The sequence below is a fragment of the Streptomyces sp. S186 genome (assembly GCF_051603415.1).
GTDB lineage: Bacteria > Actinomycetota > Actinomycetes > Streptomycetales > Streptomycetaceae > Streptomyces.
Genome location: NZ_CP193932.1, coordinates 1,075,505 through 1,190,847, shown reverse-complemented (window position 1 = coordinate 1,190,847; position 115,343 = coordinate 1,075,505). Strand labels below are relative to the sequence as shown.

Below are 115,343 nucleotides of genomic sequence, written 5' to 3'. Positions count from 1 at the left end.
GACATGCCCGGCACCCATCCCGCCGTACGCGCGGTCCACCGTCGCGCCGATCCAGCCCTGACGGGCGATCAGCCGGGAGAGGTCCGGGCAGACGGCGCGGCTCGCCTCCATCTCGGCGATCCGGGGCCGGACCTCGCGCTCGGCGAAATCCCGTACCCGGCGCCGGAGTGCCTCATGGCGCCGGTGGGTGAAGTAGCGATGCAAGACGAGACCCTCCTCCGCGGACGTCCGCGTGCCGGCCGCTCGCCGCCTCGGGGCGGCAATGGGCGGTGCCCGTGATCGTACCGGAAAGTGATCCCCCGCTCACCGCGTGCAATATTCGTCGCAACTCCCGCTACGGATCGCGTAAAACCTCAACCCGGCGCATTCCTACGGACACTTGGGCGCGCGGAGGGCTCGGCCCCCCCCCGGCCGCGGGCGCGCGGGGGGCGCGGTTCCGGAAGTCCAGGAACCGCGCCACCCCACACCACCCCGGCCGTCAGTGCCCGACGTCGCAGCAGGACTCCCGGCGCTGCTGCCGGCCCACCGCCAGCCAGTCGGTGCCCCGCGCCGCGCGCAGCGCCGGCCCACCGGGCGCCGGGAACGACTCCACCAGCGCCCGCTGCTCGTACAGCCGGCCGCCCTTGATTACCGCCGAGGTCCGCACCAGCGCGGCGATGTCGCGGAACGGATCGCCGTCCACCAGCGTCATGTCGGCGAGCTTGCCGACCTCCAGCGTCCCCAGATCGCGCTCCGCGCCGAACACCCGGGCCGGCAGCACGGTCGCCGTCCGCAGTGCCCGGGTGACGCTCAACCCGCCCCGGTGCAGCGCCCGCAGCGCCAGATGGAGCGACAGCCCCACCGGCACCAGCGGCTGGTCCGTGCCCAGCGCCACCAGCCCGCCGCCGTCCAGGACCCGGCGGTAGACCGCCACCTCGGTTGCGATGTCGGCCAGCTGCTCCGGCGTCGGCCGGTGTGCGGCGTTCTCCCGGACCGCCGCGCTGTCCCACGGCGGCATCAGCCGGGTCACCCGCTCGTCCTCGGCCAGCGCCGGATCCGCGCCGATCAGCGGCGACGCCGAGAACGGTGTGGCCAGCATGTGCATCCCGCCGGCCGTGTAGACGTCCGTCACGTCCTCGTACGCGTGGCCGGTGGCGGACACCGCGTGCCCGAACTCCAGCCGCTGGGTGGCCTGGAGATGGGTCGTCAGGTCCTGGCCCAGCTGTATGCCGGGGGTGAGCAGATGGCTGCCCGAGCGGACGCCGAGCCGCTCGTGCGCGAAGCGGGCAGCCTCGGCCATCACCCAACCCGGCGCCCGGACATAGGTCTTGACGAAGTCCCAGTCCAGCGCCGCGCCCCGGTCCAGCGACCGCCGCAGCCCCGCCTCGGTGCGGTGCGCCCGGCCCATGCTGTAGGCCACCCGCCCGCCGTCCAGCAGCTCACCGCAGGTCATCAGCCGCGGCCCGGCCAGCGCCCCGGCGGCCAGCGCCTCCCGCAGCCGCGCCTGCTCGTAGGAGAAGCCGCCGCAGGAGACGGTGGTGGTGATGCCGTACGCGAGCTGCAGCGCGGTCTGCCGGCCGCCGTACGTCGTCTGCCAGGGGTGCGTGTGCGCGTCCCACAGCCCCGGCAGCACCGTCCGGTCCGCGGCGTCCACCCGCCGGGCGGTGCCCGCCCGGGACGCCCGGTGCGGCTCCACCGCCGTGATCCGGCCGTTCCGCACCACCACGTCGACGTCCTCGCGGACCGTGTCGCCGGTGCCGTCCCAGAACCGGCCCGCGTGCACCACGGTGTCCCGGGCCCGGGCCGGCCGCCGCTCCAGCGCGACCGGAACGGTCCGCGCCGCCCCGCCGGACACCGCGACCAGCCGCAGCCGCCCCGCCGAGAGGTACAGCAGCGTCGTCGAGTCCCCGGACCACGACGGATGGTCCGCGGCCTCCTCGGTCAGCTGCCGCGGTGCACCGTCCGGCGTCCCGTCCGGCCGCACCGGCAGCACCCACAGCGCCGACTCGGCGATCACCGCCAGCCACTTCCCGTCCGGCGACCACACCGGCCCGGAGTCGTAGCGGTCGGCGATCGAGACATGCTCGGCGACCTGGTACAGCCGGTCCTTGCCGGTCTCCGCGTCGACGATCCGGATGACGTTGTAGCCCTCGCGGAACCGGTGGTTGAGCCGGTTGCGGTCGCACAGCGCCAGATGGCGGCCGTCCGGCGACCAACTGGGCCGGCCCGGCAGCCCGCCCGCGCCCATCGGCGCCGCCAGCGACCGCTCCGAGCCGTCCGCCAGGGTCCGTACGACGAGATTGCCGAACATGTCCAGCGTCGCCAGCCGCCCGCCGTCCGGCGACAGCGCCGGCTGTACCCGCCCGCCGGACGCCAGCACCGTCTCCGCACCGGAGCCGAGCTCCCGGCGGCGCACCGCGAACAGCCCGTCCCGGTCGTCCGCGTACACCAGCGCCCGGCCGTCCCGGGACCAGCTCGGCGCGGACACATAGCGGGTGGCCGCCGCCCCGGTGATCCGGCGCGGCGCGCCGCCGCCCGAAGTGGGCGCCACCCACAGGGAGTTCAGGGCGGCGAACGCCACCTTGCGACCGTCCGGGGAGAGCGCCGGCAGGTGGATCCCGCGGACCGGGCCGGCCGCCGTGGACTCGAAGCCGTAGTCCTTGACGCGGTACCGCGGCCGGTCCACCGGCAGTCGCGCGGTGAACGGGATGGTCTCGGCCCGCTCCGGCGCGTCGGGCCGGACGATCCGGAACTGCCCGCCGACCGTCACCAGCAGCGCGTCCCGCGACACCCAGCGCGGCGGCACCGGCTCCACATCGCCGTCAACCGCCACCGCCGCGCCGTCCACCACCAGCGTGCAGGTCGGCCCCGGGCGGTCGGTGGTCCGCAGATACGCCAGCCGCCCGGCGGGGGACAGTGCGGGCACCATCACCTGCGCCGCGGCCGACTCGGTGTGCTCGGTGCGCACCGCGCCCCGCCCGTCCGCGGGCACCGACGCCACCGTCCGGGAGACCAGCGCCGGGCCGTCCAGCCGGCCCCGGACGAAGACGATCCGCGTGCCGTCCGGCGACCAGCACGGGTCGAAGTCCTCCCAGGCGCCGTCCTGATGGGGGCCTTCCTGGCCGGGCAGCCCGGTCACCCGGGTCAGCCGGCCGGACGCCACCTCCAGTACCCATAACCGGTACGGGCTCCCGTTCACCGCGTCGCCGCCGCGCTCGGAGGCGAACGCGATCCGGGTGCCGTCGGGCGACCAGGACGGGCCGCGGTCGTCCCACGGGCCGTCGGTCAGCTGCGTCAGCCCCGAACCGTCCGGGGCCAGCGCCCACAGGTGGAAGTTCCCGCCGCGGTAGGCGCAGACCGCGAGGCGGCGGCCGTCGGGGGAGAACACCGGGCGGGTGGGCTCCAGATCGGGCGGGGTCAGCGCCCGCGCCCGGCCGCCGGCGCGGGGCAGCGACCACAGGACGTTCTGCACCTCGGCGACCAGGCGGTCACCGGAGGGCGCGAGGGTGGCGGCGCCGTTGGTGGCGGCCGCGAAGGACAGGCCCGTGGCCGCGCCCGCGCCCGGGGCGCCGGCCGGTGCGGCGGGCAGGGCCTCGGCGGCGGGCACCGCGAGGCCCACCAGCCCGGCCGCGGTGGCGGCCGAGGCGGTGCCCTGGAGGAACCTGCGGCGGGAGAGCGGCGCATGCGGTATCGGAGCGTGCTCGGGACGGTCTGCGGTGTCCAACGATCCTCCTGTGAAAGGGGGTTGCGGCACAGTGCCGGCACGGAACCGCCTGATCGTTTCACGCCGGGCGGGCCGCGGGCCATGTCCTTACGCGTGCCCCGTGGCGAACCGCTGCCCCGCGGGCCAGAGTGGGCCCGACCGACGACACCCGCCCGCCCCAGGAGAGCACCATGCAGCAGGACGTCCACGAGGCCCACGACGGCGCCCGCATCGCCGTCTACACCTGGCTCCCGGAAACCGGCACCCCGCGCGCCCTGGTCCAGATCGCCCACGGCGCCGCCGAACACGCCCGCCGCTACGACCGCTTCGCCCGCTTCCTGACCGGCCACGGCTACGCCGTCGTCGCCTCCGACCACCGCGGCCACGGCGCCACCGCCGCCTCCACCGGCGGCCGCGGGGTGACCGGCGAGGACGCCTGGCGGGCCGTCGTCGGCGACCTCAAGGCTCTCGGCGACCGCGCGGCCGCCGCCCACCCGGGCCTGCCCCTCGTCCTCCTCGGCCACAGCATGGGCGCGATGCTGGCCCGTGACTACGCCCAGGAGTACGGCGCCGACCTCGCCGGCCTGATCCTCACCGGCACCTTCCGCACCCTGCCGGGCCTCGACATCGACGCCGCCACGGCCGAACTGGAGACGGAGATCGCCGCGCACGGCCGGGCCCACCCCTCCCCGTTCCTCCCGCGCACCTTCGGCTCCTTCAACGACGCCTTCGCGCACCGCACCGGCTACGAGTGGCTCTCCCGGGACACCTCCGAGGTCGACCGCTACGCCGCCGACGAGGACTGCGGCTTCCCGTTCTGCGCCGGCCTCGTCCTCGACTGGGTACGCGCCATCCGCAAGATCAACGACCCCGCCCACCTCGCCCGCGTCCCGCGCGGCCTGCCGATCCATGTCGCGGTCGGCGACCAGGACCCCTGCCACCAGCGGATGACCCTGGTCCACGAACTCCTGGAGGACTTCCGCTACCTCGGCATCCGCGACCTGACCTGGCGCGCCTACCCGGACGCCCGCCACGAGATCCTCAACGAGACCAACCGCGACGAGGTCCAGCACGACCTGCTGACCTGGCTCGACAAGCACATCTGATCCCCCGTCACCGCCCGGCGCCTCCGGCCGCCGGGGCGGCCTGCGCGCCCAGGAACCCGGCGATGCGCTCCCGCAGGCGGCCGGCGGCAGCCCGTGCGGTGGCCGCGCCCGCCCGCCGGCTGCCCCGTTGCCGGCGTCGGCCGGGAAATGGCAGCACGCACCCTCTGACATGGGGTATTGTTCTCGTGCACGACCGCCCGGGGGGTTCCCCGGGGAGTCGGGCACCGGGACGTGGCGCAGCTTGGTAGCGCACTTGACTGGGGGTCAAGGGGTCGCAGGTTCAAATCCTGTCGTCCCGACTTACGGAAACGTGAGTCAGAGGCCGTGTCGGAAAATTCCGACACGGCCTCTTCGCGTTGCCCGCCGATGCCGGGGGCCGCGGAAGATGGCCGGAAGCCGGCGTCGTGACGCGCTGGAGCGGAATCGCGCTCCCCGGTGGCCCCGCCCTCGCCCCTGAAGCCGCAGGGCAATTGGTCGTCCGGAGTGCCCGCGGCGACCCTGCTGTCCCAGCTCAGCCCGCTTGAGGGCCTCGTCGAGCGGCGTGCCGTTGTTGCCTCCTCACTCAACTCGCGGTTAAGTTCGGTGCTCCTCACTGTCCGTATGTGGACTGGTGCGGGGTGTTCGTGCCGTGACAGGATGGGGGTGTGGTCGCGATGGCCTTAACTGCTCGTTGGGGCAACTCGGGGAACGGGGGATGACAGTGGGGGGCGAAAGCCGCGCCAAGGGGGAGGGCAGCGTGCTCGCGGAACGGCTCAACCACCTCTTCGCGCACATGCACCCGCCGGGCGCGCCGTACACCAACGCCCATGTGGCCGAGGAGATCAGCCATGGGACGGCGGAGTACGGCGGGGTCAAGGTGACCGAGCAGTACCTGTCGATGCTGCGCAACGGACGGCGGACGAACCCCAGCCCCGAGCTCCTGCGCGCGCTGGCGAAGTTCTTCGCGGTCCCCGTCGGGTATCTGCTGGGGGACCTCTCGCAGCCGCAGGCCGCGCGGGTGGAGGAGGAGGTCAAGTTCCTCGCCGCCATGCGGGACCAGCGGGTGCGCGCCATCGCACTGCGCTCGGTCGGGCTGCCCCCGGAGGTCCAGGACAGCCTGACGACGATCATCTCCCAGTTCCGCCGGCAGATGAACCTGCCGGACGGCCCGCCGGAGCAGGGTGGTGATCGGCGTGGCGCACGGCCCGACACGGACCGCTGAGCGCGACCGGATCTTCACTACCTGGCGGCGGGCCGGACACGAGGACGGGACGAGCATGCGAGTGGGGCAGATGCGCAGGCGGTGCAAGCAGCTCATCAAGGAGCTGCGGCTGCCCGCCTCGACCGATCTGCGGGGGATCTGCGACATCGTCGCGGCCCGGGTGGAGCGGCCCGTCCACCTGGTGCCGATGAGCCTGGGCGGCGTGGTCTCCGGCATGACCGCCACCACCGAGGACGGCTACTGGGTCTTCTACGAACTCAAGACCTCCCCCTGGCACCAGGCCCACATCGTGCTGCACGAACTCAGCCACCTCCTCCTCGGCCACGACCAGGACCCCGCCGTCACCGAGGACGCGCTGCGGATGTGGACCCCGTCCGTCGACGTCGCCACCGCCATGCGGCGGATGGGTCTGACGATGGGCTTCGCCCGGCACCACGGCTATGACAACCTCGCCGAGCGGGAGACCGAGGTGCTCGGCACGCTCCTGATGGAGCACGTGGTGCCCTCCGCGGTGGAGCGGGAACTCCCGCTGGAGGGACCGGCCGCCGAGGTCGCGGCGGCCCTGGGCCCCGCCCTCCAGCACATCCGGCGCCAGCAGGAGGCCGGCGCACCGAAGGGGGAAGCCGGTGTTTGACGTCGTCTACCTCTGCTTCGGGGCCGCCGCCTGGGCACTCGTCGCCTACAAGGCCGTCGCCTGGTTCCGGGACCGCTCCAACACCGACCTGGGCCTGGCCTGCGTGATGACCGGCGGCGTGGCCACCGTCTTCCTCTTCTCCGCGCCCAGCCTCTACCGCGGATTCGACCGGCTGGTCGGCGTGGCCAACCTCGCCATGGTCTTCCTCTACTCCTCCGTCGTGGTGTTCGCCGCCGGGGCGCTGGTGCTGCTGCTCCGCTGGACGGCCGGCGAGGGCGACGCGGCCCGGACGCGGGCCCGCGCCAGGGCCCGCGCGGCGGTCGGTGCGGTGGCGCTCCTCTGGGCGGTGGCCGTCACCGGCTTCGCCGTCGGCCGCCCGGACGCCGTGGAACACCCCCGCGACTTCTCCACCGCCTACACCGACGCCCCCGGCGTGATGGTCTTCCTGGTGCTGTATCTGGCCATCTTCGGGGCGAGCCTGGCGGGCCTGGGCACGCTCTGCCCGCGCTACGCCGCCCGGCTCGGCGGCTCCTGGCTGGCCCGCGGACTGCGGGTGCTGGCCGCCGGCTGCTGGCTCGGCCTGCTCTACTGCGCCTGCAAGGTCGTCGGATTCGCCCTGTCGTGGGCCGGGCACCCGGCGCTCTGGCTCTCCAACGGCGTTGCCCCGCTCAGCGCCTCGGTCGCCGCGATCCTCGTCCTCACCGGCTTCAGCCTGCCCGCGGCCGGCCCCCGCGTCGCCGCCTGGCGCCGGCTGCGCCGCCTGACGCCACTGTGGCGGACCGTCACCGCGCAGACCCCCGAGGTCACCATGGACGGCTCCCGGTGGTCCGGTCACTGGCCCTTCGCCGACCTGGAATGGCGCGCCAACCGCCAGATGGCCGAGATCCGCGACGTCCAGCGCGGCATCCGCCGGCACGTCGAGTCCGACGCCATCGACATCGTCCTGGAGCGCGCCCGCGCGGTCTCCCTGGACGACCGGCAACTGGCCGCGGTCGCCGAGGCGGCCGCCCTCCGGCGCGGCCTGGAGAACCGCGCGGTCGGCCATGTCCCGGCCCACGGCGCCGACAGCGTGGTGGTCGCCGACGGCCGGGAGGCCGCCGAACTCTCCTCCGAATACGAGCACTTGGCCCTGGTCGCGGACGTCTACCGGTCGCCGCTGATCGAGACCGTGCTCATCGAGTTGCGGCAGCGCAGCGCCACCTTGCGCCGCTGACCGCGACCCCGAAGACGGGGTGGCCCGGTACGGGGGTCCGGGCCTCCCGCTCCGCGCACGGCGGCACCGGCCCACGTGGCCGGTGCCGCCCGGCGCCCCCACCCGTTGATCTACGCTCGGACGCCATGCAGAACACCGCCGAGACCGGCCCGACGCCCCCCCTCGACACCACCCCCCTCGACACCACCTCTCTCCTGGACGACCCGTACGCCGCCCTCGCCGCGCTCCGCGAAGCCGGCCCGGTGCACCGCATCACCGGCACCGACGGGCAGCCCGCCTGGCTGGTCACCCGCTACGACGACGTCCGCAGCGCGCTGGCCGACCCCCGGCTCTCGCTCGACAAACGCCATGCGACGCCCGGCAATTACCGCGGCTTCTCGCTGCCGCCCGCCCTCGACGCCAACCTGCTCAACATGGACCCCCCGGACCACACCCGGATCCGCCGCCTGGTCGTCAAGGCGTTCACCCCGGGCCGGGTCGAGGCGCTCCGCGGACCCGTACGGCGCATCGCCGACGGCCTGTTGGACGCCATGGCCGCGAAGGGCCGCGCGGAACTCGTCGCGGACTACGCCGGACCGCTGCCCATCACCGTCATCTGCGATCTGCTCGGCATCCCCGCCGAGTCCCGCCGCGACTTCCTGGCCTGGTCGGACGCGCTCATCACCCCCGACCCCGGCCGCCCGCAGGCGATGAAGGAGGCGATCGGCGCGATGCTGGAGTTCTACACCGCGCTGATCGCCGCCAAGCGCGCCGAACCCGGCGACGACCTGCTCTCGGACCTGATCGCGGTCCGCGACGACGCCGCGGACACCACCGGCGCCGCGGGCGCCGACCGGCTCAGCGAGGACGAACTGACCTCCCTGGCCTTCCTGATCCTCTTCGCCGGCTACGAGAACACCGTCCAGCTCATCGGCAACGCCGTCCTCGCCCTCCTCGACCACCCCGAACAACTCGCCGCGTTGCGCCGAAATCCAGCCGAAGTGACGCCTGCCGTCGAGGAGTTCCTCCGCTACGATGGGCCGGCCGCCCTCGCCATCCGCCGATTCCCCGTCGAGGACGTGGAGATCGGCGGCGTCCGCATCCCCGCCGGAGAGAGCGTGCTGCTCTCGATCGCGTCCGCGAACCGTGACCCGCACCGGTTCCCCGCCCCGGACCGGCTGGACCCGGCCCGCGACCTGTCCGGCCACCTCGCCCTGGGACACGGCATCCACTACTGCCTGGGCGCACCGCTGGCCCGGATGGAGGCGGAGATCGCCATCGGCGCCCTCATCAGCCGTTTCCCCGGGCTGCGCCTCGACGTGCCGCGGGACGACGTACGGCATCGCCGCACCATCCGGGCGCGTGGCCTGATTTCGCTGCCTGTGGCCTGGTCATCCGAGAACGCACAAGTTTTTGATGCGTAACCGTTCAGGCATGCGGTAGAAAAGTCCTGTGACCCGCCCGGTGTGCATCCCCCGTCGCACCGGGCGGGTCCCTCTTTGCGTCTGCGCAGACCCCTGCGACACGTAGGCCGGGCGACCGCCCCTTGGCCCGTCTGGCGCACCCGCGCTGCGCCGACCGCCGGCCCTTCTTAGCGTGATCTCATGGCAATTGACGCGCTTGTGTCCAAGAAGGCCGGTGCGCTGGTACTTATCGCCGCCGCCGGTATGTCCCTGACCCCTATACCTGCCGCCGCCCGCGCCACCGCGTCGACGGCACGTCAGCCCGCCGGCCACTCCCGTCACCTGCGCCGCGACCTCACCGCCCTGGCCTGGCTGGTCGCCGACGTCAACTCCGGCAAGGTGCTGGCCTCCAAGAACCCGCACCGCAAACTCGCCCCGGCCAGCACCCTCAAGACCCTCTTCGCGGTCACCGTACTGCCCAAGTTCTCCGCCAAACGGGTGCGCCAGGTCACCGCCGCCGACCTCTCCGGACTCGGCTCCGGCAGCAGCGTCGTCGGCATCCGCCAGGGACGGAGCTACACCGTCGCCGACCTGTGGAACGGCGTCTTCCTGCGCTCCGGCAACGACGCGGTGCACGTCCTCGCCGCCATGAACGGCGGCTGGTCGGCCACCGCCCGGGAGATGCAGCAGACCGCCAACCGGCTCGGCGTACACGACACCACGGTCAAGTCCCCGGACGGCTACGACGCGCCCGGCCAGGTGTCCTCCGCCTACGACCTGACGGTCTTCGCCCGGGCCGGCCTAGCCAACGAGGACTTCGCCCGCTACTGCTCCACCGCCCGCGCCGCCTTCCCGGCCGCCGGCGGCGGCACCGCCCAACTGGAGAACACCAACCGGATACTGGTGGGCTCGCACGGAATGCCCCGCTACCCCGGCATCATCGGCGTCAAGAACGGCTACACCAGCAAGGCCGGCAACACCCTGATCGCCGCCGCCCGCCGCAACGGCCACACGCTGATCGCCACCGTGCTCAACCCCCAGTCGGGCGAGGCCAACGGCGTCTACAAGGAGGCCGGTGCGCTGCTGGACTGGGGCTTCGAGCACGTGGCGCACTCCGAACCGGTCGGCCGGAGCGGGCGCGATGACGAGGAGGAGGAAGAGGACTTCTAGGGCGTGTCCGATGGGTCAGGGTCGGATAGGCCGGGGCGTCTGGTGCGGTGCATCGCAAGGCGCCGGAGCGGCCTGATAGCGGAGCTATCGGGACGATTCGGCAACGCGGCGAGGTGCCGTGCCAGGCGTCGCGGCCCCGGCCCTGACCCATCGGACACGCCCTAGGGCTGCCGGCGCGGTGGTCCGTGGTCCTCAGGCGTGGCCCCGCAGTCGGGGAGCCGAACCGGCGGCCGGGACCGGACCGGCCGCCGCACCGTTCTCCGGGGCGTCCCCTGCCAGGCGCCCGGTCAGCTCACGCGCCCAGGCCGTCAGCCCGTCGATGTCGATGCCGTACGGCGCGGCGGCGGCATACCGGGCGAGGGCCGCGGCGCCCCGCTCCAGCAGCGCGGCGCCGCCCGTGGCATTGCCGCGCGCCGCATGGGTGAGCCCCACGGCGAGCTGGGCCAGCCCCCGCCAGAGCGCACGCTCGGCCTCGGGGGCGGCCTTCCAGGCGTCCTCCAGGACCTCATGGGCATGGAACGGTTTCCCGTCGTCCAGCAGCCGCTGCGCCTCCGCCAGCGTCTCGTCCGGTGTACGGGACACGCCCTCGGGCTGCCGGGCGACGCCCGGGGAACCGTAGGGCAGCGGGCGGCCCAGCCCGTCGCGGGGGCGGGCGTTGCGAGCCCGCCCCTGCTCGTCGCGGTCACGGGGGCGCGGCGCGGGGGCGCCGTCCTCCTCGTTCCGGGTGGGCTGTCGGGGGTCCTCCGGGGCATTCACCCTTCGATTGTGCGCCGTGGAACGGTGCCACCGTCGCGGACCTACGCCAACTGCACCTCGTAGAAGCAGAAATGATCCTTGATCTCCGCGACGCCGGCGTGCGGCTCGGGGTAGGCCCAGACCAGGTCCTCGGGGCCCTGTTCGAGCGACCAGTAGGAGGCGGTCCCCTTGAAGGGGCACACCGTATGGGTCGCGGAGGGGGTCAGCAGGTCCGTGCGGACATCCTCCGGGGGCAGGTAGTAGCGCACCGGACAACCGGTCTCGAAGAGCAGCAGCGGGCGCCGGCTCTCCGCGAGCACCTGCCCGTTCACCGCGACCCGGACGTGCTCGGTGCCTTGCTTGATCTCGATGTGATGGCCTTGCGTGGTCACAGCCCTGATCTCCGTTCGCGCGTCGGACGGTACGTCCTCAGGGTCGCATCCGGGACGGGTTCCGGGAGATCCCTGAGGCCGGCAGGCGTGCTCGGTGAGATGGTCGAGGCTGTGGTGGCAGCGGCTGGTGTCGGCTACACATGGCGAAATCGCTGGGAGAGAGGTGACAAATGGTGGACAAGCCGGGACGAGGTTGACTGTGGCACAGTGACGGCATGGCTGACCGGGGAGCGAAGCGGCCCACCGTGTCGGTGCCGGACGACTGGCCCGCCCACCCGGACCTGACCCTGGCCCTCAACGGCATGGGCGGCTTCGACTGGGACCTCGACAGCGGGCTGATGCATCTGGATCCGCCCGCGCTGGAGGTTTTCGACCTCCGGCCGTCCGAGTACGACGACCGTCCGGAGACCCTCCGCTGCCGGGTGCCGGGCCACGAGGCGACCCGGCTCGACGCCCTGGTGGTCCGCGCGCTCAAGGACGGCAGCCATTCCTACGGCGCCTACTTCCGGGTCCGGCTCCGGGACGGCGCGCTGCGCTGGACGCACGCCCAGGGCAGCATCCGCCGCGACCCCACCGGCCGGCCCCGCCGCGTCATCGGCGTGGTCCGGGACGCCACCGACGAGTACGCCCAGGCCGCCGAGCGGCTCGCGGTCACCGAGGAGCGCCGCCGGCACACCAGCATCGTCGAGCGCACCACCGCCGCCCTGGCGCACGCCCGCACGGTCGGCGAGGTGATCGGCGTCCTCGCCGACGAGGAGGGGCTGAGCCGGCTGGGTGCCGAGAACATCATCCTCGGCCTGGTCGAGGCCGGCCGGATCCGACTGGTCTCCGAGGGCAGGGCGGGCAGCTTCGTCCCGGACCTGGAGTACACCAGGGTCGGCGACGAGTTCCCGATGAGCGAGGTGGTGCGGACCCTCACCCCGCGGTTCGTGCGCAGCCGCGAGGAGTTCCGCACCGGCTATCCGCGGCTGTGGCCGGCCATCGAGCCGCTTAACGTCGGCTCCGGCGCGTATCTGCCGCTGATCGCCCAGGGCCGCCCGATCGGGGTGATCGGGCTGTTCTTCGCGCGCGAGAGCGACTTCCGGGACCAGGAGCGCAATGTGCTGGTCGCGCTGGGCAGCAGCATCGCGCAGAGCCTGGCCCGGGCGATGCTCTACGACCAGGAGCACGAGATCGCCGCCGGTCTGCAGCAGGCGATGCTGCCGCGCCGGATCCCCGGCTTTCCCGAGGCGCAGATCGCCGTCCGCTACCGCTCGGCCCGGATGGGCCGGCACATCGGCGGCGACTGGTACGACGTGATCCCGCTGCCGGACGGGCGGGTCGCCGCGGTCATCGGCGACGTCCAGGGCCACGACACCCAGGCCGCCGCCCTGATGGGGCAGCTGCGGATCGTGCTGCGGGCCTACGCCGCGGAGGGGCACGCGCCGGCCACCGTGATGGCCCGCGCCTCGGCGTTCCTCAACGAACTGGACACCGACCGCTTCGCCACCTGCACCTACGTCGACGCCGACCTGACCACCGGCGCCGCCCGTTTCGTCCGGGCCGGCCATCTCGATCCCATGGTGCGGCACGCCGAGGGCATCTGCCGCCGGCTCCCGGTGGCCGGCGGGCTGCCGCTCGGCCTCTCCTCCGAGTTCCGGCTGCTGGACTACCCCGTCACCACCGTCCACCTGGCGCCCGGCGACACCCTGGTGCTGTGCACGGACGGCCTGGTGGAGGAACCGGGGGCCGATCTGGACGCCGGACTGCGGCAACTGGCCCGGGAGGTCCGGGACGGCCCGCAGGACGTCCAGCAACTGGCCGACCGGCTCTGCGAGTCGGCGGACGACCGGCGGGGCGAGGACGACATGGCGCTGCTCCTGCTGCGCCGGCTCGGTCCGCCCGAGCACGACACGGTGGGCCGCTTCCGGCAGCACGTCGCGCCGGCCGACCCCGCGGGGCTCTCCGCCGCCCGGCACATGATCCGCGCCGCGGTCCGCGCCTGGGGCGCCGGCGAGCGCACCGAGGAGATCGAGCTGGTCGCCGATGAGTTGATCACCAATGCCCTGCTGCACACCGACAGCGAGGCGGTGGTCACCATCCGGATGCCGCACGGCGCCGAACGGCGGCTGCGGGTGGAGGTCGAGGACGGCGCCAGCAGCCTGCCGCGCCGCCGCGAACCGGGCGAGGCCGGCGTCTCCGGCCGGGGCCTGCTGCTCGTCGACCGGCTGGCGGATGTCTGGGGAGTGGAACCGCGCGGCGGCGGAAAGTGCGTATGGTGCGAGTTCAACTGCCCCTGACCGGGAAGGCCCTGGCCCGACCGGCACACAGCGGGTACGGGCGCCGAGGGATCGGCACGGCCAGGTGAGGATGCACTATGGGAGCGCGGGCGGAACAGCGTGAGAGCGCCGTCCAGTCGGCGGCGCGGCTCGACGCGGAGGGGGTCGGCAATGTCGCGCTGACCTGGGTGGACAACGCGGGCATCAGCCGCGTCAAGACCGTGCCGACGCGGCGGCTGGCGGACGCCGTGGCACGGGGCGTCGGCATGTCGCCGGTGTTCGACGTCTTCACCTCCGCCGACGGCATCACCGCCTCCGACCACCTCGGCGGGCCCGACGGCGATCTGCGGCTCTTCCCCGACCTGGACCGGCTCACCATCCTTGCCGCGCAGCCCGGTTGGGCCTGGGCGCCGGCCGACCGCTACGACCAGCTGGGCCGGCCGCACCCCGCCTGCCAGCGGCTGTTCGCCCGCCGGATGGCCGAGCGGGCGGCCGCCGCGGGGCTGGAGCTGCGGATGGGCTTCGAGACGGAGTGGGTGGTCGCCCGCGCCCCGCAGGGTCCCGCCGACGCCGGGGAGCTCGACTACCCCACCACGGCCCCCGCCTACGGCATGGCCCGGGTCGTGGCACTCTCCGACTACCTCCGCGACGTCACCGAGGCCCTCACCGTCCAGGGCGTCGAGGTCCTCCAGCTCCACCCCGAGTACGCGCCCGGCCAGTTCGAGGTCAGCACCGCGCCCGCCGACCCGGTGCGCGCCGCCGACGACGTCGTCCTGGTCCGCGAGACGATCCGCGCGGTCTCCGCCCGGCACGGGCTGCGCGCCTCCTTCGCCCCGTCCGTCGTCGCCGGCGAGGTCGGCAACGGCTGCCATCTGCACCTCGGCCTCTACCGCGACGGGACGAGCCTGCACCGGGCCGCCGACACCGACTGGTCCCTGGCGCCGGACGCGGTGGCGTTCCTCGCCGGCGTCCTGGACGCGCTGCCCGCCCTGCTCGCCATCGGCTGCCCCTCGCCCGCCAGTTACCTGCGGCTGCAGCCCTCCCACTGGGCCGGGATCTACCAGTGCTGGGGCGTGGAGAACCGCGAGGCCGCGCTCCGGCTGGTCATCGGCGCCCCCGACGACCCCGACGGCGGGCATGCCGAGGTCAAGCCCTTCGACGCCGCCGCCAACCCCTATCTCGCGGTCGGCGCGGTGATCGCCGCCGGCCTGCACGGCATCGACACCACGGCCCGCCTGCCCGCCCCGCAGACCGGCGACCCCGGTGTCCTCGGCGTCCGCGAGCGCGCCCGGCGCGGCATCGTCAGGCTGCCCGCCACCCTCACCGAAGCCGCCGACCGGTTGGAGAAGTCGGCGCCGCTGCGCGAGGCGCTCGGCGAGGTGCTGCACGGCGCGGTGCTCGCGGTCCGGCGGGCCGAGGAGGCCCACTACGCCGCGTACGAACCGGCGGAGATCGCCGCCGCCACCCGCTGGTGCTGGTGAGGACCGCGGCGGCGGGGCGGTCGGTAAGGGGCACTCGGGGCATGCGCCTATTCCATCGTGGCCGGGCGGCGTGGTTTACTGCCGCGTGCCCAGTACAACGACCTCCGACGCCCCGGCCGGCGACCAGGCCGGAACGGGCGAGAAGCCCCGAATACCGCTGCGCGGACGGATATTCGCCGACCTGACCCCGCTGCGCACCTCGCCCGACTACCGCCGCCTGTGGTGCGGCAACACCGTCTCCTGGATGGGCCAGCAGATGACCGCCCTCGCGGTCTCCCTCCAGGTCTACGCCCTCACCCGCTCCACCTTCGCCGTCGGCCTGGTGGGCCTGTGCTCCCTGGTCCCGCTGATCGTCTTCGGGCTCTACGGCGGCGCCGTCGCCGACACCGTCGACCGCCGCAAACTGGGCCTGGCCAGCGCCGCCGGCGCCACCGTGCTGTCCGTCGCGCTGGCCGCCGCGGCCCTGGCCGGCTACCACCACGTATGGCTGCTCTACAGCGTCGTCGCGCTGCAGGCCGTCTGCTTCGCGATGAACTCCCCGGCCCGCTCGTCGATGATCCCCCGGCTGCTGCCCACCGAGCAGCTGCCGGCCGCCAACGCCCTCCAGTCCCTCACCACCAACCTCGGCCTGATGGGCGGCCCGATGCTCGGCGGCGTGATCGTCGGCATGTGGGGCTACCAGGCGGCCTACCTCATCGACGTGGTCGCCTTCACCGCCTCGCTCTACGCCATGTGGCGGCTGCCCGCGATGCGGCCCGACCAGGGCGCGGGGCCGGCCCGCCGGGCCTCCGTCCTGGACGGCCTGCGCTTCCTCGCCACCCGCCCCAACCTGCGGATGACGTTCTTCTCCGACCTCGCGGCGATGGTGCTGGCCCAGCCCCGCGCGCTGTTCCCGGCGATCGCCGCGCTCTGGTTCGGCGGCGACGCCAGGACCGTCGGCCTGCTGGTCGCCGCTCCAGCGGTCGGCGCCGTGCTGGGCGGGCTGTTCTCCGGCTGGCTCGGCGGCATCCGCCGGCACGGCCTGGCCATCCTGCTGTCGGTGGCGTCCTGGGGCGCGGCCGTCGCCGCCTTCGGCCTCTCCCGGCACCTGTGGCTGGGCCTGTTCTTCCTCGCCGCCGCGGGCTGCGCGGACACCGTCTCGATGGTGTTCCGCAGCACCATGCTCCAGGCCGCCACCCCGGACGAGATGCGCGGCCGCCTCCAGGGCGTCTTCATCGTGGTGGTCGCCGGCGGCCCGCGGCTCGGCGACTTCCTCGCCGGTTCCGCGGCCGACCTGACCTCGCCCGCCGCCGCGGTGGTCGGCGGCGGCCTGGCCTGCGTCCTGGCCGTGACCGCGCTGGGGCTGGGCCGGCGCGCCTTCGCCCGCTACGACGCCCGGGACCCGCGGCCGTGAAGCCGGACCCGGAATCCGCCGTGCACACGGGCCATGAACGGGCCAGACTCGGGTACGGGGGCTGATAAGCCACCTGTCGACTCACACCGGAGGCCCGTCGTGCAGCGGCAAGAGCTCGTCCGCCGTGACCGCACACCCCACTGCGACCGGCAACCCCCGCCGGTCCCCCCGGACCCCGGAGGCCCACCCCCCGGGCCCGTCCCGGAGCCCCCGCCCGGCCCCGTCCCGGAGCCGCCACCGGGCCCCGCCCCGCCCGAACCGCTGCCCGGGCCGCCCGAACCGCCGGCGCCGCCCGAGCCGATCCCCCCGGAGCCCTCACCGGTGCCGCGCCCGCCCGGGCCCGATCCGGTCCCGGAGCCGTCCCCGGCCCCCCGCCCGCTCAGCCGGACGCCGGCGCCGTGCTCGTAGGACGCACCGCAGCGCCCCGACCACTTCGCCAAGGAGGTGCCGCACATGGCCATCGCCACGGTCAACCCGGCCACCGGCGAGACCCTCAAGACCTTCGACGCGTTCAACGCGGGCGAGATCGAGGACCGCCTGGTCCGCGCCGAACAGGCCTACCAGATCCACCGCACCACGTCCTTCGCCCGCCGCGCCGAACTCCTGTACCGCGCCGCCGACCTGCTGGAGGCCGACCAGGACGGCATCGCCCGCACCATCACCACCGAGATGGGCAAACCCCTCGCCCAGGCCCGCGCCGAGGCCGCCAAATGCGTCAAGGCGATGCGCTGGTACGCCGACCACGCCGAGGCGCAGCTCGCCGACGAACGGCCCGACCCCGCCGACGTTCACGACTCCGGCGCGGTCCGCGCGGTGGTGCGCTACCGCCCGATCGGCACCATCCTCGCGGTGATGCCGTGGAACTTCCCGCTCTGGCAGGTGGTGCGGTTCGCCGCCCCGGCCCTCATGGCCGGCAACACCGGGCTGCTCAAACACGCCTCCAACGTCCCGCAGACCGCGCTCTATCTGGAGGAGCTGTTCCGCCGCGCCGGCTACCCCGACGGCTGCTTCCTGACCCTGCTGATCGGCTCCGGCGCCGTCGAGGACGTCCTGCGCGACCCGCGGATCGCCGCCGCCACCCTCACCGGCAGCGAACCCGCGGGACGCTCGGTCGCCGCCATCGCCGGCGACGAGGTCAAGAAGACCGTCCTCGAACTCGGCGGCAGCGACCCCTATGTCGTCCTCCCCTCCGCCGACCTCGACAAGGCCGCCCGGGTCGCCGTCACCGCCCGCGTCCAGAACAACGGCCAGTCCTGCATCGCCGCCAAGCGGTTCATCGTCCACAACGACGTCTACGACGCCTTCGCCGAACGGTTCACCGAGGGCATGGCCGCACTGACCGTCGGCGACCCGATGGACGAGGCCACCGACGTCGGACCGCTCTCCAGCGAGCAGGGCCGCTCCGACCTGGAGGAACTGGTCGACGACGCGGTCCACCAGGGCGCCCGGGCGCGGTGCGGCGGCCGCCGCCCGCCCGACCGCCACGCCGGGTGGTACTACGAGCCGACCGTGCTCACCGGCGTCACCCCGAGCATGCGGATCCACCGCGAGGAGGCGTTCGGCCCGGTCGCCACGCTCTACCGCGTCGCCGACCTGGACGAGGCGGTCGCGCTCGCCAACGACACGCCGTTCGGCCTGAGTTCCAACGCCTGGACCCGGGACGCCGACGAACAGCGGCGCCTGGCCCGGGACCTCCAGGCCGGCGGGGTGTACTTCAACGGCATGACCGCCTCCCACCCCGGCCTGCCGTTCGGCGGCGCCAAGCGCTCCGGCTACGGCCGGGAGCTGTCCGGCCACGGCATGCGCGAGTTCTGCAACATGACGACGGTGTGGTACGGACCGGAGGAGGGGTGAGGGTCCGGGCGGGTTTCGACAGCCCATCTTCCTTGCCGGATGAGGGAGTTCAGGATCCGCCTCATCCGCCTCCGTTCGGCGCGTCCGGCAGGACGAACTCGCACCACAGTGCCTTGCCCGAGCCTCGCGGCTCCGCGCCCCACCGGTCCGCCAGCGCCGCCACCAGCAGCAGCCCCCGCCCGGAGGTCGCCGTCTCGCCGGGGCGGCGGAGCCGCGGCCACTGACTGGACCGGTCCTCGACCTCCAGCCGGATCCGGCGCGGGCTGCCGGGCAGCAGCTCCACCGAGACCAGGGCGCCGCTCTCGGTGTGGGTGAGGGCGTTGGCGATCAGCTCCGAGGCGGCCACCTCCACGTCGTGGGCGACCTCGCCCGCCCGCCACTGGTCCAGCGTGCGGCGCAGCGCCGAGCGGACCTCTGCGGTGCCCGCCGGGTCGGCCTGGTGGACGTGCAGCCGCATCCGCGGCGTCGCCGCCTCCCCGGGGATCGCGCTGCGGTGCAGCAGCAGGAGCGCCATGTCGTCGTCGGAGCCCGGCTCGGCCCACAGATGGTCGGAGAGCCGGTCGGCCAGCGCGTCCAGTGCCGCGGGACCGGCGCGGACCGCGGCCGAGAGCGCGTCGATGCCGGCGGTGATGTCCTGGCCGGGCTGCTCCACCAGCCCGTCGGTGCACAGCAGCAGCGTCGAACCGGGCTCCAGGAACAGCTGGGTCTCCGGGAAGTGGTCCTGCCCGAAGGCGGTGGCCAGGCCCAGTGGCAGCCCGCCGCTGATCTCCGGCCAGTCGATGTGCCGGGCGGCGTTGCAGATCAGCGGGCCCAGGTGCCCGGCCCGGGCCAGGTGCAGCGCCCCGGACTCCAGGTCGGCCTGGACGTAGGTGCAGGTCGCGAACCGCTCGGTCTCCAGCTCCGCCAGGAAGCGGGAGGCCCGCACCAGCACCGTCTCCGGGGTGTGGCCCTCGCTGGCGTAGGCGCGCAGCGCGATCCGCAGCTGGCCCATCACCGCCGCGGCATGCGTGTCGTGCCCCTGGACGTCGCCGACCACCAGCCCGGTGCGGCCCTGCGGCAGCGCGATCACGTCATACCAGTCGCCGCCGACGTCCCGGCCGACGCTGGCCGGGTGGTAGCGGACGGTGACCTCGCCGCCCGCGATGGGCGGCAGCCGGCGCGGCAGCATCGCCGCCTGCAACCCGGTCGCGAACTCCCGCTCCTGGTCGAAGAGGGTGGCCCGCTGCAGGGACTGCGCCACCACACCGGCCAGCGCCAGCGCCAGGTTCCGGGCCTCCGGCGACTGCACCGCCGGCTCGTGGTTGAACAGCCCCAGCGCCCCGAGGACGGTGTCCTGCGCGATCAGAGGCAGGAAGGCGGCGCTGCCGGTCGGCAGCACCTCGACGTACGGGCGCAGCCGCGGAAAGCGGGCGATCAGCTCGCCGCGGGTGCTCAGGAAGCTGGGCCGCCGGGAGCGCACCGCTTCGGACAGCGGGAGGGTGTCGTCCAGGCGCGAGTGTGTCATGTCGGCGGGCACCTCGCCGTCCAGCCCCGCGGCGGCGATCACCTCGAACCGGTCGTTCTCGACCAGGCCCAGCACCAGGGCGTCCGCGCCGAACCGCCGGGCGCCGCCGGCGCCGGTCAGCACCCGCGTCACGTCCTTCACCGACAGCGCGCGGGCCAGCGCCGCGGTGGTCTGCTGCACCATCACCGTCTGCCGCTGCCGCTCCTGCTGGAGGGAGCGCAGCAGCGCGGAGTCGGCCAGTTCGCTGGTGGCCTCCCGGACGATGCCGATGATCCGGTATGCCACGCCCTGCGCGTCGTGCAGGATCCGGCCCTGGGAGTGGGTCCAGCGCCGGGTCCCGTCGCGGCACTGGACCCGGAAGTACGCGCCGTAGGCGGAGTTGCCGTCCTGCAGGGCCTGGGAGAGCGCCGCGTCCAGCCGCAGGCCCTCCTCCGGCGGTACCCGGGAGATCAGCGACATCGGCGCGCCGTCGTACTCCCCGGGCCGCAGGTCGAAGACCTCCATGGCGCCGGGGTCGAGGTCCATGCGGCCGCTGTCCAGGTCCCAGTCGAAGGTGCCCATGCGGTTGAGCGACAGCCGTTGCCGCAGCCCGATCGGCTCGTGGTGGGACACCCCGGGTACCGCCTCCTCGACCCGGGGCGTGTCCCGGTCGGCACGGGGGTCGTAACCCTCCGCGGAGGGGTCGGGGGGCCGCTCGGCCATGCGAACACCTTAGGCGGGGCCCCGGTGACCCGCATTCCGTGCTGTGACGCCCCCCGGTGACGGCGTCACAGCACGTCACCGGGTGTCGTCGGCCGCCCCGTGCCGGCCGGCACCCGCCGCGAACCGTGCCGCGCCCGTCAGCGCCTCCGCCAACACCGCCTGTCCGTAGCGGAGTTCGTTGGTCAGGGCGGTCTCCTCGTCCCGGCCCTCCTGGTCCAGCAGGGCGGCCCGGTCGCTGCGCAGGCACGCCTGCGGGAGGCGGGCCAGCTCCGCGGCCAGCCGCTCCGCCGCGGCGCGGGCCGTGCCGGTGGGGACCACGCGGTTCACCAGCCCCATCTCCAGGGCCTCCGCGGCCGGCACCGGGCGCCCGGTCAGGACGAGGTCCATCGCCCGGCCCGTACCGATCAGCCGGGGCAGCCGCACCGTGCCGCCGTCGATCAACGGGACGCCCCACCGCCGGCAGAACACCCCGAGGACCGCGTCCTCCTCCGCCACCCGCAGATCGCACCAGAGCGCCAGCTCCAGGCCGCCGGCCACCGCGTGCCCGGCGACCGCCGCGATCACCGGTTTGCCGAGCCGCATCCGGGTCGGGCCCATCGGACCGTCGCCGTCCGGCGCGACGCGGTTGCCGCGGGCGGTGCCGACGGCCTTGAGATCGGCCCCGGCGCAGAACGTGCCGCCCGCGCCCCACAGCACCGCCACCCGCGCGTCGTCGTCGGCGTCGAACGCGCGGAAGGCGCCCGCCAGTTGACGGGCCGTCGGGCCGTCCACCGCGTTCCGGACGGCGGGCCGGGACAGCACCACCGTCGTCACCGGCCCGGCCCGCTCGACCCGCACGGCGGCGTCCGCCGCGCCCGTCATCAGGCGGTGTCCCCGCCGGTCCGGGCGCGCCCGAGGACCGCGGCGAGGTCGGCACCGGGCGGCAGGGTGCCGAAGGCGTGGCCCCACTCGCCGTCCAGCCGGGAGGCGCAGAACGCGTCGGCGACCGCCGGGGTGCTGTGCCGCACCAGCAGCGACCCCTGGAGCACCAGCGCCAGCCGCTCCGCCAGCGAACGGGCCATCAGCTGGGCCCGTTCGGGGTCGCCGAGCCCGCCGAGCAGCTTGCGCAGCCCGGCCACCGCCGCGTCCAGCCGCCGGTCGGCACCGGCCGCGGCCTCGACCTCGGCGAAGTACGCGTCCAGCGCCTCCGGCGCGCGGGACAGGGCACGCAGCACATCCAGCGCCGCGACATTGCCCGAGCCCTCCCAGATCGACAGCAGCGGCGCCTCGCGGTACAGCCGCGGCATCCCCGACTCCTCCACGTAGCCGTTGCCGCCCAGGCACTCCAGGGCCTCCGCCGCATGGGTGCTGCCCCGCTTGCACACCCAGTACTTCCCGGCCGCCAGCGCCAGCCGCCGCAGCGCCGCCTCCCCGGCGTCGCCGGCCTGCGAGCGGTCCACCGCGGCCGCCAGCCGCATCCCCAGCATGGTGGCCGCCTCCGACTCGACGGCCAGATCGGCCAGGACCGAGCGCATCAGCGGCTGCCGGTCCAGCTCCCGTCCGAACGCCCGCCGGTGGGCGGTGTGGTGCAGCGCCTGCCGCAGCCCCGCGCGCATCCCGGCCGCCGACCCCAGCACACAGTCCAGCCGGGTCATGTTCACCATCTCGACGATGGTCCGCACCCCGCGGCCCGGCTCACCGACCGGCCAGGCGACGGCGTCCTCGTACTCGATCTCGGACGAGGCGTTGGAGCGGTTGCCGAGCTTGTCCTTCAGCCGCATCAGCCGCATGCCGTTGCGGGTGCCGTCCGGCAGCACCCGCGGCACCAGGAAGCAGCTCAGCCCCTCGGCGGTCTGCGCCAGCGCGAGGAAGACATCGCTCATCGGGGCCGAGGTGAACCACTTGTGGCCGGTGAGACGGCAACTGCCGTCCCCGGCCGGCACGGCCCGGGTGGTGTTGGCCCGGACGTCGGAGCCGCCCTGCTTCTCCGTCATCGACATGCCCGCGATCAGGCCGCGCTTGGTGAGCGGGGCGCGCAGCCCGAAGTCGTAGCTGCGGGCGGCGAGCAACGGCTCGTACCGGGCGGCGAGTTCCGGGGCGGCGCGCAGCGCGGGCACCGCCGCGTAGGTCATCGAGATGGGGCAGCCGTGGCCGGGCTCGGCCTGCGACCAGACGTAGAACTTGGCGGCGCGCACCAGATGCGCCCCCGGGCGCCCGTCGGTCCACGGAGTGGCGTGCAGACCGTGTTCGACCGCGGTGGTCATCAGCTGGTGCCAGGCCGGATGGAACTCCACCTCGTCCACCCGGTGCCCGTAGCGGTCGTGGGTGTGCAGCCGGGGCGGCTGCTGCTCCGCCCAGCGCGCCTGGTCCTGCACCTCCGCCGAACCGGCCAGCGCGCCGAGCGCGAGCACCTCCGGCTCGCCCCACGCGCCGCCCTCCCGGCGCAGCGCCGCCAGCAGCGCGGGCTCGTCCGCGGCGCTGAAATCCGTCAGCGGCGGGGCCTGATTGGTTACCTCATGGGTGACGGTCATACCTCTCGACGTTACAGATTCTCAACGGGCGAAGGAAGAGCGTAAGGCCGTGCCGGGCCGTAGACTTTCCGCACCCATGAACGACGCCCCGCCCGCCCTCCGGCCGCTGACCGCCCGCTCCGTGGTGCTGAGCACCCTCCTCGGCCATCACCCGCCCCGGCTGCCGGTGCGCGTCCTGGTGCGGGTCGGCGAGCTCTTCGGCATCGCCGAGGGCACCGTCCGGGTCGCGCTCTCCCGGATGGTCGCGGCCGGCGACCTCCGGCAGAGCGCGGGCGGCTATGCGCTGACCGCCCGGCTGCTGGCCCGGCAGGCCCGGCAGGACGAGAGCCGCGCACCGCGGACCCGCCCGTGGCACGGCGCCTGGGAGATCGCCGTGGTCACCGCGGACGGCGGCCGGCCGCCCGCCGAACGCGCCGCGCTGCGCCAGGCGATGGCCGCGCTGCGGCTGGCCGAGCTGCGCGAGGGCAGCTGGCTGCGCCCCGCCAACCTCGACCGGCCCCGCCCGGCGGTGGCCACCGCGCAGTGCACATGGTTCACCGGCGCCCCCGACGGCGACCCGGTCGCGCTCGCCCGTGGCCTGTGGGACCTGGACGGCTGGGCGGCGCACGCCCGGGAACTGCTGGCCGCGCTGGACCGCGCCGCCACCCCCGCCGACCGCTTCACCGTCGCCGCGGCGGTCCTCCGCCACCTCCTGACCGACCCGCTGCTGCCCGAGCCGCTGCTGCCGGACGGCTGGCCGGGCGCCCTGCTCCGCTCCCGCTACGACGCCTTCGAGGCCGAATTCCGGGAGCTGCTCCGGCACTTCCTGGACCCTGCCGACGGCTAGGGCGCGTCTGCTCCTGGTCCGTCGGGCAGCCCCGGACCTTGATCCGCCGGGCGCCCGGCCGTCGCCAGTGCGCTTGCCCCGCGCACGTGCCACCCCGTTGGCGCGGTGCTTCCCGGGCCCCGCGGGCGGCGGGTCGGCGGGGTGGAGGGGCGCACGGGCGGCGCGGTGACGCGTGGGGACGCGGGGCATGCGGGCACGGACGGGGGCGTACGGAGCGGGTCGCCCGGGACGGGGCCGGTGCGCCGGGCCGGTTCGCGCCGCGCCGCGGGCCGGCGCCCCCGCCACGGCCTGCCAAGTTCAGGTAAAACCCCGGTGGTTGCACCGCCCCGACGGCCGTGCGCGGTGTGTGCGGCCCCCGCCGCGCGTATGCACCGAGGCGGGCGGATGCACAGGGCGTAACCCCCCGGAGTCGAACGTGCGAGCGGTTGCGGCTCGGTCCGGGGCCCCGGGCACGAGGGGTGCGCCCCTACCCGCCGGGTCCGTGCGCCATGCGGAGGATTTCGTCCGCCCGCCGACGGTGAGGGGGCAGACCGCCCGGCGGAGGCGCTACCGCGCGCTCTGCCGGTGTCGACGCGGCCCGTGGTTGTCTCTTCCTCGTCGAATTCGACGGCCCGGAGAAAAACACCCGACGAACCAATAACCCCAGAATCCCAGAACTCGCCGAAATCGCTGACATCTCTGCGCGCTCACCGAAATGCCGGTATCTCCGGTATTCGGCGCGAGCGACACCTCAGTACGCACAGCACAAGCGACGGGAGCACGCACATGAAAACTCAGCAGGTGCCGGAAACGCAGGAATCGCCGGAATCCCAGGTGTGCCGGGCGGCGGAAAACCGCGAACCGGCGGACCGGGCCGCACGCGGTGAGGCACTGCGCGGCCGGGGGGCCCGCGGCGTCACCGCGGCCGCCGTCCTGCTGGCCGCCGGCGCGCTGGGCGCGGTCTCCGAGGAGCCCGCCGAAGCCGTCAACAGCGGCACCTGGGACCGCCTGGCCCAGTGCGAAAGCGGCGGCAACTGGCGGATCGACACCGGCAACGGCTTCTCCGGAGGGCTGCAGTTCGGCCACTCGACCTGGCGTTCCTACGGCGGCGGGGCCTACGCGGGCCGCGCCTCCCGGGCCACGCGGGAGCAGCAGATCCGGGTCGCCGAACGGGTGCTGTCCCGCCAGGGCTGGGGCGCCTGGCCCGCCTGCTCGGCCTCGCTGGGGCTGCACGGCGCCTCGCACGGCGGCGGCGCACACATTCTCCCGGCCCGGCCGAAGGCCGTCCCCGAGCACACGCACGGCCGGCACCACCGGCCGCAGGTGCAGTCCCACCACCAGGCGCGGCCCTACAAGAAGGCACCGCTCAGGATTTCCGGCGGTGTGGTGGTGGTCAATGCGGGGGACACCCTGAGCGGAATCGCCGTCGTCCACGGAAAATCCTGGCGGGAAATCTACCGGCAGAACCGCCAGGTTATCGGCGAGGACCCGAACCTCATCTATCCGGGCACCCGACTGCATGTCGACGTCTCCGCGCAGAGGTGACGGCCGGCGGCTGACGCGCCGCCGTGTACAAGCCTCCGCCGACGATGTCGCCGGGCCTCTGGAAAGGGAACACCGAGGGGAATGCTGAGGGAAACTGCAGGATTACCACGGCATTCTCGGAGGGATTTCAGGAGGAATTGCCTGGGGATTTCGGAAGCCGAGGTGTGAGGGGGAGGGCCGGCCGTCCGTGGCGCCGCGGACGGCCGGCCCGAGAAAGGATCTACTTCCGCCGGACCCGCCGGCGGATTTCATAGGCGGCCAGCACGACACCGAGCGTGAGCAGACTCAGCCAGAACTGCGCCCGGCTGTCCGGCAGTACCGCCATCGCCCCGATCACCAGTGCCATCAGCGCCACGGTCAGCCGGCTGAGCCAGGGGAAGCCCCACATCCGCAGGGTGAGCCGCGCCGGTTCTTCGCGTTCCAGCCGGCGCCGCATCCGCAGTTGCGTCACCGCGATCGCCAGATAGACGAACAGGGCAATGGCGCCATAGGAGTTGATGAGGAAGGAGAAGACCACATCCGGCGAGAGCCAGGCCGCGAGCACCGACAGATAGCCGGCCGACGTCCCGGCCAGCAGCGCGCGGCGCGGCACCCCGCTCGCCCCGACCTTGGTGAGGCCGCGCGGTGCGTCCCCGTTGCGGGTGAGCGCGAAGAGCATCCGGGACGAGGTGTAGAGCGCGGAATTGAGGCAGGAGAGCACCGCGACCAACACGATCGCATTCATCACCGTGCCGGCCGCGGGAACCGCCAGCCGGTCCAGCACCGCCGCGTAAGGGCTCACCTCGATCGCCTTCGACGTCCACGGCACCACCGCGACCACCACGAGGACCGACAGCACATAGAACGCCACCACCCGCAGCACGATCGACCGGATGGCGCCGGCCACCGCCCGCTCCGGCTCGACCGATTCCGCCGCGGCGATGGTGACGATCTCGGTGCCGGTGAAGAAGCCGACACAGGGCACCACGGCGGCCAGCACGGCCCCGGCGCCGGCCGGCGCGAAACCGCCGTGCGCGGTCAGCCGGTCCAGCCCGCCGCTCGCCCCCGGCCACAGCCCGAGCACGAAGAGCGCGCCCAGGGAGAGGAACACCACGATCGCCACGACCTTGATCGACGAGAACCAGTACTCGAACTCGCCGTAGGAGCGGGCCGACACCAGGTTCGTCGCGGTCAGCAGCGTCATCAGCACCAGGCTGACCGCCCACAGCGGCACCCCGGGCAGCCACAGCCGGATGATCCGGCCGCCCGCCACCGCCTCGACCGCGACCACCACGACGAAGAAGTACCAGTACAGCCAGCCCACGGCGAACCCGGCCCGATGCCCGAGGGTCTCCCGGACGTGCGCGTAGAAGGAGCCCAGCGCCGGGCGCGCCACGGTCATCTCGGCGAGCATCCGCATGATCAGCACGGTCAGCGCGCCGGCCGCCAGGAACGACACCACCGCGGCCGGCCCGGCGGACCGGATCACCACCCCGCTGCCGACGAACAGCCCGGCCCCGATCACCCCGCCCAGCGCGATCAGCTGCATATGGCGGCGCTTGAGGCCCTGGCGCAGGCCGGTGCCGCCGGGGTCCGCCGCCGGGTCCGCCGGTCCGGGCGGCGGCGCCGCGGTGTCCGGCGTGGTACCGCCGGAAGGTGTGGTTCCCGTACTCATGGGGCGCGACGCTAACGCGCCAGTCCTGCGGGGCTGTTGCCGCAGTGTTTCAGCCCGCAGGGCCCACCGCCGGCCGCCGGCCGCCGGTCACAGCGGCAGTACGCAGACCGCCATCGGTGCCGCGAACGGCTCGCCGGCCCGCGTCAGCGCCCCGGTCCGGGCGTCCACCGCGAAGACCGTCACCGACCCCGACTTCTGGTTCGCGGCGAACAGCCACCGCCGGTCCGGCGAGAACGCGATCTGCCGTGGGAAGTCGCCGCCCACCGGCACCGTGTCCAGCAGCCGCAGCCGGGCCCCGCCCTCCTCCACGGCGTACCGGGTGAGGCTGTTGTCGCCGCGGTTGGCGAGGAAGGCGAACCGGCCGTCGCCGGTGACCAGGAGCTGGGCCGGGTAGCTGACGATCCCCGGCGCGGTCCCGGTGGACTGCGGTGCCCCCGGCGCAAGCCGCCCGTCGCGCGGATCGTAGGCGCAGACCACCACGGTGTTGTCGACCTCGTTCGCCAGATAGGCATGGCGGCCCGCGGGGTGGAAGGTCAGATGGCGGGGGCCGGCGCCCGGCCGCAGCGTGGCGTACGCCACCTGGGCCAGCGTCCCGGCCCGCGGGTCGAGCCGATAGGTGTAGACGGTGTCGTTGCCGAGGTCCACGGCCAGCACATGGCGGCCGTCCGGGGCGGTGACGATCTGGTGCGCGTGCGGCCCGGTCTGCCCGGGGCCGGGCGGCGGGCTGTCGTGGACGACCAGGTCGGTACGCGGTCCCAGCGCCCCGGTGCGGCGGTCGATCGGATGGACGGCCACGCTCCCGGAGAGGTAGTTGGCGCTCAGCAGCCACCGGCCGCCGGGGTGCACCGACACATGGCACGGCCCGGCGCCGCCGGTGGGCCGGCTGCCCAGCACCACCGGCCCGCCGCCGCGCCGCAGCGCGACCGCCGTCACCGCGCCGTCCTCCCGCTCGTCGACCGCGTAGAGCGTCCGGCCGTCCGGGGCCGGCGCCAGGTAGGAGGGGTCGGGGACGCCCGGGAGCACGCCGGTGGCGGTGAGGGCGCCGGTTCCGGGGTCGTAGCCGGCCAGGCCGATGCCGGTGCCGCCGCCCGGTTTCGAGGTGTACGTCCCCAGGAAGAGCGGCCGCGGCCGCCGCTGCCCGGCCCGCGCGGGACCGCCGCCCCCGGCCGCCACCGCGACCCCGGCCGCGCCCGCCCCGAGCGCCCCGACGAACCCCCGCCGCCCGATCCCGCCGCGCACCCGTGCCGCCTCACCCATGCCACACCTCCGGTCCGGTGCCCGCCCGGCAGTCAGGGTGGCCCGATCCTCAAAGCCCCGCAAGGGACGGGCACTTGAGCCCCATCAGCTACGGCCACCCCGAGTACCCCGTACATCCCGATGATGACCACCACCTGGCGCGTAGCACTCCAGTCGTACGCGACAACCCATACGTGGACTGATTCGCTGCCCCCTGCACCTTCCGTACGTTCGTGACCAAGGAAAACGCATGATCGAGAGGCCACGGATCGATGTACGGCAAGGCATTCGCCCCGGAGTACCAGGGCGAACTGGGCTCGGCGCTGAGCGTGAACTCCTCCTACGAGGAGGTACTGGCCACGGCGCACCGGACACTCGCCGCCGCGGACACCGCGCTGGAGCGGTCCCGGGCCCAGCTGGCCGTCGCCGAGGCCAACCGGCGGCTGGGCCGGGCGGACGCCGCCGGCGCCGCCTGGCGGGCCGCCTACCGCAGCGGCCGGACCGCCGGCGACTCGGCCGCCATGGCCTGGGCCCTGTGGAGCGGCGGCACCCTGGCCCGCCAGTGCGGCACCCTGCCGCTGGCCCGGCGGCTGCTCGCCCACGCGGTGGCGCTGGCCGAGACCGGCGGCGACCGCCTCGCGCACGGCTACTCCCTCGCCGGCCTCGCCGAGACCGGCCGCATACAGGGCGACTACGAAGCCGTCGCCGAACTGCACGAGCAGCTCCTGGCGCAGGCCCGGGCGCACGGCGAGGCCCGCCACATGGTCTGGGCGATGTCCGGCATCGCCCAGATGCACCGCAACACCGGCGAGCACGGCAGGGCCCTGGAGCTCTTCGAGGAGTCCGCCCGGATCGCCGCCGAGGCCGACGACTTCCGCGGCCGGGCCTGGTCGCTGCGCGGCGTCGCCGACGTGCTGTCCGTCCGCGGCGAGCCGGACCGGGCACTGGCCCTGCTCTCCGAGGCGGAGACGATCTGCCGCACCATGAACCTGGCCGGCGCGCTCGCCTACAACCACAAGATGCGCGGCAACGTCCTCTACCGCGCCGGCCGCTACGCCGAGGCCCGCGACACCTACACCCTGGCGCTGGGCGAGTTCCGCGCGATGGAGGAGCCGCGCGGCGCGGCGCTCTCCCGGCTCGGCCTGGCCAAGTCCCGCGCCCGCCTGGGCCGCGACCGCACCCGTACGCTGCACGAACTCGACGCCCTGGAACGGGACTTCGCCCGCATCGGGCTGCGGCACGCCCGTGAGATGGTCATCGCCTTCCGTACAGAGCTGACCGCGACACCGGCGGCAGGAACTCCCGCTCCGCGCTCCGGTGCCACCACTGTCCGGTCTCCCGCAGTTCCCGCCAGGTCGTGAAGCGGTAGCGGAAGACCCGGGCCCGCACCCGCGCGGGCGGCAGATCGGGGAACGGATTGCGGCGCAGCAGCCGCAGGGTGTCCCGGTCGTTCTCCAGCAGCCGCGCCACGAACGGCACGAACCACGACCGGGCATAGCCCGGCGAGAGCGCCGCGAACCACATCAGCCAGTCCAGCCGCAGATGGTAGGGCGCGAACTGCCGGGGCAGGTGCCCCGGGGCCCCCGGCTTGCCGTGGAACTCGTAGGCGTGCCAGGTCGTGCCGGGGCCGGAGACCGCGTCCTCGGTGCCCTCGACGACGATCTCCCGGCGGACCCGGGTGATGCTGCCGAACGCGCCGTAGGAGTTGACCAGGTGCAGCGGCTCGTAGGAGGTGTTCATCAGCTGGCCCCGGGACACCAGGTTGCGCGCCGGGCGGTAGCTGAGCGCGACGACGCCGGCCGCGGCGGCGCTCACCACCGCCTCGAACCACACCGGCGCGGCGCCGGGTGCCGGCGGCGGGCCGCCCCACAGCGGGGCGGCGGCCGACAGAGCCAGCGCGATGGTGATCCAGTTCAGCCAGGCGAAGTTGCCGGACAGCACCAGCCACAGCTGGGTGGCGGCCATCCCGAGAGCCGCCCACCCGGCGACCGGCTGCGGGGTGAACAGCAGCACTGGCAGCACGAGTTGGGCGACGTGGTTGGCGGCCGTCTCGACCCGGTGCAGCGGCTTGGGCAGGCGGTGGAAGAACCAGCTGAGCGGGCCCGGCATCGGCTGGGTCTCATGGTGGTAGTAGAGGCAGGTCAGATCGCGCCAGCAGCGGTCCCCGCGCATCTTGATCAGCCCGGCGCCGAACTCCACCCGGAAGAGCAGCCAGCGCAGCAGCCACATGATCAGCACCGGGGGAGCGGTGTCGGCGTTGCCGAGGAAGACCGCCAGCACCCCCGACTCCAGCAGCAGCGTCTCCCACCCGAAGCCGTACCAGGTCTGCCCGACGTTGACGATCGACAGGTACATCGCCCACAGCACGGCCCACATCGCCATCGCCGCCCCCAGCGGCACCGCGTCCGCCGCCCCGGCCGCCACCGCCGCCGCCAGCGCCGCCCCGCTCCAGGCCCAGCCCGCGAAGAAGCGGTCGGAGTAGTGCAGCTGGAAGACCGACGGGGACAGCCGGAACGGCACCCGCGCGGTGAAGTCCGGGATCGGCAGCATCCCCCGGGAGCCCAGCAGCGCCCGGAACTGACGGGCCGCGGCAACGAACGCGACCAGGTAGAGCACCGCGAGCAGCCGCTGGAAGACCAGGCGCCCGAGCCATGAACCGGGATCCGAGAACCATTCCACCCGCCCATGGGTAGCACCGGGGCCACCGGCCGGGGAGACGGCGCGCAGAGACGCCGCGCGGGAAACAGCCTCGCGCACCGGCCCCACCTGTCCACGTTAGGGAACGGGCGCGGGCCGGCAACCGGGGAGCCGCGCGGGCGGTGCAGTAGAGGGGCTGACGGCCGGTCGGGTGAATGACGCAGCGTGGCCGCGGGCCCGCGGCGGGCCGTGGCACCCGGGTGCTTTTTCCGCCTTCGCGCGCCGTGCCGTTGTCGCCGCAAAAAGGCGAGCGGTCCCCGGGCGGCGCCGATATCCTGGAAGGTGACGGACGACCCTCCTGGGAGACGCCAACACCATTGGCCCGTCGCGGGAACGCCACAAACCCTGGCCGACCTCCCGGTTTGTGAACAAGGCGCCACCGCGTCGGAACCAATACCCCGAAGAAGGAGTGCGTGGTGGCAGTGCACAAGGCTCAACACAAGCAGCCCCGTCTGAAGCAGGGCGAGCGCCCAGGGCGTATCAAGGAAGTCCGCAATCTCGAAGCCTGGGACCGCTGCGGCCCGGTCCGTCTGGCCGGCTGCGAGGAGGATCCCGTCGAACCGCACATCGTCCGCGGCATCGACTGACCGGGCCGCGGGCGCCCGCCGGCCCCGGCCCCTCCTCTTCTCCGGGGGCCGGGGCCGGCGGCTGCCACTGACGCGGTCAGGGCCGCCGGCCGAGCAGACACAGCAGCCGGGTCAGCTCGTCCGCGTCCTCGGGCGGCTCGACGGGCTCGGCGAACAGCCCGGTGGCCGCCAGCGCCTCGGCATACGGCTCCACCTCGCGCAGCGCCGCGTTCACCAGGCGGTCCGGCAGCCGCTCGTCGGCGCCGATGGCCCGGGAGAGGTCCCAGGTGTGCACCACGGCGTCGGCGGTCATCTGCGTGCAGTACGCGTCGGCTGGGGTGGTGCCGTAGGAGAGGTGGACCGAGCGGTGCAGTGCGCCCGGCTCGGCGAACGCCGCCCTCGCCGCCGCGGCGGCCCGGTCCCACGCCCCCACCGGGTCCTCCCCGAGCTGGTCGCCGTCGAAGTCCCCGTCCACCGCGGCGATGGTGGAACCGTCCCGCACCAGGCGGGGCACCCACATCTGCTCCGCGGTGAGGTGGTTGACCAGGTCGAACACCGACCACTGTGTGCACGGGGTGGGCGCCTCCCACTGGTCCTCCCGGACGGCGTGGACCCGCTCGCCGAAGAGCGTCAGCGCCTCGGCGTGGGTGCGCAGGATGTCGTTGTTGCCCATGGTCCCGAGGATAGGAGCGGCCACCGGCCACGGCGCCCGGTGCGGGGCGATCGGAGCACGGCGCGGGGATGGCGCGGTGCGCTCTGGTGGCCGCCCGGCGGTTGGCGCTTCAATGAGCCGGACCGGTGTGCGCCGGTCCTGGCCGCTCCCTCCTGGAGGCACCATGGAATCCGTCGCACCCCCCGCCATCCGCTGCGCGGGACACACCCGCGGCTACCCGGAGTTCCTCGACCGCGCCGCCCGGATCGCAACGGGCCTGGCAGCATGGGGAGTCGCCCCCGGCGACCGGGTCGCCGTGGTGCTCCGCAACGAGCCCGCACACCTGGAGATCACCACCGGCGCCGCCCTGCTCGGCGCCGCCGCCGTCCCCGTCAACTGGCACTTCCGCCGGGACGACCTGCGGCATGTGCTCACCGACAGCGGCAGCACGGTGGTCTTCGTCCACACCGACCTGCTGGCCGAGGTGACCGCCGTGCTCCCCGACGGCGTACGGGTCGTCGAGGTCGCGGTACCGCCCGGCGTGGCGGCGGCCTGCGGGATGACCGCCCCGCCCGTCACCGGCCGGTTCCCCGTCCTCGACGACTGGCTGGCAGGCCGGACGCCGCTGGAGCGGCCCGCCGGGGACCGCCCGCCCACCGTCATCTACAGCTCCGGAACGACCGGGCGGCCCAAGGGAGTTCTGCGCGAACCGGTCGGCCCCGAGCTCCTCGCCGAGGCGGTGGCGCGCTTCCTGGAGTACTTCGCGGTCGCCCCCGGCGGCCGGACCCTGATCCCGGCCCCGCTCTACCACGCCTCGCCCAGCCAGCACGCGGTCCTGGCGCTGGCGGCCGGCCTGGACATCACGCTGATGCCGCGCTTCGACGCGGAGGAGTTCCTGCGGCTGGTCGAACGGCACCGCATCGAGCAGGCCCAGGTGGTACCCACCATGTTCGTACGGCTGCTGCGGCTGCCCAAGGACGTCCGCGAACGCTACGACGTCTCCTCCCTCACCTCCGTGGTGCACGCCGCCGCGCCCTGCCCGCCGCACATCAAACACGCCATGATCGACTGGCTGGGACCGGTCCTGCGGGAGTACTACGGCGGCAGCGAGACCGGCGCGGTGACGTGGTGCGACAGCGCGGAGTGGCTGGCTCACCCGGGCACCGTCGGACGCGCCCAGGGCACCTGCGAGGTCCTCGTCCTCGGCCCCGGCGGGAAGGAGCTGCCACCCGGCGCCACCGGCGAGATCTACGTCCGGCCCGCCGACGACTGGCCGCGCTTCAGCTACCTCGGCGACCCGGACAAACGCGCCGCCATGGAGGCGCCGGGACGGCCGGAATTCGTCACCCTCGGCGACATCGGCCATCTCGACGAGGACGGTTACCTCTACCTCAGCGACCGCCGCAACGACCTGGTGATCTCCGGCGGCGTCAACATCTACCCGGCGGAGATAGAGGGCTGTCTGCTGGCCCTGGACGGGGTGCGGGACGCGGCGGTGTTCGGCATCCCCGATGAGGAGTTCGGCGAGGCGCTCGCCGCCCACCTGGAGACCGACCCCCGGGTCCGGCTCACCGCCGCGGCGGTCCGCGCCCATGTCGCCGAACGGCTCGCCGCGTACAAGGTGCCCCGGACGGTGGTCTTCGAGGAGCGGCTCCCGCGCGACGAGTCCGGGAAGCTGTTCAAACGGCGGTTGCGGGACCCGTATTGGGAGGGCCACGGCCGCCGGATATGAGTCCCGCGGCCGCCGCCCGTGCGCCGAGGTCAGCCGGCCGCCGCGTCCAGGACGGGGATCAACTGCTCCTCCTCGTAGGTGAGATGGGCCTCCAGCGCGTCCGTCAGCCGTTCGACCTCGGCCCGGATGCCGCCGGGTGCCGCAGCCGGCTCGGCCAGCGCCCGGCGCAGCTCCTCAAGGAGCGCGGCGATGCTCCGGTGTTCGGCGTCCAGCCGGTCCAGCACCGGGGCGAGGTCCGGGCGGTGCCGGCGGAGCGCGGGGAACATCATCCGGTCCTCGCCGGTGTGGTGGTTGTCCAGACCCTGACACAGCGTCAGGCAGTTGATCCGCAGCTGCGCGCCGAGCACGGAGCCGGAATCCGCCAACTCCCGGCGGAGGGTGGCGAGCTCGCGCCGGAAGCCGTCGTGGACGAGGCGCACGGTCGCGCCCGGCGTCGCCCCGGCGAAGCGCGGCGGACCGGCCTGAGCCGGCGTCAGCGCCACCACCGGGAGAGTGCGGCGGGTCTTCGCCTGGTACGCGGCCCAGCCCGGGTCGGCCTCCACGGCGCGGGCGAATACCTCGTCGCGCTCCGCGCCGGTCAGCACCACGGCCTCCGCCTCGTAGGTGAGGACCCCGGCCTCGACGGTCACGCGGGGGTGGGCGACGAGGTTGTGGAACCAGGCCGGGTGGTGCGGTGCGCCGCCGGCCGAGGCGATGACGAGGATCCGGTCCCCGTCGGGGAGATAGCCGACCGGGGTGGTGTGCCGGGCGCCGGTGCGGGCGCCGGTGGTGGTCAGCAGGACCAGCCGGCCGCCCTCGAAGGGGCCGCCGACCCGGCCGGCGTTGGCCCGGAACTCGTCGATGACCTGCTGGTTGAAGTTATGGGGCATGAAAGGTGCGTCTCCAGGGAGGATGTGCCCAGGGCGAGGCCGCGTGGGCAGGGTGAAGTGACCGCACGACGGCGGTGCGGCGCGGCAGGGCGCGGCACGGCGGCAGGCGTGGTGCGGGAAGCGGAAGCGCGCGGAACGGCCGCGCGGGGAAGAGAAGCGGGGAAGAGAGCAGGACACGCGCCTGACGCGCGCGAAAGAAGAGGTGGGAGGGGCGGAGGCGGGTCTCTCACCCGCCGCGCGGTCACGAAGTGACCGGGCGCCTCACTCGCTCATGGCCCATGGCCGACCCGGTAGTCACGGCGCCAACGCTACGTGCACAGACGTGCGAAGGCAAGGTCGCGAAGGCAAGGCAAGGACCGTGAACCGGGGCCGGTGGCCCCCTGATCGACGCCGCCTGGCCCCCGCTAAAGTCGCCTCACCACAGCAGACCAGGGCAGACCGGCACAGACGCCACCGCTGCCGCGGGTTCCGGGGGCCGCCGCCCCGGGGGGAGGACGAACCATCACATGAGCCGCCGTTCCCAGGGATTACTCGGCGTCTGGGCCGAGGCGCAGCGCCGGCAGCAGCGCCAGGCCGAGGCCGCACACCGCGCACGGCTGCAACAGCAGCGGGAACAGGAGCGGCAGGCCCGGGCCGCCGAGCGCGCCATGGCCCGTATGCACCGCGAGCGGCAGACCGCCTACCGCCGGCAGCGCGAGGCCGACGCCCGCCGCCGCACCGAGGAGATCGAGGCCCGCGTCGCCGCCCTCACCGGCCTGCTCGCCGACGGCTGCCGGGCCCCCGCCTTCACCGCTGCCGCCCTGCTCCGCCCCGAACGCATCGAACCGTTCGCCCCCGGCGCGCTGGCCGCCCCGGTGCCCATGCCCGACCCGGCCCGCTACCAGGTGCCCACCGGCGGCATGCGCTCCGGCGCCCGCCGCGACCGCGACCGCCAGGAGGCCCGCGCCCGCTTCGAACAGGACTGGTACGCCGCCCAGGCCGCCGAGGCCCGGCGCCAGGCCCAACTCGCCGCCTACCAGCGGCAGTACGACCAGTGGGCGGCCGGCGCCCTGGACGAGATCCGCCGGCACAACGCCGGCGTCCAGGAGCTGACCGCGGGCCTGCGCGCCGGCGACGCGGACGCCGTCGTGCAGTACTTCTCCGCCGCCCTGTACTCCGGCACGTCCTGGCCCGAGGGCTTCCCCCGCCAGCTCAGCGCCGGCTACGACACCGCCGCCCGCCGGCTCGTCCTCGACTGGGAACTGCCCGGCTACGACGTCGTCCCCGCCGTCAAGGCCGTCCGTTACCTGCCCACCGCCGACGAGGAGCGGGAGACCGCCCGCCCGGCCGCCCAGCGCCGGGCGCTCTACCGCGAGGTGCTCGCCCAGAGCATGCTGCTGGTCCTGCGCGACCTCTTCGCCGCCGACACCCACGGCGCCCTGGACTCGGTGGAGCTCAACGGCTTCGTCGACGACGTCGACCCGGTCACCGGCCGCCCCGCCACGATCTTCCTCGCCACCGTCCTGGCCCCCCGCAGCGCCGTCGCCTCCTACCGCCTGGACCAGGTCAGCGCCCCCGACTGCCTCACCGACGGACTCCGCGGCCGGCTCTCCGCCCGCCCCGACCAGCGCACCCCGGTCCGCCCCGGACGGCGGCCGGACGACATCGCCGGCGGCGCGGTGGTCTCCCACGGCACCGACGGCGAACCGGACCTCCTCGCCATGGACCCGCTCGCCTTCGAGCAGCTGATCGCCGAGCTGTTCCGCGCCATGGGCATGCGCGCGGTCACCACCCAGCGGTCCGGCGACGGCGGCATCGACGTGGACGCGCTGGACCCGGACCCGATCCGCGGCGGCAAGATCGTGGTGCAGGTCAAGCGCTACCGCAACACCGTCCCGCCGTCCGCGGTCCGCGACCTTTACGGCACCGTCCAGTCCGAAGGCGCCAACAAGGGCGTGCTGGTGACGACCTCCCAGTTCGGGCCCGGCGCCCACGGCTTCGCCCAGGGCAAGCCGCTCACCCTCATCGCCGGCCCGGAACTCGTCGACCTGCTCGGCCGGTACGGGCTGCGCGGCCGCCTCGGTCCCGGCGACGCCACCCCCGGCACGCCCGCCGCCTCCGAGCCGGCTGACCCCGCCCCGGACCACACCGTCCTCGCCATGAACTGGTCCGGCGCGGCCGCCCTCGACGTCTGCGCCCTGGTCTGCCAGGGCACCACCGTGCTCGACGACGACCACTTCGTCTTCTTCAACAACCCGGCCACGCCGGACGGTTCGGTGCGCATGCTGGCCGGGGTGACGGAGGACCGCGCGGCCCTGCGGGTGCGCTTCGAGGAACTGCCGTCGGAGGCCGACCGGCTGGTCCTGGTCGCCGCGGTCGACCCGGAGACCGACCCGGAGGGCGACCTCGGCGGCTTCACCGACGCCCGGATCCGGCTGCTGGACGCCGCCGGCACCGAGCTCGACCGGCTGCCGGTCTCCGACGGGCGGCCCGGCGAGCGCGCCCTGGTCCTCGGCGCGTTCCGCCGCCGCACGGGCGACGACTGGGACTTCGTCCTCGGCGGTAAGGGCTACCCCGGCGGCCTGGCCGCCCTCGTCGCCGACTTCGGGATCGAGGTGACCTGAGCCGAGCCCGGCGCATCGCCGACGAACGCCAGGTGGTCGGGGGACACGGACGCCCGGTAGTCGGGGTGCGCGGTCTCCCACGTCCCGTTGCGCACCGGGCAGCCGTTCGTCCCACACCGACACCGTCACATGAAGCGGTTCCTCGTCCACACCGGGCCCCTGGGTGCGCGCAACTGGCCGTGGTAGTAGGCGCATTGACGCGAAGAATCAGCCAAAGATGCTTTGCGCCTGGCGTGTTGTGCCCGTCCGGCGGGCACGAGGCGCGGGTCCGATGAGGAGGCCGGAGACGTCGGAGTCGCGGGTGCCCGGTCGCCCCTCCGGTCGGCCGTCCGGGGGAGAGCGCCGGACACCACCGCATACGCCCATTTCCGGCCCGAAACGACTGGTATCTGTCGGGCATGAGTGCGTTCACCCGGTATGTGTTAGCCGTTCTGCTCGCCGCGCTGGCCGTCGGCTGCGGCGCCCTGCCGGACGCCCGGCCGCCCGCACCGCGATCCGCCCCCGCGCACACCACACACCGCCCCGCCGCACCGCCCGCCCCGCCCCGCCGCACCGGGACCCGCGCCGCCGCCGGAGCCGCCCCGGGCCGGCCGTTCACCCTGGTCGCCACCGGTGACGTCATCCCCGCCCACCCGGAGGCGCTCGACACGGCACAGCACGACGCGCCGATGGCCGGCGGCTACGACTTCCGGCCGATGCTCCGCGGTGTCACGCCCGTGGTCCGCGCCGCCGACCTGGCGCTGTGCCACCTGGAGGCGCCCCTCGGCCCGCTTGACGGCCCGTTCACCGGCTATCCGGAACTCCAGGCTCCGCCACAGGTCGCCACCGCCCTCAAGGCCACCGGCTTCGACTCCTGTGCCACCGCCACCGACCACGCCCTCGACCAGGGCAAGGGCGGGGTGCGCCGGACCCTCGACGCCCTGGACACCGTGGGCCTGCGGCACGCCGGTACCGCCCGGGACGCCGCCGAGGCCGCCCGCCCCACCCTGCTGCGCACCCCCGGCGGCGCCGTGGTGGCTCACCTCGCCTACGGCACCGAGGGCACCCGCCCCCCGAAGGACGCGCCGTGGGCGATCAGCCCCCTCGCCCCCGGGCGGATTCTCGCGGACGCCCGGGCGGCCCGCCGGGCCGGCGCCGACGTGGTGGTCGTCAGCCCCTACTGGGGCACCGAGTACCGCACCGCCCCGGATGCCCGGCAGCGCCGCCTGGCCCGCATCCTCGCCGCCGCCCGCACCGACGGTCGCCCCGACATCGACCTGATCGTCGGCAGCCACACCCACACCCCCCAGCCGTTCGAGAAGGTGCACGGCACCTGGGTCGTCCGGACACCGCACGGCCGACGGGCAGAGGCCGAGATCAGCGATGGCGGTACCTGGGTCGCCTACGGACTGGGCGACCTCATGGGAGGCACCCATCACGACGCGAGCGGAAGGATGAGCGCGGCCGCCCGGTTCACCTTCGCCCCGCCGGCCACGCCGGGTGGCCGCTGGAAGATCACCAAGGCCGAGTTCGTCCCGCTGTGGTGGGACGCCAGGGCGGGCCGCGTACTCAACCTGGACAAGGCGATCAAGCTGGGACGACCGGACCTCAAGCCCATCCGCCAACGCATCCGGCAAGTGGTCCTGAGCCGCCACGCGAACAAGGCCGGACTGACCATGGGCAGATAGCGGCCCAACGGCCACCCCGGCAAAGGCAATTGTCGCCGGACCACACCTGGACCTGGTCCGTCGCCATGAGGGGGTCCGCGCCGAGATCGGCCGGGCCGGTGGCGGTCCGGGGATGGGGCGGGGGAGTGGAGTGTGGTGCTCCGGTATGGTCCGGGGGCGTGGTGTGAAACCCTGGTGGAGGGGCGATGTCCCCGCCGATGAGCAGATCGGCCAGGCCAGGAGAGGAAGGACCGGAGGGCAGTGGGCGAGAGTGCGGCCGTCCGGCCCCGCAACCCGCGTGGGCAGGGCGAGCGCCTGCGGGAGGAACTCCTGCGGGCGACCGAGCGCCTCCTGGAGGAGGTCGGCAGCGAGGACGCGCTGTCGCTGCGCGCGGTGGCCCGGGAGGCCGGGGTCGCCGCGCCGAGCATCTACCGGCACTTCGCCGACAAGACCGAGCTGGTCTGGGCCACCCTGGAGGTCAGCTACGAGCGGTTGGCGCACGCCATGACCGACGCCGCCGGGCAGGCCGACGAGGGCGATCCGGTGGCCCGACTGCGCGCGCAGCTGCGCGCCTACTGCCGCTACGCCATCGAGCACCCGGCCAACTACCGCCTGCTCTACGAGACCCGGCAGACCCCGGTCGGTCCGGAGCGGCTCGCCGGGCACCCGGCCGGGCTGCTGGTGCGCAGCTGGCACCACGCGCTGACCGCCTGCGAGGAGGCCGGCTGGCGGGTGCGGGGCTCGCGTTCCGAGGCGCCGTATCTGCTGTGGTCGGCGGTGCACGGCCGGGTCATGATCTGGCAGGTCATGCCGAGCCGCAAGGACACCAGCCGGCTGGACGGATTCGTGGAGGAGCTGCTGCAGCTGTTGCTGGAGCGCTGACCCTTGTTGCCGGAGCGCTGACCCCCGGCGCCTTCCCCCTGAGCCTTCCTCCGGCGCCCTCCTCCGGCGCCTTCCTCCCTCGCTCCCTCTCGCCAAGCCCCGAGGCCCCTCCCAGGCCCCGGCCGCATCGTCGGCCGGGGCCTTGTTGTGTATCCGTCGCCGGACGCCGGACGGTCGCGGATGTTCCGTTGCTCACTTTCCGCCGGAGACCCCGGGGCGTTTACCCGATCATTACGCATGTAAGTTTACGCTCGTTAGGCGAAGGATCGACTCATGGCGCACACCCGACCGGTGTGCGCGCGAGGAGCGAGATGACCGAGATGATCGACACGACAGTCCCCGCCGCCCCGGCACCGCTGCCCGTGGAACCGCCCAGCGGCTGCCCCTTCCACCCCCCGGCCGAGTTCGGCACCCTGCGCACCGAGGAGCCGATCTCCAGGATCTCGCTCCCCGACGGCAGTTGGGCCTGGCTGGCCACCCGCTACGCCGACATCCGCGCGATCCTCGGCGACACCCGCTTCAGCTCCGACACCACCCTCCACGGCTACCCGCTCAGCGGCATGACCGGCGGCGCCAACACCAAGAACCGTGGCTTCATCCGCATGGATCCGCCGGAGCACACCCGGCTCCGGCGCATGGTCACCCGCGAGTTCATGGTCAAGCGCGTCGAGGCCCTGCGCCCGGAGATCCAGCGCCTCACCGACGAGCTGTGCGACGCGATGGAGCGCAGCGCCGGCGAGCCGGTCGACCTGATCGAGGCGCTCGCCCTGCCCGTCCCCTCGCTGGTCATCAGCCTGCTGTTGGGCGTCCCCTACGACGACCACGACGTCTTCCAGCGGCTCACCGGCAAGCTGCTCTCGCGCACCATCGCCGACGACGAGCGCGAGGCCGCCCGGGCCGAACTCCGCGACTATCTCGACGCGTTGGTCACCGCCAAGGAGCAGGAGCCGGGCGACGACATCCTGGGCCGGCTGATCGTCGAGCAGCAGCGCACCGGCGAGATCAGCCACGACGACGTCGCCGCCTTCGCCGCCCTGCTGCTCATCGCCGGCCACGAGACCACCGCCAACATGATCGGCCTCAGCGCCCTGACGCTGATGCAGGACCCGGGAGCCGCCGACCGGCTGCGCCAGGATCCGGCGCTGATCCGCGGCGCCGTCGAGGAACTGCTGCGCTTCCACAGCATCATCCGCAACGGCCCCCGCCGGGTGGCCACCACCGACATCGAGGTCGGCGGGCAGCTCATCCGCGCCGGTGAGGGCGTCGTGGCGGCCGTCCCGTCCGCCAACCGCGACGACAGCATCTTCGACGACCCCGACCGCCTCGACCTCGCCCGGCCCAACGCCCAGCACCACGTCGCCTTTGGCTACGGCATCCACCAGTGCCTCGGCCAGGCCCTCGCCCGGGTGGAGCTGCAGGTCGTCATAGCCACCCTGCTCCGCCGCTTCCCGGCCATGCGGCCCGCGGTGCCCGTCGAGGAGATCCCCTTCCGCACCGACATGGCCATCTACGGCTGCCACTCCCTGCCCGTCACCTGGTGACCAGCCGCACCGGCCGCACCGGCCGCACCGGCCATACCGACCGACCCAGCGATCCGATCCACCGATCCGCCCACGTCCACGGAGCCACCACCATGAAGATCACCCTTGACGCCGACAAGTGCTGCGCCGCCGGCCAGTGCGTGCTGATCGCCCCCGAGGTCTTCGACCAGCGGGACCAGGACGGCGTGGTCGTCCTCCTCGATGCCGAGCCGCCCGCAGGTCAGCACGCCGCGGTCCGCGACGCGGCCGCCATCTGCCCGGCTGCCGTGATCGAGGTGCAGGAATGACGAACCGTCCGATCGCCGTCGTCGGCGCCTCGGCCGCCGGTATCACCGCCGCCGAGGCCCTGCGCCGGGCCGGCTGGGACGGCCCGCTGACCCTCATCGGCGACGAACCGCACCTCCCGTACGACCGGCCGCCGCTGTCCAAGCAACTGCTGCACGGCGCCTGGGAGCCGGCCAAGCTGCTGCTGCGCACCGAGGAGCAACTCGCCCCGCTCGGCCTCGACCTGCGGCTCGGCACCCGCGCCACCGCCCTCGACGTCGCCACCCGCACCCTCACCCTCGACGGGGGCGAGCGCCTCGCCTGCGCCGGCGTGATCATCGCCACCGGCGTGGCGGCCCGCACCCTGCCCGCTGCCGAGGGGTTCGCCGGCGTCTTCACCCTCCGCACCCTGGACGACGCGCTGGCGCTGCGCGACCGGCTGTCCGGCGGCGCCCGCCGCCTCGTCGTGGTCGGCAACGGCGTCCTGGGCTGCGAGGCCGCCGCGGTCGCCCACGAGCTGGGGCACGACGTCGCCCTCATCGGCCGGGAGCCCGTGCCGATGGCCGCCGCCGTCGGCGCGGGCATCGGGGAACTCCTCGCCGAGGAGCACCGGGCCCGCGGCGTCCGCCTGGTGACCGGGGAGGTGGCCGCGTTCGAGACCACCGCAGACGCGACGGAGGCGACGGACGCGACGGACGACACGGACGCGACGGACGGGGCGGGCGCGCAGGTCACCGGCGTCCGGCTGGCCGACGGCACCCTGCTCCCCGCCGACCTGGTCCTGCTCGCCATCGGCTCCGAGCCCGCCGTGGGCTGGCTGGCCGACCCGGCCCTGGACACCACCGACGGGCTCGGCTGCGATGCCTACTGCGCCGCCGCCCCCGGAATCTACGCCGCGGGCGACGTGGCCCGCTGGGAGCACCCGGTGCACGGCCACCCGCTCCGCTTCGAGCACCGGATGAACGCCACTGAGCAGGCCATGGCCGCCGCCCGCAACCTCGTCGCCGAGCTCACCGCCGAAGCCTCCACCGAAGCCGCCGTCGAGGGCACGGAGCCGCCGGAGCGCCGGCCCTTCGCCCCCGTGCCGTACTTCTGGTCCGACCAGTACGGCCTCAAACTCCAGGCGTACGGCCTGACCTCCGGCGCCGACGAGGTGGAGACCACCGTCCTGGACCGCGACGCCCGCCGGGCCGTCGCGCTCTACGGCCGCGCCGGCCGGGCCGTCGGCGTACTGGCCTGCGCCCTGCCGCCGCGCCAGATACGGGCGCTGCGTGCGGTGGTCGCCACCCCCGTCCCCTGGGAGGAGGCACGCGACCGGGTCCGGGAGGCCACCGCCGCCGGCTGACGGCCCCGTGCCCCGTGCTCGGGCGCCCCTGGCATGGCACGGCACGGCGTCGGGTCACAGCGCCGACATCCGATGACGGGAGGACCGTTCACGTAGGACTGTTCACGCAGGACCGTCCACGGAGGACTGTTCATGGAGCACGGTGTCCGATCATGGAGGCATGACCGACTCGTACGTCCGGGTGCGCGGCGCCCGTGAGCACAATCTCCGCGGTATCGATGTGGACATCCCGAGGGACGCGCTGGTCGCGTTCACCGGGGTGTCCGGATCGGGGAAGTCCTCGCTCGCCTTCGGCACCCTCTACGCCGAGGCGCAGCGCCGCTACTTCGAGTCGGTCGCCCCCTACGCCCGGCGGCTGATCCACCAGGTCGGCGCGCCCAGGGTCGAGGAGATCAGCGGTCTGCCGCCGGCCGTCGCGCTGGAGCAGCGCCGCTCCGCGCCCACCTCCCGCTCCTCGGTCGGCACCGTCACCACCCTCTCCAACACCCTGCGGATGCTCTTCTCCCGCGCCGGCAGCTACCCTCCCGGCAGCACCGAACGGCTCGACTCCGACGCCTTCTCGCCCAACACCGCCGCCGGTGCCTGCCCCGAGTGCCACGGACTGGGCACCGTCCACCGCGTCACCGAGGACTCCCTCGTCCCCGACCCCGCCCGCTCCATCCGCGACGGCGCCGTCGCCGCCTGGCCCGGCGCCTGGCAGGGCAAGAACCTCCGCGACATCCTCGCCACCCTCGGCCACGACATCGACCGCCCCTGGCGCGACCTGCCGCCCGCCGACCGCGAGTGGATCCTGTTCACCGACGAGCAGCCGATCGTCACCGTCCACCCGGTCCGCGAGGCCGGCCGCATCCAACGCCCCTACAAGGGCCAGTACATGAGCGCCCGGCGCTATGTCCTGCACACCTTCGCCGACTCCAAGAGCGAGACGCTGCGCAAGCGCGTCCGGCAGTTCATGACCGCCGAGCCCTGCCCCGCGTGCGACGGCCGCCGGCTGCGCCCCGAGGCGCTGGCGGTCACCTTCGAGGGCCACGACATCGCCACCCTCGCGGGCCTCCCGCTGGCCACCCTCGCCGAGCTCCTCCGCCCCACCGCCGCCCGCCCCGGCGACGAACCCGCCCCCGCGCTCGCTCGCGACCTGGTCGCCCGTATCGAGGTCCTCACCGAACTCGGCCTGGGCTACCTCGCCATGGACCGCCCCGCCCCCACCCTCTCCGCCGGCGAACTCCAGCGCCTCCGCCTCGCCACCCAGCTGCGCTCCGGCCTCTTCGGCGTGGTCTACGTCCTCGACGAGCCCTCCGCCGGCCTGCACCCCGCCGACACCGAAGCCCTGCTCACCGTGTTGCGCCGCCTCAAGGAGGCCGGCAACACCCTCTTCGTCGTCGAACACGACATGGACGTGGTGCGCCACGCCGACTGGATCGTGGACATCGGCCCGCGCGCCGGCGAGCACGGCGGCCGGGTCCTGCACAGCGGCCCGGTCAGCGCCCTCGCCGACGCCGAGCACTCCGCCACCCGCCGCTTCCTCTTCGCCACCGAACCGCCACCCGCCCGCACCCCGCGCACCCCCACCGGCACCCTGGCCCTGCACGGCGTCACCCTGCACAACCTCCGCGACCTGGACGCGGCCTTCCCGCTCGGCGTCTTCACCGCCGTCACCGGCGTCTCCGGGTCCGGCAAATCGACCCTGGTCACCCGGGTCCTCGCCGAGACCGTCCAGGAGCACCTGGGCACCGCCGGCCCCGGCCCGGACACCGACACCGGCCCGGGCGCCTCCGCCGCCGACGACGACCAGGCCACCGGGCCGGCGCCCCGCGCCCGGCTCACCGCCGCCACCGGCCTGGACGCCGTCGACCGGCTGGTCCGCGTCGACCAGAAGCCCATCGGCCGCACCCCGCGCTCCAACCTCGCCACCTACACCGGCCTGTTCGACGCCGTCCGCAAGGTCTTCGCTGCCACCGACGAGGCCCGCGCCCGTGGCTACACCGCCGGACGGTTCTCCTTCAACGTCCCCGCCGGCCGCTGCGAGACCTGCCAGGGCGAGGGCTTTACCGCCGTCGAACTCCTCTTCCTGCCCGGCACCTACGCCCCCTGCGCCGACTGCCACGGCGCCCGCTACAACCCCGAGACCCTCCAGATCACCCACCGCGGCCGCACCATCGCCGACGTCCTGGGCCTGACCGTCGACGACGCCGCGGAGTTCCTCGCCGACCTCCCCGCCGCCGCCCGCAGCCTGCGCACCCTCCAGGACGTCGGACTCGGCTATCTGCGGCTCGGCCAGCCCGCCACCGAACTCTCCGGCGGCGAGGCCCAGCGCATCAAACTCGCCACCGAACTCCAGCGCGCCCGCCGCGGCCACACCCTCTACCTCCTCGACGAGCCCACCACCGGGCTGCACCCAGCCGACACCGAGGTGCTGCTGCGGCAGCTGCACGGCCTGGTCGACGCGGGCCACACCGTCGTGGTCGTCGAACACGACATGGGCGTGGTGGCCGGCGGCGACCACGTCATCGACCTCGGCCCCGGCGGCGGCGCGGAGGGCGGCCGGATCGTCGCCGCCGGCACCCCCGCCGAGGTCGCCGCCGCCCCCGGCAGCCGCACCGCCGGCTATCTCGCCCGCCGGAGGGCACACCGGGAAGGTTCTTGACGGTCCGCTAATGTACGCGGGTCAGTTCACCCCCGTGGTTCCCGCACGCAGCGGTCCGCGGCACGACGAAGGGGTATCACCCGTGGCAGACATAGAGCAGGCCAGGGCCACGTTCGCGAAGTTCGACGCGGACGGCGACGGCCGGGTCACGCCGGACGAGTTCAAGCGCGCGATGGCCGAGATGGGCGACCACCTGGTCACCGGCCCGATGGCCGAAGCGGTCATCAAGGCCAAGGACTCCGACGGCGACGGCCTGATGTCCTTCGACGAGTTCTGGACGTCCGTCCAGGGCTGAGGCCCGGGGTCCGAGGCGAGCGCCCCCGGCGTCCCCACCGGCGGCGGGGCCGCCCGCTCGCCGGTGCCCCAGCGGGACGGCTCCGGCCCGACGGAGAAGGCCAGTTCACGGCCGGCGCGCAGCTCGGCGGTGGTCAGATAGGTCCGGTCCCGGGGCACGCCGTCCAGCCGTACGGACCGGATGTAGCGGCGGGCGGACGAGGTGCCCGGAGCCTCGATGGTGAACCGTCCCCCGGGGAAGTACCGCCGGTCCAGGGCCAGTTCCACCCGGTCGAAGACCGGAGTGCTCAGGCCCCAGGTGTCGGTGCCCGGCTGGACGGGGAACACGCCGATCGACGAGAGCACCATCCACGCCGACATGGTGCCCAGATCGTCGTTGCCGGTCATCCCGCCCGGGCCGTCGGTGAAGAGGGTCAGCGCGGCGTGCACCACGTCCGTGGTCTTCCAGGGCTCACCGGTGGAGAGATAGGTGTACGGGGCGATCAGGTCGGGCTCGTTCTGCGGGTTGTACTTGTCGGCGTTGTCGTAGTCGTAGGGCCCGTTCACCCACACCTCGCGGGCGGTCCTCGCCGGGTCCGCGAGCAACTTCCGGTAGGCGAAGAAGGAGTCCAGCCGGTCCGTGGTCCGTTGCCGGCCGCCGATCAGCGCCATCATCCCCGGCAGGTCCTGCGGCACCAGCCACTGGTACTGCCAGGCCGTGCCCTCGTGGAAGCCCTCGCTCCGGGCCGGTTCGGCGGGGCCGGTGAAGGCCCCCGAGGCGTCCCGGGCCCGGAAGAAGCCGGTGGAACGGTCGAAGATCTTGCGGTAGTTGAGCGCCCGGGCCGCGTACCGCTCGGCGTCCGCGCGATGCCCCAGGTCGTGTGCCAGCTGTGCCAGCATGGCGTCCGACAGGGCGTACTCCAGCGTCGCCGACGCTCCGTGGTCGAAGTCGGAGTCCCCGGGCTTGGTGTGCGGGCGGCCCTTGAGGTACGGCACATAACCGTGCGCGATATACGCGGGGTTGGCCTCCCGGCCGACGGCGGGGGAGGCGGCCGGCGGCACCCCGTCGGCGTTCTTCCGCAGCGCCGCGTACGCCTCCTCCTCGTGGCCCGTCAGCAGCCTCTGCCGGTAGGCGTTGGTGAGGAACGGGGTCACCGGATCGCCGGTCATGATGTTGGTCTCGACGGTGCCGGCGCCCCACTTGGGCAGCCAGCCGCCCTCCTTGCCGATGCGCAGCACCGACAGCGCCATGTCGCGCGCCTCCCGCGGCGCGAGCAGCGACAGCAGCTGGGTCTGGGTGCGGTAGGTGTCCCACAGCGACCAGTTCTGATAGTAGGTGAACCCCCTTGCCCGGTGCGGGCGCTGGTCCCAGCCGGTGTAGCGGCCGTCCACGTCGGTGCCGGTGTTCGGGGCGAGGAACGACCGGTAGAGCGAGGAGTAGAAGGTCCGGCGCAGCGTCCGGTCCCCGCCCCGGACGCGCACCACGCGCAGCCGCCGCTCCCAGGCCGCGTCCGCCGCCGCCCTGGCCCGGTCGAAGGAACTCCCGCCCTCCGCCGCGAGGTTGCGGGCCGCGCCGGCCGCGTCCACGTAGCTCAGCGCGGTGGTGGCCGTCACGACGCGGTCCCGGCGGGTGTCGAAGCGGACGTAGGCGCCGTGCCGGCCGGGCGCGGTGGAGTCCCGCGATCCGGGCGTCACGGTGTCGCCGCGCCAGGTCCCGTACGCGGTGAACGGCCGGTCGAAGCGGGTCAGGGTGTACAGCGTGTACGGACGGGTGTCCCGGCAGAAGCCGCGGCCGGTGATCGTGGTGCGCACGGTGCGGGAGTCCAGCACCTCGACGCGGGTGGCGACCGTCTTGTGCAGCGACTGGCCGGCGTCGAGCAGCACATTGGCCTTGTCGGTGGCCGGGAAGGTGTAGCGCTGCCGGCCGGTGCGGGCGGTCGCGGTCAGCTCGGCGGTGATCCCGCCGTACGAGGTCAGTCGGACGCGGTAGGCGCCGGGCCGGGCCGACTCGCCGTCATGCGTGTACGCGGCGGCGTACTTCGCGTAGTCGGTCTCGGTGATGTCGCCCGTGGTCGGCAGCACCGGCAGGTCGCCGCCCAGCCCGCAGCCGACGCCGGAGACGTGCACCGCGCTGAAGCCGCGGATGCGGTGGTCGTCATAGTCGTAGCCGGTGGTGTGTCCGGTGTCGGGGGAGAGCTGCACCATGCCGAACGGCACTGCGGCCCCGGGGTAGGTGTTGCCCTCGTTCCGGCTGCCGATGAAGGGGTTGACGAGGTCGGTGAGGTGGCCGCCGGGCGGCCCGGCCCCCGCGTCGGATGTGGCGGCGCCCGCGGCCGGGGCGGTGAGCACGCTCCCGAGGAGCACGGCCGCCACCGCCGCGCCCGCGGTACGCGGCCGGCTGCGTCGGGTCCAGGGCATGGGCAGACCTCCGGAAGGGCCGACAACGTTGTCAGAGCGGCCTCATTCTTCGGCCCGCGCACCGGCGCGTCAAGGGGCACTGATGCGCCAACGCGCCACTCCTGCACTCCCGTTGCGCCCCCGCAGGACCCACCGGCGACCGACCCGTCCAGCCCGGTCCGGCCCCCTCCGCCCGGCCCCTGCCCCGTCACCCCCGCTCCGCCGCCGTCCCCTCCGCCGTCGCCAGCGCCGACTTCCGGTAGGAGTACGAGAAGTAGACGACCAGGCCGACCAGGAACCACACCGCGAAGCGCACCCAGGTCTGCCACTCCAGGAAGGTGATCAGCCACAGCGAGAAGCACACCCCGATCGCCGGGACCACCGGCATGCCCGGCGTGCGGAAGGTGCGGGGCAGTTCGGGGCGCTTGTAGCGGAGCACGATCACCGAGACGCACACCACCACGAAGGCCAACAGGATCCCGATGTTGGTCAGTTCGGCGGCCTCGCCGATCGGCAGGAAGCCCGCGATCAGGGCGGACGCCACCCCGACGATCCAGGTGACCCGCACCGGCACGTGGTGGGTGGCGCTGGTCTTCGCGAACCACCTGGGCAGCAGCCCGTCACGGCTCATCGAGAACCACACCCGGGTCACCCCCAGCATGAAGGTGAACATCACCGTCAGGATGCCGATGATCGCGCCGACCGCGATCACGTCCGCCAGCGCGTCCAGCCCGACCGACTTGAACGCGCTGGAGAAACCGCTCTCCGGGTCGATGTGCCGGTAGTTCTGCATGCCCGTCAGCACCAGGCAGGCCAGCACGTACAGCACCATGGAGACGGCCAGCGAGTACAGGATGGCCCGGGGCATGTGGCGCTGGGCGTCCCGGGACTCCTCGGCGGCGGTGCTCATCGCGTCGTAGCCGAAGACCGCGAAGAAGACGGTGGCCGCGCCGGTGAACGCGCCGCTCACCCCGAACGGGAAGAAGGGCCGGTAGTTGGCGGTGTCGACGTGCAGGAAGCCGACCCCGACGACGACCAGGACCACCAGCACCTTCAGCCCGACCACGAACGTCTCGAACCGCGCGGCGTTCTTGATGCCCAACGTCAGCAGATACGCGATCAGCAGGCACAGCACCGCCGCGAAGAGGTCCACCCGGTGCCCGGGGCCGGTGCCCGGCGCGCCCAGCATCCACCGCGGCAGCTCGGCGCCCGACTCGCCGAGCAGGAAGGCGAAGTAGCCGGAGATGCCGATCGCGACCACCGCCACGATCGCGGTGTACTCCAGCAGCAGGTCCCAGCCGATGAACCAGCCGGCGAGTTCGCCCAGCACCGCGTAGCCGTAGGTGTAGGCCGAGCCGGCCTTCGGGATCAGCCCGGCGAACTCGGCGTACGAGAAGGCCGCCGCGGCGCTGGCCACGCCCGCGACGAGGAAGGAGATCAGCACCGCGGGGCCGGCCTTCTCATGGGCGACGGTGCCGGCCAGCGTGAAGATGCCGGCGCCGATGATCCCGCCCACCCCGATCGCGGTCAGCTGCCACAGCCCCAGCTCGCGGGTGAGCTGCTGGGCCGCGGTGCCCTCCGGCTCCTCGATGTGCTCGATGGGTTTACGGCGCCAGACGCCTTCTCCCGCGCGCAGCAGGCGTGCCATGGGTGATCCCTCCGTACGCTCGGTACGTGCCCGTCGTGGTCCGACGGCGGATCATCATGGACCGCCCGCGGCGCCGTACGAAGGCGACGCGGCGGCGGGGGCCCATTCGGCCCCGGAGGCTTCAGCCCGCGTCCTCCAGCCGGAAACCGACCTTCAGGCCGACCTGGTAATGGTCGATCCGGCCCTCGACGAGATGGCCGCGGACCTGCGTGATCTCGAACCAGTCGAGATTGCGCAGGGTTTCGGAGGCGCGCTTGATGCCGTTCTGGATCGCGGCGTCCACGCTCTGCTGGGACGTCCCCACGATCTCGCTCACGCGATAGGTGCGGTCGGTCACGGTGGTCTCCCTCGCCGGGGCGGCGCTCCGCCCGTCCACCCTCCACCGTGCCTCAGCCCGGCCCGGCCCACCAGCGGAGCCGGACGCGGGCCGAGCGCCCTACGGGACCACCGTGACCGGCCACCGGCCGGCCTTCACCAGGCGGACCGCGACCGAGCCCATGATCCGGTGCCCGGCCGACTCCGAGGCGCCGACCACCACCGCGTCCGCCTTGAGCTCGTCGGCCATCTGCACCATGCCGTTGTACGGGTCCCCGCGCAGGGTGTGGAACTCCCACCGCAGGTGGTACATCCCGTCCACCCGCTCGGTGGCCTCGCGGATCTCGGCCATCAGCTCCTCGGCGACCTCGCCGGTGGCGTCCATGACCGGTGCGCCCAGCGCGGCCCCGGTGGCCAGCACCGGCTGGACGTAGACCAGCACCAGCTTCGAGCCCTGCCGCCGCGCCAGTCCGGCCGCGTACGCCGCGGCGCGCCAGGACGAGTCGGAGCCGTCGACGCCGACGACGATGACCTTCGGGCCGTCCGTTCCGCGCTCGAACGGCGCGGCTGCGTTGTCCTCGTTGTCCTCCACAGCAGCGAGGTTATCCGCACACCCGTGCCACCGGACTCACGGGCCGGGGGCGTGCCCGTCGCCGTCCCCGGGCTCCGCGGGCGCCGGCGGCCAGCGGTCCGGGTCGAGCACCCCCAGCACATAGGCCCTGGCCACCAGCGCGGTGCGGCCCTGGACGCGCCAGCGCCGGGCCAGCCGGGTGAGGTGGTAGTTCACGCCGTCGACGGTCAGGCCCAGCGTGCCGCCGATCGATGCGGTGGTCGCCCCGCCGGCCGCCAGCGCCAGGATGCGGGCCTCCACGGGGCTGGTGGCGGCGCGCGGCGCGGGCGGCGCCGCGGCGGGCTCGTGCACCCGCAGCAGGGCCAGCAGCGCCGGCGGCTCCGCGGACGGGTCGCCGACCGGATCGATCGTCAGCTCGCCCTGCCGCTCCGGTGCGCCGGGCCCGGTCCGCCAGCGCACCTCGACCGGATAGCGGGACCGGCGGCCCAGCCGCAGCGCCTCCATGACCCGGGCGACCTGTGCCCGGTCGCGGGGCCGGAAGCGGTCCAGCAGATTGCGGCCGCGCAGCTGCCCGGGGACCGCGCCCCACTGCGCCGCCATCGCCGGGTTGGCGATCAGCACCTCGCCGTCGGCCCGGCACACCGCGATCGGGGTGGGGATCCGGTACAGCAGCATCACGAAGTAGTCGCGGTAGGGGCCGGCCGCGGGCGGGCCGGGCAACGGTGCCGGACGCTCCCGGTCCGCGCCCCCGCCGTCCTCCGGTGCCCCGCCGCACGCCGCGCCGCCCATCGCCCGCTTTCCGCCCTTTCTCCCGTGCCGCCGGCCGCCCCTGCCTCATCCGCTTCCCGCGCGCAAGTATCCGTGGCGACAATCCACTGCACAATCATGCAGTTTCTCCGGCCGGGAGTGGCCGCCGGGCCGGTCACGCTGGAGTCATGACCGACACCATCGCGCCCCAGACGGGCGACCGTGCCGCCGGCGCCGGCGCTCCGGTCGCCGACCTCACGGCGACCGGGATCAGCAACACCCCCATCCAGCAGGCCATGGACCTCGCCCGGATCCACGGCCCGGCCTTCAAGCGCAAGTTCGGTGCGCGCGAGACGCTGTTCCTCTCCTCCCTCGACCTGGTCACCGAGGTCGCCGACGAGACCCGCTTCGCCAAGGGCGTCTCGGTGGTCCTGGAGGACGTACGGGAGTTCGCCGGTGACGGTCTGTTCACCGCCTACAACGACGAGCCCAACTGGGCCAGGGCGCACGAACTGCTGATGCCGGCCTTCGCGCTGGGCTCGATGCGGACCTACCACCCGGCGATGCTGAAGGTCGCCCGCCGGGTGATGGCCTCCTGGGACCGGCGGATGGCCGAGGGCCGCCCCGTCGAGGTCGCCGACGACATGACCCGGATGACGCTGGACACCATCGGACTGGCCGGCTTCGGCTTCGACTTCGAGTCGTTCTCCCGGGACACCCCGCACCCCTTCGTCGAGGCGATGGTGCGCTGCCTGGAATGGAGCATGACCAGGTTCGCCCGGCAGCCGGGCACCGACCACTCGGCCGCCGACGCGGCGTTCCGCGCGGACGCCGACTACCTCGCGTCGGTCGTCGACGAGGTGATCGCGGCCCGCACGGCCGGCGGCGACCGGCGCGCCGACGACCTGCTGGGCCTGATGCTCACCGCCACGGAGGGCGACGCCGCCCACCAGGGGCCGGTCCTGGACCTCGCCAACATCCGCAACCAGGTCATCACCTTCCTGATCGCCGGCCACGAGACCACCTCCGGCGCGCTCTCCTTCGCCCTCCACCACCTCCTGAAGGACCCGGTCGCGCTGCGGCTGGCGCAGCGCGAGGCGGACGAGCTGTGGGGCGACGACCCCGACCCGGACCCCTCCTTCGAGGACATCGGCCGGCTGCCGTTCACCCGCCAGGTCCTCAACGAGACGCTGCGGCTGTGGCCGACCGCCGCCGCCTTCACCCGCCAGGCCCGCACCGACACGGTGATCGGCGGCCGCTACCCGGTCGCCGCCGGCGAACAGGTCACCGTCCTCACGCCGATGCTCCACCGCGACCCGGTCTGGGGCGACAACCCCGAGGCGTTCGACCCGTTCCGCTTCACCCCGCAGGCCGAGGCGGCTCGCTCCCCGCACGCCTACAAGCCCTTCGGGACCGGCGAACGCGCCTGCATCGGGCGGCAGTTCGCGCTGCACGAGGCCACCATGCTGCTGGCGCTGCTGGTGCACCGCTACCGGCTGATCGACCACACCGGCTACCGGCTCCGCGTCAAGGAGACCCTCACCCTCAAGCCCGAGGGCTTCACCCTCGCCCTCGCCCCGCGCACCCCCGCCGACCGGGCCGCGGTGCGCGCCGCGGCGGCCGTGCTGCCCGGCGGCCCCGCGGCGGACGACGCCACCGGCGCCGCGCCCGCCGACGGCCTGCCCACCCGCGTCCCGCAGGACACCGGGCTGCTCCTGCTGCACGGCACCAACTACGGCACCTGCCGGGAGTTCGCCGAGCGGCTCGCCGACGAGGCCACCGCGCTGGGCTTCGCCACCGAGGTCGCGCCGCTGAACGCGCACGCCGGCGGCCTGCCCGCCGACCGCCCCGTCGTCATCGTCGCCGCCTCCTACAACGGCCGGCCGACCGACGACGCCACCGCGTTCACCGCCTGGCTCGGCACCGCGCCCGAGGGCGCCGCGGCCGGGGTCCGCTACGCCGTGCTGGGCGTCGGCGACCGCAACTGGGCCGCCACCTACCAGCAGGTCCCCACTCTCCTCGACGACCGGCTGGCCGCGCTCGGCGGCGAGCGGCTGCTGCCCCGTGCCGAGGCCGACGCCTCCGGCGATCTCACCGCGACCGTCAAGGAGTTCGGCGCCGCCCTGCGCACCGAGCTGCTGATCCGCTACGGCGACCCGGCCACCGTCGGCGACCCGGGCTCCGGCTCCGCCGGGGCCGACGACACCGGCTACACCGTCACCGCCCTCACCGGTGGCCCGCTCGACGCGCTCGCCGCCCGGCACGACCTCGTCCCGATGACCGTCACCGAGGCCCACGACCTGACCGCCGAGGGCTGGCCGCGCCCCAAACGCTTCCTGCGCCTGGCGCTGCCGGACGGGGTCTCCTACCGCACCGGCGACCACCTCGCCGTGCTGCCGGCCAACACCCCGGAGGCGGTCGCCCGCGCCGCCCGGGCGCTCGGCGCCGACCTGGACACCGTACTGGCGCTCCGCCCGCCCACGGGCCGCCCGGCCCGCGACACACTCCCCGTGGACCGGCCCCTGACGATACGTCAACTCCTCACTCATCACCTGGAGTTGGGTGCCCGGCCGACGCGTGCGCAGCTCGACCTGCTGGCCGCCCACAACCCCTGCCCGCCCGAGCGGCACGCCCTGGAGAACCTCCCCGAGGGCGACCCGCGCACCCTCGTCGAGCTGATCGAGACGCACCCCGCGCTGCGCGGCGCACTGCCCTGGCCGGTGGTCCTGGAGCTGCTGCCGCCGCTGCGCACCCGCCACTACTCGCTGTCCTCGTCGCCCGCCGCCGATCCCCGGCACGCCGACCTGATGGTCTCCCTGCTGCCCGGCGGCACCGGCTCGACCCATCTGCACACCCTGCGCCCCGGTGACACCCTGCTGGCCCGGGTCCAGCCGTGCCGGGAGGCATTCCGCCTCGACCCGGCCGACGACACCCCGGTCATCATGGTCGCCGCCGGCACCGGTCTCGCGCCGTTCCGCGGTGCCGTCGCCGACCGCGTCGCGGCCGGCCGCACCACCCCGGCCCGGCTCTACTTCGGCTGCGACGACCCCGACGGCGACTTCCTGCACGCGGCGGAGTTCGCGGCCGCCGAGCGGGCCGGCGCGCTCGCCGTCCACCCCGTCTTCAGCGCCCGCCCCGAGCGCGGCCACCGCTTCGTCCAGCACCGGATCGAGGCGGAGGCAGCCGAGGTGTGGGAGCTGCTGCGGGCCGGTGCCCGGGTCTACGTCTGCGGTGACGGCAGCCGGATGGCGCCCGGCGTGCGGGACGCCTTCCGCGCGGTGCACCGGGCCGCCACCGGCGCCGGTGAACAGGAGTCGGAGGCGTGGCTGCGCGAACTGACCGCCGCCGGACGCTACATCGAGGACGTGTACGCGGCGGGCTGACACCCCACAAAACCGCGGCGGCGGGTGCGCGAGGTCCGCACCCGCCGCCGCTCGCCGATTCCTAGGCGCCGGCAGGGTCGTTCGCGTCGGCGGTGTCCTCCGCGCGCACCGGCCCGGGCTGCCGTCCCGGCGCCCCCGACAGCTGCACCACCAGCAGCACCACACCGGTCATCAGGAAGTTCCGCACCGCGGCCTCCACGCCGTTCCACTGCTTCGACTGCCACATGGCGAACCACTCGCCGCCGATGGCCCAGAAGCCGGCACCGAACAGCACCATCATCATCAGCAGTCCCGCGGTGGCCAGCCCCCGCGCCCGCCCGGCACCGCCGACCCGGCCCCGCAGCGCCCACAGCGCGGTGGCCGCGAGCAGCAGCAGCGCCGACACCGACTCCCACCCGATCACCGCCACATACGCGGCGTTCTGCAGCGCCGGCGAGGTGATGGCCCGCCACATCAGGTCGGGGTCGTGGAAGGTGGTGTCCATCGCCAGCACATGCTGGACGTACTGCTGGTTGGTGCCGAAGTCGGTGATGTTGCCGAAGGCCACCAGCGTGATGTAGAGGGCGACCGTGCCCGTCAGCACCGCCGCCGCCCACGACAGTCCCTTCGAGGCGGTCTCGCCGCTCCCCCGGTTCCGCATCCGCACACCTTTCGTTGATCGTTCGCGTCGCTGACCGTATCGTGCCCGCTCCCGTTCCGCCCGCCCGCCGCCAACTCCCGTACGCTGCTGACCGACCAGCAGGACACCAGGGGAAAGCGGGGCACATGAAAAGGAAGCGGTGTGCGGGAACGGTCGCGGTCGCGGCGGCGGCGGTGATCGCGGCGACCGGACCGGCGGGAGCGGAGTCCGGCACGGCGGCAGCCGCCGCGACGGCCGCCACCGGCACCTACGACACCAGCACGGCGGTCGGCGTCCACAACTCCTACGACAAGGCCAAGTACCCGTACTTCGCCGACGCGTTGGACTCCGGTGCCGCACTCGTCGAGGTGGACGTCTGGACCAACGGCCTCGGCGGCAGCTGGCGGGTCTCGCACAGCAACCCGCTCGGCAACAGCAACAACTGCGTCGGCGCCACCACCGCCGCCGAACTGCGCACCAAGGACCGCAACCAGGACCTCGCCGGCTGCCTCGCCGACATGCGTGCCTGGCACGACGCCCACCCCGACCACCGCCCGATCCTCGTCAAGATCGAGATGAAGGACGGCTTCAACGCCAAGGGGGGCCGCGGACCGGCCGAATTCGACGCCCTTATACGCCAGAAGCTCGGCGACGCGGTCTACGGCCCCGGCGACCTGGCGGCCGGCCACGCCACCCTCGACGAGGCGGTCCGGGCCGGCGGCTGGCCCCCGCGCACCGCCCTGGCCGGCAAGTTCCTCTTCGAGCTGATACCGGGCACCGTCGAGGAGCACAACCCGCTCGACAAGCTCTGGACGGACGTGGAGTACGCCGGCCACCTCAAGGACCTCGCCGCACAGGGGAAGTTGCGCCGGGCGACCGCCTTCCCCGCCGTCCACGGCGCCGCGCCCGGCGACCCCCGCGACCGCTACGCCGACCCGGCCCTGCGCCCCTGGTTCGTGGTCTTCGACGGCGACGCGGCCACGTACCTCGACGGCACCATCGACACCTCCTGGTACGACACCCGCCACTACCTGCTCGTCATGACCGACGCCCACAAGGTCCCGCCGGCCCTGGACCCCACGCACCCCACCGAGGCGGACGCCCTGGCCCGGGTCGGCAAACTCGCCGCCGCCCACGCCAGTTTCGCCACCGCCGACTGGTACCCGCTGCCGTCCGTCCTGCGCACGGTCCTCCCGCGCGGCGGCGCCTGACCGGCCCGCTACCTGCCGGCCGCCGGCTCACCCCGGACGGCCCGCCGGTACAGCGCCGCCACCTCCGCCCCGAAGCGGCTGCTGTACGAGGTGTTGTCGTCACCGCCCTCGTCCTGGCCGCCGATCACCCCGATCAGCGTGCCGGTGCCGGTCGCCGGATCGATGTCGGTGAGCAGCGGGCCGCCGCTGGTCCCGGTCGGGAAACCGGCGCACGGGAAGCGCACCTGCCCGGGCCCCTCGGCGTCGGCGGTGTGCCGGCAGGTGACGGGGGTGTCGCTGTCGGCCGGGTAGCCGGTCAGCTGCGCCGGCCGCCCGGGCGGGGCGTCGAACCGGATCCGCTCGGCGCCGGTGACGTCCTCGATGCGCTGGTCCGTACCGCCGTGCCGGCGCACCCGGAGGAACGCCACGTCGTGGTCCGGGTCCCGGTCGGCGATCCACCGCGGGTCCACGTCGATCCGGGTCGGCACCCACAGCCCGTACGGCGCGATCCCGTCGTGCAGGCCGGGCGCGAACACCAGCCGGGTACGGAAGCCGCCGTCGTGGACGCAGTGCGCGGCGGTGGCGACGAGGTTCCCGGCGGGGGAGTGCACCACGCTCGCCGTGCAGTAGTGGCCGGTCTCGCCGTCGTCACCGGGGGAGAACAGCGCACCGACCGCCGGCGCCGGGGCCGCCGGGCCGGCCACCAGCGGCCGGGAGACGGGCAGCGGGGCCGGGGCGCCGCCGGCCGTCCGCGCGGCGACGGCCGGCGGCGCCCCCGGCTCCTCGCGGTACGGGCCGGCCAGCACCGCGGCGGCGGCCCGGTCGCCGGCCGCCCGCGAGGCGAGATACGTCCCGGTGACCGGGTCCCCGGGCGCCACGTACGGGTCCTGACGCACCGACTTCAGCGCCAGCGCCGCCCCGCCCACGACGACCGTCACCAGCCCGAGCGCCGCGGTCACCCGCAGCGGCACCCCGGCGCGGGCCCGGCCGGTGCGCACCGGCCCGCCGGACCCTCGCCACTCGGCCGCGGGACCGGCCGCCCGCGGCCCGTCCTGCGCCGCCGCCCCGGGCTCGCGTTCGCTCGTCTCCACCAGGTGCCGCCTTGCCGCTTCAGCCGGCGCCGCCGCACCGCCCGTCGTCGTGCGGGCGGGGCAGCGCCGGAACCAGACATTTCAACCAGTCTGATGCACAGCGGCGGGTAGTGGTTCGGTTCGACGGCCGATCACGTGTGCGCCTGAGCCGGCGGAGTGACGACCGGGGCGCTTCCGACGCCACGGAGATCCGTCAGAAGCGCCCTGGATGAGCGAGTCCGGCCAGGTTGTGCCGGATCAGGGTCCCGGCCATCCCGTACTCGTCGGGGAAGTCCATCGGGACGATGCCCAGCCCCCGCCAGGCGCTGCCCTCCCCTTCCAGCAGCTCCCTGACCCGCGGGTTGAGCCGGTCGGCGTTGGACCGCGGCGGCAGCAGCGCGGCGGTCGAGACGTAGTTGACGAGGAGCTTGCCGGGCTGCCCGACCGCCTTGCGGAACTGCGCCTCGACCTTGGGGTACTTCCCGATCGGCTCGGCCATGTAGTCGTCCTGGACGTCGAACAGCGCCGGGTCGGCGTACCGCACCCCGCCCAGCCCCTCCGAGTCCGCCAGCAGCACCACCCGGCCCCGGGCCTCGCCCAGCCGCGGCAGCCCCGGGTCCAGGCGGAACAGCGGCCGGTAGCCCTTGGCGTCCAGGTAGATTTCGAAGATCCGGCGGAACTCCGCCGCGGACACCTCCGAGTATTCCTGCTTGACCCGCATCAGCACCGTCTCGGACGGGTGCGCCCGCAGGAAGTCCCGGCAGGCGTTCAGCACGTCGCCGAACATCAGCTCCTGGTAGAACGCGCCGTGGTGGATCGCGAAGACGCCGTCGACGGCCCGGCAGCGGACGTCCAGGAACCGGATGCCGGACGCCAGCTGCTCGGCGACCGAGGTGTTCTGGCACGCCACCCACGGCCCGCCGATCCGGGCGCCGGAGTCGTGGGTACCAGGGATGGTCAGCCGCTGGACGGGCATGGCGTCGCCGAGCGTGGACATCCAGTCCCGCGTCGGGACGGCCGGCGGGGCCGCGGCCGCCGCGGTCCCGCCGGCGACGCCCGCCAGCATCCCGGCGGCCGTCAGCCCCGCCGCTCCCCTGAGGAAACCCCGCCGATCCAGCGCCGTGCCCATGCCCTGCCCCTCCGTCGAGCCCGTACGGATGTGCGATCGGGGCATCGAACCACATCGGCGGGGGACCGGGCACCCGGCGGACGGGATCCGTCAGACCCGCACCGCCAGGGACAGCGCGAACCGGCCGGCGCGGTCGGTCCACCACTCGGTCAGCTTCAGCCCGGAGGCGGCGAGTTCGGCGCGCACCCCCTCCTCCCGGAACTTCGCGGAGACCTCGGTGCGCAGCTCCTCGCCGGCCGCGAACGGCACGACGAGGTCCACGTCGGGGACCTTGACGGTCAGTTCGGTGCGGGCTCGCAGCCGCATCTCGATCCACTCCTCGGCGGCGTTCCACCGCGCGACGTGGTCGAACTGCGCCGGGTCGAAGTCACCGCCCAGCTCGCGGTTGATGACCGCCAGGACGTTCTTGTTGAAGGCGGCGGTCACCCCGCGGGCGTCGTCGTACGCGGCGACCAGGGTGTCCTCGTCCTTGACCAGGTCGGTGCCGAGCAGCAGGGCGTCCCCGGGCGCGAGCAGGCCGTGCACGGAGCGCAGGAACGCGGCCCGCTCGTCCGGGAGGAGGTTGCCGATGGTGCCGCCGAGGAACGCCAGCAGCCGCGGGCCGGGGGTTTCCGGCAGGGTCAGGCCCGGCTGGAAGTCGGCGACCAGGGCGTGCACGGTCAGTTGCGGGTGCTCGGCCAGCAGCCCCTCGCCGGCCGCCCGCAGCGCGGACTCGCTGACGTCGACCGGCAGATAGGTGTGCAGCCCGGTGAGGGCGCGCAGCAGGTGGCGGGTCTTGTCGGACGATCCCGACCCCAGCTCGATCAGGGTGCGGGCGCCGGTGGCGGCGGCGATCCGGTCCGCGGTGGCGCGCAGGATCTCACGCTCCGCACGGGTCGGGTAGTACTCGGGCAGGGTGGTGATCTCGTCGAACAGCTCGCTGCCGCGGGCGTCGTAGAACCATTTCGGCGGCAGCTGCTTGGGCGTACGGGACAGGCCCGCGACGACGTCGGCGCGCAGCGCGGCCGCGGTGGCGTCGGCGGGGAGGGTGCGGGTGATGCTGAGCGGGCTCACGTTGCGGGCTCCTTGAGCGGGGTGAGTCGGACCTCGGTGCGGGTGGCGCGCAGCAGCGTGCTCTCGGGGACCTCGGTCCAGTGGGGGGATTCGTCGTAGGGCTCGGAGGCGACGACCAGGCCGCCGTCGGGGAGGGTCCGGTGGAAGAGGGTGTCGCCCCAGGTGGTGGCGGCGATCGTGGTGCCGTCGGTCAGCAGCAGGTTGAGCCGCGAGCCGGGGGCCGCCGCGGCGACCTCCTCGACCGTGCCGGCCAGTGCCCGGCCCGGGTCCTCGCCGGCGGCCAGCCGGTGGTGCACCAGGGCCCACAGGAACGCGGTGTCGCTGCGGGCCGCCAGCCGCAGCAGTTCCGCCGCGGGCAGCCCGGCGGCCGGCTCCGCCAGGGTGTCCGGCCAGCCGGCGACCGCGCCGTTGTGGCTGAAGAGGTACCGCCCGGTGGCGAACGGCGCGGCGGCCGCCTCGGCGTCCGCACCGGCCACCGTGGCGTCCCGGACGGCGGCCAGCAGCGCCCCGGTGCGGACCACCCGGGCCAGATCCGGCAGTTGCTCGTCGGCCCAGATCGGCCCGGCCCGGCGGTAGCGCGCCGGCACGGGGTCGCCGGACGCGTACCAGCCGACGCCGAAGCCGTCCGCGTTGACCGTGCCGTGCCGCTGGTGGCGCGGCGCCCAGGACTGCCGGTACAGCCCGTACGGCGGCGCCAGCACCACCTGCCCGAACGGTATCTCCGGCCCCAGATAGGCGAGATGACGGCACATCAGGTCAGCTCCCCGGTCGACGCTTCGGCGTCCCGGGCGGTGCGGAACCCGGCGAAGATCTGCCGCCGCACCGGGAGGTCCCAGTTGCGGAAGGTGCCACGGCAGGCGACCGGGTCGACGGCGAACGAGCCGCCGCGCAGCACCTTGTACGCACCGCCGAAGAACACCTCGGAGTACTCCCGGTAGGGGAACGCGGCGAAGCCGGGGTACGGCAGGAAGTCGCTGCCCGTCCACTCCCAGACGTCGCCGATCAGCTGGCGGACGCCGAGCGGCGAGGCGCCGCCGGGGTAGCTGCCGACCGGCGCCGGCCGCAGGTGCCGCTGGCCGAGGTTGGCCCGGTCCGGCGACGGGTCCGCGTCGCCCCACGGATAGCGCCGGTCCCGCCCGGATGCCGGGTCGTGGCGGGCCGCCTTCTCCCACTCGGCCTCCGTGGGCAGCCGCCGCCCGGCCCACCGGGCGTAGGCGTCCGCCTCGTACCAGCTGACGTGCAGCACCGGCTCGTCCGGCGGCACCGGCTCGGTCACCCCGAACCGGCGGCGCAGCCACTGCCGGCCCTCGCGGCGCCAGAACAGCGGGGCCCGCAGCCGGTGTTCGCGCACCTGCGCCCAGCCCTCCGGGGCCCACCAGCGCGGTTCGTCGTAGCCGCCGTCCTCGATGAAGCGCTGGTAGGCGCCGTTGCTCACGGGGGTGGTGTCGAGGAAGAAGGGCGGCACGATGCGCCGGTGCGCGGGGCGTTCGTTGTCCAGCGCCCAGGGCTCGGTGGACGTCCCCATCCGGAACGGCCCGCCGGGTATCAGGACCTCCGGCGGCAGCGGTCCTGCGGGTGCGGCCGGCGGCTCGGGCGCGGAGAGCACCGGCGGCCCCTTCCGCAGCTGATGGGTGATCAGCATCGTTTCGTCGTGCTGCTGTTCGTGCTGCGCGATCATCCCGAAGGCGAAACCCGACGACAGCAGCGGGCCGCCGTGCAGCTCGGCGCGCTCCAGGACGTCCAGCACCCGGCCGCGCACCTCCGCGACGTAGCCGTGGGCCTCGCCCGGGGACAGCAGCGGCAGCGACGGGCGCGCGGCCCGCGGGTGCTCGAAGGCGTCGTAGACGGAGTCGATGTCGGGGCGCAGCGCGTCGCGGCCGCCGACGGCGCGCAGCAGCCACTGCTCCTCCTGGTTGCCGATGTGCGCCAGATCCCACACCAGCGGCGACATCAGCGGGGAGTGCTGGGCGACCAGGTCGGGCTCCGGCACGCATTCGGTCAGCAGGCGGGTGCGGTCGCGGGCGGCGAGCAGCGCCGCGGCGGCCCGCTCCCGGAACGCCTCGGGGTCGATGGTCACGTGCTGTCCTTCCCACGCAGCGCGTCGAGCTGGTCGTCGGCGGGGCATCTGCCGCGCGCCACATAGCGCTCGGCGAACTCCGCGACCGCGGCCCGGATCTCCAAGGTGGCGCCCAGCCGCGGCAGCGCCTCCTGGGCGGCGTCGAAGCAGGCGACCGCGGCGGCGTGCAGCTCGGGGTCGGTGAGCCCGGCCCGGGCCGCGGTGCGCCACAGTGGATTCTCCGGAGGCGGGTGCCAACCGGCGGTCTCCGCAAGGGGTTTGACGGTGCGATAGGCGAACTCCGCGGCCGCCGGATCGTCGAACAGGGCGGCCGTGACGGCCAGCGGCACGATCCACCCGTCCGCGCCGGGCTGCGCGTCGATCATCCGCAGCTCCAGATGGCCGCGCGGCCGCACCGGCGGGAAGAGCGTGGTGACGTGGTAGTCGAGGTCCTCCAGCGTCACAGGGCGCGGCACGCCACTGCGCACCCACTCGCGGAAGGTGAGGCCCGCCGGCGCGTCCCACGGGCCGTCCGGGCGCCGGACGCACATCACCGGGGCGTCCAGGGCGTAGCGGGCCCACGCGGTGCGCGGCTCCACGTCCTGGGGCGGGGCGAGCGTGCGGCCCGGGTCGAGCCGTGCCCAGATCGCCTGGCGGGTGGTGCGGTAGCCGGTCGGACGCCCCTCGGCGAGCGGGGAGTTGGCGAACGCGGCGGCCAGCACGGCGCCCAGCAGATGCGCCAGCAGCCACCGCCGGCCCAGCCCCAGCGGCCCCGGCTCCTCGTAGCCGGCGTCCAGGCACACCTGGACGGAGGCGGTGCGGCACATCATGGACCGGCCGGCCGGGCCGCGGCGGTCGAAGTACGCCTCCATGGCGTCGTAGCGGGGCGCGGTCAGCACCCGGCGGGGCGGCTGCCAGGGGTCGTGGCCGTGGCCCGCGAGGACGAGGCCCAACTCCCGCAGGACGGGCCGGACCCGGGCGAGATCGGCGGAGACCGCCGCTACGCAGGCGGTCAGTGAGAGGGCGGGCAGCGAGCTGAGCTCCAGCTGGCCGCCGGGTTCGAAGGTGAGGGCGGAGGTGAGCGGCAGGGCCCGCAGGGCGGCCGCCGCACGGTGCATCCGGTCGGTTTCGACCGGACATCGGGGGTTGCGCGCGTCGTGGACCAGCAGCTCGATCTCGACGCCGGTGCGGCGCGGTGGGCCCGTCTTGAAACAGATACCGCTCAGGTGCGCTTCGAGTTCCGCTTCCGATATCGACGGCCGTACGGACATCGCTTCCCTCTCCCCTCCGGGGCGGCGGCTGGATTGCCGTCCCCCACCTAAGCCGCTGATCGCACGCGCCTCAAGAGCGCCTTCCCGCCGCGGAGGGGCCGTGGCGGGTGACGGGGCAGGTGGGACGGGGCGGAGCCGCCGGAAAACTGGTACACCCGTTCGGGTGTCCGCGGCCCCGGCCGGGACGGCGGGCGCCCCGCCCGAGGCCGTGCGCCCGGTGTCCCTACTGCCGGTAGCCGGCCAGGAAGCGGCCGATCCGGCCGATCGCCGCGTCGAGGTCGTCGGCGTGCGGCAGGGTCAGGATCCGGAAGTGGTCCGGGCGCGGCCAGTTGAAACCGGTGCCCTGGACGACCTGGATCTTCTCCCGCAGCAGCAGGTCCAGGACGAACTTCTCGTCGTCGTGGATCTTGTGGACCGCCGGGTCGAGGCGCGGGAAGGCGTACAGCGCGCCCTTGGGCTTGACGCAGGAGACGCCCGGGATCTCGTTGAGCCGCTCCCAGGCCCGGTCGCGCTGCTCGCGCAGCCGGCCGCCGGGCAGGACCAGGTCCGTGATGGTCTGCCGGCCGCCGAGCGCGGCCTGGATCGCGTACTGCGCCGGGGCGTTGGGGCACAGCCGCATCGAGGCGAGGGTGCCCAGTCCCTCCAGGTAGTCCGCGGCGTGCTGCTTGGGGCCGGAGACCACCAGCCAGCCGGAGCGGAAGCCGGCCACCCGGTACGCCTTGGACAGCCCGCTGAAGGTCAGGCACACCAGGTCCGGCGCGAGCACCGCGGCGTGATGGTGGACCGCGTCGTCATACAGGATCCGGTCGTAGATCTCGTCGGCGAAGACCATCAGCTGGTGGCGGCGGGCGAGGTCGAGCATGCCCTCCAGCACCTCGCGCGGATAGACCGCGCCGGTGGGGTTGTTGGGGTTGATGATGACCAGCGCCCGGGTCCGGTCGGTGATCTTCGAGGCGAGGTCGTCGAGGTCCGGGAGCCAGTCGGCGGACTCGTCGCAGAGGTAGTGCACCGGCGTGCCGCCGGCCAGGCTGGTGACCGCCGTCCACAGCGGGAAGTCGGGCGCCGGGATGAGGACTTCGTCCCCGTCGTCGACCAGCGCCTGGACCGCCATCGAGACCAGCTCGGAGACGCCGTTGCCCAGATAGACGTCGTCGACGCCGACGTCCGGCAGATCGGCCTCCTGATAGCGCTGGGCCACCGCCCGGCGGGCGGAGAGGATGCCGCGGGACTCGGTGTAGCCGTGCGCCCGGGAGAGGTTGCGCATCACGTCCTGGAGGATCTCCTCCGGGCACTCGAAGCCGAACACCGCCGGATTGCCGGTGTTCAGCCGCAGCACGCTGTGGCCGGCCTCCTCCAGCGCGTCGGCGTGCTCGATCACCGGCCCGCGGATCTCGTAGCAGACATCGGCCAACTTGCTGGACTGCTTGAACTGCATGCGGCGGCCTCCTCGTCCTCTCTCCCACCGCGGGGCGCGGCAGCACTCGTGACACCGTACTTGGTTTTCCCAACTCCTGACTTGGAAAATCCAATCACATGTCTATGCTGGTGTCATGCCGCGCCGAAGCTATGACCAGTACTGCGCCGTCGCCCGGGCCCTGGACGCCGTGGGCGACCGCTGGACGCTGCTGATCGTCCGGGAACTCCTCGGCGGATCCCGGCGTTACACCGACCTCCACGCCGACCTGCCGGGCGTCAGCACGGACATGCTCGCCTCCCGGCTGAAGGACATGGAGCGCGACGACCTCCTCACCCGCCGCCGCCTCCCCCCGCCCGGCGCCGCCTACGTCTACGAACTCACCCCGCGCGGCCGCGCCCTGCTCCCGGCCCTGACCGCACTCGCCGACTGGGGTGCCCCGGCCCTCGGCGTGCAGCGCCCCACGGACGCGGTCCGCGCCCACTGGTTCGCGGTCCCGCTGATGACCCGGCTCGCCCGCCACTTCGCCGACGGCCCGGTCCGCGTCATCGACATCGCCCTGGACGAGGGCGCCTTCCACATCGTCCTCGACCCGGACGACCCCTCCGCCCCCCGCTACGCCGACGGCCCCGCCCCCCACCCCGACACCGTCCTCCGCATGGACACCGCCACCTGCCTCGCCCTCGCCCACGACCACCTCACCCTCACCGACGCCCTCACCACCGGCCGGATCCACCGCACCGACCCCGAGGAACGCCGAAGCGAGCACGCACCGGCGTGACTTGGGGCGGGTGACCACCTCGCCGGGGGAGGGGCTTACGGGTGCTCGGGTGTGGGGACCCGGGTGTCCGGGGCGTGTTCCGCGGCGAGGAGTCGTAGCGCGGCCTCGGAGGGGGAGCCCTCGGCGGCGGTGAACATGAGGACGGACTGGCCGGAGCCGTCCGGGGTCTGCATCATCTCGAAGTCCAGGGCCACCTCGCCCACCAGCGGATGGTGGAAGTGCTTGGTGCCGAAGGTGCAGTTGCCGACCACATGGCGCGACCACAGGCCGCTGAACTCGGTGCTCTTCATCGACAACTCGCCGATCAGCCCGGCCAGTTGCCGGTCGTCGGGGAGCTGTCCCGCGGCCACCCGCAGGGCGGCGACCGCGCGCCGGGTCTCCTCCTCGCGCCGCGGGTAGAGCTCGCGGGTGTGCGGGTCGAGGAAGAGCAGCCGCTGGGTGTTGGGCCGGTCCAGCGGGCGGGACGGGCTGTCGAAGTCGAGATGGCCGGCGATCAGGGCGTGCCCGAGGCGGTTCCAGGCCAGGACCTCGAAGCGCGGTCCGAGGGCGACGGCCGGTACGGCCCCGACGGCGGCGAGCAGCTGCCGCACACCGGGGCGGGCGGTCGCTGGGCGGACCGCCGGGCGGCGCCGGGCCGGTTCAGGGCGGGCGAGTTGGCGCAGGTGGGCGCGCTCGTCAGGGGTCAGCCGCAGCGCCCGGGCCAGGGCGTCCAGCACGCCCTCCGAGGCGTTGTGGCTCTGCCCCTGTTCGAGGCGGGTGTAGTAGGCGACGCTGACGCCGGCGAGCTGGGCGAGCTCCTCGCGCCGCAGACCGGGAACCCGGCGGCGGGACCCGTAGGAGACCAGGCCGACGTCCTCCGGCTGGAGCCGGGCGCGGCGGGTGCGCAGGAAGTCCCCCAGTGCGGAGGGGCCGGTGGCGGATGCGTCCATGCCCGTCAGTGTGCGTCATGGGGCGGGTGGGGTGCCTGTCCCTGCCAGGGGCAGGCTCCGGCGCCGGGCCGTCCCCGGGCCGTCCCCGAGCCGTCCCCGAGTCGGTGGGGCACCCGCGACGACGGGCGGCCGGAACTGTTCCGTCGATGGATACCGACCGCTTAGTATGCCGCCTGGCGAGGGCCGGGCCCGGCCCCGCACCGGCCGTACGACTTCAGGTCTGTGGAGGCATCAGGTGAAGGCATGGCGCGTGCACGCGAACGGGGAGCCGCGAGCGGTGATGCGGCTGGAGGAGGTGCCGGACCCGCAGCCGGGGCCGGGACAGCTGCTGCTGCGGGTGCGGGCGGCCGACGTCAACTTCCCCGACGCGCTGCTGTGCCGGGGCCAGTACCAGGTTCGGCCGCCGCTCCCGTTCACCCCCGGCGTGGAGATCTGCGGCGAGGTGCTGGCCGTCGGCGAGGGCGCGGCCGGCGAGGTCGGGGCGCGGGTGCTGGCCCAGCCCGCGCTCCCGGGCGGCGGGTTCGCCGAACTCGCGGTCGCCGACGCCGCCACCGTCCGCCCGGCACCCGAGGCGCTGGACGACGCCGAGGCCGCCGCGCTGCACATCGGCTACCAGACCGGCTGGTTCGGACTGCACCGCCGGGCCCGGCTCCAGGCCGGCGAGACACTGCTGGTGCACGCCGCGGCCGGCGGCGTCGGCAGCGCCGCCGTCCAGCTGGGCCGGGCCGCCGGCGCCCGGGTCATCGGCGTCGTCGGCGGCCCCGACAAGGCCCGCACCGCCCGGGAACTGGGCTGCGACCTCGTCCTCGACCGCCGTACCGACGACCTCGTCGCCGCCGTCAAGGACGCCACCGGCGGACGGGGCGCGGACGTGGTCTACGACCCGGTCGGCGGCGACGCGTACGCCAAGTCCACCAAGTGCATCGCCTTCGAGGGCAGGATCGTCGTCGTCGGCTTCGCCGGCGGCACCGTCCCCACCCCGGCCCTCAACCACGCCCTCGTCAAGAACTACTCGATCCTGGGCCTGCACTGGGGCCTGTACAACGCAAAGGACCCGGCCGCCGTCGACGCCTGCCACGAGGAGCTGACCAAGCTCGCCGACCGGGGCGCCGTCGCGCCGCTGATCGGCGGCCGGGTGCCGCTGTCGGCGGCCGCCGACGCCGTCCAGCGGGTCGCCGACGGGGACTCCGTCGGCCGCCTCGTGGTCGTTCCCGGAACGGAGGAGACCCGATGACCGACGCCGCCGACCTGCGCCGGCGCACCACCGACCTGCTCGCCGCCCACCCTCCGGGGGCCACCGACCGGCTGGACTTCCTGCGGGCCCGCTTCGACGCCGGGCTCGCCTGGGTGCACTTCCCCGAGGGCCTCGGCGGCCTGGACGCCCCGCGCTCCCTCCAGGCCGTCGTGGACGCCGAACTCGCCGCCGCCGGCGCCCCGGACAACGACCCCGGCCGGATCGGCATCGGCCTCGGCATGGCCGCCCCGACGATCCTCCGCTACGGCACCGAGGAGCAGAAGAAGCGCTTCCTGCGCCCGCTGTGGACCGGCGAGGAGGTGTGGTGCCAGCTGTTCAGCGAGCCCGGCGCCGGCTCCGACCTGGCCGCGCTGGCCACCCGCGCCGTCCGGGACGAGGACGGCGACGGCGACTGGATCGTGGACGGGCAGAAGGTCTGGACCTCCAGTGCCCACCTGGCGCGCTGGGCGATCCTGATCGCCCGCACCGACCCGGCCGTCCCCAAACACCGCGGACTGACCTACTTCCTCTGCGACATGACCGCCCCCGGCGTCGAGGTGCGGCCGCTGCGCCAGATCACCGGCGAGGCGGAGTTCAACGAGGTTTTCCTCAGCGGCGTGCGGATCCCCGACGCCCACCGCCTCGGCGACGTCGGCGACGGCTGGCAGGTCGCCCGCACCACCCTGATGAACGAGCGGGTCGCCATCGGCGGCGTCCGCACCCCGCGCGAGGGCGGAATGATCGGCGTCGCCGCGGCCGCCTGGCGCGACCGCCCCGAGCTGCGCACCCACGACCTGCACCAGCGGCTGCTGACCCTCTGGGTGGAGGCCGAGGCCGCCCGCCTCACCGGCGAACGGCTGCGCCAGCAGCTGTCCGAGGGCCAGCCCGGGCCCGAGGGCAGCGGGATGAAACTGGCCTTCGCCCGGCTCGCCCAGCAGATCAGCGGCTGGGAGGTGGAGTTCCGCGGCGAGGACGGCCTCACCTACGACGACTGGACCCTGCGCCGCCCCGAGAGCGTCGACTTCACCGGCCGCGAGGCCGGCTACCGCTATCTGCGCGCCAAGGGGAACTCCATCGAGGGAGGCACCTCCGAAGTGCTGCTCAACATCGTCGCCGAGCGCGTCCTGGGCCTGCCGCCCGAGCCGCGCACCGACAAGGACGCCGCGTGGAAGGACCTCCCCCGATGACCCCCACGACCCCGGCCCCCACGACCCCCGCCGAACCCGACCTCCTCTACTCCGAGGAGGAGGACGCCCTGCGCGCAGCCGTACGGGCGCTGCTCACCGACCGCGCGGATCCGGCCGCCGTGCTCGCCGCCGTGGAGACCGGCCGGCCTCACGACCCGGACCTGTGGCACGCCCTGACCGCCGGGATCGGCGCCGCCGGGCTGCTCGTCCCCGAGAAGCTCGGCGGACAGGGCGCCGGCCCCCGGGAGGCCGCCGTCGTCCTGGAGGAACTGGGGCGCGCGGTGGCGCCGGTGCCCTATCTGACCAGTGCGGTGCTCGCGGTCACCGCACTGCTCGGCTGCGACACCGCCCGGCCCGAGGTCGCCGGCCCTTTGGCCGCGCTCGCCGAGGGCCGCACCCTCGGCGCGCTCGCCGTGCCGCTGCCGACCGCACCGGGCGGGACCGGCCCGGCCACCGTACGGGCGGACGCCGCCGGCGCCCTCACCGGGCGGATCACCTCCGTCGCGGACGCCGCCGGCGCCGGGCTGCTGCTCGTCCCGGCCGACGGCCCGGACGGCCCGGCCCTGCACGCGGTGGACGCCGCGGCCCACGGCGTGCGCATCGAGCCGGTCACCCCGCTCGACCTGACGCGGCCCCTGGCCCATGTGGTCCTCGACGGTGCCGCCGGCCGCCCGCTGGTCCGCGGGGAGCGGGCCCGCGCCGCCGTCGAGCGCGCGCTGCGCACCGGCGCCGGACTCCTCGCCTCCGAACAGCTCGGACTCGCCGAGTGGTGCCTGGCCGAAACCGTGCGGTACACCCGCGAGCGCACCCAGTTCGGCCGCCCGATCGGCTCCTTCCAGGCCCTCAAGCACCGGATGGCCGCCCTGTGGCTGGACGTCGCCGCGGCCCGGGCCGCGGCCCGCAACGCCGCCGACGCGCTGGCCGGCGACACCCCGGACGCGCCGGTCGCGGTCGCGGTGGCCCAGGCGTACTGCGCGCCGGTGGCGGTCCGCGCCGCCGAGGAGTGCATCCAGCTGCACGGCGGCATCGGGATGACCTGGGAGCACCCCGCGCACCTCTTCCTCAAGCGCGCCAAGAGCGACGAGCTCGCCCTCGGCACACCGGGCCGCCACCGGGCGGCGCTGGCCGGACTGGTCGACCTGGCCGCGCCGTAGAGCGCCGCCCCAACGCGCCGCCCCGGCCGGTCAGTTGGTGACTGCGAACGGCCGGCTGAAGGCGTGCGCGGCGCCGTTGCCGGCGGCCACCTCCAGGGCGTAGGCCCGGCCGGGCGGCACCTCGGGGAGCGTCACCAGGGCCTCGCCGGCCGGTCCGGCGCCGGCCCGCGGGGAGACCATCGCCAGTCGCTGTATCCGCCCCCGGCCGGCGGCCGCGTTCAGCCAGACGTCCACCTCGGTGCCGGTGGTGTTGGTCCAGGCGACCGGGAAGCTGCCCTTGGCCCGCAGGCTGGGCGGGCCGGCGGGCCCGGTGACCTGGATCCGCCCGGCCGGTCGCCCGGCGGCGGGCGGCGGCGCGGCCGGGCGGGAGCCGGCGGGGCGGACCGGCGCCGGTCCGGGGGCGCCGAGCGCGGCGTCGGCCGCCGGGCCCTCGGGGACCTCCGGCCCGCCGAGGGAGACCGCGGCGCGGCCGGCGGCGGCCGGACCCGTGGCGGCCGCGGGTGCCGCCGCGGCGATGGCGGACCGCTCGGCGCCGGGGTGGCGGGTGGGGGCCAGTTCGAGGACCAGCGTGCAGCCGACCGCGGTGGCGGCGACGGCGATGGCGAGGGAGTTGGCGGTCTCGGCGACCCTGCCCATCGTGTCCTCCTTTCGTCGGGGAGGGACGAGTCGTTCCCCCTTCCGCGGGCGCCGCCGCGGGGCGGTCCCGGGCGCCGTCGGGGAAGGGACGAGCCCGAACATCCCCGGCGACCTTGATCATCAAAAAGCCGCGCCCGGCGTCCACCTGGATGGACAGCCCCGGCGCGACAGGGCCGCCGCGGCACCGCATACTGCCCGCCACCCCCGGACGTTCGGTAAAAATTCGGCAAATAGGCAAGGGTGTCCTGAAAGTGCGGTTCGGGTAGCGTCGGAGCCATGAAGACCGCAATCCGCCAGGCGCTGATCGGACCGGTTCTCCTGCTGCTGGCGGCCCTCCTCGCGACGGTCACGGTGGCCGTACCCGGCGCGCACGCCGTGGGCGGTCTGGACGAGGCGGCCGCCGCCCTGCGGAAGGGCCCGGTCTATGTCGATCCCCGCGCCTCGGACCGGTTTTCGGCCGGCCAGGCGGACGCCCTCGCCAAGAAGATCAAGGACTCCGGCAAACCGGTCTTCGTCGCCGTCCTGCCCCGGACCTCCGACTACCAGCCGGCCACCCTCCTCCGGGACCTGCGCACCAAGGTCGGCATCAGCGGCGTCTACGCCGTCGAACTCGGCGACGGCTTCAACGCCGGCGCCGACCCCCGGGTGATGCCGCGCACCGCCGTCCAGAACCTCGTCGGCGCCGTCGAACGCTCCCGGTACCCGACGGTCTCCGCGCGCCTGAACAGCTTCGTCGACACCGCCGTCACCGAGGCCCGCGGCCACGCCCCGGCCTCCTGGGGCGGCACCGGCGGCGGCTTCGGCACCGGCACCGCCGTCGGCATCGGCGCGCTGATCGTCATCGGGGGCGGCGGCGCCTACGCCATCGCCCGCCGCAACCGCCGCAAGCGGGCCGAGGAGGAGCGCGCCGCCCTCGAAGACCTGCGCATCGTGGTCGACGAGGACATCACCGCCTTCGGCGAGGAACTGGACCGGCTGGACTTCGACCCGTCGGCGCCCGGCGCCGACGACCCGATGCGCGCCGACTACGCCCGCGCCCTGGACGCCTACGAGGACGCCAAGTCGGCGATGGCCGCGGCCGAGCACCCCGGCGACGTCCAGGCGGTGACCAGGGAACTGGAGGAGGGCCGCTTCGCGCTCGCCACCCTCGCCGCCCGCCGCGCCGGCGAGCCGCTGCCCGAGCGCCGGCTGCCCTGCTTCTTCGACCCCCGGCACGGCCCCTCCGTCACCGACGCCGTCTGGGCCCCGCCCGGCGGCGCCGAGCGCACCGTCCCGGTCTGCGCCGCCGACAAGAGCCGCCTGGACGACGGCCGCGAACCGCTGGCCCGCACGGTCCGCACCCCACAGGGCGACCGCCCCTACTGGGACGCGGGCCCCGCCTACGCCCCCTGGGCCGGCGGCTACTTCGGCGGCGGGCTGCTCCCGGGCCTCCTCGTCGGCACCACCCTCGGCCACCTGATGATGACCGGCCCCGCCTACGGCGCCGACCTCGGTGGCTACGAGGGCGCGGGCGGCGGCGACGTCACGGGCGGCGACTTCGATCCCGGTGACTTCGGCGGCGGCTTCGGCGACGGCGGCGGGGGCTTCGGGGGCGGCGGCGACGGCGGCTTCGGCGGCGACTTCTGAGCCACCCCGGCCGCCCGTCCGGTCACCCCTCCCGGCACAGGCGCGGCACCCGGTCCGGACCGACACGGACCCCGACGTGCGCGCCGTACCCCTCCGACCGCCCGGCGCCCGCCCCGCCGTCGAAGAGCACCGGCTCCAGCGGCCCCGACGCGACGGCCCGCCGGTGGTGACGGGCATTCAGGTGCCCCGGCTCCCGGATGGCGGGCGGCCGAGCAGGGGACGTTGCGCAGCGCCCCGGGCGGCGCCCCGAACGCGACGAGGCCGTGGGCGATGGGGACTTGGCGGCGACCGGCGGGGGACCACCGCGCCATCATGCCGCCGCTCTCCCCGTGCCGGCCCGTGCGGTGTCGGCGAGGCTCGTTGAGGGCCGATCCCTGCACCCGCCCACCTCCGGACGGGATGTGTACTCGACACCGCGAGGAGACCCCCATGCAACGCCGCATTCCCAAGGCCGCCCTGTGGAGCGCGGCCGCGGCCGCCCTGGTCGCGGCCGTCACCCCGAACGGCCCGGCGCGGGCCCGGCCGCAGTCCGACCCCGTTCCCCAGCCCGCGCGGCGCAGCATGCTCGACGCGATGCGCCGGGACCTCGGGCTGTCCCCGACCGAGGTCCGGACCCGGCTCGCGCAGGAGGCCGAGGCGCAGCACACCGCCCTGGCCGTGCGCCGGGCACTGTCCGCGCCGCCCGCCGGGATGTGGTTCGACAAGTCGCTCGGCCGGCTCGTCGTCGCGGTCAACGGGCCCGACGACGCCCGGCGGGTCCGGGACGCGGGGGCGGTCCCCAAGACCGTCCGGCACAGCCGGGAGACGCTGCGCGGTGTGGTCCGCCAGATCGCCGACCACGCCGGCCGGGGCGTCCCGGGTGTCACCGGCTGGGGCATCGACGAGCGCGCCAACGGGGTCGTGGTGCGGGTCGACCGTGCCACCCGCACCACCCGCACCGCCGGCTTCGAGAGCGCGATCCGGCAGATCGCGGTCCGCTCCCGGGTCCCGGTCACCGTCGAACGCAGCGACCAGGCCCCGCGCCAGCAGGACGGCACCATCGGCGGCGGCGAACGCTGGATGCCGGGAACCGACGGCATCTGCTCCGTCGGCTTCTCGGTGACCGGTCCCCACCACTTCCAGGGCTTCCTGACGGCCGGTCACTGCACCCTCAAGGCCAACCAGCCCGCCTACGGCAAGGACGGCACCCGCATCGGCACCTCCAACGAGGGCGGGACGCACAGCGTCAACGGCTACGCCGGCGACTACGGCCTGGTGGCGGTGAACCAGCGGGGCTGGAAGCTGACCCCGGAGGTGCGGGGCCAGGGCGGCAGCCCGGTCACCGTCACCGGCGCCCAGAAGGGCATCGTCGGGATGTCGATCTGCCACTCCGGCCAGACCAGCGGCTGGCACTGCGGCGAGATCACCCGCACCGACCAGACCGTGGACTACGGCACCACCGTCATCTCCGGGCTGTCCTTCACCAACGCCTGCTCGGCGGCCGGGGATTCGGGCGGTTCCTACGTCAGCCAGCCCGGCGCCCCCAAGGCCGTGGGCGTGCACTCCGGGGGCGGCGCGGCGACCTGCGACGTCGGCGGGGACACCGTCACCATCTTCCAGCCCATCGACGTGCCGCTGCGGAAGTGGGACCTGAAGCTGGTGACGGGCACCCCGTGACCGCCCGGCCCCGGGGACCCCACACCCCATAGCGGTCCACGGCCGTCCGGGACCGGTTCATGACCACACCTTTACGACTGTTTTAATGGCAGCCCCGGAAATGCGAGCGGTTCGCAACAACAGTCGATCTTCAAAAGGGGTGTGGGCATGACGTCCCGGTCCATACGGCGCGCGGTCGCCACGGCACTGGCGGCCACCACGGCGCTCACCGCGGCAGCCTGCGCCGCGCCGCACGAGGGCCGCGGCAGCACCAAGCCCACCGACCGCGCCGTCGTCGGCATCGCCTACGAACCCGAGACCCTCAGCCCCCTCCTCGGCTACGGCAAGGACGGCAACTCCAAGATCTTCGACGGACTGCTCACCCACGACGCCGGCATGCACCTCAAGCCCGCACTCGCCGCCGCCCTCCCCAAGGTCACCGACGGCGGCAAGACCTACACCTACACCCTCCGCCCCGGCGTCACCTTCAGCGACGGCAAGCCCTTCACCGCCGACGACGTCGTCTTCACCTACGACACCATCCTCGACGAGAAGACCAACAACGCCTCCAAGGCCGAACTCGACGCCCTCGACACCGTCGAGAAGAAGGACGACCGGACCGTCGTCTTCCACCTGAAGTACCCCTACGCGCCGTTCGCCGAGCGCACCGTCCTGCCCATCGCCCCCCGGCACCTCGCCGGTCAACAGGACGTCAACACCGGCCCCTTCACCACCCACCCCGTCGGCACCGGCCCCTACGTCCTCACCAAGTGGTCCAAGGGCGAGAAGCTCACCTTCACCGCCAACCCCCACTACTGGGGCGGCACACCCAAGGTGAAGCACCTCACCATGGCGGTCATCAAGGACGACGACATCCGCGCCACCCGGCTGCGCTCCGGCGACCTCGACGGCGCCATCCTCCCGCCCGAACTCGCCGCCACCTTCAAGACCGACAAGAGCCGCACCACCCTCGCCGCCAAGACCTTCGACTACCGCAACGTCACCCTGCCCAGCGCCAACCCCGTCACCGGCGACCGGACCGTCCGCCGGGCACTCGACCTCGCCGTCGACCGCCAGGCCATGGTCGACGGCATCCTCAGCGGCGCCGGCAAGCCCGCCTACGGCCCGGTGCCCACCGACAGCCCCTGGTTCGCCAAGGGCACCCAGCGCCCGCACGACCCCGGCAGAGCCCAGCGCCTCCTCGACGACGCCGGCTGGAAGAAGGGCCCCGACGGCATCCGCGCCAAGAACGGACAGCGCGCCTCCTTCACCCTCTGGTACCTCTCCGGCGACAAGCTCCGCCAGGAACACGCCCTCGCCTTCGCCTCCGACGCCAAGAAGGCCGGCATCGAGGCCAAGGTCGAGTCCGGCACCTGGGAGGCCATCGAGCCCCGCATGAAGCAGGACGCCGTCCTCGCCGGCGGCGGCAGCCCCGCCGACCCCGACTTCGACCAGTACCTGCTGCTGCACTCCTCACTCGCCGGCGACGGCTTCAACAACATGTCCCGCTACGCCAACAAGACCGTCGACGACCAACTCGTCACCGCCCGCCGCACCGCCGACCCCACGGCCCGCAAGGCCGCCTACGACACCATCCAGCGCGAACTGGCCGACGACCCCGCCTACATCTTCCTCACCCACGTCGACCACCTCTACGTCGTCGACGACCGCTGGAAGGACCTCACCACCCAGGTCGAACCGCACGACCACGGCCTGGCCTCCGGCCCCTGGTGGAACGCCGAGGACTGGCAGCCCGCCAAGTGACCAGCCGCCACCGCCCGTTGCCCTGGGGGCCGATGGCACGCATGACGGCACGGCGCGCCCTGACCGCCGTACCCGTCCTCCTCACCGTCACCCTCGGGGTGTTCGCCCTCGCCGCCGCCTCGCCCTTCGACCCGGTGCGCGCCTACGCCGGCACCGCCGGACTCACCGCCTCCCAGGAGAACCTCGACCAGCTCCGGCACAACCTCGGCACCGACCAACACCTGCTCACCCGCTGGTGGCACTGGCTCACCCGCGCCCTCACCGGCGACCTCGGCGACTCCACCAGCATGCGCGCCCCGGTCTCCCAGGTCATCGGCGAACGCCTCGGCTGGTCCGTCCTGCTGTGCGCGCTGGCCTTCACGCTCGCCGTGACCGCCGGCACCCTCCTCGGCGTGCTGGCCGCCCGCCGCCGCGGCAGCCCCCTCGACCGCGCGCTCACCGCCACCGCCTACGTCCTGGAAGCCGCCCCGCCCTACTGGCTCGGCCTGCTCGCCGTCTGGCTCGGCGCACTGAAACTCGGCGTACTGCCGGCCGGCGGCCTCACCGACACCGGCAGCGACCTCGCCACCCCCGGCCAGATCGCCCGCCACCTCACCCTCCCCGCACTGGTGCTCGCCGTCTCCCAGCTCCCCTGGTTCGTGCTGTACGTCCGCCAGGGCGTCGGCGACGCCCTGGACGAGGACCCCGTGCGCGGCGCCCGCGCCCGCGGCCTGCGCGAACGCACCGTGCTGTACCGGCACGCACTCCGCTCCGGCCTGCTGCCCGTCCTCACCCTGATCGGCTCCCGCGTACCCGAACTCATCACCGGCGCCCTCCTCGTCGAGACCGTCTTCAGCTGGCCCGGCATCGCCGCCGCCACCGTCCAGGCCGCCACCGGCGTCGACTTCCCCCTGCTCGCCGCGCTCACCGTGCTCGCCACCGCCGCCGTCCTCGCCGGCAACCTGCTGTCCGACCTCCTCTACGGACTGGCCGACCCGAGAGTGGGATTCGATGGCTGACACCGCCCACGGCACCGCCCCCGCCCGCACGCCCCGGACCCGCCGCGGCCCGGGCGCCCGGCGCACCCTCCGACTCCGGGCCGCCGCCGCCACCCTGGCCGTCCTCGCCCTCGCCGTCCTCCTCGTCCCGCTGCTCCTCCCCCTCGACCAGCAGGCCGTAGACCTGGCCGCCAAGCTCCGACCGCCCTCCGCCGCCCACCCGTTCGGCACCGACGAGGTCGGCCGCGACCTGCTGCTCCGCTGCGTCTACGGACTGCGCGTCTCCCTGCTCGTCGGCGTGGTCGCCGCACTGGCCGCCACCGTCGCCGGCACCGCCGTCGGCGCCCTGGCCGGGGCGCTCGGCGGCTGGGCCGACCGCACCGTGATGCGCCTGGTCGACCTCTTCTCGTCCGTGCCGCACCTGCTGCTCGGCATCTTCGTCGTCGCCGTGTTCCGGCCCGGCGTCTGGCCGGTGATCCTCTCGGTGGCGCTGACGCACTGGCTGTCCACCGCCCGCATCGTCCGCGCCGAGGTGCTCTCGTTGCGCTCCCGCCCCCACCTCGACGCCGCGCTCACCGGCGGCGCCTCACGCCGGCGGGTGACCACCCGACACCTCCTGCCCGCGGTGCTGCCACAGGCCGGACTCGCCGCCGTCCTGATGGTGCCGCACGCCATCTGGCACGAGTCCGCCCTCTCCTTCCTCGGCCTGGGACTGCCCGCCCACGAGGCGAGCCTGGGCATCATGGCCAACGCCGCCCGCAGCTCCCTGCTGGCCGGCGACTGGTGGCCCACCCTCTTCCCCGGCCTGTTCCTCATCGTCCCCACCCTCGCCGTCGCGGGCCTGGCCGGCGCCTGGCGGGAACGGCTCAACCCCCGCCGCCGATCGGAGCTGACGCTGTGACCGCCCACGGCACCCCCGAACCGCACCACGACAAGCCCCGGCCGCTGCTCGCCGTGCGCGGGCTGACCGTCCGCTTCCGCATGCCCGGCGGCCGGTCCGTCGCCGCCGTCACCGACGCCGCCTTCGACCTGGCACCCGGCGAGTGCCTGGTCCTCGTCGGCGAGAGCGGCTGCGGCAAGTCCGTCCTGGCCTCCGCCCTGCTCGGCCTGCTCCCCGGCAACGCCGAGGCCACCGGCACCGCACGGCTCACCGACACCCACGGCCCGACCGAACTGCTCACCGCCCCCGAGACCGAACTCGCCCGGTCCGTCCGCGGCCGCCGGATCGGCCTGATCCCGCAGAGCCCCGCCGCCCACCTCACCCCCGTCCGCACCGTACGCTCCCAACTGGAAGAAACCGTACGGGAGTTGACCGGCACCCGACGCGGACCCGAACTGCGCGCGGCCGCCGAACGGACCGCCGAACGCGCCGCCTTCCCACCCGGCCACCTCGACCGCCACCCGCACCAGCTCTCCGGCGGCCTCGCCCAGCGCGCCGCCACCGCCCTCGCCCTGGCCGGCGACCCCCCGCTGCTGCTGGCCGACGAACCCACCACCGGCCTCGACCGCGACCTCGTCGACCGCACCGTCGACGAACTCCGCCGGCACACCGGAACCGGCCACGCCCTGCTGATGATCACCCACGACCTGGCCGCCGCCGAACGCATCGCGGACCGGGTCGCCGTGATGTACGCCGGACGCCTCGTCGAACTCGCCGACGCCCGCCGCTTCTTCGGCACCCCCGGCCCCCGCCACCCCTACGCCCGCGGCCTGCTCGACGCGCTCCCCGACCGCGCCTTCACCCCCCTCCCCGGCATGCCGCCCGAACTCGGCGACCTGCCGGCCGGCTGCGCCTTCGCCGCCCGCTGCGACCGCGCCACCGCGGCCTGCGCGACACTCCCCGCGCCCCGCGACGGCGTCGCCTGCCACCACCCGATGCCGCCGGAGAGGAAGACCGACCGTGCTCGAACTCCGTGACATCACCGCCGGCTACGACCGCGGCGCCCCCGTCGTCCGCGACGTGTCCCTGACCCTCGCCCCCGGCGAGGCGGTCGGCCTGCTCGGCCCCAGCGGCTGCGGCAAGTCCACCCTGGCCCGGGTCGCCGCCCTGCTCCACCGGCCCTACGCCGGCACCGTCGTCCTGGACGGCACGCCCACCCCGGGCTGGCGCCACCGCGCACCCCGCGCCCTGCGCACCGCTTTCGGCGTCCTCTTCCAGCAGCCCCGGCTCTCCGCCGACCCCCGCCTGCGGCTCGCCGACGTGATCGCCGAGCCGCTCCGCGCCACCGGGCGCAAGACCGAAGTCCCCGACCGCCTGCGCGAGTTGGCACCCCTCGTCGGCCTCGGCGACGACCTGCTCGCCCGCCGCCCGCACGAGGTCAGCGACGGCCAGCTGCAACGCGCCTGCCTGGCCCGCGCCCTGGTGCTCCGCCCCCGCTGGCTGATCTGCGACGAGATGACCGCGATGCTGGACGCCTCCACCACCGCCGCACTCGTCGCCGTCGTCGAGACCTACCGCCGGGAGAGCGGCGCCGGAGTACTCGCCGTGGGCCACGACCGCACCCTGCTGGAACGCTGGTGCGACCGCACCGTCACCTGGGCGGACCTGGGCACTCCCACCGGGACAACCACCGGAATGCCCGCCACCGGGACGCCGACCGTCACAGGGACACCCACCGCCACCGGAATGCCCGGCACCGGCTGAGCGTTCCTCCTACGATGGTGCGACGCGTGACCCACGGGGAGACAGGAGCGATCGTGACCGAAGTGGCGCATGTGGCGACGGAAACGGGCCCGGACCGGACCTTCGCCGTACCGATCACCGTCCGCGGCTATGAGACCGACACCCAGGGCCACCTCAACCAGAGCGTCTACCTCCAGTACGCCGAGCACGCCCGCTGGTCCGCCCTCCAGGCCGGCGGCATCCCGCAGAGCGAACTGGTGGCCCGCGGCATCGGCCCGGTCACCCTCGAAACCACCATCCGCTACCGGCGGGAACTCCGCGCCGGTGACGAGGTCGAGGTCAGCTGCCGGTTCGACTGGAACGAGGGGAAGACCTTCGTCATCGAGCAGACCGTGCGCAAGACCGACGGCACCACCGCCGCCGAGATCAGCGCCGTCTGCGGCATCCTCGACCTCACCGCCCGCCACCTCCTCACCGACCCCCGAGCCGCCCTGCGCGACCTGGCGACCGACCCCGGGGTGCTGGGGCTGGGGTAGGTCCCGGCAGCGGCGGGGGAGCGGCTGGGCCGGGGGCCCTTGGGGGAGGGGCGAACAGATCCCGTAGGGGAAGCGAGCGCCCCCTCGGGGGCCCCAACGCGCGGCGGAGGCCGACTATTCCGCGGACGCGCCCACACACCCCGCCGCACCCCGCGCGCCCCCGCGTCCCGCCACCACCGTCACCCGCGTGCCGGCCGCCCGGATCGCCCGTACCTCCTCCGCCGGCAGCCCGTCGTCGGTGATCAGCAGGTCGAAGTCGGTCAGCGGCGCCAGCGCGTACAGCCCGTCCTTCCGGAACTTGGTGTGGTCGGCGACCAGCACCCGCCGCGCCGCGCTCTCCATCATCGCCCGCTTGACCTGCACCGTCTCCGGCGACGTGTGATAGCAGCGGCCCTTGGCGACGGCCGTCGTCGACAGGAACAGCACATCCGCCCGGTACGCCCGGACCGCGTCCGCGGTGTGCAGCCCCATGAACGCGTCATACGCCGGGTAGTACGCCCCGCCCAGCGTGATCAGCGAGATACCCGGCTCCCGCGCCAGCATGGTGATCGCCGGCAGCGAATTGGTGAGCACCGTCAACGGGGCGTGCCCGGGAGCCTGGTGCGCCAGCATCAGACAGGTCGTGCTGTCGTCCAGCAGCACCGTCTGCCCGGGCACCAGCAGCGCCGCCGCGGCCCGCGCCAACAGCCGCTTGGTCGCCGCCATCGTCGCCATCCGCTCCGCGACCGTGCCGTGGAACTGCGCCGACGGCAGCCCCGTCGCCCCGCCCCGCACCTTCCGCAGCCAGCCCTGCGCCTGCAGCGCGTCCAGATCCCGATGGGCGGTCATCAGACTGACCCCGAACTCCGCGGCCAGGTCGGAGGTCCGCACGAACCCCCGTGCGACCACCGACTCCCGGATCCGCCGCCGCCGTTCCTCCTGGGCCTCGACCCGGTCCATCGCCCCGTTCCCTCCGGTTCGTCCCACGGTCACCGGCGCGTGAGGCGCCGCGTGATGTTCACACGAAGGTAACGCGGCGCGCGGGGCACGCGGGCCCACCGCATGCGGCTCCGCCGCGACGCATCACGGCAGGTCCCCGCCGCGATGGGAAGATTCCGGCCGCCCTTGACGCCCCATCTGCGCGAACGATTGCATCACCGCGTCGCTCAACGGCCTGCGGCCTCCGGCACCCCGCAGCCGACTCGGACCACCGCTCACCGCGCCGCCGCAGAACGAAGGGGACCTTCGATGACGAACGCTAGCCGGCGTTCCGCCGGGGTTTGCCGCTTGCCTGTTGCGCCTGCGGCGCATTGCGGGTCCGCTGCGCGGGGCTGTTGGGTGCGGTGCCGGGCCTCCGGGGCAGGGGGTGTGTCCGGACTGCTGCGCTTTACGTCCGGACACACCCCCTGCCCCTCCGACCCGTCCCCTCCCGTGGGTGGTCATGGAAACGGTGGGTGGGGGCTGGCGTGAGTGGTCCCGTGCCGGCTCGCTCACCAACTGCCGGTCACCCATCAGTCCGGGGCCTGCACCGGCCCACAGACGGATGGCCCAACTGGCCTGAAATCTGACCCTCAACGGGAGGGGACGGGTCGGAGGGGGTGGTGTGCCGGACGTAAAGCGAAGCAGTCCGGCACACCACCCCCGGAGGCCCGTCACCGCACCCAACAGCCCCGCGCAGCGGACAACTCCCGCCGCCAGGCGACACGGCGCCGCACCCGGCAACGTGGGAAGCCAGCCAAGCGCAGCGGACCGGCAAGCGCCGCTAGGCGCAAAAAAGGCGAACCCCTATGGCGGGCAAGCCGACAACGTGGGAAGCCAGCCAAGCGCAGCGTTACTCTGGCGGCATACGTACCGATATCGGCGTCGATGCCCTCTCTGGAGCCGCGGCACATGTACGCGGTGAGCCGCACCCACCCCCGTTCCCGAAGCCGCCGGACGAGCCCCGGGCGGAATCGGCCGGCCTGGCCGGCCTGGCGTGAAAGGACCCCGCTGATGTCCGTACTCACCATCGACGCCGGCACCACCGTCATCAAGTCCGTCGTCTTCGACGACCAGGGCAACGAGATCGCCGTCTCCCGCGTCGTCACCGAAGTCCTCCGCCCCCACCCCGGCTGGGCCGAACAGGACATGGACGCCGTCTGGCAGGCCGTCGTCCACACCGTCCGCGACGCCCTCACCGACCTCACCGACCCCGTCCGACTGGTCTCCTTCACCGCCCAGGGCGACGGCGCCTGGCTCATCGACGACCACGGCCGCCCCACCGGCCCCGCCCTCCTCTGGTCCGACGGCCGCGCCGGCGACCTCCTCACCACCTGGCAGCGCGCCGGCCTCCTCGAAGCCGCCTTCCGCCGCAACGGCTCACTCACCTGCGCCGGCATGCCCAACGCCCTCTTCGCCTGGCTCGCCGCCCACGACCCCGACCGGCTCGCCCGCTCCACCACCTCCCTCACCGCCGCCGGCTGGCTCTTCCTCCGCCTCACCGGCATCCGCGCCACCGACGAATCCGACGCCTCCGCCCCCTTCCTCGACCACACCACCGGCCAGTACGACCCCGCCGTCCTCGACCTCTTCGGCCTCACCCGCTGCGCCCGGCTCCTGCCCACCGTCCTCGGCGAGGACCAGCGCACCGCCGAACTCACCACCGGCGCCGCCGCCCAACTCGGCCTGCCCGCCGGCCTCCCCGTCGTCATGGCCCCCTACGACATCGCCGCCACCGCCCGCGGCGTCGGCGTCGTCAACCCCGGCCAGGCATGCGGCATCCTCGGCACCACCCTGTGCACCGAAATCGTCCGCACCGGCATCGACACCACCGGCGAACCCTCCGGCGTCCACATCGCCTACCGCGGCCGCGAACGCGTCCTGCGCGCCTTCCCCACCCTCAACGGCGCCGAAGTCCTCGGCTGGGCCGCCCGCCTCCTGCACCTGCCCGGACCACCCGAACTCTCCCGCCTGGCCTTCCAGTCCCCGCCCGGCGCCCGCGGCCTGACGTTCCTGCCCTACCTCTCACCCGCCGGCGAACGCGCCCCCTTCCTCGACCCCGGCGCCCGCGGCTGCTTCTGGGGCCTCTCCCTCGACCACACCCCCGCCGACCTCGCCCGCGCCGTCTTCGACGGACTCTCCCTCGTCCTGCGCGACGCCCTCGCCGCCGCCCGCACCGACGTCACCGAACTCCGCCTGTGCGGCGGCGGCGCCAACAGCGACGCCTGGTGTGCCCTCATCGCCGACGCCACCGGCATCCCCACCGCCCGCTCCGGCGACACCGAAATCGGCGCCAAGGGCGCTTTCCTCACCGGCCTTGTCCGCACCGGCGCCGAAAGCAGCATGCACCGCGCCGCCGACAAGTACGTCCACATGCGGCGCCGCTGGCAACCCGACCCCGAGCGCGCCGCCTTCTACGCCGCCCTCCACCAGGACTTCCTCACCTGGCGCGGCCTCGCCCGCACCGCCGGCTGGCGCACCCCCGCCACCTGGCGCCCCGCCCCCGCCCCCCGACGCACCGACCCCACCCACCACCCCGCCGAGACCCCCGCCCCTGGAGGCATCCGTGTCTGACCCGCACGCCCCCGGACCCACCGGCCCCGGCAGCGGCCCCGACCCCGACGGCATCTGGCTCGGCCTCGACCTCGGCACCCAGAGCGCCCGCTGCCTCGCCGTCGACGGCACCGGCACACTCCTGGCCACCGCCGCCCGCCCGCTGACCGGCCACCGCACCGGCAACCGCCACGAGCAGGACCCCCACACCTGGTGGACCGCGCTCGCCGACGCCTGCCGCGAGGCCCTCACCGGCCTCGACACCCACCGCATCCGGGGACTCGCGATCGACGGAACCTCCGGCACCCTCCTCCTCACCGACCCCCAAGGCACCCCCCGCACCCCCGGCCTCATGTACGACGACGGCCGCGCCACCGACCAGGCCACCACCGTCAACGCCGCCGGCGCCCACGTCTGGGAAGCCCTCGGCTACCGCAGCATGCCGCCCTCCTGGGCCCTGCCCAAACTCCGCTGGCTCCTCGACCACGACCCCACCCTCCGCACCGGCTCCCGCCTCCTCCACCAGGTCGACCTCATCACCTGGAGACTCGCCGGCCACCCCGTCCCCAGCGACGCCGGCCACGCCCTCAAAACCGGCTACCACCTCATCGACGAACGCTGGCCCCACGACGTCATGGACACCCTCGGCATCCCCATCGACCTCCTGCCCGACGTCGTCCGCCCCGGCACCGTCCTCGGCACCGTCTGCCCGGAAGCCGCCGACGCCACCGGCATCCCCGCCGGCACCACCCTCGTCGCCGGCATGACCGACGGCTGCGCCGCCCAGATCGGCGCCGGCGCACTCACCCCCGGCGCATGGAACGCCGTCCTCGGCACCACCCTCGTCCTCAAAGGCAGCAGCGACCACCTCATCCGCGACCCCGCCGGCGTCGTCTACTGCCACCGCGGCCCCGGCGACACCTGGCTGCCCGGCGGCGCCTCCAGCAGCGGCGCCGGCGTCATCTCCCAGTACTTCCACGGCGAGAACCTCGACGTCCTCACCGAACAGGCCGCCGCCCAGGACCCGGACGCCGTCGCCTACCCCCTGGTCTCCACCGGCGGCGAACGCTTCCCCTTCCGCGCCCCCGAAGCCGAACCCTTCATCCTCGGCGACACCCCCACCCGCGCCGCCGAGTTCCACGCCTACCTCCTCGGCGTCGCCTGCCTCGAACGCCTCTGCTTCGACTACCTCGACCACCTCGGCGCCCCCACCGACGGCCCCCTCACCTTCACCGGCGGCGGCGCCCGCAACACCTACTGGTGCCGCCTGCGCGCCGAGGTCCTCGGCCGCACCGTCCACGTACCCGAACACGCCGAAGGCGCCCTCGGCATGGCCGTCCTCGCCGCCGCCTCCGCAGGCGCCGGCCTCCCCGCGACCGCCGCCGCCATGGTCCGCCCCGGCACCGAGATCCGGCCCGACCCCCACCGCACCACCCGCCACCTCCCCACCTACCACCGCTTCGTCACCGAACTCACCCGCCGTGGCTGGCTCGACCCCGCCGTGGCCGACCACGCCCTCAGGAGGGCCGCCCAGTGACCGACTTCCTCCTCGTCCGCCACGGCGAGACCGTCTGGCACGCGGAGAACCGCTACGCCGGCCGCTCCGACGTCCCGCTCACCGACCGCGGCCGCGAACAGGCCCGCACCCTCGCCGACTGGGCCGCCACCGCCAGCCTCACCGCCATCTGGACCTCCCCCCTCTCCCGCGCCCGCCTCACCGCCGCCCCCGCCGCCGACGCCTGCGGCCTCACCCCCCACACCGACCCCCGCCTGACCGAACTCGACTTCGGCCAGGGCGAGGGCCTCACCCGCGACGAGATGCGGCAGCACTTCCCCCAGAAACTCGCCGCCTTCCTCGCCGACCCCGCCGACCACCACCTCCCCGGCGGCGAACACCCCCGCCACGCCGCACAACGCGCCGCCGCCTGCCTCACCGACCTCACCCGCGACCACCCCCACGGCCGGATCCTGATCGTCGCCCACTCCACCCTCATCCGCGTCCTCCTCTGCCACCTCCTCGGCATCCCCCTCGCCGCATACCGCCGCACCTTCCCCCAACTCCACAACGGCGCCCTCACCGAGATCCGCATCGAGAACGACCACACCGCCCTCCTCCGCCTCAACGCCCCCGCCCTCACCACGGCCCCCGCCCTCCCCTGACCCACCACGAACCACCGCACCGCACACCAGGAGAAGAACCCCACATGACCACCACCGTCCTCGCCGCCGGCAACCACTTCATCCGCCCCGGCCTGTTCAGCGCGGCCGTACGCAAGGCGGCCGGGGACACCCCCCTGGAGATACGCGAGATCCAGTTCGGCTGGCCCCACACCCCCTTCGGCCCCGTCGCCGAGGTCACCGAGGCATCCGGCACCGAGGACGAGATGATCCAGGCCCTCCAGGGCATCGAGATCTGCCTCACCGAACACGGCCCGCTCACCGCACGCATCCTCGCCAACTGCCCCGACCTCAAGCTCTTCTGCACCAGCCGCGGCGGCCCGGTCAACGCCAACCTCGAAGCCGCCACCCGCCACGGCGTCGCCGTCTGCCACGCCCCCGGCCGCAACGCCACCGCCACCGCCGAACACACCCTCACCCTGCTGCTGGCCGCCGCCCGCGGCGTCGGCGACACCCACACCGCCCTCCGCTCCGGCACCTGGCGCGGCGACTACTACGACTACGACAACTGCGGCATCGAGATCGACGGCACCACCATCGGCCTGATCGGCTACGGCGCCATCGGCTGCCGCGTCGCCAAGGTCCTGCACGCCATGGGCGCCCACATCCTCGTCCACGACCCCTACGTCCGCCCCGAAACCCTGGCCGGCCTCGCCGAACACGTCACCCTCGACGAACTCCTCCGCCGCTCCCGCATCGTCTCCCTGCACGCCCGGGTCACCCCGGAGACCACCGGCATGATCGGCCGCGCACAGATCGCCGCCATGCCCCGCGGCGCCGTCCTCGTCAACTGCGCCCGCGGCGCCCTCCTCGACTACGACGCGGCCTGCGACGCCCTGGAAAGCGGCCACCTCGCCGGCGCCGGCTTCGACGTCTTCCCCCAGGAACCCGTCCCCGCCGACTCCCGCCTGCTCACCGCCCCCGGCGTCGTCCTCACCCCGCACATCGCCGGCGGCAGCCGGCAGGTCGCCCACAAGGCCGCCGACATCGCCGCCGCCGAAGTCGCCCGCTACCTCCGCGGCGAACCCCTCCACCACCAGGCCAACAAGTAGCCGTACAAAAAACGCCGGGCGGGCTGGCAAATCCAGCCCGTCCGGCGTTCGAGGACCGGGGTCCGGGGCGGAGCCCCGCGCATCCGAGCGGAAAGGCCCGGACGTCGGCACCCCGCGCGATCAGCGCTTCCGCACCAACGGGAACGGCAGCGTCTCCCGAATCGACAGACCCGTCAGGAACATCACCAACCGGTCCACACCGATCCCCAGACCACCCGTCGGCGGCATCGCGTACTCCAGAGCCTGCAGGAAGTCCTCGTCCAGCTCCATCGCCTCCGGATCACCACCGGCCGCCAGCAACGACTGCGCGGTCAGCCGCCGCCGCTGCTCCACCGGGTCGGTCAACTCCGAGTAGGCAGTGCCCAGTTCGGTACCGAACGCGACCAGGTCCCAGCGCTCCGCCACCCGCGGATCCTTGCGGTGCTGACGGGTCAGCGGCGAGACGTCGGTCGGGAAGTCCTTGTAGAAGGTCGGCAGCGTGGTCTTCTCCTCGACCAGCCGCTCGTACATCTCCAACACGACGTCGCCCCGGCCCATCTCCGGATTGACCGGCACCGACGCCGCCACGCACAGCCGCCGCAGCACATCCGGCCCGGTGTCCGCGTCGACCTCCTCGCCCAACGCCTCGGAGATCGCCCCGTACACCGTCTTCACCGGCCAGACACCCGAGATGTCGTGCTCGACCAGCCGCCCGCTCGCATCCGCCTTCCGCGCCGTGGCACTGCCGAACGCGGCGACCGCCGCCCCCTGGATCAGCTCCCGCGTCAGGTTGAGCATCACGTCGTAGTCGGCGAACGCCTGGTACGCCTCCAGCATCGTGAACTCGGGGTTGTGCTTGTACGAGATGCCCTCGTTACGGAACGTCCGCCCCATCTCGAAGACCTTCTCCATACCGCCGACGCAGAGCCGCTTCAGATACAGCTCCGGCGCGATCCGCAGATACAGGTCCAGGTCATAGGCGTTGATGTGGGTGTGGAACGGACGCGCGTTCGCACCACCGTGGATCTGCTGCAGCATCGGCGTCTCGACCTCCAGGTACCCCCGGTCGATCAGCCCCTGCCGCAGCGCCTGCACCGCCGTGCTGCGGGCCCGCACGGTGTCCCGCGCGTCCGGCGAGACGACCAGGTCCACATACCGCTGGCGGACCTTGGCCTCCGGGTCGGACAGACCACGCCGCTTGTCCGGCAGCGGACGCAGACACTTGGCGGTCAGCCGCCACTGCGTCACGAACACCGTCAGCTCACCGCGGTCACTGCAACCGACCTCGCCCTCGGCCTCGACATGGTCACCGAGGTCCACATCCGCACCGAAACGGTCCAGCAGCTCACCGCCCGCATCCCGGGTCAGCGCGATCTGCAGATCGCCCGACCAGTCGCGCACCACCGCGAACAGCACCCCGCCGTGATCACGGACCAGCAGCACCCGCCCGGCCACCGTGACGGTCTTGCCGGTACGCTCCCCGGCCGCCAGCTCCCGGTGCTCCTCCCGCACCTGGCCCAGCGTGTGCGTCCGCTGCACGCCCACCGGATACGGGTCGGTACCCGCCTCCCGCAGCCGCTCCAGCTTCCGGTGCCGCACCCGCACCTGCTCGGGCAGCGCCGCCAGCTCCTGCTCCCGGCGCTCCTCCTCGGTGGCCGGCGGAGCCGCCACCAGACCCAGCTCGTCGAGCGACGGCAGACCCGCGGTGCTCGCCGGGGCCAGCACCCGCTTCTTGTGCCCCTTGCCCCACAGCTTGCCCAGGCTCGGCACCGCCACGAAGCCCTCGGCGATACCCGACGCCAGACCGATCCGGGCCAGCGCACCGGCATCCGCGTAGCACAGGAACCGCGGGTACCACTCCGGCAGATACTTCGAGTTCGAGCGGTACAGCGCCTCCAGCTGCCACCAGCGCGAGAAGAACAGCAGCAGCCGCCGCCAGAACTTCAGCACCGGACCGGCACCGATCCGGGCACCTTCCTCGAACGCCGACCGGAACACCGCGAAGTTCAGCGAGACCCGCCGCACCCCGAGCGACCCGGCCTGCGCACACAGCTGCGCGACCATGAACTCCATCACGCCGTTCGGCGCACTGCGGTCGCGCCGCATCACGTCCAGCGAGATGCCGTCCTTGCCCCACGGCACGAACGACAGCAGCGCGATCATGTTGCCGTCGGCGTCGAACGCCTCCGCCAGCAGACACTCGCCGTCCTGCTCGTCCCCGAGCCGGTCCAGCGCCATCGAGAAACCACGCTCGGTCTCGGTGTCCCGCCACGCGTCCGCCCGCTGGATGACCTCCTGCATCTCCGCATCGGTCAGCTCCGCGTGCCGCCGCACCCGGAACGTCGCCCCGGCCCGCGCCACACGGTTGACGGCCTGGCGGGTGACCCGCATGTCCCGGCCGTCCAGATCGAACTGCGCGACATGCAGAATCGCCTCGTCACCGAGCTGCAGCGCACCCAGCCCCGCACGCGCGAACGCCTTGGCGCCGTCCTCGCTCGCACCCATCACCGCCGGCTGCCAGCCATAGCGGCCCGCGACATCCAGCCACGCGTCGATCGCCGGACCCCACGCCTCCCGGTCACCGACCGGATCACCGCTGGCCAGGCAGACCCCGGCCTCCACACGGTAGGTGACGGCCGCCTTGCCGCTGGGGGAGAAGACCACGGCCTTGTCGCGACGGGTCGCGAAGTAACCCAGCGAGTCCTGGCTGCCGTACTTCGCCAGCAGCGCCCGGATCCGGTCCTCCTCGTCGCCGTGCAGCGCCGCTTCCATCCGCTGCGAACGGAACAGCGCGGCGGCGGCGTTGAGCAGCGCCAGCGCACCCAGCAGCCCCAGCAGGGTGCCGATCCAGTGGGCCGGATGCCCCTCGACGATCTTGCCGCCGACCAGCCCGCCGCACACCCGGTTGGCCGCCCACAGCAGCCGGTTGCCGCCACCGCGCTCCAGCGAACCGGGCGCCAGCGACACCAGACCCCAGCCGATCAGTACCGCGGCCACGAGACCGCCGGCCAGCACCAGCGCGGCCCGCAGGAACGCCCCGCGCCGGGTGATCGCGTAGAACTCACGGTGCGAGACGAGCAGCAGCACCATCGCCCCGACACACAGCACCAGGGAGAAGCTGTACTCCCAGGCCCCGTCCGCCAGCAGCACCGCGACGGCAAGGACGTTCAGCGCCATGTACGCGACCACGAACCACAGGGCCACCCGTTTCCGCGCGGTCAACGCCGCGGCCAGGAGGAAGAGGAACGCGGCATAGGCGAAGTTCGGCGTCACCGGGATGGTGAGAGTGTCCAGCCAGTAGATCACCGAGTGGAGGTTGCGCCGAAGGGGCCCGATCAGTGCCGTCAGGGCACAGAAAAGGCCCAGCAAGCTGAAGACGATGGCGAAGCCATTGGGGACGCGGCGCCGCAGGCGCCGCCACCCCGTGAGTTGATCCTGGTCCTGCACGGTGCTCATTCCGTCACATTAGGCTCTGAAGAGGGGTTGGCAGACCAACCGCGGGGTGCGTGCTCGCCGCCCCGGGTCCCCTGCCGCTGCGACCGGCCGACCATCCAGCCTCCGGCCCCGCCCCCTCGGTTGTCTGTCCCTCGCAAGGAGGGTTCGGTGACCACCACGGGGTCACCCACCTGGACCTTGCCATAAAGCCGGCGTAAGTCCGAGTCCGGGTGTGATGTACGCGTCAGAATCGAGGTCCGACCGGACCGCCGGCCCCCGGCCCACGGTGAACCGCAGACCGTAGTCCTTGGTGAAGAAGCGCCCGTCACCGGAGTCCACGCCGTTGAGCTCGGCCCGCAGCGTGACCCTGGTGCCCGGCTTCCAGCCCTTCGCCGGGCACCACACGATCCGCTCCATGCCATGACCGGACACCCAGGTCCAGGCTCCCTCGGTGCGGTTGTCGGTGGTGACCTTCAGCCGCCGCTCCACCGCCGCCCGGTCCCGCACGGGAAACGCGAAGGTCAGGCTGACCGGATCGCCGGTGCCGACCACCCCGTCACGCGGACGGGGGCTGAGCGTCGCCCGGTTCCGCTTGGCCACCTTCCCGGTGGTCAGCGACTCCTTGGCCTCACCGGAGGTGCCCTGGACACCCCTCGTGCGGGCGAGCACCGAGTACTTGGTGTCCGGCGCCGCCTTGGCCCGCGACGTCCATATCGTCCCGCCGTGGCTGAACGCGCCGACCAACTGCCGCCCCCGCGGGTCGGTCACCGTCACCTCGGTCAGGACCCCGCCGGTCGCACTGACCCGAAGCCGGTCGCCGGCCTGCACCGTCGGATGCCCGGCGGCCGACCCCAGCCCCACCTTCACCGGCCGCGCCTGCGTCGCCGACGCCCGGGCCGCGTCGCAGGCCGCGAGCGTGCCGACGCCGAGCACCGGCATCAGCGCGAGGGCGACACACAACGACCGGGACGGCCGGAACGACCGGGCGGGGCTCAGGCTCATGGGCGGACTTTCCGTCGGTGAAGCGGGGCGGCGGCGATGTCGGCCGCTAAGACGCACAATCGCAACACCCCGTTGCGAGGCGTGACGTGATCCATGCCACTTCTTTACCGACCCCCGAAAACCCCCACTGTCCCCAACCGTCACCCGCCGCCCCCGACGCCGCACACCCCCACCTCCACACGCACACCCCGCACCCAAGGCCACGAACATCCCCACCCGAAAGAAGGCCACGAACATCCCACCCAAAGGAACGAAACCCCGAGGCGAAGCCTCGCGCCACGCCCCCGCCCCATCCGCCCCCACTCCGACCCGGACCATCCACTTCCCCGCCCCGACTCAGCCCGACCCTGGCCCGATCCGCACCCCGATCCAGAACGGGCCCGTCTCGCCCGACGGTGGACAGTGCCCGCCCCTGCCCCGGAGCCCCACCCCACCTGACCGAGGTGTCCCCCTTCCCTCCGTGACCCGCAGTGACCACCTGTTTGGAGCACCCGCCCTCTAACCGGACATACCCCGAAATGCGCCAAACTGGCCACCGCTTACCGCCCGTTCGGGCGGCGGTCGAGGAGGTGTTGTGTCCATGGCGGTCTCCATCTCGGTCATCCTCTTGCTGGTGATCCTGGTCGTGATCTTTCTGCGCAGCGGAAAACTGAAGATCTCGCACGCCCTCGTGTGCGGACTGCTCGGCTTCTACCTGGCCGGCAGCAGCCTCGCCCCCGACATCCACCATGGCCTGGCCGGCGCCGCCGACGTCGTCAGCAGCGTCCGCCCGTAATCCATCCCCTTACCCTGCCCTCTACCCTCACCCCATGTACGAACTGTACGACCTCCACCACACTCCGTAAGACCCCGGGAACAAATAACTCTCCGTAATCGTTGCCGAACAAGGAAGAGGCAGAGGCACCCGGCCCACAGCGGAACCCCAAGCCGCCCCACCGCCCCGCCCCACGGAGAGACCGACGCCCGCGCCCCCACTCACCAAGAAAGCCCGACCCACCCGACGGAAAGGAGTCCCGCCCGACAACCAAGCGAAGTAATGGAGCCCCGCCCAACAGCGAAGCGAAGTAGCGCCCCGGAACAAGGCCCCGGACGAAGCGCCCCCGGACACCGCAGAAGGACAGCGCAGAAGAGAACACCGGGGAACACCCGACTCGCCACAGTTTCGCCAGCGCCACATACTCGCCACACGGCCCCGCCCCACCCGCCACGGTCTCGCCCGCCGCCCCGGCGTCGTCACCAGCCCACGGTGTCGCCAGCCCCAGGCGTCACCCCTCCGAGATTTCCCCCAGGCCGCCTGCGCCCGAGAACACCCCCACCGCATTGGCGACCGGCCGTTCCCTCCCACTCGTCGGATGGTTGCGCACCTCCGCCTCGCCGTACGGGCCCTGGGTGACGAACGTCGAGGAGCCGCCGCCGTCCAGATCCATCGCCTCCCGCGCGCCGAGCAGCGCCATGAGCCTGGCCAGCTCCCGCACCGTGAGGCCCGTCTGGTGCTTTCCCTTCTCCCCGTCCAGCGCCATCAGGTAGAGGGTGCGGCCGCGGTCGGCGATGCCGGCGGAGGTCCGCATGGTGACGGCGACGTTGTCCAGGCCGTCGGCCGGGCGGCCGTGCCGCAGGACGGGGAAGCCGCCGACCGCGCAGCGCAGGCGGCCCGGCAGGCGGCCGACGAGGCGGTGGCTGAGGTGCACCCGCTCGCCGAGGTGCAGGGTCCGCAGGCGTCGCGCGCCCTGCTCGCGGCCGACCAGGACCACCGAACCCGGCTGGATCACGCCGGCGCCCGGTCGGGCGGTGATCCGGGCGACGCGGCCGTGGCGGATCGTGACCTCGGCGGTGTCGGTGTCGCAGCCCGCCCCGCGGTCGGTGTCCGTGCCGCAGACCGCGCGTACGCGGGAGACCGCGCCCCAGCGGGCGGTGTAGGCGCCGATGCCGCCCTGCGGGAGGGCGTACTGGTTGAGTCCGCGCAGTGGCCAGGAGCCTTCGTGGCTGCGCACGGTGCCGCGCAGCGCCAGGCGGTCCAGCCGTGCGCGGTGGTCGTAGCCGACGGTGAGGACGTCCTCGGTGGTGGCGCCGGGCGGCAGTGTCGGGCCGAATCGCTGGCCGTCCGGTACCGCGGCCTTCAGCTCCCGCCCCGACGCCACCGCGGGCCCCACCGAGGAGCCGGTGACCTCGGCCCCGGGGTGCTGCGCCTCGCTGATGTCGAAGAAGTCGCCGTTGACCGCGCCGACCGCGTCCCGGTCGTCGGCCAGTTCGGACACCGGGGCCCGGGCGGCGACCACGGCCGGGTGGAGCAGGTCAACGGAGACCGAGGGATCGGAGAGGTCCACGGTCAGCAGATGGCCGTGGACGATGCCGCGGGGCAGGAGCATGCGGAACTGGGTGTAGGTCACGCCGCGGGCCAGGTGCGTCGGGGCGGTCCGGGTGAGGCCGCCGTCGGCGGACGCCCGTGTCGCGCCCGCCGCCGTGCCGCCGGCCAGTACGCCCCAGGCGACCGCGAGCGCCGCCACCGTCCGGAACTTTCTCAACCTCTGCTTCACAAAAGCCCCCTGACGTCGCGTCAACAGTCCCAGGTGGTGGCCGCGCTCACTATGGCCCGCGGATGGCGGGATGCCGAACATTCGCGGAACGGTGCCGTGTCGCCCGGGAACGGGCGGCGGGGTGTCCGGGCCGTGGGCGGCCGGCCCGGCGGACTTCAGGAGTCGAGCAGGTCCTCCCAGAACTCGTCCCCCTCGCGGTCCCAGAAGCCGTCCCCCTTACGGTCCCAGAAGTCGTCGCCCTTGTGGCCCCAGAAGCTGTCCCCCTTGCGGTCCCAGAAACCGTCGCCTTTGTGGTCCCACTTGTGGTCCCAGGAGGACACTCCCTTGACCAGCTCCATGTAGTGGGACCAGTCCCAGTGCCGGCCCGGGTCGGTGTGGGTGGCGCCCGGGACCTCGACGTGCCCGATGATGTGTTTGCGGTCCCTGGGGATGCCGTAGCGCTCGCAGATGGCGGCGGTCAGCAGGGCGGAGCGGGTGTAGAGGCTCTCGGTGAACCACTTCGGGTCGTCGATCCAGCCCTCGTGCTCGATGCCGATACTGCGGGTGTTGTAGTTCCAGTTGCCGGCGTGCCAGGCGATGTCGCGTTCGCGGACGCACTGGGCGAGGTAGCCGTCCGAGGAGCGGACGACGTAGTGCGCGGCGGCCTTGTGCCGGGGGTTCTGGAAGATCCGCAGGGTCTCCCTGAAGGTCTCCTGCGTCACATGGATCACGACGGTGTCGATGCGGTACTGCGTGGGACGGTTGGCCGCCGTGTAGTTGCCGGAGCTGGCGGGGTGCCAGTGGACGGGCGGGTAGCCGGCGGATTTCCTGGGCCGCTTGCGGGGCGAGGTGGCGTCGGCCGAGGTGAGGGGGGTGACGGCGGCGGCCGCGGCGAATGCGGCGGCGCCGGCGAGCAGCCGACGGCGAGCCGGGAAGTGCTGGTCGGGTTCCATGCGAACTCCTGACAAGGACCGAGGGGCGGTCGCGTACATGTCATGCGCAGCCGGTGCGTTCGTCATGCGCAGCAGCACGCGCCCCGCCAAGGGAATGGCCGTTGCGTCAATGGCTTGACCAAAGAAGGTCAACCGTGAATCAAATACGCTCAACGCCCCCTGATCGGACCGCACGAACGTCACCCGGATGCCGTGCCACGCCGTGGAACTGACGGTAAGTCAGGGGAGTGGCCGCACCCGGGTGACGGGGTATCAGGTTTCGCTTCGGGCTCCCGGTCCCGTTCGTTTCAGCTTCCGATCTCAGCGTCCGATCTCGGCGTCCTCCAGGATGCCCAGTGCGTCCGGCACCAGTACTGCCGCCGAGTAGTAGGCGCTGACCAGGTACTTGATGACGGCCTGGTCGTTGATGCCCATGAACCGCACCGACAGGCCGGGCCGGTACTCGTCGGGGATGCCGGTCTGGTGGAGGCCGACCACGCCCTGGTTCTCCTCGCCGACGCGCAGGGCGAGGATCGAGCTGGTCTGGTCCGGGTTGATCGGGATCTTGTTGCAGGGCAGCAGCGGGATGCCGCGCCAGGCGCGTACCGTCGTGCCCTCGATGTCCACGGTCGCGGGGTAGATGCCGCGGGCGTTCCACTCCCGGCCGATGGCCGCGATGGTCCGCGGGTGCGCCAGCAGGAACTGCGTCTTGCGGCGGCGGGAGATCAGCTCGTCGAGGTCGTCGGGGGTGGGCGGGCCGCTGCGGGTGTGGATGCGCTGCTTGAGGTCGGCGTTGTGCAGCAGGCCGAACTCGCGGTTGTTGACCAGTTCGTGTTCCTGGCGCTCGCGCAGCGCCTCGATCGTCAGCCGCAGCTGCTGGTCCAGCTGGTTCATCGGGTCGTTGTAGAGGTCGGCGACCCGTGAGTGGATCTTCAACACGGTCTGCGCGACGCTGAGTTCGTACTCCCGCGGCGACCGCTCGTAGTCCGCGAACGTGCCCGGGAGCGTCGGCTCGCCGACGTGGCCGGCGGCCAGTTCGATGGCCGCCTCGCCGTGTTTGTTCTGTGCCGGGACGAGGGCGGTGCGGAAGCTCTCGACGTGCTCGCGCAGTGCCGCCGAACGGCCCAGCACCTCCTCGTAGTCGCCGCGGGAGAGGGTGAGGACGGTGCCGCGGGTGGCCGCGCGGAGGGTGAACTCCCACTCGGCGTCGGCGCCGAGCAGTGCCGCGTCGCCGGCCGCGTCGCCGCCGGTGAGCAGCGCGGTCACCGTCTCGTCGCCGTACTTGCCGGTGCCGACCCGTTCGATCCTGCCGTGGGCGATCAGGATCACCTGGTCGGTCGGTGTGCCGCGTTCGGCGAGGACGTCGCCGGGGACGATGTCCCGCTGGGCGAACCGCCCGGCCAGCTCCTGGAGGGTGGGGTCGTCGGTGAAGCCGCGCAGTGGTGCCAGCTCGCGCAACTCCTGGGGAATGACCCGCACTTCGGCGCCCTCGGTGACGAACTCCACCCGGCCGTCGCCGAGGGTGTGGGTCAGGCGCCGGTTGACGCGGTAGGTGCCGCCGGAGACCTGCGTCCAGGGCAGGACCCGCAGCAGCCACCGCGAGGAGATGCCCTGCATCTGCGGCGGGGTCTTGGTCGTGGTCGCCAGATTGCGGGCGGCCGCGGTGTCCAGGCTGGACCGGTGCTGCTCGGTGGCCTCGTTCTGCGGGTCGGACGTGGGATCCACGGATGTGGTCATGGTGAACGGTCACCTGTTCCGATCGGTACGGGAAATCTCGGTGCGTGAGCGGGAAATCTCGTTGCGTACAATTCCGGGAAGCGTGCGGGAGGGAACGGAGAAGTGGGCGGTGGGAGGCGCTGCCGTCCCGCGCGGTGCGGCAGTCGCTTTTCCGGGAATTCCGCTCAGTGTCCGATTTCCACGTCTTCCAGGACGCCGAGTGCATCGGGTACGAGAATGGCCGCCGAATAGTAGGCGCTGACGAGGTAGTTCACGATGGCCTGGTCGTCGACGCCCATGAAACGTACCGAAAGGCTTGGTTCGTATTCATCGGGAATTCCGCTGCGGTGCAGGCCGACCACGCCCTGCTTCTCCTCGCCGGTGCGCAGTAGCAGTACCGAGCTGGTGCCCTCCGGCGTCACCGGGATCTTGTTGCAGGGGAAGATCGGCACGCCGCGCCAGGACGGCAGCGAGTGGCCCATGACGTCGACCGCGTCCGGGTAGAGGCCGCGGACGCTGCACTCCCGGCCGATCGCGGCGATCGCCTTGGGGTGGGCCAGCAGGAAGCCCGGGTCCTTCCAGACCGTGGCGAGGAGTTCGTCGAGGTCGTCGGGGGTGGGCGGGCCGCTGCGGGTGCGGACGCGCTGCCGGAGGTCGGCGTTGTGCAGCAGGCCGAACCCGGGGTTGTTGATCATCTCGTGCTCCTGGCGCTCGCGCAGGGCCTGCACCGTGAGCCGGAGCTGTTCCTCGACCTGGTTCATCGGGTCGCTGTAGAGGTCGCCGACGCGGGTGTGGGTGCGCAACACGGTCTGCGCGACGCTGAGTTCGTACTCCCGCGGCGCGCGGTCGTAGTCGACGAACGTGCTGGGCAGGGCGGGTTCGCCGTGGTGGCCGGAGGAGAGGGCGATGGCGGATTCGCCGCCGGCGTCGGTCGCCGGCGCGTCGCCGTCGGTGCCCGCCGCGAGGTGGTCGCGCAGCGTGGGGGAGCGGTCGACGACCTCCCGGGCGGCCTCGCGCGCCAGGGTCATCACCGTCACCCGGGTCACCGCACGGTAGCTGAACTCCCACTGGCCGTCGGCGTGGTGGAGCGCGGCGTCCCCGAGGTGGTCGCCGCCGGCCAGCGCGTCGAGGACGGTCTCGTCGCCGTACTTGCCGGTGCCGATCCGGTCGACCCGGCCGTGTGCGATCAGCACCACCCGGTCGTGCGGGGTGCCGGCCTGGGCGATCACCTCGCCGGGGGCGTACTCGTGCTGGATGAACCTTTCGGCGAGCGCGGCGAGGACCCCGGTGTCGGTGAATTCCCAGAGCGCGGGCAGTTCGCGCAGCTCCTCGGGGATGATCGCGACCGAGCCGCCGTCGATGTCGAAGTCGATCCGCCCGTCGCCGACGGTGTGCGCGAGCCGTCGGTTGACGCGGTAGGTGCCGCCCGAGACCTGCACCCAGGGCAGCAGCCGCAGCAGCCAGCGGGAGGTGATGCCCTGCATCTGCGGTGCGGTCTTGGTGGTCGTCGCCAGATTCCGCGCGGCGGCGGTACTGAGACTGGAATTCTGGCTCTCTTCGGCGTTTCCGGACAGCGTTTCGCCGGCAGTCGTCACCATGTCACCTATCTCGTCGAGGCTGCGGCGTGGAACACCGGGAGGGCGTCAGAAATGTTCTCCGGCAGCTCGCCGCCGCATCGAAGATAGTGGCGCTGTTTTTATCCGCACAATCGCTCGATGGAGTGGCATGGATATAAGTTTCCGTGGAAAGAGTTTAGGTTTTTTCGGCGCTGGGCAAAGTGTGCCGGGGCGATTCCCGGCGGCGATGCGGGGCGCCGCCGTCAGCCGCCGAGCAGCGCCGCTCCGTCCGTCAGTGTGGCCGCCAGCCGCGCCCAGGCGTCGTCGTCCCGCTCCCGCGCCGGGTACTCCGCGCCGCGGGCCGTGCCCCACCGGCGCGCCACCGCCGCCGGATCCTCGCCCAGCAGCAGCCCGGCCGCCTGCGCCGCCGCGCCGAGCGCGGCCAGTTCGCCGGCCTCGGGCACCACCACCGGGCGGCCCGAGAGCCGGCGTACGGTCTCCCGCCAGGCGCTGCCACGCGCCCCGCCGCCGATCAGCAGCAGCGGCGCACCGGGCGCGGTCTCCGGCCCCGACACCTGATCGAGGGCCCGCAGGAGGGTGAACACCGCGCCGTCGTAGGCGGCTTGGAGCAGCTGGCCGGGTGTGGTGTCGTGGCGCAGGCCGTGCAGCAGGCCCGAGGCGTGCGGGAGGTTCGGCGTCCGCTCGCCGTCCAGGAAGGGCAGCAGCACGGCGCCGCCGCCCGGCTCGACGGCCTCCCGGTCGAGCCCGAGCAGCGCCGCCACCCGGTCCACGGCGAGCGTGCAGTTGAGGGTGCAGGCCAGCGGCAGCCAGTCGCCGCGGGCGTCGGCGAAGCCGGCGACGGTGCCGGTCGGATCGGCCGGCCGGCGGGTGGTGACCGCGTACACCGTGCCGGAGGTGCCCAGGCTCAGCACCGGCTGCCCGGGGCGCAGGCCCAGGCCGAGCGCCGCCGCCATGTTGTCGCCCGTCCCGGCGGCCACCAACGCACCGTGCGGGAGCGGGAGTTCGTCGGTGCGGACGCTGCCCGCAGCCTCGCCGGGGAGCGCGACCCGCGGCAGCATCGCGGGCGTCAGCCCGACCCGCTCCAGGGTCTCGGGGTCGTACGCCCCCGTGGACGCCGCCCACCAGCCGGTGCCCGAGGCGTCGCCGCGGTCGGTGACGGCCTGGCCGGTGAGCCGCTGGACGAGATAGTCGTGCGGCAGCCGGACGGCGGCGGTGGCGGCCGCCGCGTCCGGCTCGTGGGCGCGCAGCCAGGCCCACTTGGCGACCGTGAACGCCGGGCCCGGCACGCTCCCGATGCGCTCCGCCCACGCCTGCGGGCCGCCACCCTCGGCGATCAGCCGGGCGCTCTCGTGGGCCGGCCGGACGTCGTTCCACAGCAGCGCCGGGCGCACCGGCTCGCCGGCCGCGTCCAGCGTCACCAGCCCGTGCTGCTGGCCGGCGACGGAGACCGCGGACGCCTGGCGCGCGGCGGGACCGCACCGGGCCAGTGCCTCGCCCAGTGCCTGCCACCACTGCCGTGGGTCGCTCTCCTTGCCGGGGCCGCTGACCGTGTGCGGTGCCTGGCCACGGGCCAGCACCTCGCCGGTCTCCGCGTCCACGACCAGCGTCTTGGTGGACTGCGTCGAGCTGTCCACGCCGACGACCAGCGGTCCGGCCGCCTGTGCGCCCATCGGGCACCTCCCTCCGCGGCCGGTGGTGCCAGGCCCTGAACCGGGACTCCCGGCCGCTCAGGGCCCCGGCGCGCAGCCGCATCGTAATGTGCCGGCCGTGGGCCGCGGGCGGCCTGTGGACGACACGCGCGGCCGGTGCGGTCAGCCGCCGAACAGCTCGCGGAGGAAGCGGATCTCCGCGGTCCGCTGGGCGCCCCCGCCGCTCTCGTGCCCGTTGAACCGCCAGACCTCCAGCCGTTTGTCGCCGGCGTAGTGGTGGTGGGCGGCGAATCCGGTGGACGGCGGGACGATCTCGTCGCGCAGCGCGGTGCCGAAGAGCGCCGGGGCGGTGGCGCGGACCGCGAAGTTCAGGCCGTCGAAGTGGTCGAGGGTGTGCAGCGCGGTGTCGATGTGGCCGCGCTGGCCGGCGAAATAGCGGGCCAGTTCGCCGTACGGCCCCTGGTCGGTGAGGTCGAGGGCGCGCCGGATGTGGGTCAGGAACGGGGCGTCGATGAGTGCGCCGGCGAGCCCGGGGACGAGTCCGGTCATGGCCAGCGCGAGGGCACCGCCCTGACTGTGGCCGGCGACCACGATCCGCTCGGCGTCCACCGCCGGGTGGCGGCGGGCCGCCTCCACGGCCCGTACGGCGTCGGTGAACAGCCGCCGGTAGTAGTAGGTGTCGGGATCCAGCAGGCCCTGGGTCAGCTTGCCCGGTACGCCCGGGTGCGCGGCGCCCACCGGGTCGGGAGTGTCGCCGGGCCGGTCGGGACCGCTCTGGCCGCGGGTGTCCATGACCAGCGTGGCGTAGCCGGCCGACGGCCACAGCAGCCAGTCGTGCGGCAGCAGTCGGCCGCCTCCGTAGCCGAGGTACTGCACCACGCACGGCAGCCGCCCGGCCGCGGTGCGCGGGCGCAGGAACCAGCCGCGGATCCGGTGCCCGCCGAAGCCGGTGAACTCCACGTCGTCGGTGTGCAGCCGGGTCAGGCCGGTGTCGGCCGTGGTGAACCGGGGGGCGAGGTCGTGGGCGCGGGCCTCGTCGAGGGTGCGCTGCCAGAAGGCGTCGAAACCGGGGGGTTCGGGCAGCGGTGGGCGGTAGCGGCGCAGTTCGTCCAGGGGAAGGTCGGTGAACATGGAGCACCTCCGGGCAGTGAGGCGTACACGTCGGGCACGTTAGGGTCTGTCCGGGCGACCAGGGCCAGGGGCCGTCCGTCCCGGGCCGTGGAGCGCCAACGGTGGCTCAGGGGTGGATGTTTCGCCTCGGAACGGTCCAGATCGGTCACCGCGTCCTTGACTCCCCATCAAAGAAGCGATCACTTCCGCCATGAGTTTTCCCCCGCCCCCGCCGTCCAACCAGCCGCCGCACCAGCCGCCCCAGGGCGAGCCGGGCGGTTTCGGCCCGCCGGGAGGTGGCTACGGACCCGGCGGGCAGCAGCCGGGGCCCGGGGGTTACGGGCCGGGCGGTTACGGGCCCTCGGCCCCGTCGGCCGGACAGCCGCCGGCCGGCCCGTACGGTGCGCCCGCCGGCGGCTTCGGGCCGCCCGCGGCCGGCGGTCCCGGTGACTGGCAGCAGCCGCCCGCTCCGCCCTCCGGCGGCGGCAACGGCACCGCGATCGCGCTGATCATCGGCGCCGGCGTGCTCGTCGTGGCGCTCGTCGTCGGGTGCGTCATATGGGCCAACAGCGGCGACGGCGGCCGCACTCGGGCCCGGCCGGGCACCGGCGCCCCGGCGAGCGCGACCCCCTCCGACGCCGCCTCCCCGGCGCCGTCCGCCTCCGCGACCCCCACCGGCCCGGAGACCTCCCCGTCCGCGTCCACCGGCCGCACGGCGCCCTTCTACACGCTGAAGACGGGCGACTGCTTCGACATCCCGCCGGGCGGGGACGGCGGCAACAACCGGGCGGCGTCCTGCAACGGCCCGCACGACGCCGAGGTCGTCTTCGTCTACACCCTGCCGCGTGGCCTGGCCTCCGAGAACGAGATCAAGGACAAGGCGTCCGCGCTGTGCTCCATCGAGCTCCCGGACAAGGCGGCCAAGCAGCCCGCCGGGACGGCCGGGGGCACCTACGTCCAGTTCCCGACCGTCCACGGCTACCAGCTGGGCGTCAAGTCCGTGGTGTGCAGCCTGACCGGCAACCGCAGCGGCACCAAGAAGCTCACCAAGCCGCTGGTCTGAGGCGGTGCGGCGGTCGGGGAGCGGGACCGGGGAGGTGGGTACAGGTCAGCAGAACCCCGGGGCGGACCAGTTCGGGGCCCGCGTTCTGCTGTCCTGTGGGGGCGGTGCTGGTACATCCCGCCAGGAGGGCGGTGGCCGCGGCGGCGGCCAGAAGGGGCGACGCGGAGCGAGCGGTCACAGGGCCTCCAGGAGTGCCGTGCCGGTCAACCGGGCCTGGGGTGCGGGGAGTTGGGCTGCATCCTCCCATCGGCCGGGGCGGGTGTCGCCGGTGCGTCCGTTGCGGCTGGGTAACGCTCGCCCGCTGGGCGCCGGGCTCTTGCGGGGCGGCTCCTTCGGCGCGTACGGCCGCTCGGGGGGCGTCGCGGGGCTGGAAGCGTCCGAGGGGCCATGAGGGCGCCGAAGGGGCCATGAGCGCTCGTCACGCCCGCCCTGAGCGCCCCGGCGGGCGGGCGCGGAGACGCAGGCCGCCGCCGGTCTTCCCGCGCCCCTGTCAGCGGCCCAGCGCCGTTGCCAACTCCGCGATGGCGTCCGGGCCGACCCGGCAGCAGCCGCCGATCAGCCGGGCGCCCGCCGCGACCCAGCCGGCCACCCGGTCCGCGGTGAAGGCCGGACTCCCGCGCCAGGCGCGGGCCGTGGCGTCCCAGCTCTCCCCGCTGTTGGGGTAGACCACGACCGGCTTGCCGGTGACCCGGGCGGCGAGTGCCACCGCCCGGTCGGCGTCGTCCGGCGTGCAGCAGTTCACCCCGACCGCGATCACCTCGTCCGCGTCGGCGGCCAGGGCGAACGCCTCGGCCAGCGGCTGCCCGGCGCGGGTGCGGTCGCCGGCGATGCTGTACGAGAGGTAGGCGGGGACGCCGAGACCCCGCACGGCGCGCAGCAGCGCCCGCGCCTCGTCCGCGTCCGGCACCGTCTCCAGGGCGAGCACGTCGGGCCGGGCGGCGGCCAGGACTTCCAGGCGCGGCCGGTGGAAGCGCTCCAACGCCTCAACGGACAGCCCGTACCGGCCGCGGTATTCGGAGCCGTCCGCCAGCATCGCCCCGTACGGGCCCGCCGACGCGGCGACATGGAGCGGTCCGGTGACGCCGCCCGCGCGGGCCCGCGCGGCCGCCTCGCGGGCCAGCTCGACGCTGCGGCGCAGCAGCCCGGCGGTCTCCTCCGGACCGGTGCCGCGCCGCGCGAAGCCCTCGAACGTGGCCTGGTAGCTGGAGGTGATGGCGACCTGGGCGCCCGCCTCGTAGTACGTCTGGTGGGCCCGCACCACCGCTTCCGGTTCCTCGGCGAGCAGCCGGGCCGACCACAGGGCGTCGCTCAGGTCGTGGCCCTGGGCTTCCAGTTGGTTGGAGAGCCCGCCGTCGAGGACGACCGGTCCGGCGGCGAGCACCTGGGCGAACGGCGGCTGGGGCGACGGGCCGGTCATGGGGTTCGACCTCTCCTTGCGGTGGCTACTCGGGCCGGACCGCCTGGATGTCCAGCTCGACCCGGATCGTAGCGCCGATCGCGGCGATGCCCCTGGCCAGCATCTTGCGCCAGTCCAGGGTGAAGTCCTCGCGGTGCAGTTCGGTGACGGCCTGGCACGCGGTGCGGGTCTCGCCCATGATGCCGGTGCCGATGCCCAGATAGCGGGTGTCCAACTGGATGGTGCGGCTGACGCCGTGCAGATGGAGCACGCCCTGCACCGCCCACCGGCTGCCTCCCTTGTGGACGAACCGCTCGCCGGCGAACTGGAGATGGGGGAACCTGGCCACGTCCAGGAATTCCGCCGACCGCAGGTGGTCGTCCCGCATCCGCACGCCGGTGTCGATGCTCGCCGCGTCGATGGTCACCTCGACCCGGGAGTCCGCCATCCGCTCGCCGATCCACAGGCCGCCCTCGAAGTGGTTGAACCGGCCGTGGATCTCGGCCAGTCCGATGTGCCGGGCGGTGAAGCGGATGGCACTGTGGTCGGGGTCCAGGCGCCACTGGCCGGCGTCGGGCAGCGGCAGCGCCGGCGCCAGTTCCAGGGTGATCGGGCGGGGCGCGGTCCGCTCGCCGGCCACCAGCCGGGCCTCGCAGCGGACCGGGCGGAAGCCGTCACACGTCACCAGGAGCCGGTAGTCGCCGGGTGGCAGGGTGACAGTCAGCCGGCCGTTGGGGTCGGTCCGGCCGGCCGTCGCCTCCTGGCCGTTGGCGTCCCGGACGGAGATCGCCACCCCGGCCATCGGCAGTCCGACGGGATCGTTGACGCACAGGTCCAGCGCGCCCGCCCCGCGGGGGAGGGACGGCTGGAGGCTGTGCGGCGTACGGTCGCGCAGGCGGTGCAGGAAGGCGAGCGGCATGGCAGGACGGGGCCCTAACGGTCGGTTCGGTCCGACCGTCGGAACGGTCGAACGGCGGACATACGGGACGCGAGCCGCCGCAAGCCTGGACAGCGGGAACCAGGCAGGCAGCAGCGCGGAATGAATCGCATGAAAAGGGTGCGGATTCGGTCCCATCCTGTCATTGGCGCCGACCTGAAATGACCAATGGGTGTCAAGGTCTGAGTAAACGTGACGTTTCTCGCATCACGTCGGAATTCCCCTACGGGCACCCGTCCGGTACGTCCGCCACGAGGGCGGCCAGCGCCGCCGCCGGATCGTCCGCGGCCGGCCCGGCCGGTGCCCACCGGCCGGCCTCCTTGCGGAACGGCCACCAGAGGCCGTCGCGCCCGTAGCGGAGCTGGGTGCCGGCGCCCACCACCGTCCAGCGGTTCCCGGCGGCCCGTAGCCGCGGCCGGGACACCTCGTCCTCCCAGGCGGTCGCCAACCGGTCCCGCACACGGGCCAGCACCTCGGGCGCCGGCGTCCACTCCTCCTCCAGGGCAGCCAACCCGGCCGCGCCGCCCGTCCGCCAGGCCCGTACGGCCAGCGCCAGCCCCCGCGCATCGCGGCCCGTGCCGTCCGTCAGGCGGGCCGCGACGGCCGCCACGGGCCCCGCCGCGGCCAGCCGCACCGCGTCCTGGGAGAGCGTCGGGGCGGGCGCCGGCGGGGCGTCGGCGTGCCCCGGGGCGAGCGCCTCCGCCAGCAGCCGCCCGGCGCGCGCCGCCGCGTCCGCGATCAGGAACTCCAGCGCGTCCGCCGCGATCCCGGGCGCAGGCGGGGCGCCCCCGCCGAGCGCCGGCGCCGGGCCGGCGGACGCGACCGGCGGAGGGGCCGGCGGCAGCGGCGGCAGGACGTCCCGCGCCGCGTACGCCTCGGCGGCCGGCACGCCCGCCTCCTCCCCGTCCGCGGCATCGGCCGGCCCGGCCGCCGCCCCGGCCCGGGCCGCGCTGCGCCGCTGGAGCTCGTCCAGCAGCTCCTCCTCGCCCCGCCCGCGCAACAGCAGCAGCACGAACGGGTCCTGGTCCAGCAGCCGCGCCACCTGGTAGCACAGCGCCGCCGCGTGCGCGCAGTGGTCCCACGCCTCACAGGCGCACTCCGGCTCCAGGTCTCCGATGCCCGGCAGGAGTTCGACGCCGGCCGCCGCCGCGTCCTCCACCAGGACCGGCGGCATGTCGCGGTCCAGGAGGGCCGCCAGGTGCCCGGCCCGGTCCGCGACGACGTCCAGCAGCCGGTCCCAGTCCTCCGCGCTCAACTGCTGCAGCAACACGTCGGAGCGGTACGAGGTGTGGTCGGGGTCCTGGACGACGGCGGTCAGTCGGCCGGGGCGTACGGACACCGCGCCGACCGCCCCGGCGCGCGCATGCCGGCGGCCCAGCTTCAACTGCTTGCCGTCCAGGGCGGTGTCCTCCAGTGCCTTCAGCCACGCCTGTCCCCACCAGGTCCGCGCGAAGCCCTGGCCGCGCGCCACCGGCAGCGCCGCGAACGTCCGCTCCGGCCCCGCCGCCCCGGCCTCGCTCCCGTACACCGCGTCCCCGCCTTCCATGTCGCGCTCTGCCGCGTCCAGGTTCATCGCGTCCCCCTGCTCCGGTCCGTCCCCGTACACCGGTCCGTCCTTCCGTCTGTCCCGTGGTCTCTCGTGCTCGTCCCGTTCACCGGTCGCTCCCGCGCAGCGCGACCAGGTCCGCGAGCTCGGCGTCGGTGAGTTCGGTCAGCGCCGCCTCGCCGGAGCCGAGGACCGCGTCCGCCAACCGCTGCTTACGGGCGAGCAGCGCGGCGATCCGGTCCTCGACCGTGCCCTCGGTGACCATCCGGTGCACCTGGACCGGCTGGGTCTGCCCGATGCGGTAGGCCCGGTCCGTGGCCTGCGCCTCGACCGCCGGGTTCCACCAGCGGTCGAAGTGCACGACGTGAGAGGCCCGGGTGAGGTTCAGACCGGTGCCCGCTGCCTTCAACGACAGCAGGAACACCGGCACCTCGCCCTCCTGGAAGCGCCGCACCATCTCCTCCCGTCGGGCCACCGGCGTTCCGCCGTGCAGGAGTTGGGCCGGCACCCCGCGCGCCGCCAGGTGGTCGGCCAGCAGCCGCGCCATCTGTACGTACTGGGTGAATACCAGGACGCCGGCGCCCTCGGCGAGGAGGGTGTCCAGCAGCTCGTCGAGCAGCTCCGCCTTCCCCGACCGCCCGGCGAACCGCGTGGACCCGGCGTCCGGCCCGCCGGGCGGCTCCTTGAGGTAGTGCGCGGGGTGGTTGCAGATCTGCTTGAGCGCGGTCAGGAGCTTGACCACCAGGCCGCGCCGCGCCAGCCCGTCCGTCCCGGCGATCTCGCCGAGGCCCTCGCGCACCACCGCCTCGTACAGCCCGGCCTGTTCCGCGGTGAGCGCCACCGCCCGGTCGGTCTCCGTCTTGGGCGGCAGCTCCGGTGCGATCCCCGGGTCGGACTTCCGCCGGCGCAGCAGGAACGGCCGCACCAGACGAGCCAGCCGCTCCGCCGCCGCGGCCGCCTCCGGGGACCCCGCCGCGCCGCCCTCGATGGCCTGCGCGTGCCGCCGCCGGAACCGGCCCAGTGGCCCCAGCAGCCCCGGCGTCGTCCAGTCCAGGATCGCCCACAGCTCCGACAGGTTGTTCTCCACCGGCGTGCCGGTCAGCGCCACCCGAGCCTGAGCGGGAACGGTGCGCAGCGCCCGGGCGGTGGCCGAGAACGGGTTCTTGACGTGCTGCGCCTCGTCGGCGACGACCAGCCCCCAGCCGGCCTCCGCCAGTCTGGCGGCGTCCAGGCGCATCGTCCCGTAGGTGGTGAGGACGAACTCCCCGTCCGCGAGGTCCGCCAGACTGCGCCGCCCGGCGTGGTAGCGGCGCACCGGCGTCCCCGGTGCGAACCTCTCGATCTCCCGCTGCCAGTTGCCCATGAGGGACGTGGGGCAGACGACGAGCGTGGGCCCGGCCAGTGCCGGATCGGCCTGCCGGTGCAGATGCAGGGCGATCAGGGTGAGCGTCTTGCCCAGGCCCATGTCGTCGGCCAGGCAGCCGCCGAGGCCGAGCGAGGTCATCCGGTGGAGCCAACTCACGCCGCGCACCTGGTAGTCGCGCAGGGTGGCCGCGAGCCCCGGGGGCGGGCCGCCGAGCGCCGGGTCCTCGGCGCGTTCAGGGTCGGCCAGGCGGTCGCGCAGCCGGGCGAGCCAGCCGGACGCCAGGACCTCCACCCGGCGGCCGTCGCCGTCCTCGGCGGTGCCGGTGAGCGCGGCGCCCAGGGCGTCGAGCGGGGTGACCGCGCGGTCCTCGCGCTCCCGGGCGGCGCGCACCGCCTCGGGGTCCACCAGGACCCACCGGCCGCGCAGCCGCACCAGCGGACGCCGCGCCTCGGCGAGCCGGTCCAGTTCCGCCCGGTCGATCTCCTGGTCGCCGATGGCGAACCGCCAGCTGAACGAGAGCAGCGCGTCGGCGGAGACCAACGAGGGCAGCCCGCCGGCCACCGCCCCGGTTCCGTGTGCGGTGTTCTCCGGTTCGTCGGGCGGGCCCACCACGGCCCGTGTGGTCAGGGTGCGGGCCAGCTCCGCCGGCCAGTGGACCTGTACCCCGGCGGCGGCCAGCGCGCCGGACGCCGGACCCAGCAGGTCGGCGACCTCCTCGTCCGCCAGCTCCAGCGCGTCCGGCACCGCCGCCGACAGCAGCGGCGTCAGCGGATCCCATGCGGCGGCCGCCCGGCGCAGCGTCAGCAGGGCCTCGGTCCGTGCCCGCGGCCCGAAGGTCCGCCCCGCCGGAGCCGTGCCCGCCCACACCTCCGCCGCGTCCGCGGCGACCGTCGGATCGGCCGCGCTGTGCACCTGGACGACGGCGGTGAACGCGACATCCGGGGCCGCGCCGGATTCCTGGTCCTGCCCCGGCGCATGCGCATCCCGCCCGTCCGTCCACTCCAGGCCCGCCCCGCGCACCTCCACGCGCAGCGAGATCCGCACCCCCGCGTCGTGTCCGGCGGCGATCTCCGCGGCCCAGGCGCGCTGTTCCGGAATGTGCTGCGGGGCGGACGCCGCGAACGCCGGCCCGCCGGCGGCCAGTTCGGCCGCGGGCGTACGGGGCAGCCCGTCGGCGACCGCGTCCAGGAAGGCGCGCACCAGCCGCTCCGGTTCCGGCAGCCGGACCGGGCCGCTTCCGGGGAGCGGGGCGGCGTGGGCGTACGGCGGCATTGCGGCGGCCAGCTCGCGCAGTCGCGCCGTGTCGTCCGGGTCCAGCGGGCCGGCCCGCCAGGCGTCGTGGTCGGAGGGACTGAGGCCGGGCAGCAGCCGGCCGCGGGCCGCGACGCGGAACGCCAGCAGCACGGCGGCGGCCCAGAAGGCCGCGGCCGGATGGGTGTGCCGGCCGCCGCGTATCCGGGTGAGCACGGGGAGCGCCGCGGCGACCGGCAGCACCAGGGCCGGTACGGCGCACACGGTGATGCCGTCGCCGGCCCCGTTCACGGCTTTGCCGTCGTCCGGCCCGGTGGGCAGGGCGACGGTCAGCTGCTCCACTGCCGGCCGGTGCGCACCGTTCTCCTCGGGCGCGCCGTGAGGGGAGGTGTCCGGTACGGGTGCACCGTCCGGGCGCCAGAAGGCGATCCGCCCGAGCCGGGGCGGATCCGAGGGCAGGAAGACCGCCGCGCAGCGGGCGAGATCGGAGAGCGGGGCGGGCGTGACCGCGGGGAGGGAAGCCACTGGGCCGAGTACTCCTCAAATTTGACTACTGGAGCGTGGAGCGCCCGAGGGTACAGCACGATCCGGCCGGTCGGGGAACCTCCGGAGCCGAACCGGCGTTCAATGGAATACGACAGAGCGCGGCGCACGCCGCGGAAAGGGCGTGAAGGATGTCCACACAGGCGAAGGTCGCGATCGGCGGCGTCGCGGTGGGAGTGCTCCTGCTGTGGCTGCTGCCCTTCTGGGCGGCCGTCTTGGTCATGGTCGGTGTCCCGGCCGTCGCGTATCTGACGCTCGACCCCTCCCAGCGGCGCCGGCTGCGCCGGGCCGGCCGCAAGCAGCTCGGGCGCTGAGTCGGCGGCTCCGGCCCGTCCGCCCCGGGGCCGCCGGCCGTCAGACGGGGCGGGCCGCCAGCCCGTCCAACGACGCCAGCAGCCCGGGAAGTTCGGGCCCCCGGCCCACCGGGTGCACCTGCCCGGGCTCCTCGTCCAGCAGGACGAACGCGATGTCGTCGGTGCGGGCCACCATGCTCCAGCCGGGCCCGTCGACCCGCAGCGTACGGGCCTCGCCGGCGGCGAACGACGACCGCACCCGGCCGGGCGGCGGCGGCTCGGCGACGTAGCCGCGGGCCTGCGCCAGCACCCGCCGCACGCCCGGGTGCCGCTCCTCGCCGGGCTCCGCGAAGGACACCTCCCCGTCCTCCACCTGCGCCCGCCAGGACGCCCACTGCAGCGCTATCTCGTCCGCGCCCAGCCGCCGCTGGGCCGGCCCCCAGTCCGCGGCGTCCGGCGGCGCCAGCGGCGCCCGGTCGCCCTCCTGCGGCTCCGGATCGTGCGGCTCCGGCACCCCGGGTGCCGCCACCGCGAGGGCCAGCGGCCACCCCGGGAGCGCCACGACGATTCCGTCCTCGCCCGGCGACAGGTCGTACTCCATGCCGCAGTCCCAGGCCGCGATCGCACAGGCCACCAGCGACACGTCCTCGGTGGCGACGGTCCAGCGCGCCCCCGTGCCGTCCTGGCCGAGGACCAGCCCGTAGCCCTCCGCGTAGGGTTCGAGGCCGAGGCCCGCGCACACCTCGGGGTAGTCGTCGCCGAGCACGCTCGGGAACTGCGCGGGCGTCAGCAGCACCGCCGTCAGCACGAACAGCTGGTCGCTGTCGGCGCCCTCGGTCGTCGGCACGCCGGGCCTCCCTCCATCAGGGTCCGCACTTCGCCGCGCACCCTAATTGGCCGGGTGCGGCCTTGTCACCAGCCGTACGCTGCGACGATGGGATCCCGTGACGTCGGTGAAGGCGCTGTGGAGGCCCCCGCCCGTCGACGCCCCGGCCAACTCGCGGACAAATCCGGCCATCGCGGCCCCCGGACCCTCGCCCGGGACCGTGCGGCAGTGCGCCCGCGCCCGTACTGTGGGAACTTCGGCCGACGAAGGGACGGACAACAGGTGCGGCGCTACGACTGGTTGCGGGAGATCCGACGGCTCGATCCGGAGCGCGACTTCCTGCGGATTCACCGCATCACCTACGCCCACGAATTCCCGTGGGACATCACCAGGGCGCTGGAACTGGCGCTCTACCGCACCTACGCGGTGCCGAGCATCGGGCGGCTGCTCGCCGAGACCGGAGAGCTGACGGACCGTACCCAGAAGCGCTACGACGACACCGTGCTCCTCCTGGACACCGTCGTGGAGCACGGCTTCGACGCCGGCGACGGCCGGACCGCGATCCGCCGCATCAACCAGATGCACCGCGGCTACGACATCACCAACGACGACATGCGCTACGTGCTGTGCACCTTCGTGGTGGTGCCGATCCGCTGGATCGACCAGTACGGCTGGCGGCCGCTGAGCGAGCACGAGAAGCGCGCCATGGCCGCCTACTACCGCACCCTCGGGCGCCACATGGGGATCGCCGACATCCCGCGGACCCACGAGGAGTTCGCCCGGTGCCTGGACGCCTACGAGGAGGCGCACTTCGGCTGGGACGCCGGCGCCCGCCGGGTCGCCGACGTCTCCCTGGACCTGATGGCGGGCTGGTACGGACCGCTCGCCCCGGTGGTGCGCGCCGCGAGCAAGGCCCTCCTGGACGACGCGCTGCTGGACACCTTCGGCTACGACCGGCCCCGGCCCACGGTGCGCACCGCGGTGCACACCGCCCTGAAGCTGCGGGCCAGGGCCGTGCGGCTGCTCCCGCCGCGCCGCACGCCCCACTACGCCCGGCAGAACCCGGAGATCAAGGGCTACCCCGATGGCTACCGGGTCGCCGAGCTCGGGACCTTCCCCACGCCCCGCCGGCTGGGCAGTTGCCCCGTTCACCTCGCGGGCGGCGACGCTTCCCAGGGGGACCCGGCTTCGTCCTGACGGGTCGCGGTCCGCCGGGGCGCCTCACCCCTGGCGGACCGCCAACGCCAGATAGCGGGCGTCCTCGTCGACGTACCGGACGAGGTCCCAGCCGCTGCCGGCCAGAAGGGGACGCAGGTTGGGTTCGGCCCTGAGGTCGCCGGGGGTGAGCGGGTGCCCCTTGCGGGCCGCGAGGGCCGCCCGCCCGACGGGGTGGAAGAGCGCGAGCCGGCCACCGGGGCGGACCACCCTGGCGAGTTCGGCCAACCCGGCCCCGGAGTCGGGCAGATGGGAGAGCAGCCCGGCGCCGAACACCGCGTCCAGCGCAGCCGACGGCAGCGGCAGGCGGGTCACATCGGCGTGCAGCAGGGCCGCGCAGGAGTCGCGTCCGGCCCGCACGGCGGCCGCCAGCATCTCCGGGGTGAGATCGGCGCCCAGGACCGTCCCGCGGGCGCCCACGGCCGCTCTGAGGGCCGGCAGGGCGCGTCCGGTGCCGCAGCCGGCGTCCAGCACCCGCTGGCCCTCCCGCAGGCCCAGTTCGGCCACGCCGGCGGCATAGGCGGGGCCGTCGCCGGAGAACTTGGCGTCCCAGCCGGCGGCGCGGGCGCCGAAGAACGTGCGGACGTCGTGCGGGTGACGGGTGGGCAGGCTGTTCATCGGTCTCCTCGGGGAGCGGTGGGACGGTCGGCCAGCGGCGCGGTGACGGCGTAGAGGACGCCCGCGACGAGCAGCGCGGCCACCACCCCGATGTTCATGGCGCCCGGTGTGCCGTGCGCGGCGCGGTCGGTGAGCAGAAACCCCACGACCCGGGCGATGTGGGGATCGGCGGAGGTGATCAGGCCGAGCCCGACGACGGTGGCGACGGTGAGCGAGAGGACCGCGGGCCACCCGATGGCGGGCGCCGCGGACGGCGCGGAACGGGAGCGGCGGCCGCGCCACCTCGCCACCAGGAAGACCGCGGTCCACGCGGCCATCGCCACCCCGACGATGGACAGGAACGCCTGGAACGTGGCGAAGAAACCGGGCGAGACGAACAGCACGTACCAGCCGCCGAGGGCCATCAGCGCCCCGTCCACCAGCACGGCCAGATGCCGGCGGACGGGCACCCCGAGGGCCAGCAGCGACATCCCCGAGCTGTAGATGTCCATGATCGCCCCGGAGGCGAACCCCCCGATGGCGGTCAGCAGATACGGCACCAGGAACCACGTGGGCAGCGCCGCGGCGAGCGCGCCCACGGGGTCGGCGGAGGCCGCTGCGGCGAGTTTCGGATCGCCGGCGTTCAGCAGCACTCCGAAGACCAGCAGCACCACGGGGGCGAGCACCCCGCCCAGCGTCGTCCAGCCGGTGATCGCCCGGCCGCTGCTGCCGCGGGGCAGGTAACGGCTGTAGTCCGCACCGCAGTTGACCCACCCAAGGCCCAGCAGGGTCATGGCGAAGACCACGCCCCCGATGGCCGTGGCGAGGCCGCCCGGCCGGCCCTCCAGGAGCGCGGAGGGGTGGATCCGGCCGGCCGTCAGCACCATGTAGGCCACGGTCATCACGGTGATGGCGGCGGTCAGGTACTTCTGCACCTTCATGATCAGCGCGTGCCCGTAGACGCCCACGACCACCACCGACACGGCGGTCACCGCGAAGCACAGTGCCTGGGCCGCGGTGGTCGGCGTCCGCCCGTCCGCCCGGGCGAAGACCGCCGGCGAGACGCGCGCCAGGATGGTGGCGCCGCCCAGGGAGGAGAGCGCGACCAGCACCGTCTCCCAGCCCACGTTGGAGACGTAACTGAACACAGTGGGCAGCTTGTTGCCCTGCCGGCCGAACGCGGCCCGCCCGATGGCCATGGTGGGTGCCCCCGTCCGCGCCCCGGCCACCGACACCAGTCCGACCAGGACGAATGACAGCACATAGCCGACCGTCCCGGTCACCACCGCCTGCCAGGCATTGAGGCCGAGACCCATGACGTAGATTCCGTAGGCGATGCCGAGCAGGGACAGCCCGGAGGCGGCCCACGGCCAGAACAGTGAACGGGGCGTGCCGTGCCGCTCGGCGTCCGGTACCGGGTCGATGCCGTTGCGTTCCACGGCCGACGCCGAGGTGTTCGCCCCGGCCGACATGGTGCGCCGCTCCGGTGACTGCGGTGTCCACTGCTGCGTCATGCGCACATGATTCCCCATGGCCGGCACCCCCGGGGAACGTCTGTACGGAGCCGGTGGGGAGGTATACGGCGGCGCGGTACGACGTGGCCGAAAACCCCATCGTGCCCCGAGGGCGGGGCGGCTTTCCCGAATCCGGGGACATCCCGATCAGCGGGCGGTACGGTCCTCGCCAAGGATCTCCGGACGGCACACGGTGCCGCCCCCGGCCCCGTCGTTGTGCCCTCGATCCACACCCCAGCGCCGCGCGACCCCGCACCCCGAAGGAGACGGCCGATGAACGCCGTACAAGGGACCCCGGAGGCCACAGCCCCCGGCTCCGCCCCCGACCTGGCCCTGAAGGTCTTGGTCGCGGGTGGATTCGGGGCGGGTAAGACGACCCTGGTGGGAGCGGTCAGCGAGATCCGTCCGCTGCGCACCGAGGAGCGCCTCAGCGAGGCCGGCCGGGTGGTCGACGACACCGGGGGAGTGGCCGGCAAGTCCACCACCACGGTGGCGATGGACTTCGGCCGGATCACCATCAGGGCGGGGCTTTCCCTGTACCTCTTCGGCACCCCCGGCCAGGACCGCTTCTGGTTCCTGTGGGACGACCTGTCGGAGGGCGCGCTGGGCGCCGTGGTGCTGGCCGACACCCGGCGGCTCCGGGACTGCTTCACGGCCGTCGACTACTTCGAGCGCCGCGCCCTCCCGTTCGTGGTGGCCGTCAACTGCTTCCCGGGGGCCGGGTCCTACGGGGCCGACGAGGTCTCCCGTGCCCTGGACCTGGACCGCGGGACGCCCGTCGTGCTGTGCGACGCCCGGGACCGCGACTCGGGCAAGGAGGTGCTGGTCCGGCTCGTCGAGCACGCGGGGCGGAGGCACTCCGGCCGGCAGCCGGATCCGATGGGCTGAACGATCCGGGGACAGGGCGCCCGCCGCCCCGGGACGCGGAACACCGAACGGTCCGTGTACCGCCGCCTCAGTCGGCGACCGCGGCGAGCGCCACCACCTTGTCGATGCGGACCCGTACCACCAGTTCACCCGGGACGCCGTTGCGGGCCCCGTACTCCTCCGCACGCTCCTCGCCCATGTACCGGGCCGCGATCCGGGTCGCCCAGTGCCGGACGTCCGACAGTTCCTCGCCGAGCTCCGCCGTGCCCTGCACGACCACGAACGCGAACGGCGGCCGGTCGTCGTCGACGCACAGCGCCACCCTGCCGTCGCGGGCGAGATTGCGGCCCTTGACCGTGTCCTTGCCGGTGTTGAACACCAGCTCGTCGCCGTCCAACAGGAACCATACGGGGGCGATGTGCGGGCTGCCGTCGGCCCGCACGGTCGACAGTTTTCCGGTCCGGGTGCCCTCGGAAAGGAACGCCCGCCACTCGTCCTTCGTCATTGTGTGTGCCATGCCGCCATCCTCGCCGCCGGTGGAATCCGGAGGCACGTGGCACGCCGGTGCGCGGAGCCGCTTGCCGAGACGGCGGAGGTGGGACAGGCTGGCACGGCGGCCCGCGACGGGCTGCGAACTGCCGTCCGGCCACATCCGCGGACGGGGACACGGGGAGGAACGGGCATGGCACTGAGCAGCGGACTCGACTGGCTGCTGGACGACCTGACCAAACGGGTGGAGAAGGTACGGCACGCCCTGGTGCTGTCCAACGACGGGCTGGTGACCAGTGCGAGCCAGGGGCTGGAGCGGGAGGACGCCGAGCACCTGGCGGCGGTCGCCTCGGGGCTGCACAGCCTCGCGAAGGGATCGGGGCTCCACTTCGGGGTCGGGCGGGTGCGTCAGACCATGGTCGAGTTCGACGACGGGGTGTTGTTCGTGACGGCGGCGGGGGACGGCAGCTGCCTGTGCGTGCTGGCCGGCGCCGACTCCGACATGGGCCAGATCGCTTACGAGATGACGCTGTTGGTCAACCGCGTCGGGGAGCACCTGGGCGTCGCGGCCCGCCGGCCGGAGAGTTATCCACAGGCATCAGGCGAGCGTTGACGCGCTGTCACCGCCCGCGGCTATCGTCGTAACCATCAGTGATCGACGAACGAGTCGC

The 115,343-nt window shown here is 74.0% G+C and carries 90 protein-coding genes, 1 tRNA gene and 1 pseudogene (1 of these 92 cut by a window edge); 48 read left to right on the top strand and 44 right to left on the bottom strand.

Annotated elements, in window-relative coordinates; genetic code table 11:
- A protein-coding gene (locus ACRAS8_RS05215) for an acyl-CoA dehydrogenase family protein (protein WP_438484595.1) crosses the window boundary here: on the bottom strand, positions 1–204 show its 5' portion. 1,065 nt of this gene lie to the left of the window's left edge; only the first 204 of its 1,269 coding nucleotides appear in the window; the start codon lies at positions 202–204; the stop codon falls past the left edge of the window.
- A 274-nt stretch (positions 205–478) separates the two neighbouring features.
- The gene (locus ACRAS8_RS05210; protein WP_438484594.1) at positions 479–3,703 is read right to left on the bottom strand and encodes an amidohydrolase family protein; all 3,225 of its coding nucleotides are present in this window, start codon (positions 3,701–3,703) and stop codon (positions 479–481) included.
- Between the two features lie 170 nt (positions 3,704–3,873).
- Between ACRAS8_RS05210 and ACRAS8_RS05205 the strand changes: the two genes are divergently transcribed.
- The 7 genes from ACRAS8_RS05205 (at position 3,874) to ACRAS8_RS05175 (ending at position 10,388) form a co-directional block, all read left to right on the top strand.
- Positions 3,874–4,788: an alpha/beta fold hydrolase gene (locus ACRAS8_RS05205; protein ID WP_438484593.1), complete on the top strand. Its 915-nt coding sequence runs from the start codon at positions 3,874–3,876 to the stop codon at positions 4,786–4,788.
- Positions 4,789–5,013: 225 nt separating this feature from the next.
- Positions 5,014–5,087 (top strand) — tRNA-Pro (locus ACRAS8_RS05200).
- Between the two features lie 395 nt (positions 5,088–5,482).
- A complete protein-coding gene (locus ACRAS8_RS05195; protein WP_438484592.1) occupies positions 5,483–5,989 on the top strand; it encodes a helix-turn-helix domain-containing protein in 507 nt (168 codons plus the stop codon).
- Positions 5,990–6,050: 61 nt separating this feature from the next.
- Positions 6,051–6,623, top strand: coding sequence for a hypothetical protein (locus tag ACRAS8_RS05190; RefSeq protein ID WP_438490346.1), 573 nt, complete (start codon positions 6,051–6,053; stop codon positions 6,621–6,623).
- Entirely contained in the window at positions 6,616–7,836 is a 1,221-nt protein-coding gene (locus ACRAS8_RS05185; RefSeq protein WP_438484591.1) for an MAB_1171c family putative transporter, read from the top strand. Before ACRAS8_RS05190 ends, ACRAS8_RS05185 begins: the two co-directional genes overlap by 8 nt.
- Positions 7,837–7,961: 125 nt before the next feature.
- Positions 7,962–9,239 (top strand): cytochrome P450 family protein, encoded by a 1,278-nt coding sequence (locus ACRAS8_RS05180; RefSeq protein ID WP_438484590.1) that lies wholly within the window; start codon positions 7,962–7,964, stop codon positions 9,237–9,239.
- Positions 9,240–9,419: 180 nt separating this feature from the next.
- A complete protein-coding gene (locus ACRAS8_RS05175) occupies positions 9,420–10,388 on the top strand; it encodes a D-alanyl-D-alanine carboxypeptidase family protein (RefSeq protein WP_438484589.1) in 969 nt (322 codons plus the stop codon).
- A 192-nt stretch (positions 10,389–10,580) separates the two neighbouring features.
- Here ACRAS8_RS05175 and ACRAS8_RS05170 read toward each other — a convergent pair whose 3' ends face one another.
- The gene (locus ACRAS8_RS05170) at positions 10,581–11,144 is read right to left on the bottom strand and encodes a DUF309 domain-containing protein (RefSeq protein WP_438484588.1); all 564 of its coding nucleotides are present in this window, start codon (positions 11,142–11,144) and stop codon (positions 10,581–10,583) included.
- Positions 11,145–11,185: 41 nt separating this feature from the next.
- Entirely contained in the window at positions 11,186–11,515 is a 330-nt protein-coding gene (locus tag ACRAS8_RS05165) for a DUF427 domain-containing protein (protein ID WP_438484587.1), read from the bottom strand.
- Between the two features lie 215 nt (positions 11,516–11,730).
- Between ACRAS8_RS05165 and ACRAS8_RS05160 the strand changes: the two genes are divergently transcribed.
- The 4 genes from ACRAS8_RS05160 to ACRAS8_RS05145 all read left to right on the top strand — a co-directional run bounded on the left by ACRAS8_RS05160 (position 11,731) and on the right by ACRAS8_RS05145 (position 18,501).
- Entirely contained in the window at positions 11,731–13,794 is a 2,064-nt protein-coding gene (locus ACRAS8_RS05160) for a SpoIIE family protein phosphatase (protein WP_438484586.1), read from the top strand.
- 77 nt (positions 13,795–13,871) lie between these two features.
- A complete protein-coding gene (locus ACRAS8_RS05155) occupies positions 13,872–15,254 on the top strand; it encodes a glutamine synthetase (RefSeq protein WP_438484585.1) in 1,383 nt (460 codons plus the stop codon).
- Positions 15,255–15,339: 85 nt separating this feature from the next.
- A complete protein-coding gene (locus ACRAS8_RS05150; RefSeq protein WP_438484584.1) occupies positions 15,340–16,647 on the top strand; it encodes an MFS transporter in 1,308 nt (435 codons plus the stop codon).
- A 453-nt stretch (positions 16,648–17,100) separates the two neighbouring features.
- Positions 17,101–18,501, top strand: a complete 1,401-nt coding sequence (locus ACRAS8_RS05145) for an NADP-dependent succinic semialdehyde dehydrogenase (RefSeq protein WP_438484583.1) — start codon at positions 17,101–17,103, stop codon at positions 18,499–18,501.
- A 61-nt stretch (positions 18,502–18,562) separates the two neighbouring features.
- Here the strand turns inward: ACRAS8_RS05145 and ACRAS8_RS05140 are convergent, their stop codons facing one another.
- The 3 genes from ACRAS8_RS05140 to ACRAS8_RS05130 all read right to left on the bottom strand — a co-directional run bounded on the left by ACRAS8_RS05140 (position 18,563) and on the right by ACRAS8_RS05130 (position 23,217).
- Positions 18,563–20,707, bottom strand: coding sequence for a SpoIIE family protein phosphatase (locus tag ACRAS8_RS05140; RefSeq protein ID WP_438484582.1), 2,145 nt, complete (start codon positions 20,705–20,707; stop codon positions 18,563–18,565).
- A gap of 75 nt (positions 20,708–20,782) precedes the next feature.
- Complete coding sequence (locus ACRAS8_RS05135) at positions 20,783–21,568, bottom strand: crotonase/enoyl-CoA hydratase family protein (protein WP_438484581.1); 786 nt, start codon at positions 21,566–21,568, stop codon at positions 20,783–20,785.
- On the bottom strand, positions 21,568–23,217 hold the full coding sequence (locus tag ACRAS8_RS05130) for an acyl-CoA dehydrogenase family protein (protein ID WP_438484580.1): 1,650 nt from the start codon (positions 23,215–23,217) through the stop codon (positions 21,568–21,570). Before ACRAS8_RS05130 ends, ACRAS8_RS05135 begins: the two co-directional genes overlap by 1 nt.
- 76 nt (positions 23,218–23,293) lie before the next feature.
- On the opposite strand from ACRAS8_RS05130, the gene ACRAS8_RS05125 reads away from it, so the two are divergent.
- Positions 23,294–24,043, top strand: coding sequence for a PaaX family transcriptional regulator C-terminal domain-containing protein (locus ACRAS8_RS05125; RefSeq protein ID WP_438484579.1), 750 nt, complete (start codon positions 23,294–23,296; stop codon positions 24,041–24,043).
- A gap of 765 nt (positions 24,044–24,808) precedes the next feature.
- Complete coding sequence (locus ACRAS8_RS05120) at positions 24,809–25,567, top strand: transglycosylase family protein (protein WP_438484578.1); 759 nt, start codon at positions 24,809–24,811, stop codon at positions 25,565–25,567.
- A 220-nt stretch (positions 25,568–25,787) separates the two neighbouring features.
- On the opposite strand, the gene ACRAS8_RS05115 is transcribed toward ACRAS8_RS05120, so the two are convergent.
- On the bottom strand, positions 25,788–27,221 hold the full coding sequence (locus ACRAS8_RS05115) for an amino acid permease (RefSeq protein ID WP_438484577.1): 1,434 nt from the start codon (positions 27,219–27,221) through the stop codon (positions 25,788–25,790).
- An 87-nt stretch (positions 27,222–27,308) separates the two neighbouring features.
- Positions 27,309–28,478 (bottom strand): lactonase family protein, encoded by a 1,170-nt coding sequence (locus ACRAS8_RS05110; protein ID WP_438484576.1) that lies wholly within the window; start codon positions 28,476–28,478, stop codon positions 27,309–27,311.
- A gap of 251 nt (positions 28,479–28,729) precedes the next feature.
- On the opposite strand from ACRAS8_RS05110, the gene ACRAS8_RS05105 reads away from it, so the two are divergent.
- Positions 28,730–29,818, top strand: coding sequence for a tetratricopeptide repeat protein (locus ACRAS8_RS05105; RefSeq protein WP_438484575.1), 1,089 nt, complete (start codon positions 28,730–28,732; stop codon positions 29,816–29,818).
- Here the strand turns inward: ACRAS8_RS05105 and ACRAS8_RS05100 are convergent.
- On the bottom strand, positions 29,712–31,136 hold the full coding sequence (locus tag ACRAS8_RS05100) for a lipase maturation factor family protein (RefSeq protein WP_438484574.1): 1,425 nt from the start codon (positions 31,134–31,136) through the stop codon (positions 29,712–29,714). The genes ACRAS8_RS05105 and ACRAS8_RS05100 overlap by 107 nt on opposite strands.
- Before the next feature lie 434 nt (positions 31,137–31,570).
- Here ACRAS8_RS05100 and ACRAS8_RS05095 point away from each other — a divergent pair, with 434 nt between their 5' ends.
- Positions 31,571–31,741, top strand: a complete 171-nt coding sequence (locus ACRAS8_RS05095) for a hypothetical protein (protein ID WP_221912312.1) — start codon at positions 31,571–31,573, stop codon at positions 31,739–31,741.
- 76 nt (positions 31,742–31,817) lie between these two features.
- Here ACRAS8_RS05095 and ACRAS8_RS05090 read toward each other — a convergent pair whose 3' ends face one another.
- Positions 31,818–32,393: a TIGR03086 family metal-binding protein gene (locus ACRAS8_RS05090; protein WP_438484573.1), complete on the bottom strand. Its 576-nt coding sequence runs from the start codon at positions 32,391–32,393 to the stop codon at positions 31,818–31,820.
- A 163-nt stretch (positions 32,394–32,556) separates the two neighbouring features.
- Here ACRAS8_RS05090 and ACRAS8_RS05085 point away from each other — a divergent pair, with 163 nt between their 5' ends.
- A complete protein-coding gene (locus tag ACRAS8_RS05085; protein ID WP_438484572.1) occupies positions 32,557–34,104 on the top strand; it encodes an AMP-binding protein in 1,548 nt (515 codons plus the stop codon).
- Between the two features lie 29 nt (positions 34,105–34,133).
- Here the strand turns inward: ACRAS8_RS05085 and ACRAS8_RS05080 are convergent, their stop codons facing one another.
- Positions 34,134–34,973: a nitroreductase/quinone reductase family protein gene (locus tag ACRAS8_RS05080; RefSeq protein ID WP_438484571.1), complete on the bottom strand. Its 840-nt coding sequence runs from the start codon at positions 34,971–34,973 to the stop codon at positions 34,134–34,136.
- Between the two features lie 506 nt (positions 34,974–35,479).
- On the opposite strand from ACRAS8_RS05080, the gene ACRAS8_RS05075 reads away from it, so the two are divergent.
- The 8 genes from ACRAS8_RS05075 to ACRAS8_RS05040 all read left to right on the top strand — a co-directional run bounded on the left by ACRAS8_RS05075 (position 35,480) and on the right by ACRAS8_RS05040 (position 46,193).
- Positions 35,480–37,576, top strand: a complete 2,097-nt coding sequence (locus ACRAS8_RS05075; RefSeq protein ID WP_438484570.1) for a restriction endonuclease — start codon at positions 35,480–35,482, stop codon at positions 37,574–37,576.
- Between the two features lie 398 nt (positions 37,577–37,974).
- Positions 37,975–39,243 (top strand): CapA family protein, encoded by a 1,269-nt coding sequence (locus ACRAS8_RS05070; RefSeq protein ID WP_438484569.1) that lies wholly within the window; start codon positions 37,975–37,977, stop codon positions 39,241–39,243.
- A gap of 240 nt (positions 39,244–39,483) precedes the next feature.
- Complete coding sequence (locus ACRAS8_RS05065; RefSeq protein WP_438484568.1) at positions 39,484–40,104, top strand: TetR/AcrR family transcriptional regulator; 621 nt, start codon at positions 39,484–39,486, stop codon at positions 40,102–40,104.
- 311 nt (positions 40,105–40,415) lie between these two features.
- The gene (locus ACRAS8_RS05060; RefSeq protein ID WP_438484567.1) at positions 40,416–41,645 is read left to right on the top strand and encodes a cytochrome P450; all 1,230 of its coding nucleotides are present in this window, start codon (positions 40,416–40,418) and stop codon (positions 41,643–41,645) included.
- Between the two features lie 92 nt (positions 41,646–41,737).
- Entirely contained in the window at positions 41,738–41,932 is a 195-nt protein-coding gene (locus tag ACRAS8_RS05055) for a ferredoxin (protein ID WP_438484566.1), read from the top strand.
- Positions 41,929–43,254 carry an NAD(P)/FAD-dependent oxidoreductase gene (locus ACRAS8_RS05050; RefSeq protein ID WP_438484565.1) on the top strand — a complete coding sequence of 442 codons (1,326 nt, stop codon included), beginning with the start codon at positions 41,929–41,931 and terminating at the stop codon, positions 43,252–43,254. Before ACRAS8_RS05055 ends, ACRAS8_RS05050 begins: the two co-directional genes overlap by 4 nt.
- Positions 43,255–43,414: 160 nt before the next feature.
- Entirely contained in the window at positions 43,415–45,898 is a 2,484-nt protein-coding gene (locus tag ACRAS8_RS05045) for an ABC transporter (RefSeq protein ID WP_438484564.1), read from the top strand.
- Positions 45,899–45,908: 10 nt separating this feature from the next.
- Positions 45,909–46,193: an EF-hand domain-containing protein gene (locus ACRAS8_RS05040; protein ID WP_438484563.1), complete on the top strand. Its 285-nt coding sequence runs from the start codon at positions 45,909–45,911 to the stop codon at positions 46,191–46,193.
- 35 nt (positions 46,194–46,228) lie between these two features.
- Here the strand turns inward: ACRAS8_RS05040 and ACRAS8_RS05035 are convergent.
- The 5 genes and pseudogenes from ACRAS8_RS05035 to ACRAS8_RS05015 form a co-directional block, all read right to left on the bottom strand.
- Positions 46,229–48,589: pseudogene (locus ACRAS8_RS05035) on the bottom strand (GH92 family glycosyl hydrolase); the annotation flags it as partial.
- A 187-nt stretch (positions 48,590–48,776) separates the two neighbouring features.
- The gene (locus ACRAS8_RS05030; protein ID WP_438484562.1) at positions 48,777–50,216 is read right to left on the bottom strand and encodes an amino acid permease; all 1,440 of its coding nucleotides are present in this window, start codon (positions 50,214–50,216) and stop codon (positions 48,777–48,779) included.
- Between the two features lie 121 nt (positions 50,217–50,337).
- The gene (locus ACRAS8_RS05025; RefSeq protein ID WP_438484561.1) at positions 50,338–50,553 is read right to left on the bottom strand and encodes a dodecin; all 216 of its coding nucleotides are present in this window, start codon (positions 50,551–50,553) and stop codon (positions 50,338–50,340) included.
- A 99-nt stretch (positions 50,554–50,652) separates the two neighbouring features.
- Positions 50,653–51,123 (bottom strand): universal stress protein, encoded by a 471-nt coding sequence (locus tag ACRAS8_RS05020; RefSeq protein ID WP_438484560.1) that lies wholly within the window; start codon positions 51,121–51,123, stop codon positions 50,653–50,655.
- A 36-nt stretch (positions 51,124–51,159) separates the two neighbouring features.
- Positions 51,160–51,891: a PAS domain-containing protein gene (locus ACRAS8_RS05015; RefSeq protein ID WP_438484559.1), complete on the bottom strand. Its 732-nt coding sequence runs from the start codon at positions 51,889–51,891 to the stop codon at positions 51,160–51,162.
- A gap of 146 nt (positions 51,892–52,037) precedes the next feature.
- On the opposite strand from ACRAS8_RS05015, the gene ACRAS8_RS05010 reads away from it, so the two are divergent.
- Positions 52,038–55,232 (top strand): cytochrome P450, encoded by a 3,195-nt coding sequence (locus tag ACRAS8_RS05010; protein WP_438484558.1) that lies wholly within the window; start codon positions 52,038–52,040, stop codon positions 55,230–55,232.
- A gap of 61 nt (positions 55,233–55,293) precedes the next feature.
- On the opposite strand, the gene ACRAS8_RS05005 is transcribed toward ACRAS8_RS05010, so the two are convergent.
- Positions 55,294–55,872, bottom strand: a complete 579-nt coding sequence (locus ACRAS8_RS05005) for a DUF2165 domain-containing protein (RefSeq protein ID WP_438484557.1) — start codon at positions 55,870–55,872, stop codon at positions 55,294–55,296.
- Positions 55,873–55,997: 125 nt separating this feature from the next.
- Here ACRAS8_RS05005 and ACRAS8_RS05000 point away from each other — a divergent pair, with 125 nt between their 5' ends.
- Positions 55,998–57,062 (top strand): phosphatidylinositol-specific phospholipase C domain-containing protein, encoded by a 1,065-nt coding sequence (locus ACRAS8_RS05000; RefSeq protein ID WP_438484556.1) that lies wholly within the window; start codon positions 55,998–56,000, stop codon positions 57,060–57,062.
- Positions 57,063–57,070: 8 nt separating this feature from the next.
- Here the strand turns inward: ACRAS8_RS05000 and ACRAS8_RS04995 are convergent, their stop codons facing one another.
- From ACRAS8_RS04995 to ACRAS8_RS04965, 7 genes are all read right to left on the bottom strand, one after another.
- Entirely contained in the window at positions 57,071–58,132 is a 1,062-nt protein-coding gene (locus ACRAS8_RS04995) for a trypsin-like serine peptidase (protein WP_438484555.1), read from the bottom strand.
- Positions 58,133–58,325: 193 nt separating this feature from the next.
- Positions 58,326–59,240 (bottom strand): phosphatidylinositol-specific phospholipase C, encoded by a 915-nt coding sequence (locus ACRAS8_RS04990; RefSeq protein WP_438490345.1) that lies wholly within the window; start codon positions 59,238–59,240, stop codon positions 58,326–58,328.
- 90 nt (positions 59,241–59,330) lie between these two features.
- Complete coding sequence (egtD, locus tag ACRAS8_RS04985; protein WP_438484554.1) at positions 59,331–60,293, bottom strand: L-histidine N(alpha)-methyltransferase; 963 nt, start codon at positions 60,291–60,293, stop codon at positions 59,331–59,333.
- Positions 60,290–61,045 (bottom strand): ergothioneine biosynthesis protein EgtC, encoded by a 756-nt coding sequence (egtC, locus tag ACRAS8_RS04980; RefSeq protein WP_438484553.1) that lies wholly within the window; start codon positions 61,043–61,045, stop codon positions 60,290–60,292. Before egtC ends, egtD begins: the two co-directional genes overlap by 4 nt.
- A complete protein-coding gene (gene egtB / locus ACRAS8_RS04975; protein ID WP_438484552.1) occupies positions 61,045–62,370 on the bottom strand; it encodes an ergothioneine biosynthesis protein EgtB in 1,326 nt (441 codons plus the stop codon). Before egtB ends, egtC begins: the two co-directional genes overlap by 1 nt.
- Positions 62,367–63,620: an ergothioneine biosynthesis glutamate--cysteine ligase EgtA gene (egtA, locus tag ACRAS8_RS04970; protein WP_438484551.1), complete on the bottom strand. Its 1,254-nt coding sequence runs from the start codon at positions 63,618–63,620 to the stop codon at positions 62,367–62,369. The genes egtB and egtA overlap by 4 nt, the downstream gene beginning before the upstream one ends.
- A gap of 223 nt (positions 63,621–63,843) precedes the next feature.
- The gene (locus tag ACRAS8_RS04965; protein ID WP_438484550.1) at positions 63,844–65,055 is read right to left on the bottom strand and encodes a pyridoxal phosphate-dependent aminotransferase; all 1,212 of its coding nucleotides are present in this window, start codon (positions 65,053–65,055) and stop codon (positions 63,844–63,846) included.
- 115 nt (positions 65,056–65,170) lie between these two features.
- Between ACRAS8_RS04965 and ACRAS8_RS04960 the strand changes: the two genes are divergently transcribed.
- Entirely contained in the window at positions 65,171–65,815 is a 645-nt protein-coding gene (locus ACRAS8_RS04960) for a winged helix-turn-helix transcriptional regulator (protein WP_438484549.1), read from the top strand.
- A 35-nt stretch (positions 65,816–65,850) separates the two neighbouring features.
- Here ACRAS8_RS04960 and ACRAS8_RS04955 read toward each other — a convergent pair whose 3' ends face one another.
- Entirely contained in the window at positions 65,851–66,744 is an 894-nt protein-coding gene (locus ACRAS8_RS04955; RefSeq protein ID WP_438484548.1) for a helix-turn-helix transcriptional regulator, read from the bottom strand.
- A gap of 235 nt (positions 66,745–66,979) precedes the next feature.
- On the opposite strand from ACRAS8_RS04955, the gene ACRAS8_RS04950 reads away from it, so the two are divergent.
- The 3 genes from ACRAS8_RS04950 to ACRAS8_RS04940 are packed head-to-tail and all read left to right on the top strand — an operon-like array spanning position 66,980 to position 70,319.
- A complete protein-coding gene (locus tag ACRAS8_RS04950) occupies positions 66,980–67,978 on the top strand; it encodes an NADPH:quinone oxidoreductase family protein (protein WP_438484547.1) in 999 nt (332 codons plus the stop codon).
- Positions 67,975–69,165: an acyl-CoA dehydrogenase family protein gene (locus ACRAS8_RS04945; RefSeq protein WP_438484546.1), complete on the top strand. Its 1,191-nt coding sequence runs from the start codon at positions 67,975–67,977 to the stop codon at positions 69,163–69,165. Before ACRAS8_RS04950 ends, ACRAS8_RS04945 begins: the two co-directional genes overlap by 4 nt.
- Entirely contained in the window at positions 69,162–70,319 is a 1,158-nt protein-coding gene (locus tag ACRAS8_RS04940) for an acyl-CoA dehydrogenase family protein (RefSeq protein WP_438484545.1), read from the top strand. The genes ACRAS8_RS04945 and ACRAS8_RS04940 overlap by 4 nt, the downstream gene beginning before the upstream one ends.
- A gap of 30 nt (positions 70,320–70,349) precedes the next feature.
- On the opposite strand, the gene ACRAS8_RS04935 is transcribed toward ACRAS8_RS04940, so the two are convergent.
- A complete protein-coding gene (locus ACRAS8_RS04935; protein ID WP_438484544.1) occupies positions 70,350–70,955 on the bottom strand; it encodes a hypothetical protein in 606 nt (201 codons plus the stop codon).
- A gap of 276 nt (positions 70,956–71,231) precedes the next feature.
- Between ACRAS8_RS04935 and ACRAS8_RS04930 the strand changes: the two genes are divergently transcribed.
- The 8 genes from ACRAS8_RS04930 to ACRAS8_RS04895 all read left to right on the top strand — a co-directional run bounded on the left by ACRAS8_RS04930 (position 71,232) and on the right by ACRAS8_RS04895 (position 80,116).
- Entirely contained in the window at positions 71,232–72,581 is a 1,350-nt protein-coding gene (locus ACRAS8_RS04930; RefSeq protein ID WP_438484543.1) for a hypothetical protein, read from the top strand.
- A gap of 429 nt (positions 72,582–73,010) precedes the next feature.
- A complete protein-coding gene (locus tag ACRAS8_RS04925; protein ID WP_438484542.1) occupies positions 73,011–74,237 on the top strand; it encodes a S1 family peptidase in 1,227 nt (408 codons plus the stop codon).
- A gap of 147 nt (positions 74,238–74,384) precedes the next feature.
- A complete protein-coding gene (locus tag ACRAS8_RS04920; protein WP_438484541.1) occupies positions 74,385–75,980 on the top strand; it encodes an ABC transporter substrate-binding protein in 1,596 nt (531 codons plus the stop codon).
- Between the two features lie 41 nt (positions 75,981–76,021).
- Positions 76,022–76,978, top strand: a complete 957-nt coding sequence (locus tag ACRAS8_RS04915) for an ABC transporter permease (protein ID WP_438490344.1) — start codon at positions 76,022–76,024, stop codon at positions 76,976–76,978.
- A complete protein-coding gene (locus ACRAS8_RS04910) occupies positions 76,971–77,858 on the top strand; it encodes an ABC transporter permease (RefSeq protein WP_438484540.1) in 888 nt (295 codons plus the stop codon). The genes ACRAS8_RS04915 and ACRAS8_RS04910 overlap by 8 nt, the downstream gene beginning before the upstream one ends.
- Positions 77,855–78,874 (top strand): ABC transporter ATP-binding protein, encoded by a 1,020-nt coding sequence (locus tag ACRAS8_RS04905; protein ID WP_438484539.1) that lies wholly within the window; start codon positions 77,855–77,857, stop codon positions 78,872–78,874. The genes ACRAS8_RS04910 and ACRAS8_RS04905 overlap by 4 nt, the downstream gene beginning before the upstream one ends.
- Positions 78,858–79,601: an ABC transporter ATP-binding protein gene (locus ACRAS8_RS04900; RefSeq protein ID WP_438484538.1), complete on the top strand. Its 744-nt coding sequence runs from the start codon at positions 78,858–78,860 to the stop codon at positions 79,599–79,601. The genes ACRAS8_RS04905 and ACRAS8_RS04900 overlap by 17 nt, the downstream gene beginning before the upstream one ends.
- Positions 79,602–79,654: 53 nt before the next feature.
- A complete protein-coding gene (locus tag ACRAS8_RS04895) occupies positions 79,655–80,116 on the top strand; it encodes an acyl-CoA thioesterase (protein WP_438484537.1) in 462 nt (153 codons plus the stop codon).
- Positions 80,117–80,230: 114 nt separating this feature from the next.
- Here the strand turns inward: ACRAS8_RS04895 and ACRAS8_RS04890 are convergent, their stop codons facing one another.
- Complete coding sequence (locus tag ACRAS8_RS04890) at positions 80,231–81,055, bottom strand: DeoR/GlpR family DNA-binding transcription regulator (protein WP_438484536.1); 825 nt, start codon at positions 81,053–81,055, stop codon at positions 80,231–80,233.
- A 1,032-nt stretch (positions 81,056–82,087) separates the two neighbouring features.
- On the opposite strand from ACRAS8_RS04890, the gene ACRAS8_RS04885 reads away from it, so the two are divergent.
- The 4 genes from ACRAS8_RS04885 to ACRAS8_RS04870 are packed head-to-tail and all read left to right on the top strand — an operon-like array spanning position 82,088 to position 86,856.
- Positions 82,088–83,647 carry an FGGY family carbohydrate kinase gene (locus ACRAS8_RS04885; protein ID WP_438484535.1) on the top strand — a complete coding sequence of 520 codons (1,560 nt, stop codon included), beginning with the start codon at positions 82,088–82,090 and terminating at the stop codon, positions 83,645–83,647.
- A complete protein-coding gene (locus tag ACRAS8_RS04880) occupies positions 83,640–85,163 on the top strand; it encodes an FGGY-family carbohydrate kinase (protein ID WP_438484534.1) in 1,524 nt (507 codons plus the stop codon). The genes ACRAS8_RS04885 and ACRAS8_RS04880 overlap by 8 nt, the downstream gene beginning before the upstream one ends.
- Positions 85,160–85,786: a histidine phosphatase family protein gene (locus ACRAS8_RS04875; protein ID WP_438484533.1), complete on the top strand. Its 627-nt coding sequence runs from the start codon at positions 85,160–85,162 to the stop codon at positions 85,784–85,786. Before ACRAS8_RS04880 ends, ACRAS8_RS04875 begins: the two co-directional genes overlap by 4 nt.
- Positions 85,787–85,830: 44 nt before the next feature.
- On the top strand, positions 85,831–86,856 hold the full coding sequence (locus tag ACRAS8_RS04870) for a 2-hydroxyacid dehydrogenase (RefSeq protein ID WP_438484532.1): 1,026 nt from the start codon (positions 85,831–85,833) through the stop codon (positions 86,854–86,856).
- 120 nt (positions 86,857–86,976) lie between these two features.
- Here the strand turns inward: ACRAS8_RS04870 and lysX are convergent, their stop codons facing one another.
- Both lysX and ACRAS8_RS04860 read right to left on the bottom strand, forming a co-directional pair.
- Positions 86,977–90,291 (bottom strand): bifunctional lysylphosphatidylglycerol synthetase/lysine--tRNA ligase LysX, encoded by a 3,315-nt coding sequence (lysX, locus tag ACRAS8_RS04865; protein ID WP_438484531.1) that lies wholly within the window; start codon positions 90,289–90,291, stop codon positions 86,977–86,979.
- A 162-nt stretch (positions 90,292–90,453) separates the two neighbouring features.
- Positions 90,454–91,272: an Ig-like domain-containing protein gene (locus tag ACRAS8_RS04860; protein ID WP_438484530.1), complete on the bottom strand. Its 819-nt coding sequence runs from the start codon at positions 91,270–91,272 to the stop codon at positions 90,454–90,456.
- Between the two features lie 580 nt (positions 91,273–91,852).
- Here ACRAS8_RS04860 and ACRAS8_RS04855 point away from each other — a divergent pair.
- Entirely contained in the window at positions 91,853–92,047 is a 195-nt protein-coding gene (locus tag ACRAS8_RS04855; protein WP_438484529.1) for a hypothetical protein, read from the top strand.
- A 490-nt stretch (positions 92,048–92,537) separates the two neighbouring features.
- Here ACRAS8_RS04855 and ACRAS8_RS04850 read toward each other — a convergent pair whose 3' ends face one another.
- The 6 genes from ACRAS8_RS04850 to ACRAS8_RS04825 form a co-directional block, all read right to left on the bottom strand.
- Positions 92,538–93,806, bottom strand: coding sequence for a phosphodiester glycosidase family protein (locus ACRAS8_RS04850; protein WP_438484528.1), 1,269 nt, complete (start codon positions 93,804–93,806; stop codon positions 92,538–92,540).
- A 155-nt stretch (positions 93,807–93,961) separates the two neighbouring features.
- Positions 93,962–94,738: an N-acetylmuramoyl-L-alanine amidase gene (locus tag ACRAS8_RS04845; protein WP_438484527.1), complete on the bottom strand. Its 777-nt coding sequence runs from the start codon at positions 94,736–94,738 to the stop codon at positions 93,962–93,964.
- A 300-nt stretch (positions 94,739–95,038) separates the two neighbouring features.
- Positions 95,039–96,454 carry a family 2B encapsulin nanocompartment shell protein gene (locus tag ACRAS8_RS04840; RefSeq protein WP_438484526.1) on the bottom strand — a complete coding sequence of 472 codons (1,416 nt, stop codon included), beginning with the start codon at positions 96,452–96,454 and terminating at the stop codon, positions 95,039–95,041.
- A 164-nt stretch (positions 96,455–96,618) separates the two neighbouring features.
- Positions 96,619–98,031 carry a family 2B encapsulin nanocompartment shell protein gene (locus ACRAS8_RS04835; RefSeq protein ID WP_438484525.1) on the bottom strand — a complete coding sequence of 471 codons (1,413 nt, stop codon included), beginning with the start codon at positions 98,029–98,031 and terminating at the stop codon, positions 96,619–96,621.
- A 221-nt stretch (positions 98,032–98,252) separates the two neighbouring features.
- On the bottom strand, positions 98,253–99,680 hold the full coding sequence (xylB, locus tag ACRAS8_RS04830; RefSeq protein ID WP_438484524.1) for a xylulokinase: 1,428 nt from the start codon (positions 99,678–99,680) through the stop codon (positions 98,253–98,255).
- 141 nt (positions 99,681–99,821) lie between these two features.
- Entirely contained in the window at positions 99,822–100,790 is a 969-nt protein-coding gene (locus ACRAS8_RS04825) for an acetylxylan esterase (RefSeq protein ID WP_438484523.1), read from the bottom strand.
- A gap of 190 nt (positions 100,791–100,980) precedes the next feature.
- On the opposite strand from ACRAS8_RS04825, the gene ACRAS8_RS04820 reads away from it, so the two are divergent.
- Positions 100,981–101,832, top strand: a complete 852-nt coding sequence (locus ACRAS8_RS04820) for a hypothetical protein (protein ID WP_438484522.1) — start codon at positions 100,981–100,983, stop codon at positions 101,830–101,832.
- 490 nt (positions 101,833–102,322) lie between these two features.
- Here the strand turns inward: ACRAS8_RS04820 and mmuM are convergent, their stop codons facing one another.
- The 4 genes from mmuM to ACRAS8_RS04800 form a co-directional block, all read right to left on the bottom strand.
- Positions 102,323–103,249, bottom strand: a complete 927-nt coding sequence (gene mmuM / locus ACRAS8_RS04815) for a homocysteine S-methyltransferase (protein ID WP_438484521.1) — start codon at positions 103,247–103,249, stop codon at positions 102,323–102,325.
- 25 nt (positions 103,250–103,274) lie between these two features.
- A complete protein-coding gene (locus ACRAS8_RS04810) occupies positions 103,275–104,147 on the bottom strand; it encodes a YceI family protein (RefSeq protein WP_438484520.1) in 873 nt (290 codons plus the stop codon).
- Positions 104,148–104,388: 241 nt separating this feature from the next.
- Positions 104,389–105,711: an SWIM zinc finger family protein gene (locus tag ACRAS8_RS04805; RefSeq protein WP_438490343.1), complete on the bottom strand. Its 1,323-nt coding sequence runs from the start codon at positions 105,709–105,711 to the stop codon at positions 104,389–104,391.
- A 106-nt stretch (positions 105,712–105,817) separates the two neighbouring features.
- Positions 105,818–108,853, bottom strand: coding sequence for an SNF2-related protein (locus ACRAS8_RS04800; RefSeq protein WP_438484519.1), 3,036 nt, complete (start codon positions 108,851–108,853; stop codon positions 105,818–105,820).
- Between the two features lie 149 nt (positions 108,854–109,002).
- On the opposite strand from ACRAS8_RS04800, the gene ACRAS8_RS04795 reads away from it, so the two are divergent.
- Positions 109,003–109,185, top strand: a complete 183-nt coding sequence (locus ACRAS8_RS04795; protein WP_438484518.1) for a hypothetical protein — start codon at positions 109,003–109,005, stop codon at positions 109,183–109,185.
- A 40-nt stretch (positions 109,186–109,225) separates the two neighbouring features.
- On the opposite strand, the gene ACRAS8_RS04790 is transcribed toward ACRAS8_RS04795, so the two are convergent.
- Entirely contained in the window at positions 109,226–110,011 is a 786-nt protein-coding gene (locus tag ACRAS8_RS04790) for a hypothetical protein (RefSeq protein WP_438484517.1), read from the bottom strand.
- A gap of 261 nt (positions 110,012–110,272) precedes the next feature.
- Here ACRAS8_RS04790 and ACRAS8_RS04785 point away from each other — a divergent pair, with 261 nt between their 5' ends.
- Positions 110,273–111,187, top strand: a complete 915-nt coding sequence (locus ACRAS8_RS04785) for an oxygenase MpaB family protein (protein WP_438484516.1) — start codon at positions 110,273–110,275, stop codon at positions 111,185–111,187.
- Between the two features lie 24 nt (positions 111,188–111,211).
- Here ACRAS8_RS04785 and ACRAS8_RS04780 read toward each other — a convergent pair whose 3' ends face one another.
- Positions 111,212–111,823, bottom strand: a complete 612-nt coding sequence (locus ACRAS8_RS04780; protein ID WP_438484515.1) for a class I SAM-dependent methyltransferase — start codon at positions 111,821–111,823, stop codon at positions 111,212–111,214.
- Positions 111,820–113,316: a purine-cytosine permease family protein gene (locus ACRAS8_RS04775; RefSeq protein ID WP_438484514.1), complete on the bottom strand. Its 1,497-nt coding sequence runs from the start codon at positions 113,314–113,316 to the stop codon at positions 111,820–111,822. Before ACRAS8_RS04775 ends, ACRAS8_RS04780 begins: the two co-directional genes overlap by 4 nt.
- A gap of 273 nt (positions 113,317–113,589) precedes the next feature.
- On the opposite strand from ACRAS8_RS04775, the gene ACRAS8_RS04770 reads away from it, so the two are divergent.
- On the top strand, positions 113,590–114,204 hold the full coding sequence (locus ACRAS8_RS04770) for a GTP-binding protein (protein ID WP_438484513.1): 615 nt from the start codon (positions 113,590–113,592) through the stop codon (positions 114,202–114,204).
- A gap of 67 nt (positions 114,205–114,271) precedes the next feature.
- Here the strand turns inward: ACRAS8_RS04770 and ACRAS8_RS04765 are convergent, their stop codons facing one another.
- On the bottom strand, positions 114,272–114,700 hold the full coding sequence (locus ACRAS8_RS04765) for a PPOX class F420-dependent oxidoreductase (RefSeq protein WP_438484512.1): 429 nt from the start codon (positions 114,698–114,700) through the stop codon (positions 114,272–114,274).
- A 165-nt stretch (positions 114,701–114,865) separates the two neighbouring features.
- On the opposite strand from ACRAS8_RS04765, the gene ACRAS8_RS04760 reads away from it, so the two are divergent.
- The gene (locus ACRAS8_RS04760; protein WP_018542989.1) at positions 114,866–115,285 is read left to right on the top strand and encodes a roadblock/LC7 domain-containing protein; all 420 of its coding nucleotides are present in this window, start codon (positions 114,866–114,868) and stop codon (positions 115,283–115,285) included.
- Positions 115,286–115,343 lie beyond the last annotated feature (58 nt).

Excerpts from the sequence above, each read along its gene's own strand:
- ACRAS8_RS05205 (WP_438484593.1), top strand. The coding sequence starts at position 3,874 with ATGCAGCAGGACGTCCACGAGGCCCACGACGGCGCCCGCATCGCCGTC.
- ACRAS8_RS05195 (WP_438484592.1), top strand. The coding sequence starts at position 5,483 with ATGACAGTGGGGGGCGAAAGCCGCGCCAAGGGGGAGGGCAGCGTGCTC.
- ACRAS8_RS05180 (WP_438484590.1), top strand. The coding sequence starts at position 7,962 with ATGCAGAACACCGCCGAGACCGGCCCGACGCCCCCCCTCGACACCACC.
- ACRAS8_RS05175 (WP_438484589.1), top strand. The coding sequence starts at position 9,420 with ATGGCAATTGACGCGCTTGTGTCCAAGAAGGCCGGTGCGCTGGTACTT.
- ACRAS8_RS05160 (WP_438484586.1), top strand. The coding sequence starts at position 11,731 with ATGGCTGACCGGGGAGCGAAGCGGCCCACCGTGTCGGTGCCGGACGAC.
- ACRAS8_RS05155 (WP_438484585.1), top strand. The coding sequence starts at position 13,872 with ATGGGAGCGCGGGCGGAACAGCGTGAGAGCGCCGTCCAGTCGGCGGCG.
- ACRAS8_RS05145 (WP_438484583.1), top strand. The coding sequence starts at position 17,101 with ATGGCCATCGCCACGGTCAACCCGGCCACCGGCGAGACCCTCAAGACC.
- ACRAS8_RS05140 (WP_438484582.1), bottom strand. The coding sequence starts at position 20,707 with ATGGCCGAGCGGCCCCCCGACCCCTCCGCGGAGGGTTACGACCCCCGT.
- ACRAS8_RS05135 (WP_438484581.1), bottom strand. The coding sequence starts at position 21,568 with ATGACGGGCGCGGCGGACGCCGCCGTGCGGGTCGAGCGGGCCGGGCCG.
- ACRAS8_RS05130 (WP_438484580.1), bottom strand. The coding sequence starts at position 23,217 with ATGACCGTCACCCATGAGGTAACCAATCAGGCCCCGCCGCTGACGGAT.
- ACRAS8_RS05125 (WP_438484579.1), top strand. The coding sequence starts at position 23,294 with ATGAACGACGCCCCGCCCGCCCTCCGGCCGCTGACCGCCCGCTCCGTG.
- ACRAS8_RS05120 (WP_438484578.1), top strand. The coding sequence starts at position 24,809 with ATGAAAACTCAGCAGGTGCCGGAAACGCAGGAATCGCCGGAATCCCAG.
- ACRAS8_RS05115 (WP_438484577.1), bottom strand. The coding sequence starts at position 27,221 with ATGAGTACGGGAACCACACCTTCCGGCGGTACCACGCCGGACACCGCG.
- ACRAS8_RS05110 (WP_438484576.1), bottom strand. The coding sequence starts at position 28,478 with ATGGGTGAGGCGGCACGGGTGCGCGGCGGGATCGGGCGGCGGGGGTTC.
- ACRAS8_RS05105 (WP_438484575.1), top strand. The coding sequence starts at position 28,730 with ATGTACGGCAAGGCATTCGCCCCGGAGTACCAGGGCGAACTGGGCTCG.
- ACRAS8_RS05090 (WP_438484573.1), bottom strand. The coding sequence starts at position 32,393 with ATGGGCAACAACGACATCCTGCGCACCCACGCCGAGGCGCTGACGCTC.
- ACRAS8_RS05085 (WP_438484572.1), top strand. The coding sequence starts at position 32,557 with ATGGAATCCGTCGCACCCCCCGCCATCCGCTGCGCGGGACACACCCGC.
- ACRAS8_RS05080 (WP_438484571.1), bottom strand. The coding sequence starts at position 34,973 with ATGCCCCATAACTTCAACCAGCAGGTCATCGACGAGTTCCGGGCCAAC.
- ACRAS8_RS05075 (WP_438484570.1), top strand. The coding sequence starts at position 35,480 with ATGAGCCGCCGTTCCCAGGGATTACTCGGCGTCTGGGCCGAGGCGCAG.
- ACRAS8_RS05070 (WP_438484569.1), top strand. The coding sequence starts at position 37,975 with ATGAGTGCGTTCACCCGGTATGTGTTAGCCGTTCTGCTCGCCGCGCTG.
- ACRAS8_RS05060 (WP_438484567.1), top strand. The coding sequence starts at position 40,416 with ATGACCGAGATGATCGACACGACAGTCCCCGCCGCCCCGGCACCGCTG.
- ACRAS8_RS05055 (WP_438484566.1), top strand. The coding sequence starts at position 41,738 with ATGAAGATCACCCTTGACGCCGACAAGTGCTGCGCCGCCGGCCAGTGC.
- ACRAS8_RS05050 (WP_438484565.1), top strand. The coding sequence starts at position 41,929 with ATGACGAACCGTCCGATCGCCGTCGTCGGCGCCTCGGCCGCCGGTATC.
- ACRAS8_RS05045 (WP_438484564.1), top strand. The coding sequence starts at position 43,415 with ATGACCGACTCGTACGTCCGGGTGCGCGGCGCCCGTGAGCACAATCTC.
- ACRAS8_RS05040 (WP_438484563.1), top strand. The coding sequence starts at position 45,909 with ATGTACGCGGGTCAGTTCACCCCCGTGGTTCCCGCACGCAGCGGTCCG.
- ACRAS8_RS05030 (WP_438484562.1), bottom strand. The coding sequence starts at position 50,216 with ATGGCACGCCTGCTGCGCGCGGGAGAAGGCGTCTGGCGCCGTAAACCC.
- ACRAS8_RS05015 (WP_438484559.1), bottom strand. The coding sequence starts at position 51,891 with ATGGGCGGCGCGGCGTGCGGCGGGGCACCGGAGGACGGCGGGGGCGCG.
- ACRAS8_RS05010 (WP_438484558.1), top strand. The coding sequence starts at position 52,038 with ATGACCGACACCATCGCGCCCCAGACGGGCGACCGTGCCGCCGGCGCC.
- ACRAS8_RS05005 (WP_438484557.1), bottom strand. The coding sequence starts at position 55,872 with ATGCGGAACCGGGGGAGCGGCGAGACCGCCTCGAAGGGACTGTCGTGG.
- ACRAS8_RS05000 (WP_438484556.1), top strand. The coding sequence starts at position 55,998 with ATGAAAAGGAAGCGGTGTGCGGGAACGGTCGCGGTCGCGGCGGCGGCG.
- ACRAS8_RS04990 (WP_438490345.1), bottom strand. The coding sequence starts at position 59,240 with ATGGGCACGGCGCTGGATCGGCGGGGTTTCCTCAGGGGAGCGGCGGGG.
- egtC (WP_438484553.1), bottom strand. The coding sequence starts at position 61,045 with ATGTGCCGTCATCTCGCCTATCTGGGGCCGGAGATACCGTTCGGGCAG.
- egtA (WP_438484551.1), bottom strand. The coding sequence starts at position 63,620 with ATGTCCGTACGGCCGTCGATATCGGAAGCGGAACTCGAAGCGCACCTG.
- ACRAS8_RS04965 (WP_438484550.1), bottom strand. The coding sequence starts at position 65,055 with ATGCAGTTCAAGCAGTCCAGCAAGTTGGCCGATGTCTGCTACGAGATC.
- ACRAS8_RS04960 (WP_438484549.1), top strand. The coding sequence starts at position 65,171 with ATGCCGCGCCGAAGCTATGACCAGTACTGCGCCGTCGCCCGGGCCCTG.
- ACRAS8_RS04955 (WP_438484548.1), bottom strand. The coding sequence starts at position 66,744 with ATGGACGCATCCGCCACCGGCCCCTCCGCACTGGGGGACTTCCTGCGC.
- ACRAS8_RS04945 (WP_438484546.1), top strand. The coding sequence starts at position 67,975 with ATGACCGACGCCGCCGACCTGCGCCGGCGCACCACCGACCTGCTCGCC.
- ACRAS8_RS04940 (WP_438484545.1), top strand. The coding sequence starts at position 69,162 with ATGACCCCCACGACCCCGGCCCCCACGACCCCCGCCGAACCCGACCTC.
- ACRAS8_RS04935 (WP_438484544.1), bottom strand. The coding sequence starts at position 70,955 with ATGGGCAGGGTCGCCGAGACCGCCAACTCCCTCGCCATCGCCGTCGCC.
- ACRAS8_RS04930 (WP_438484543.1), top strand. The coding sequence starts at position 71,232 with ATGAAGACCGCAATCCGCCAGGCGCTGATCGGACCGGTTCTCCTGCTG.
- ACRAS8_RS04925 (WP_438484542.1), top strand. The coding sequence starts at position 73,011 with ATGCAACGCCGCATTCCCAAGGCCGCCCTGTGGAGCGCGGCCGCGGCC.
- ACRAS8_RS04920 (WP_438484541.1), top strand. The coding sequence starts at position 74,385 with ATGACGTCCCGGTCCATACGGCGCGCGGTCGCCACGGCACTGGCGGCC.
- ACRAS8_RS04915 (WP_438490344.1), top strand. The coding sequence starts at position 76,022 with ATGACGGCACGGCGCGCCCTGACCGCCGTACCCGTCCTCCTCACCGTC.
- ACRAS8_RS04910 (WP_438484540.1), top strand. The coding sequence starts at position 76,971 with ATGGCTGACACCGCCCACGGCACCGCCCCCGCCCGCACGCCCCGGACC.
- ACRAS8_RS04890 (WP_438484536.1), bottom strand. The coding sequence starts at position 81,055 with ATGGACCGGGTCGAGGCCCAGGAGGAACGGCGGCGGCGGATCCGGGAG.
- ACRAS8_RS04885 (WP_438484535.1), top strand. The coding sequence starts at position 82,088 with ATGTCCGTACTCACCATCGACGCCGGCACCACCGTCATCAAGTCCGTC.
- ACRAS8_RS04870 (WP_438484532.1), top strand. The coding sequence starts at position 85,831 with ATGACCACCACCGTCCTCGCCGCCGGCAACCACTTCATCCGCCCCGGC.
- lysX (WP_438484531.1), bottom strand. The coding sequence starts at position 90,291 with ATGAGCACCGTGCAGGACCAGGATCAACTCACGGGGTGGCGGCGCCTG.
- ACRAS8_RS04860 (WP_438484530.1), bottom strand. The coding sequence starts at position 91,272 with ATGAGCCTGAGCCCCGCCCGGTCGTTCCGGCCGTCCCGGTCGTTGTGT.
- ACRAS8_RS04855 (WP_438484529.1), top strand. The coding sequence starts at position 91,853 with ATGGCGGTCTCCATCTCGGTCATCCTCTTGCTGGTGATCCTGGTCGTG.
- ACRAS8_RS04845 (WP_438484527.1), bottom strand. The coding sequence starts at position 94,738 with ATGGAACCCGACCAGCACTTCCCGGCTCGCCGTCGGCTGCTCGCCGGC.
- ACRAS8_RS04840 (WP_438484526.1), bottom strand. The coding sequence starts at position 96,454 with ATGACCACATCCGTGGATCCCACGTCCGACCCGCAGAACGAGGCCACC.
- ACRAS8_RS04835 (WP_438484525.1), bottom strand. The coding sequence starts at position 98,031 with ATGGTGACGACTGCCGGCGAAACGCTGTCCGGAAACGCCGAAGAGAGC.
- xylB (WP_438484524.1), bottom strand. The coding sequence starts at position 99,680 with ATGGGCGCACAGGCGGCCGGACCGCTGGTCGTCGGCGTGGACAGCTCG.
- ACRAS8_RS04825 (WP_438484523.1), bottom strand. The coding sequence starts at position 100,790 with ATGTTCACCGACCTTCCCCTGGACGAACTGCGCCGCTACCGCCCACCG.
- ACRAS8_RS04820 (WP_438484522.1), top strand. The coding sequence starts at position 100,981 with ATGAGTTTTCCCCCGCCCCCGCCGTCCAACCAGCCGCCGCACCAGCCG.
- mmuM (WP_438484521.1), bottom strand. The coding sequence starts at position 103,249 with ATGACCGGCCCGTCGCCCCAGCCGCCGTTCGCCCAGGTGCTCGCCGCC.
- ACRAS8_RS04810 (WP_438484520.1), bottom strand. The coding sequence starts at position 104,147 with ATGCCGCTCGCCTTCCTGCACCGCCTGCGCGACCGTACGCCGCACAGC.
- ACRAS8_RS04805 (WP_438490343.1), bottom strand. The coding sequence starts at position 105,711 with ATGGAAGGCGGGGACGCGGTGTACGGGAGCGAGGCCGGGGCGGCGGGG.
- ACRAS8_RS04795 (WP_438484518.1), top strand. The coding sequence starts at position 109,003 with ATGTCCACACAGGCGAAGGTCGCGATCGGCGGCGTCGCGGTGGGAGTG.
- ACRAS8_RS04780 (WP_438484515.1), bottom strand. The coding sequence starts at position 111,823 with ATGAACAGCCTGCCCACCCGTCACCCGCACGACGTCCGCACGTTCTTC.
- ACRAS8_RS04775 (WP_438484514.1), bottom strand. The coding sequence starts at position 113,316 with ATGACGCAGCAGTGGACACCGCAGTCACCGGAGCGGCGCACCATGTCG.
- ACRAS8_RS04770 (WP_438484513.1), top strand. The coding sequence starts at position 113,590 with ATGAACGCCGTACAAGGGACCCCGGAGGCCACAGCCCCCGGCTCCGCC.
- ACRAS8_RS04765 (WP_438484512.1), bottom strand. The coding sequence starts at position 114,700 with ATGGCACACACAATGACGAAGGACGAGTGGCGGGCGTTCCTTTCCGAG.
- ACRAS8_RS04760 (WP_018542989.1), top strand. The coding sequence starts at position 114,866 with ATGGCACTGAGCAGCGGACTCGACTGGCTGCTGGACGACCTGACCAAA.